The organism is Catenovulum agarivorans DS-2 (genome assembly GCF_000568405.1).
In the GTDB taxonomy this organism is placed as follows: Bacteria; Pseudomonadota; Gammaproteobacteria; order Enterobacterales; family Alteromonadaceae; genus Catenovulum; species Catenovulum agarivorans_A.
The window spans coordinates 1-115,343 of the sequence record NZ_ARZY01000001.1 but is presented as its reverse complement, the minus strand read 5'-3'; the positions used below and the strand labels follow the sequence as shown (position 1 = coordinate 115,343).

At 40.7% G+C, this 115,343-nt stretch carries 104 protein-coding genes and 3 tRNA genes (1 of these 107 running past the window's edge); 53 read left to right on the top strand and 54 right to left on the bottom strand.

Annotated features, from left to right (window positions below; genetic code table 11):
* Together DS2_RS19535 and DS2_RS00525 are read right to left on the bottom strand one after the other, a co-directional pair.
* Positions 1 to 52 carry the 5' end (the start) of an FAD-dependent oxidoreductase gene (locus DS2_RS19535; RefSeq protein ID WP_051479483.1) on the bottom strand. It extends 1,883 nt beyond the left edge of the window, so 52 of the gene's 1,935 nt are visible here — the first part of the coding sequence; it begins with the start codon at positions 50 to 52; its stop codon lies beyond the left edge, outside the window.
* A gap of 363 nt (positions 53 to 415) precedes the next feature.
* Complete coding sequence (locus tag DS2_RS00525; protein WP_035012622.1) at positions 416 to 1,555, bottom strand: OmpA family protein; 1,140 nt, start codon at positions 1,553 to 1,555, stop codon at positions 416 to 418.
* Positions 1,556 to 2,069: 514 nt separating this feature from the next.
* On the opposite strand from DS2_RS00525, the gene DS2_RS00520 reads away from it, so the two are divergent.
* Positions 2,070 to 2,528: a hypothetical protein gene (locus tag DS2_RS00520; RefSeq protein WP_035012621.1), complete on the top strand. Its 459-nt coding sequence runs from the start codon at positions 2,070 to 2,072 to the stop codon at positions 2,526 to 2,528.
* 389 nt (positions 2,529 to 2,917) lie between these two features.
* Positions 2,918 to 3,934 (top strand): LacI family DNA-binding transcriptional regulator, encoded by a 1,017-nt coding sequence (locus DS2_RS00515; RefSeq protein WP_035012619.1) that lies wholly within the window; start codon positions 2,918 to 2,920, stop codon positions 3,932 to 3,934.
* A gap of 14 nt (positions 3,935 to 3,948) precedes the next feature.
* Here the strand turns inward: DS2_RS00515 and DS2_RS00510 are convergent, their stop codons facing one another.
* Positions 3,949 to 4,605 carry an HAD family hydrolase gene (locus DS2_RS00510; RefSeq protein WP_035012618.1) on the bottom strand — a complete coding sequence of 219 codons (657 nt, stop codon included), beginning with the start codon at positions 4,603 to 4,605 and terminating at the stop codon, positions 3,949 to 3,951.
* Complete coding sequence (locus DS2_RS00505; RefSeq protein ID WP_035012617.1) at positions 4,598 to 5,497, bottom strand: D-hexose-6-phosphate mutarotase; 900 nt, start codon at positions 5,495 to 5,497, stop codon at positions 4,598 to 4,600. Before DS2_RS00505 ends, DS2_RS00510 begins: the two co-directional genes overlap by 8 nt.
* A gap of 183 nt (positions 5,498 to 5,680) precedes the next feature.
* Here DS2_RS00505 and purM point away from each other — a divergent pair, with 183 nt between their 5' ends.
* The 4 genes from purM to DS2_RS00485 all read left to right on the top strand — a co-directional run bounded on the left by purM (position 5,681) and on the right by DS2_RS00485 (position 8,737).
* Positions 5,681 to 6,721, top strand: coding sequence for a phosphoribosylformylglycinamidine cyclo-ligase (gene purM, locus DS2_RS00500; RefSeq protein ID WP_035012616.1), 1,041 nt, complete (start codon positions 5,681 to 5,683; stop codon positions 6,719 to 6,721).
* A 2-nt stretch (positions 6,722 to 6,723) separates the two neighbouring features.
* Positions 6,724 to 7,374 carry a phosphoribosylglycinamide formyltransferase gene (gene purN / locus DS2_RS00495; protein ID WP_035012615.1) on the top strand — a complete coding sequence of 217 codons (651 nt, stop codon included), beginning with the start codon at positions 6,724 to 6,726 and terminating at the stop codon, positions 7,372 to 7,374.
* The gene (locus DS2_RS00490) at positions 7,358 to 8,092 is read left to right on the top strand and encodes a DUF3108 domain-containing protein (protein WP_035012614.1); all 735 of its coding nucleotides are present in this window, start codon (positions 7,358 to 7,360) and stop codon (positions 8,090 to 8,092) included. Before purN ends, DS2_RS00490 begins: the two co-directional genes overlap by 17 nt.
* A gap of 228 nt (positions 8,093 to 8,320) precedes the next feature.
* Positions 8,321 to 8,737, top strand: coding sequence for a SulA-like leucine-rich domain-containing protein (locus DS2_RS00485; protein ID WP_035012612.1), 417 nt, complete (start codon positions 8,321 to 8,323; stop codon positions 8,735 to 8,737).
* Positions 8,738 to 8,791: 54 nt separating this feature from the next.
* Here the strand turns inward: DS2_RS00485 and rmuC are convergent, their stop codons facing one another.
* Positions 8,792 to 10,054, bottom strand: a complete 1,263-nt coding sequence (rmuC, locus tag DS2_RS00480) for a DNA recombination protein RmuC (protein ID WP_051479482.1) — start codon at positions 10,052 to 10,054, stop codon at positions 8,792 to 8,794.
* Positions 10,055 to 10,168: 114 nt separating this feature from the next.
* Between rmuC and DS2_RS00475 the strand changes: the two genes are divergently transcribed.
* A complete protein-coding gene (locus DS2_RS00475) occupies positions 10,169 to 11,278 on the top strand; it encodes an ABC transporter substrate-binding protein (RefSeq protein WP_160168523.1) in 1,110 nt (369 codons plus the stop codon).
* A gap of 29 nt (positions 11,279 to 11,307) precedes the next feature.
* Here the strand turns inward: DS2_RS00475 and DS2_RS00470 are convergent, their stop codons facing one another.
* Entirely contained in the window at positions 11,308 to 12,834 is a 1,527-nt protein-coding gene (locus tag DS2_RS00470; protein ID WP_035012610.1) for a fumarate hydratase, read from the bottom strand.
* A gap of 97 nt (positions 12,835 to 12,931) precedes the next feature.
* Between DS2_RS00470 and pabB the strand changes: the two genes are divergently transcribed.
* On the top strand, positions 12,932 to 14,335 hold the full coding sequence (gene pabB, locus DS2_RS00465) for an aminodeoxychorismate synthase component I (RefSeq protein ID WP_051479481.1): 1,404 nt from the start codon (positions 12,932 to 12,934) through the stop codon (positions 14,333 to 14,335).
* Between the two features lie 14 nt (positions 14,336 to 14,349).
* Positions 14,350 to 14,925, top strand: coding sequence for an NUDIX hydrolase (locus tag DS2_RS00460; RefSeq protein WP_035012608.1), 576 nt, complete (start codon positions 14,350 to 14,352; stop codon positions 14,923 to 14,925).
* Here the strand turns inward: DS2_RS00460 and cysB are convergent.
* On the bottom strand, positions 14,918 to 15,892 hold the full coding sequence (gene cysB, locus DS2_RS00455) for an HTH-type transcriptional regulator CysB (RefSeq protein WP_035012606.1): 975 nt from the start codon (positions 15,890 to 15,892) through the stop codon (positions 14,918 to 14,920). The two genes, DS2_RS00460 and cysB, sit on opposite strands and share 8 nt — an antisense overlap.
* 229 nt (positions 15,893 to 16,121) lie before the next feature.
* On the opposite strand from cysB, the gene DS2_RS00450 reads away from it, so the two are divergent.
* A complete protein-coding gene (locus DS2_RS00450; protein ID WP_035012605.1) occupies positions 16,122 to 16,811 on the top strand; it encodes a sensor histidine kinase in 690 nt (229 codons plus the stop codon).
* A 106-nt stretch (positions 16,812 to 16,917) separates the two neighbouring features.
* Positions 16,918 to 17,685: a hypothetical protein gene (locus DS2_RS00445; RefSeq protein WP_035012604.1), complete on the top strand. Its 768-nt coding sequence runs from the start codon at positions 16,918 to 16,920 to the stop codon at positions 17,683 to 17,685.
* A 105-nt stretch (positions 17,686 to 17,790) separates the two neighbouring features.
* Here DS2_RS00445 and DS2_RS00440 read toward each other — a convergent pair whose 3' ends face one another.
* From DS2_RS00440 to DS2_RS00420, 5 genes are all read right to left on the bottom strand, one after another.
* Positions 17,791 to 20,046: an arginine/lysine/ornithine decarboxylase gene (locus tag DS2_RS00440; RefSeq protein ID WP_035012603.1), complete on the bottom strand. Its 2,256-nt coding sequence runs from the start codon at positions 20,044 to 20,046 to the stop codon at positions 17,791 to 17,793.
* 229 nt (positions 20,047 to 20,275) lie between these two features.
* Positions 20,276 to 20,776 carry a YcgN family cysteine cluster protein gene (locus tag DS2_RS00435; RefSeq protein WP_035012602.1) on the bottom strand — a complete coding sequence of 167 codons (501 nt, stop codon included), beginning with the start codon at positions 20,774 to 20,776 and terminating at the stop codon, positions 20,276 to 20,278.
* Complete coding sequence (locus tag DS2_RS00430) at positions 20,745 to 21,410, bottom strand: fumarylacetoacetate hydrolase family protein (RefSeq protein WP_035012601.1); 666 nt, start codon at positions 21,408 to 21,410, stop codon at positions 20,745 to 20,747. Before DS2_RS00430 ends, DS2_RS00435 begins: the two co-directional genes overlap by 32 nt.
* Positions 21,411 to 21,421: 11 nt before the next feature.
* Positions 21,422 to 22,483: a lytic murein transglycosylase gene (locus DS2_RS00425; protein ID WP_035012600.1), complete on the bottom strand. Its 1,062-nt coding sequence runs from the start codon at positions 22,481 to 22,483 to the stop codon at positions 21,422 to 21,424.
* Complete coding sequence (locus tag DS2_RS00420) at positions 22,464 to 22,763, bottom strand: YcgL domain-containing protein (protein ID WP_081754137.1); 300 nt, start codon at positions 22,761 to 22,763, stop codon at positions 22,464 to 22,466. Before DS2_RS00420 ends, DS2_RS00425 begins: the two co-directional genes overlap by 20 nt.
* 187 nt (positions 22,764 to 22,950) lie before the next feature.
* Here DS2_RS00420 and minC point away from each other — a divergent pair, with 187 nt between their 5' ends.
* The 4 genes from minC (at position 22,951) to folE (ending at position 25,496) form a co-directional block, all read left to right on the top strand.
* Positions 22,951 to 23,685 (top strand): septum site-determining protein MinC, encoded by a 735-nt coding sequence (minC, locus tag DS2_RS00415; protein WP_035012598.1) that lies wholly within the window; start codon positions 22,951 to 22,953, stop codon positions 23,683 to 23,685.
* A 15-nt stretch (positions 23,686 to 23,700) separates the two neighbouring features.
* Complete coding sequence (gene minD, locus DS2_RS00410) at positions 23,701 to 24,510, top strand: septum site-determining protein MinD (RefSeq protein ID WP_035012597.1); 810 nt, start codon at positions 23,701 to 23,703, stop codon at positions 24,508 to 24,510.
* Positions 24,511 to 24,516: 6 nt separating this feature from the next.
* Complete coding sequence (gene minE / locus DS2_RS00405) at positions 24,517 to 24,780, top strand: cell division topological specificity factor MinE (RefSeq protein WP_035012596.1); 264 nt, start codon at positions 24,517 to 24,519, stop codon at positions 24,778 to 24,780.
* A gap of 77 nt (positions 24,781 to 24,857) precedes the next feature.
* Positions 24,858 to 25,496, top strand: coding sequence for a GTP cyclohydrolase I FolE (gene folE / locus DS2_RS00400; protein WP_035012595.1), 639 nt, complete (start codon positions 24,858 to 24,860; stop codon positions 25,494 to 25,496).
* Positions 25,497 to 25,577: 81 nt separating this feature from the next.
* Here folE and guaA read toward each other — a convergent pair whose 3' ends face one another.
* Together guaA and guaB are read right to left on the bottom strand one after the other, a co-directional pair.
* Entirely contained in the window at positions 25,578 to 27,155 is a 1,578-nt protein-coding gene (guaA, locus tag DS2_RS00395) for a glutamine-hydrolyzing GMP synthase (protein WP_035012594.1), read from the bottom strand.
* A 79-nt stretch (positions 27,156 to 27,234) separates the two neighbouring features.
* Complete coding sequence (gene guaB / locus DS2_RS00390; protein ID WP_035012593.1) at positions 27,235 to 28,704, bottom strand: IMP dehydrogenase; 1,470 nt, start codon at positions 28,702 to 28,704, stop codon at positions 27,235 to 27,237.
* Between the two features lie 173 nt (positions 28,705 to 28,877).
* Between guaB and xseA the strand changes: the two genes are divergently transcribed.
* The 3 genes from xseA to DS2_RS00375 all read left to right on the top strand — a co-directional run bounded on the left by xseA (position 28,878) and on the right by DS2_RS00375 (position 31,996).
* Positions 28,878 to 30,206, top strand: coding sequence for an exodeoxyribonuclease VII large subunit (xseA, locus tag DS2_RS00385; protein WP_035012592.1), 1,329 nt, complete (start codon positions 28,878 to 28,880; stop codon positions 30,204 to 30,206).
* Between the two features lie 98 nt (positions 30,207 to 30,304).
* Positions 30,305 to 31,240, top strand: a complete 936-nt coding sequence (gene lpxL, locus DS2_RS00380) for an LpxL/LpxP family Kdo(2)-lipid IV(A) lauroyl/palmitoleoyl acyltransferase (RefSeq protein ID WP_035012591.1) — start codon at positions 30,305 to 30,307, stop codon at positions 31,238 to 31,240.
* Between the two features lie 102 nt (positions 31,241 to 31,342).
* A complete protein-coding gene (locus tag DS2_RS00375) occupies positions 31,343 to 31,996 on the top strand; it encodes a TcpQ domain-containing protein (RefSeq protein WP_035012589.1) in 654 nt (217 codons plus the stop codon).
* On the opposite strand, the gene DS2_RS00370 is transcribed toward DS2_RS00375, so the two are convergent.
* From DS2_RS00370 to DS2_RS20990, 3 genes are all read right to left on the bottom strand, one after another.
* Positions 31,993 to 33,648, bottom strand: coding sequence for a DUF342 domain-containing protein (locus tag DS2_RS00370; RefSeq protein ID WP_035012588.1), 1,656 nt, complete (start codon positions 33,646 to 33,648; stop codon positions 31,993 to 31,995). The two genes, DS2_RS00375 and DS2_RS00370, sit on opposite strands and share 4 nt — an antisense overlap.
* Before the next feature lie 56 nt (positions 33,649 to 33,704).
* Positions 33,705 to 34,394 carry a DUF2982 domain-containing protein gene (locus DS2_RS00365; protein WP_035012587.1) on the bottom strand — a complete coding sequence of 230 codons (690 nt, stop codon included), beginning with the start codon at positions 34,392 to 34,394 and terminating at the stop codon, positions 33,705 to 33,707.
* A gap of 191 nt (positions 34,395 to 34,585) precedes the next feature.
* Positions 34,586 to 35,257, bottom strand: coding sequence for a methyl-accepting chemotaxis protein (locus DS2_RS20990; protein WP_419177428.1), 672 nt, complete (start codon positions 35,255 to 35,257; stop codon positions 34,586 to 34,588).
* A gap of 533 nt (positions 35,258 to 35,790) precedes the next feature.
* On the opposite strand from DS2_RS20990, the gene DS2_RS00355 reads away from it, so the two are divergent.
* The 8 genes from DS2_RS00355 (at position 35,791) to DS2_RS00325 (ending at position 45,979) form a co-directional block, all read left to right on the top strand.
* Positions 35,791 to 36,018, top strand: coding sequence for a FeoA family protein (locus DS2_RS00355; protein WP_035012585.1), 228 nt, complete (start codon positions 35,791 to 35,793; stop codon positions 36,016 to 36,018).
* A 4-nt stretch (positions 36,019 to 36,022) separates the two neighbouring features.
* Positions 36,023 to 38,371, top strand: a complete 2,349-nt coding sequence (gene feoB / locus DS2_RS00350) for a Fe(2+) transporter permease subunit FeoB (protein WP_035012584.1) — start codon at positions 36,023 to 36,025, stop codon at positions 38,369 to 38,371.
* Between the two features lie 262 nt (positions 38,372 to 38,633).
* A complete protein-coding gene (locus DS2_RS00345; RefSeq protein WP_035012583.1) occupies positions 38,634 to 40,340 on the top strand; it encodes a DUF4856 domain-containing protein in 1,707 nt (568 codons plus the stop codon).
* Between the two features lie 112 nt (positions 40,341 to 40,452).
* Positions 40,453 to 40,530, top strand: a complete 78-nt coding sequence (locus tag DS2_RS21015; protein ID WP_419177427.1) for a hypothetical protein — start codon at positions 40,453 to 40,455, stop codon at positions 40,528 to 40,530.
* On the top strand, positions 40,523 to 41,692 hold the full coding sequence (locus tag DS2_RS00340) for an imelysin family protein (protein WP_419177426.1): 1,170 nt from the start codon (positions 40,523 to 40,525) through the stop codon (positions 41,690 to 41,692). The genes DS2_RS21015 and DS2_RS00340 overlap by 8 nt, the downstream gene beginning before the upstream one ends.
* A gap of 33 nt (positions 41,693 to 41,725) precedes the next feature.
* Entirely contained in the window at positions 41,726 to 43,930 is a 2,205-nt protein-coding gene (locus tag DS2_RS00335; protein ID WP_035012581.1) for a TonB-dependent receptor family protein, read from the top strand.
* 13 nt (positions 43,931 to 43,943) lie between these two features.
* Entirely contained in the window at positions 43,944 to 44,948 is a 1,005-nt protein-coding gene (locus DS2_RS00330; RefSeq protein ID WP_051479479.1) for a sterol desaturase family protein, read from the top strand.
* 2 nt (positions 44,949 to 44,950) lie between these two features.
* Positions 44,951 to 45,979, top strand: coding sequence for an SPOR domain-containing protein (locus DS2_RS00325; protein WP_081754136.1), 1,029 nt, complete (start codon positions 44,951 to 44,953; stop codon positions 45,977 to 45,979).
* Positions 45,980 to 45,994: 15 nt separating this feature from the next.
* Here DS2_RS00325 and DS2_RS00320 read toward each other — a convergent pair whose 3' ends face one another.
* Positions 45,995 to 46,825, bottom strand: a complete 831-nt coding sequence (locus DS2_RS00320; protein WP_035012579.1) for a TatD family hydrolase — start codon at positions 46,823 to 46,825, stop codon at positions 45,995 to 45,997.
* A gap of 145 nt (positions 46,826 to 46,970) precedes the next feature.
* Here DS2_RS00320 and DS2_RS00315 point away from each other — a divergent pair, with 145 nt between their 5' ends.
* Complete coding sequence (locus tag DS2_RS00315; RefSeq protein WP_035012578.1) at positions 46,971 to 47,441, top strand: Hsp20 family protein; 471 nt, start codon at positions 46,971 to 46,973, stop codon at positions 47,439 to 47,441.
* Between the two features lie 73 nt (positions 47,442 to 47,514).
* Here the strand turns inward: DS2_RS00315 and DS2_RS00310 are convergent, their stop codons facing one another.
* Positions 47,515 to 48,615 (bottom strand): lactonase family protein, encoded by a 1,101-nt coding sequence (locus DS2_RS00310; protein WP_035012577.1) that lies wholly within the window; start codon positions 48,613 to 48,615, stop codon positions 47,515 to 47,517.
* 163 nt (positions 48,616 to 48,778) lie between these two features.
* Here DS2_RS00310 and DS2_RS00305 point away from each other — a divergent pair, with 163 nt between their 5' ends.
* The 7 genes from DS2_RS00305 (at position 48,779) to DS2_RS00275 (ending at position 55,701) form a co-directional block, all read left to right on the top strand.
* Positions 48,779 to 49,153 carry a cytochrome b562 gene (locus DS2_RS00305; RefSeq protein ID WP_035012576.1) on the top strand — a complete coding sequence of 125 codons (375 nt, stop codon included), beginning with the start codon at positions 48,779 to 48,781 and terminating at the stop codon, positions 49,151 to 49,153.
* Positions 49,154 to 49,468: 315 nt separating this feature from the next.
* The gene (locus DS2_RS00300; RefSeq protein WP_035012574.1) at positions 49,469 to 50,959 is read left to right on the top strand and encodes a xylulokinase; all 1,491 of its coding nucleotides are present in this window, start codon (positions 49,469 to 49,471) and stop codon (positions 50,957 to 50,959) included.
* A 29-nt stretch (positions 50,960 to 50,988) separates the two neighbouring features.
* Positions 50,989 to 52,323 carry a xylose isomerase gene (gene xylA, locus DS2_RS00295; RefSeq protein WP_035012573.1) on the top strand — a complete coding sequence of 445 codons (1,335 nt, stop codon included), beginning with the start codon at positions 50,989 to 50,991 and terminating at the stop codon, positions 52,321 to 52,323.
* Between the two features lie 183 nt (positions 52,324 to 52,506).
* A complete protein-coding gene (locus DS2_RS00290; protein WP_035012572.1) occupies positions 52,507 to 53,064 on the top strand; it encodes an RNA polymerase sigma factor in 558 nt (185 codons plus the stop codon).
* 21 nt (positions 53,065 to 53,085) lie between these two features.
* Entirely contained in the window at positions 53,086 to 53,793 is a 708-nt protein-coding gene (locus tag DS2_RS00285) for an anti-sigma factor family protein (protein ID WP_035012571.1), read from the top strand.
* A gap of 5 nt (positions 53,794 to 53,798) precedes the next feature.
* Positions 53,799 to 54,281, top strand: coding sequence for a hypothetical protein (locus DS2_RS00280; protein ID WP_035012570.1), 483 nt, complete (start codon positions 53,799 to 53,801; stop codon positions 54,279 to 54,281).
* Positions 54,282 to 54,366: 85 nt separating this feature from the next.
* Positions 54,367 to 55,701, top strand: coding sequence for an outer membrane beta-barrel protein (locus DS2_RS00275; protein ID WP_035012569.1), 1,335 nt, complete (start codon positions 54,367 to 54,369; stop codon positions 55,699 to 55,701).
* Here the strand turns inward: DS2_RS00275 and DS2_RS00270 are convergent.
* A complete protein-coding gene (locus tag DS2_RS00270) occupies positions 55,685 to 56,137 on the bottom strand; it encodes a YaiI/YqxD family protein (RefSeq protein ID WP_035012568.1) in 453 nt (150 codons plus the stop codon). The two genes, DS2_RS00275 and DS2_RS00270, sit on opposite strands and share 17 nt — an antisense overlap.
* Positions 56,138 to 56,209: 72 nt before the next feature.
* Positions 56,210 to 57,697 carry a sulfatase-like hydrolase/transferase gene (locus DS2_RS00265; protein ID WP_035012567.1) on the bottom strand — a complete coding sequence of 496 codons (1,488 nt, stop codon included), beginning with the start codon at positions 57,695 to 57,697 and terminating at the stop codon, positions 56,210 to 56,212.
* Positions 57,698 to 57,794: 97 nt separating this feature from the next.
* On the opposite strand from DS2_RS00265, the gene DS2_RS00260 reads away from it, so the two are divergent.
* Positions 57,795 to 59,297: a sulfatase family protein gene (locus DS2_RS00260; protein WP_035012566.1), complete on the top strand. Its 1,503-nt coding sequence runs from the start codon at positions 57,795 to 57,797 to the stop codon at positions 59,295 to 59,297.
* Positions 59,298 to 59,415: 118 nt separating this feature from the next.
* On the opposite strand, the gene DS2_RS00255 is transcribed toward DS2_RS00260, so the two are convergent.
* The 5 genes from DS2_RS00255 to dnaQ all read right to left on the bottom strand — a co-directional run bounded on the left by DS2_RS00255 (position 59,416) and on the right by dnaQ (position 62,019).
* Positions 59,416 to 59,492 (bottom strand) — tRNA-Asp (locus tag DS2_RS00255).
* A 50-nt stretch (positions 59,493 to 59,542) separates the two neighbouring features.
* Positions 59,543 to 59,619 (bottom strand) — tRNA-Asp (locus DS2_RS00250).
* Between the two features lie 34 nt (positions 59,620 to 59,653).
* Positions 59,654 to 59,730, bottom strand: a tRNA-Asp gene (locus DS2_RS00245).
* A gap of 119 nt (positions 59,731 to 59,849) precedes the next feature.
* Entirely contained in the window at positions 59,850 to 61,295 is a 1,446-nt protein-coding gene (locus DS2_RS00240) for a TIGR03503 family protein (protein WP_051479477.1), read from the bottom strand.
* Positions 61,296 to 61,305: 10 nt separating this feature from the next.
* A complete protein-coding gene (gene dnaQ, locus DS2_RS00235) occupies positions 61,306 to 62,019 on the bottom strand; it encodes a DNA polymerase III subunit epsilon (RefSeq protein WP_035012565.1) in 714 nt (237 codons plus the stop codon).
* Positions 62,020 to 62,152: 133 nt separating this feature from the next.
* Here dnaQ and rnhA point away from each other — a divergent pair, with 133 nt between their 5' ends.
* On the top strand, positions 62,153 to 62,614 hold the full coding sequence (gene rnhA / locus DS2_RS00230; protein ID WP_152537513.1) for a ribonuclease HI: 462 nt from the start codon (positions 62,153 to 62,155) through the stop codon (positions 62,612 to 62,614).
* Between the two features lie 4 nt (positions 62,615 to 62,618).
* Here the strand turns inward: rnhA and DS2_RS00225 are convergent, their stop codons facing one another.
* Positions 62,619 to 63,371, bottom strand: a complete 753-nt coding sequence (locus DS2_RS00225) for a class I SAM-dependent methyltransferase (protein ID WP_035012563.1) — start codon at positions 63,369 to 63,371, stop codon at positions 62,619 to 62,621.
* A 40-nt stretch (positions 63,372 to 63,411) separates the two neighbouring features.
* Here DS2_RS00225 and gloB point away from each other — a divergent pair, with 40 nt between their 5' ends.
* The gene (gene gloB / locus DS2_RS00220) at positions 63,412 to 64,173 is read left to right on the top strand and encodes a hydroxyacylglutathione hydrolase (protein ID WP_035012562.1); all 762 of its coding nucleotides are present in this window, start codon (positions 63,412 to 63,414) and stop codon (positions 64,171 to 64,173) included.
* A 61-nt stretch (positions 64,174 to 64,234) separates the two neighbouring features.
* Positions 64,235 to 65,845 carry a lytic transglycosylase gene (locus DS2_RS00215; protein ID WP_035012561.1) on the top strand — a complete coding sequence of 537 codons (1,611 nt, stop codon included), beginning with the start codon at positions 64,235 to 64,237 and terminating at the stop codon, positions 65,843 to 65,845.
* Here the strand turns inward: DS2_RS00215 and DS2_RS00210 are convergent.
* Together DS2_RS00210 and DS2_RS00205 are read right to left on the bottom strand one after the other, a co-directional pair.
* Positions 65,842 to 67,044 (bottom strand): ABC transporter permease subunit, encoded by a 1,203-nt coding sequence (locus DS2_RS00210; RefSeq protein ID WP_051479476.1) that lies wholly within the window; start codon positions 67,042 to 67,044, stop codon positions 65,842 to 65,844. The genes DS2_RS00215 and DS2_RS00210 overlap by 4 nt on opposite strands.
* Complete coding sequence (locus tag DS2_RS00205; protein WP_035012560.1) at positions 67,041 to 67,820, bottom strand: ABC transporter ATP-binding protein; 780 nt, start codon at positions 67,818 to 67,820, stop codon at positions 67,041 to 67,043. The genes DS2_RS00210 and DS2_RS00205 overlap by 4 nt, the downstream gene beginning before the upstream one ends.
* Positions 67,821 to 67,947: 127 nt before the next feature.
* Between DS2_RS00205 and DS2_RS00200 the strand changes: the two genes are divergently transcribed.
* On the top strand, positions 67,948 to 68,637 hold the full coding sequence (locus DS2_RS00200) for a YIP1 family protein (RefSeq protein ID WP_235188513.1): 690 nt from the start codon (positions 67,948 to 67,950) through the stop codon (positions 68,635 to 68,637).
* Here the strand turns inward: DS2_RS00200 and DS2_RS00195 are convergent.
* The 4 genes from DS2_RS00195 to DS2_RS00180 form a co-directional block, all read right to left on the bottom strand.
* Entirely contained in the window at positions 68,634 to 69,071 is a 438-nt protein-coding gene (locus DS2_RS00195; protein WP_035012558.1) for an ATP-dependent zinc protease, read from the bottom strand. The genes DS2_RS00200 and DS2_RS00195 overlap by 4 nt on opposite strands.
* Positions 69,068 to 69,565 carry a mechanosensitive ion channel domain-containing protein gene (locus tag DS2_RS00190; RefSeq protein ID WP_035012557.1) on the bottom strand — a complete coding sequence of 166 codons (498 nt, stop codon included), beginning with the start codon at positions 69,563 to 69,565 and terminating at the stop codon, positions 69,068 to 69,070. Before DS2_RS00190 ends, DS2_RS00195 begins: the two co-directional genes overlap by 4 nt.
* A 17-nt stretch (positions 69,566 to 69,582) precedes the next feature.
* Entirely contained in the window at positions 69,583 to 70,488 is a 906-nt protein-coding gene (gene rimK, locus DS2_RS00185; protein WP_035012556.1) for a 30S ribosomal protein S6--L-glutamate ligase, read from the bottom strand.
* Between the two features lie 122 nt (positions 70,489 to 70,610).
* A complete protein-coding gene (locus DS2_RS00180; RefSeq protein WP_035012555.1) occupies positions 70,611 to 71,861 on the bottom strand; it encodes a valine--pyruvate transaminase in 1,251 nt (416 codons plus the stop codon).
* Positions 71,862 to 72,171: 310 nt separating this feature from the next.
* Here DS2_RS00180 and purE point away from each other — a divergent pair, with 310 nt between their 5' ends.
* The 6 genes from purE to DS2_RS00150 all read left to right on the top strand — a co-directional run bounded on the left by purE (position 72,172) and on the right by DS2_RS00150 (position 79,203).
* Positions 72,172 to 72,666 (top strand): 5-(carboxyamino)imidazole ribonucleotide mutase, encoded by a 495-nt coding sequence (gene purE, locus DS2_RS00175; RefSeq protein ID WP_035012554.1) that lies wholly within the window; start codon positions 72,172 to 72,174, stop codon positions 72,664 to 72,666.
* 20 nt (positions 72,667 to 72,686) lie between these two features.
* Positions 72,687 to 73,769, top strand: coding sequence for a 5-(carboxyamino)imidazole ribonucleotide synthase (gene purK, locus DS2_RS00170; RefSeq protein ID WP_035012553.1), 1,083 nt, complete (start codon positions 72,687 to 72,689; stop codon positions 73,767 to 73,769).
* A gap of 301 nt (positions 73,770 to 74,070) precedes the next feature.
* Positions 74,071 to 75,237 carry a N(2)-acetyl-L-2,4-diaminobutanoate deacetylase DoeB2 gene (gene doeB2 / locus DS2_RS00165; RefSeq protein ID WP_035012552.1) on the top strand — a complete coding sequence of 389 codons (1,167 nt, stop codon included), beginning with the start codon at positions 74,071 to 74,073 and terminating at the stop codon, positions 75,235 to 75,237.
* 82 nt (positions 75,238 to 75,319) lie between these two features.
* Positions 75,320 to 76,564, top strand: a complete 1,245-nt coding sequence (locus DS2_RS00160) for an aspartate aminotransferase family protein (RefSeq protein ID WP_035012551.1) — start codon at positions 75,320 to 75,322, stop codon at positions 76,562 to 76,564.
* A gap of 10 nt (positions 76,565 to 76,574) precedes the next feature.
* The gene (doeA, locus tag DS2_RS00155; RefSeq protein WP_035012550.1) at positions 76,575 to 77,828 is read left to right on the top strand and encodes an ectoine hydrolase; all 1,254 of its coding nucleotides are present in this window, start codon (positions 76,575 to 76,577) and stop codon (positions 77,826 to 77,828) included.
* Positions 77,829 to 77,838: 10 nt separating this feature from the next.
* Positions 77,839 to 79,203 (top strand): NAD-dependent succinate-semialdehyde dehydrogenase, encoded by a 1,365-nt coding sequence (locus tag DS2_RS00150; protein ID WP_035012548.1) that lies wholly within the window; start codon positions 77,839 to 77,841, stop codon positions 79,201 to 79,203.
* 45 nt (positions 79,204 to 79,248) lie between these two features.
* Here DS2_RS00150 and DS2_RS00145 read toward each other — a convergent pair whose 3' ends face one another.
* A complete protein-coding gene (locus tag DS2_RS00145) occupies positions 79,249 to 79,995 on the bottom strand; it encodes a DUF599 domain-containing protein (RefSeq protein WP_035012547.1) in 747 nt (248 codons plus the stop codon).
* Between the two features lie 138 nt (positions 79,996 to 80,133).
* On the opposite strand from DS2_RS00145, the gene DS2_RS00140 reads away from it, so the two are divergent.
* The gene (locus DS2_RS00140) at positions 80,134 to 80,514 is read left to right on the top strand and encodes a hypothetical protein (protein WP_035012546.1); all 381 of its coding nucleotides are present in this window, start codon (positions 80,134 to 80,136) and stop codon (positions 80,512 to 80,514) included.
* Positions 80,515 to 80,618: 104 nt separating this feature from the next.
* Here DS2_RS00140 and DS2_RS00135 read toward each other — a convergent pair whose 3' ends face one another.
* The 9 genes from DS2_RS00135 to DS2_RS00095 all read right to left on the bottom strand — a co-directional run bounded on the left by DS2_RS00135 (position 80,619) and on the right by DS2_RS00095 (position 90,606).
* Positions 80,619 to 81,380, bottom strand: coding sequence for a sulfite exporter TauE/SafE family protein (locus DS2_RS00135; RefSeq protein WP_035012545.1), 762 nt, complete (start codon positions 81,378 to 81,380; stop codon positions 80,619 to 80,621).
* Positions 81,381 to 81,491: 111 nt separating this feature from the next.
* Entirely contained in the window at positions 81,492 to 83,006 is a 1,515-nt protein-coding gene (gene purF, locus DS2_RS00130) for an amidophosphoribosyltransferase (RefSeq protein ID WP_035012544.1), read from the bottom strand.
* 12 nt (positions 83,007 to 83,018) lie between these two features.
* Positions 83,019 to 83,516 carry a CvpA family protein gene (locus DS2_RS00125; protein ID WP_035012836.1) on the bottom strand — a complete coding sequence of 166 codons (498 nt, stop codon included), beginning with the start codon at positions 83,514 to 83,516 and terminating at the stop codon, positions 83,019 to 83,021.
* 63 nt (positions 83,517 to 83,579) lie between these two features.
* On the bottom strand, positions 83,580 to 84,236 hold the full coding sequence (locus DS2_RS00120; RefSeq protein WP_035012543.1) for an SPOR domain-containing protein: 657 nt from the start codon (positions 84,234 to 84,236) through the stop codon (positions 83,580 to 83,582).
* Position 84,237: 1 nt separating this feature from the next.
* Positions 84,238 to 85,509 carry a bifunctional tetrahydrofolate synthase/dihydrofolate synthase gene (folC, locus tag DS2_RS00115; protein WP_035012542.1) on the bottom strand — a complete coding sequence of 424 codons (1,272 nt, stop codon included), beginning with the start codon at positions 85,507 to 85,509 and terminating at the stop codon, positions 84,238 to 84,240.
* Between the two features lie 6 nt (positions 85,510 to 85,515).
* Positions 85,516 to 86,376: an acetyl-CoA carboxylase, carboxyltransferase subunit beta gene (gene accD, locus DS2_RS00110; RefSeq protein WP_035012541.1), complete on the bottom strand. Its 861-nt coding sequence runs from the start codon at positions 86,374 to 86,376 to the stop codon at positions 85,516 to 85,518.
* A 135-nt stretch (positions 86,377 to 86,511) separates the two neighbouring features.
* Complete coding sequence (truA, locus tag DS2_RS00105; protein ID WP_200870105.1) at positions 86,512 to 87,297, bottom strand: tRNA pseudouridine(38-40) synthase TruA; 786 nt, start codon at positions 87,295 to 87,297, stop codon at positions 86,512 to 86,514.
* A gap of 111 nt (positions 87,298 to 87,408) precedes the next feature.
* A complete protein-coding gene (pckA, locus tag DS2_RS00100) occupies positions 87,409 to 89,013 on the bottom strand; it encodes a phosphoenolpyruvate carboxykinase (ATP) (protein WP_035012539.1) in 1,605 nt (534 codons plus the stop codon).
* Positions 89,014 to 89,124: 111 nt separating this feature from the next.
* Entirely contained in the window at positions 89,125 to 90,606 is a 1,482-nt protein-coding gene (locus DS2_RS00095; protein ID WP_035012538.1) for a glycoside hydrolase, read from the bottom strand.
* A gap of 210 nt (positions 90,607 to 90,816) precedes the next feature.
* Here DS2_RS00095 and DS2_RS00090 point away from each other — a divergent pair, with 210 nt between their 5' ends.
* Entirely contained in the window at positions 90,817 to 92,874 is a 2,058-nt protein-coding gene (locus DS2_RS00090) for a protein-disulfide reductase DsbD family protein (protein ID WP_035012537.1), read from the top strand.
* Entirely contained in the window at positions 92,864 to 93,472 is a 609-nt protein-coding gene (locus DS2_RS00085; protein WP_035012536.1) for a thioredoxin family protein, read from the top strand. Before DS2_RS00090 ends, DS2_RS00085 begins: the two co-directional genes overlap by 11 nt.
* A 7-nt stretch (positions 93,473 to 93,479) precedes the next feature.
* Here the strand turns inward: DS2_RS00085 and amt are convergent, their stop codons facing one another.
* From amt to metA, 8 genes are all read right to left on the bottom strand, one after another.
* Entirely contained in the window at positions 93,480 to 96,890 is a 3,411-nt protein-coding gene (amt, locus tag DS2_RS00080; protein WP_035012535.1) for an ammonium transporter, read from the bottom strand.
* A gap of 208 nt (positions 96,891 to 97,098) precedes the next feature.
* Complete coding sequence (locus DS2_RS00075; protein WP_035012534.1) at positions 97,099 to 97,350, bottom strand: DUF2442 domain-containing protein; 252 nt, start codon at positions 97,348 to 97,350, stop codon at positions 97,099 to 97,101.
* A 109-nt stretch (positions 97,351 to 97,459) separates the two neighbouring features.
* Positions 97,460 to 97,753 (bottom strand): hypothetical protein, encoded by a 294-nt coding sequence (locus tag DS2_RS00070; RefSeq protein ID WP_035012532.1) that lies wholly within the window; start codon positions 97,751 to 97,753, stop codon positions 97,460 to 97,462.
* Complete coding sequence (locus DS2_RS00065) at positions 97,750 to 98,022, bottom strand: hypothetical protein (RefSeq protein ID WP_035012531.1); 273 nt, start codon at positions 98,020 to 98,022, stop codon at positions 97,750 to 97,752. The genes DS2_RS00070 and DS2_RS00065 overlap by 4 nt, the downstream gene beginning before the upstream one ends.
* Before the next feature lie 211 nt (positions 98,023 to 98,233).
* Entirely contained in the window at positions 98,234 to 98,404 is a 171-nt protein-coding gene (locus DS2_RS00060) for a hypothetical protein (RefSeq protein ID WP_035012530.1), read from the bottom strand.
* 40 nt (positions 98,405 to 98,444) lie between these two features.
* A complete protein-coding gene (locus DS2_RS00055; protein ID WP_035012529.1) occupies positions 98,445 to 98,720 on the bottom strand; it encodes a hypothetical protein in 276 nt (91 codons plus the stop codon).
* Positions 98,721 to 98,791: 71 nt separating this feature from the next.
* Complete coding sequence (metH, locus tag DS2_RS00050) at positions 98,792 to 102,490, bottom strand: methionine synthase (RefSeq protein ID WP_035012528.1); 3,699 nt, start codon at positions 102,488 to 102,490, stop codon at positions 98,792 to 98,794.
* Positions 102,491 to 102,596: 106 nt separating this feature from the next.
* On the bottom strand, positions 102,597 to 103,520 hold the full coding sequence (gene metA, locus DS2_RS00045) for a homoserine O-acetyltransferase MetA (RefSeq protein WP_035012526.1): 924 nt from the start codon (positions 103,518 to 103,520) through the stop codon (positions 102,597 to 102,599).
* A gap of 382 nt (positions 103,521 to 103,902) precedes the next feature.
* On the opposite strand from metA, the gene DS2_RS00040 reads away from it, so the two are divergent.
* From DS2_RS00040 to DS2_RS00025, 4 genes are all read left to right on the top strand, one after another.
* Entirely contained in the window at positions 103,903 to 104,658 is a 756-nt protein-coding gene (locus DS2_RS00040; protein WP_035012525.1) for an SDR family NAD(P)-dependent oxidoreductase, read from the top strand.
* Positions 104,659 to 104,789: 131 nt separating this feature from the next.
* The gene (locus DS2_RS00035) at positions 104,790 to 105,665 is read left to right on the top strand and encodes a DMT family transporter (RefSeq protein WP_200870103.1); all 876 of its coding nucleotides are present in this window, start codon (positions 104,790 to 104,792) and stop codon (positions 105,663 to 105,665) included.
* 99 nt (positions 105,666 to 105,764) lie between these two features.
* Positions 105,765 to 106,994: a hypothetical protein gene (locus tag DS2_RS00030; RefSeq protein ID WP_035012524.1), complete on the top strand. Its 1,230-nt coding sequence runs from the start codon at positions 105,765 to 105,767 to the stop codon at positions 106,992 to 106,994.
* Complete coding sequence (locus DS2_RS00025) at positions 106,991 to 107,839, top strand: transglutaminase-like domain-containing protein (RefSeq protein ID WP_051479475.1); 849 nt, start codon at positions 106,991 to 106,993, stop codon at positions 107,837 to 107,839. The genes DS2_RS00030 and DS2_RS00025 overlap by 4 nt, the downstream gene beginning before the upstream one ends.
* A 45-nt stretch (positions 107,840 to 107,884) precedes the next feature.
* On the opposite strand, the gene DS2_RS00020 is transcribed toward DS2_RS00025, so the two are convergent.
* The 3 genes from DS2_RS00020 to DS2_RS00010 all read right to left on the bottom strand — a co-directional run bounded on the left by DS2_RS00020 (position 107,885) and on the right by DS2_RS00010 (position 113,662).
* Positions 107,885 to 109,561: a hypothetical protein gene (locus tag DS2_RS00020; protein ID WP_035012523.1), complete on the bottom strand. Its 1,677-nt coding sequence runs from the start codon at positions 109,559 to 109,561 to the stop codon at positions 107,885 to 107,887.
* A 138-nt stretch (positions 109,562 to 109,699) separates the two neighbouring features.
* Positions 109,700 to 111,538 (bottom strand): PhoX family protein, encoded by a 1,839-nt coding sequence (locus DS2_RS00015; RefSeq protein ID WP_035012521.1) that lies wholly within the window; start codon positions 111,536 to 111,538, stop codon positions 109,700 to 109,702.
* A gap of 24 nt (positions 111,539 to 111,562) precedes the next feature.
* A complete protein-coding gene (locus DS2_RS00010) occupies positions 111,563 to 113,662 on the bottom strand; it encodes an endonuclease/exonuclease/phosphatase family protein (RefSeq protein WP_035012520.1) in 2,100 nt (699 codons plus the stop codon).
* Between the two features lie 192 nt (positions 113,663 to 113,854).
* Between DS2_RS00010 and alr the strand changes: the two genes are divergently transcribed.
* Positions 113,855 to 114,967 (top strand): alanine racemase, encoded by a 1,113-nt coding sequence (alr, locus tag DS2_RS00005; protein ID WP_035012519.1) that lies wholly within the window; start codon positions 113,855 to 113,857, stop codon positions 114,965 to 114,967.
* Positions 114,968 to 115,343 lie beyond the last annotated feature (376 nt).

Below are 115,343 nucleotides of genomic sequence, written 5' to 3'. Positions count from 1 at the left end.
CAAATCTTAAGCCAACAGGTCCTGTGCCAATTACAATTATAGGTTCACTCATATCGTCTAGCCCCAAACTCAAAGTCGATAAAATTTGTGCATAAAAAAACCCGCTATTGACTGACGCTTACACATCAGTCAATAGCGGGCTGCAATGCCGAACAAATTATTTAATCAAACACACTAAAGCAAAAAGCCAACCAACTTTTTAATAGCCTTAAATTACAGTTAGTTACAAAAAACTAGGCAAAGAATGAGCATAAAAAAATCAGAAGATGCATTATTTTGGTATTACTTTTACCACAAATAGTGCAATTTAGTGATCCACTTAAGCGCAATATGCTTGGGGGACAAATAGGGAGTTTATAAACGCAAAAAGCCGGCACAAGGGCCGGCTTTTAATAATTTGAACTAATTAAGCAAATTATTTTGTTGCAGTAGCTGAAATTTCTGCTGTTACACGACGGTTTTTCTCACGGCCTTGTGCAGTAGAGTTATCCGCGATTGGGTTAGTTTCACCTTCACCACGAGATAACACACGCTCAGACTCTAAACCAAAGTTATTCACTAAATAAGCGGCAACACGTGCAGCACGCTTTTCAGACAACATTTGGTTGTAAGCAGCAGAACCAGAAGAATCAGTGTGACCAACTAAAGTTACAGTTGAATCTGGGTACTGACGCATAAAGTCAGCTACTTTTTTGATTTCATCATGATATTCAGCAGGCACAACACTACTGTTGTTCGGGAATGAAACATATAACTGAATAGAAACAGTTTCAACTAATTGCTCACGACAACCATTGTCAGTCACTTTTGCACCTTCAGGCGTCATTGGACATTCGTCTAAATAATCGTATACACCATCAGCATCACGGTCAAATGGACAACCTTGGCTGTTTACGCGTACGCCAGTTGGTGTATTTGCGCATAAATCAGCTGAATCAGCTACACCATCAGCATCGGTATCAACAACAACTGGTTTTACTGGTGCTTTAGGAGCAGTCGTTTTAGCTGCTGATTTTGTCGACTTGCTGCTCGCCTGACCGAATTGATATTTAAGACCGATGCTTGGCATAGATTCAATCAAAGTTGAGTCAAATGAAACTAACAAATCCCAAAAGAAAGTAGCTGATAATTGAGGCTGAATGAAATACTCATACCCAGCACCTGCGCGAATCGCAACTTTGCTTTCGTCGCCTAAGCTGCCAGCGTCTAATTTGTATTGGCCTAAACCAGCTTTAGCCAACAAGCTATTTTCGCCAACTGGTGCATAACGATATACACCATTTACAGATAATAAGCTTACATCTGTATCCACGGCAGACGCTGTGTCAGTTTCAGTGCTTGCCATGTTGTAATTAACTTCAACAGCCCACTCTTTGTCGATTTGGTAACCCAAACCTAACCATGGACCAATAGCACCATTGTCAACGTTGTGCACATCTGTATCAAAGAAAAACATGTTGGCACCGCCAGTTACATAAACTGGTTCATTTGCCATTGCATGTGCAGAACAAAGCATTGCTGCTGTTAAAGTTGCTAGTTTAAATGATTTTTTCATAGTGAATATCCTTAACCATTTTATTAAAACGGGTGTTGTTTATGAAAGATAGTGACCCAATTACACCATCCTAAAACGACATAAATATGTATACAGTCAAATTATTTTGCGCTTCGTTGCCATGATATCCTAACCTGACTTTCGAAGTGCGATGTGTCAAATTTAACTAAGATGTGAACCAAATCTCATACAAAGTTGGATATATCATAGCTTGTATTAATAAGTGATTGAATAGTAAATAGTGATGTTTAAAGATTTTTTTTAGTTTTTTAACCCCTTTTTGCTCTTTAGTGCGTTTTCTTTACTGATACTGAGTGAATTAAAGAGGACAGCTTATGAATACAATGACATTTTCATCGATTCAACCCAATCACACCTACTCTCACCGTTTAAGCAAATTTTTTAGCATTTTTTCGTTAGGGGCGTTCATTAGCGTTGCACTTTTTGTATTAATGGAACTACTCGTTCGCGTTCCAACTGCCAAAGTAGAACACGACTCCTATTAACAGTCGAAATGACTCAGTGGAGCAATCAATTTAACCATTCTCAAGACAACCAGTTTAATAACCTAGTTCAGCTCACTCCTATAGAAACAGCACAACTCGATCAGACGGTTGTAGCTAAAGAAGTGATCAAGTTATCGGAATTTATTCAATCTATTAACCAACAACAACGCACACTAACCGCAAGTTTTAACCAACATTTATTAAACTACCAAGCACAGTATTTAAATAAACCAGATTCTGTCGTTTATGCTGTTGCAGGACAAATACGTTATTCAGGCGAACAACTGGTTTTACATTTTTGCCAACCTGCTCCGCCTATGCAAAAGTTTTATGCAAGCAAACTCAATCAGCAACAGCAATCAGACTTTTTAAACGCACTGAAAAAAACACAAATGGTAACTGTGTATTTATCTGTTGATGGCAAAATTACCGCGATATCACCCAACTCGCAACAACAGTGCAGTTAAGCGCTTGTGTAAAATAACCAAGTATACAAAGGAGAAAAAGCGCCCTATTACAGAACCGTCAAAACTGGCAATAGGGCGTTAGCAACATAAGGCTATAACATGGGAGCTTATACTCTGTTTGCTTGAACACTTTAACCTGTCGGCTTCCCATAAAGCATAAAAACAAACTCAAGCTATTACAGCAAACTCATAGTGTTAGACCACCTGAACTCGTGTAATGTCGATTAGTTTAGGCATCTTTAAAAAATGCTCAAGCTGAATACGTATGTAATCCTTTTTACAATAATTTATCTTAGCTAACTTCTAACTCAGAGTTCGCGTTAGCTATTCAATTTAGAAAACGTTTTCTGTAAAATAACTGTAATTGACGACATTTAGGAAAAATTTTCATGGCCAGAATGGGTATCAAACAAATTGCCGCACTTGCAGGTGTGTCAATCGCAACAGTTTCTAGAACATTACGTAATCCAGAAATCGTTTCAGAACAAACCCGCAATAAAGTACAAAAAGCAATTGATGAATCTGGTTACAAACCAAACAAGTTAGGCGCAAGCTTAAGAACCCACAGAAGTGGTAATGTGGTGGCAATTATCCCAGATGTAACCGACCCCTTTAATTCAGGCATAATATGCGCCATCGAACAACAAGCGCAAAAACTCGGATACTCGGTATTACTCGGAGATACACAAAACGACAAAGAGCGAGCCAAGCAATATGCAGAAATGGCCGAGTATGGTCAAGCTGACGGTATTATTTTGTTTTCTCATGAATTGCCATTTAATCTTGACCCGAATAAAAATGTGCTAGAACAACTGCCGCCGTTAATTAATGCCAGTGAAGCAACTGAACATCAAGAACTGCCCAAGGTATTAGTCGACAATTATTCTGGTGCATGCCAAGCCACACAGCATCTGATTGACTTAGGCCATAAACGTATTGCAATCATTACTGGTCCGCTACAAACAAACAGTACACAAGAACGGCTACGAGGTTATAAAGATACTTTATTTAGCGCAGGTATTGCTTACGATGAACAGCTTGTATGCGAAGGTGACTATCACTTAGAATCTGGCATGAATGAAACCGAAAAGTTATTGCTGTTAAAAGACCGCCCAACCGCTATTTTCTGTTTCTGCGACGACATGGCAATCGGTGCCAGTAAAGTTTTAAAAGAAAATGGCTATAATATTCCAGCAGATGTTTCATTGGTTGGCTTTAATGATATTCGATATGCAACCTATATGACACCAGCTTTAACAACAGTTCGCCAACCTGTTGCCGAGCTCGGACGTATCGCGATGCTGCAACTGCATCAATTGTTAAACAAGGCACCAGCAGACAACGAAACCGTGCTGCCGGTCGAGCTAATAGTGCGGCAAAGTACGGGGCCAAACAAAACAAATTAATAATTCGATTTAGTCTAAACTGATTTCAACCAAGCCAAAATATCTGAATGTGAGGCAAATATTTTATTCGCTTTTGTCAGTTTAGCGATTGGCGTAAAACTATGTTGGATCGCCACACAGGTAACGTTTGCCCCCGTGGCGGATTCAATACCACCAGCTGAATCTTCTAATGCAACCGCACAACGCGCCGACACCTGTAAATGCTCAAGCGCAGCTAGGTATGGCATTGGATCGGGTTTATTTTTACTTGTATCTCCTCCCGCGACAATGCAATCTACTTTGCTCAACAAACTATGATGCTGCAGACTGCGCATAACACTGGGGCGCTCTGCACCAGAGACCACAGCGAGTTTAATCTGTTGGACTTTTGCCCAATCAATAATATCGCTTATACCTGGCATCAATGGAAACGCCTTTTGCTGCAGATAGCTATCAGTCTGCTGCTCTTTTATTTGAGCTAGTTCTGCGGCGGCAACAGGTAATTGATAACGCTCAACCAAATGCTCAGCAGTCAAATTGCCTGGGATACCAATTCGAGGAATAAAATCCTCGAAGGTATATTCAACTTGATATTCAGCTAAAATTTCCTGCCAAATCTCAAACTGAGCGGGTTCAGAATTAACTAAAGTGCCGTCGTGGTCGAGCAACAAAGCTTCAATTTTATCAAGCATAATCGATCACTAACTCTGCTTGTTTAATTTCGCCTGGCGCTAAATACCAGCTATCAGAAAACGCATTTCCTCTTTCAACACAAACAAAACTTGGATAATTTTCTTCACCTAAATCCCCCATAGACGCCGCTTTTTCTGCAGCAGGGTTCCAAACAATTGCACTTCTACAACTATCACTCTTAAGCGCTATTGGCGTTTGTGTTTGTATAATTTGCTCACTGGCAACATTAAGATAGATACGATCCACTTCGCCATTAAATACCACGTCACCTTGTTGGATATGAGCCTGGTATTGGCAGGTGTTATCTAGATAAGTGGTCAAATCTAACCCTTGTACTTTTGCTTCTGCCAATGCAGATACAGGGTGATAACTGTGTAACGCAAAGCTGATTGGCATTACTTGGTCGGAATGATTTTGTGTTGCAAGCTTCAACTCTATCTTTTGCCCCAAAATCACTTGAAATTCAGTAGCAAATGCAAACGGGAAAAGGCCCAGCGTGTCAGCATCCGATTGAGTAGAAAAAGTTAAGGCTATGCGCCCATCAGTAAATTGCTGCGCCCGCTCCAAATGCCAACTTCTATTGCGAACAAAGCCATGGCTAGGTTGTGATTTATCCAGTTGGTTTTCACCAAACCAAGGGAAACAAATCGGCACACCCCCTCTAATTGCCTTACCTTGCTTGTAAGCGACTTTGGGGCTAACCCATAACAATGGCGCTCTGCCTTTGGCAGAAAATTCAATCAAGTGTGCGCCTTGCAAACAAATTGTCGCTTTACACAAAGCTGAATCTATTACCAACAATGGGAGTGCGTCGTGTTTATCACCATAGTAACTTTTGGTATCGGATAAATGAACCGCGTTAATATTCTGAATTTTGCTTTCAATTGTCATGTATGTTTGCCTGCCTGTAATAAAATCGCGCGTAAGTATAACGTTTACACTCAGCCCAACCAAGTCGCGCAATCAATTAGATGAAAAATAGCAAAAATAAATTTGAGCAAAGCTTTATATTAGTCATCCATACTTGGTACAATATTGCCATTAAGTTCTATTGTTTAGTCTCTAGGAGCCACTGTGGCCGATCAAAAAACCTCTTTAAGTTATAAAGATGCTGGCGTTGATATCGATGCTGGTAATGAATTAGTCAACCGAATTAAAGGTGTAACCAAGGCAACTCGTCGCCCAGAAGTTATGGGTAATATTGGTGGATTTGGTGCACTATGCAGAATGCCTGAAAAATATAAAAAGCCACTTTTAGTTTCAGGTACAGATGGTGTTGGTACCAAATTAAGACTAGCAATCGACTTAAATTATCACGACACCGTAGGGATTGACTTAGTTGCTATGTGCGTCAATGACTTGATTGTACAAGGTGCTGAGCCACTATTTTTCTTAGACTACTACGCTACAGGTAAATTAGACATAGATGTGGCCGCATCTGTCGTTTCTGGTATAGGCGAAGGCTGTAAACTGTCTAACTGCTCACTAATTGGTGGTGAAACAGCAGAAATGCCTGGCATGTATGAATCAGAAGATTACGACATTGCTGGCTTCTGTGTTGGTGTTGTAGAAGAAAGTGAAGTTATTGACGGTACACGCGTGCAACCGGGCAATAAATTAATCGCCCTAGCCTCCTCAGGCCCACATTCAAACGGTTATTCATTAATCCGTAAAATTTTGGAAGTTTCACAAGCTGATTTAGAAGCCCCACTTGCGGGTAAACCGTTAAAAGACCACTTAATGGAGCCGACCAGAATTTATGTTCAGTCGGTATTAAAATTATTAGAAACCGTTAAAGTTAGCGCCATTTCACATATCACAGGCGGTGGTTTCTGGGAAAATATTCCACGAGTATTACCAGAAAACAGCAAAGCGGTTATCGACAGCAGCAGCTGGCAGTGGCCTGAAGTATTTAAATGGCTACAGCAAGCTGGTAATGTTGAAACTCACGAAATGTTACGCACCTTTAACTGTGGCGTTGGTTTGATCATTTCTGTTCATGAAGATGACGCTGAAGCGGCATTGGTAAGCTTACGTCAATCGGGCGAAAAAGCTTGGATTATCGGCCATGTTAGTGAAGCGGCTGATGGTGAAGAACAGGTAGAGATGGAATAACAGTGTCAAAAAATATTGTTGTATTGATATCTGGAAGCGGTTCTAATCTGCAAGCAATTATTGACGCTTGCCAAAGCGGCCAAATTGATGGCCGCATTAGCGCTGTTGTCTCTAACAAAGCCGATGCCTATGGACTTGTTAGAGCAGAAAACGCTTCTATTCCCACCCACACGTTAAACCACAAATCTTTTGCTAGTCGTGAAGACTATGATACAGAATTAGCTAAGCTCATTGACAGCTATCAACCTGATCTGGTTGTGCTCGCTGGCTTTATGCGTATTTTAACTGCAGGCTTCGTGCAAAAATTTGTTGGTAAAATGTTGAACATTCACCCATCTTTGCTGCCTAAGTACCAAGGATTGAATACCCACCAACGAGCATTAGATGCTGGCGACAAAGAACACGGCGTAAGTGTTCACTTTGTTACCGAAGAGCTCGATGGTGGTCCTGTTGTGTGTCAAGCTAGTATAGATGTGGCTCAAACTGATACAGCTGACAGCTTGGCGCAACGTATACATGTGAAAGAACACATTATTTACCCCTTAGTGGTAGATTGGTTTTGTAAAGGCAAGTTAACCATGAAAAATGGCCAAGCTTGGCTAGATAACAAAGTTTTACCGGCAACCGGGATAAGATATGTTGAAGAGAATTAGTGGTTTATCATTTTTGTGTATCATGGCAAGTTCATTAGCTTTTAATGCACCTGCTAAAGCTGTTGAAACCCAAGTCTTAACACCTTTTACGGCTAAATATAAGGTGTCAAAAGGACGCTTAAATTTGGGTAGCGCTAAGCGCCAGCTGTCACAAATTGGTGAAAACCGCTTTACCTTCTCATATTTTTCAGATTTATCTTTGTTAATTTTAAGCGACCATAGACGTGAAACGTCAGAGCTAATTATTGAACAAAACCAAAAAGTTAAACCTTTACGCTACTTATTTAAACGTGAAGGAACTGGCAGTGACAAAAGCACAACACTGGAATTTACTAATGGCCAAGTGTTAGATGTTGAAGCAGACAGACCGATTGACGTTGCTAAAGATATTCAATGGTATGACGAAGTCAGTTATCAACTACAACTAAAATTAGATTTAGCTGCTGGCAAGCAAGAGATGCAATATTATCTAGTTAACCATAAAAAAAGAGATAAATTGTACCACTTTAAAGTCGTAGCTGAAGAACTGCTTGAAGTTCCAGCAGGTAAAATTGAAACTGTTAAACTGCAGCGAATCAGAGATGATAGCAGCGACAGAGTGACTGAATTTTGGTTAGCTCCAAAACTCGGTTACCTATTAGTACGCATCCGCCAAGAGCGTGGTGGCAGTGAAGTTGCAGACGCTCAGTTAGAGCAATACGTATTTAACCCACTGTAAATATCCAGTAGTACTGACTCAATTAATTAGGCGAGTTTAACTCGCCTTTTTTGTATCTGCTAACTAACCAGCCTTCCCGTTAAGCCAACAAAATCCGCACATAGAAACAATCACAATAAGTATATAAAAATTAATTATACCTGTTTACTTAACCAGCAGTTGACCTGTATAAAACATCAGTATACTGTATATCCATACACTTTACTGGATAAACAATCAGGTGCTGCTATGAAAACATTTATTGCGATTAAACCCAACCAACCGATTCAATTGTGCGCGACCAGCGATAACCAAGCTGAAACTGTTACAAAACGTTTTTGGCAAAAAGTCGCTAGAATTCAAGAAACTAAACGTTGGTTGTGCGTTGTTGCACCTCAAAATATGCCTTCAAGGCAGGCACTAGAAGAAATGGGCGTGCAACTAAATAAAATGTTGGTTATCCATCAAAACAAAAGTAAAGCAATTGAAACCATTATAAAGGCAGTTAAAGCGGGTAAATGCAGCACTGTTGTAGGCTGGGTAGAAGAATGCAGTAGTTTGCAATATCAAGCTTTAACAGCACTCGGCGCACAAAATAACTGTAATACCCTATTAGTTAAAGCTGACAGTCAGGCGAAATCGAAATCAACTAAACGAGCAGCTTAAACATCCAGTTTCGTGCATTTGCACCTCTCACCCGGCCAGGTTACTGGCCTTTTTTTATGAAAGTTTTGCGGACTTATCTTCCCCCTCATCAATATTCACTTGCTCAATCGATTTAAACCGAGTTGAAATTTTGTCTGCTGATATATGAATTTTTCTAACATCATCTGCTGCTTGATCGATATGCCGAGCAAGCATATCAAAACGCCCTTGAAAACGATTAAAATCTTCAGCTAAATGAATTAAGTGCTTTTGAATCGTATGAATTTGGCTACGCGTCGCTTCATCTTTTAATACAGCTTTTGCAGTTGTCAACACAGCCATCAATGTGCTTGGTGACGTTAACCAAACTTTTTGCTGCCACGCAAAATCAACAATATCCGAATGGTACGCATGAATTTCAGCAAAAATAGCCTCTGCAGGTAAAAATAAAATCGCACTTTCTGCGGTTTCAGGTGGCAGAATATATTTGCTGGCAATGTCTTGAATGTGCTTTTTAATATCTTGTTTAAACTGGCGCTCAAAAGCTCGTTTTTCAATCTCTGAAATTTCAGGCTGCAACAAATTTTTAAACGACTCCAGTGGGAATTTTGCATCAATGACGATATTGCCTGTTGGTTTTGGCAATAACAATTGGCAATCGGCAATTTTTCCGTTTGACAGTTTAGACTGTTTTATAAACTGGTTAGGCGCTAGCACATTTTCAATTAATGAATATAACTGCACCTCACCAAACGCACCACGACTGCGCTTGTCGGTTAAAACACTTTGCAAACTAACAACATTGCCTGAAAGTTCAGTAATTTTTTTCTGCGCCTCATCAATAAGTGCCAATCGTTGTAAAATATCAGAGAAGGTTTTAACTGTATTTTCAAAGCCCTCAGCAAGTTTATCATTCATTTTTTGAGACATTTTGTCTAAGCGACTTTCGGTTATATTGGATAATTCGTTAAGCCGCTTTGCAACAGTTTCGCTATGGCTATTGATTGCCTTGGTCAATTCTTGTCTATGCTCATGATGCTGTCGAGCCAGTTTATCCAACAACTCAATTCTATGTTGTGAGTCAGCCTTATCGGCGGTATGAATCAGATTAAGTAATTGCTGGTATTGCTGTGATTGCCTAGATTCAAGGTTAGCGAATGATTCGTGCACTTGATTCATTAATGACATCCGCAAGTCATTAAATTCATGCATTTGCGCCTGCAATAATTTATTTTTATCTTTACTGACAAAACGCGCAATACACAAAATAATCAATAATAAAGTAGAAATAGCACTTAAAACAAAAATAGCAGGAAACAACCAAGCAGGATCAAACATAAGCCAACAATAAACTGTAAATATTTACAGTGAATTTAACACATTGATGAATTGGTTGCCAACGGCAATTATTCGCTATACTAAGATGAGTCTAGCCAATAAATGCACGTGCCTGTGAAAACTTATATTAAACATCTAACTTTAGCATCTAGCCTGTTGTGCGTGCACAGTGTATGGGCAAACATCGCGTCACAATGCCAAACTGACTTTAACATCATCCACTTTGTGCCCGATAGCACAGACGTCGGCTTTTGGAAACAATTTACCCTTGCATCAACGGCTGCAGCACAAGATTTACAACTAAACTACCAGGTTATTTCATTACCAAAAAACACCCGAAACAGATATGTTTTTGTCAACGCCATCCAGCAAAAGTTGGCACAATCTCCCAAACCAGACCTTGTTATAGGTTATTTTTATTTGCATGGCGAGGTGAGTATATTGCGTTTTTTTGAACAAAAACAAATTCCATTTATCAGTGTGAATACCAGCCTGCCAACTGCAACCATATTACAAACTGGTCAACCTAGAGAAAAATTTACCTACTGGTTAGCCCATATCAGTCCCGACGACACCAATGCAGGTTATCAACTTGCCCAGTACCTTATCCGTGATGATACAAGCAATAACACCATTGCTGTGATTGCTGGCCAAGCACAATCTATGGTCAGTGAGAATCGCATCAAAGGTTTAACTAATTATAGTCAGCAACATGCAATATCATTATTACCAACAATTCATGTAGATTGGAGCGCTGTTAATGGCTACTCTGTTACCCAGAAAATACTCTCACGCGTTAAAGAAACCAATATTATTTGGACAGCTGCTGCGTCGATTGGAGTAGGCAGTGCCGAAGCGATTCAAGAGTTACCAACCGAGCAGCAAAATAACATCACCATCGGCTCGTTTGATTGGACACCTCAAGCGATTGAAGCAATAAAGACAAAACAGATATCCGTTAGTTACGGTGGGCACTTTTTAGAAGGTGCATGGGCGTTAGTATTAGCGCTAGATTATTTAAATGGCTTAGACTTCGTCGATGAAACTGGCTCGACAATTACGACTCGGTTACACCCGTTGACACAGGATAATTTAACGCAAGTGAGCGAGCTTGTAACGGGCAATGGATGGAATAAAAACGATTTTAAAAAGTTAAGTAAGTGTTTTAATCCTAGCTTGGTGCATTATAACTTTAACGTGCAATCCTTACTAAAGCAGCGGTAGTGCTTATGCCCTACCGCTCAATCGGCCAATTAATTTAGTTTTTCATCTAACTCAGCAATTTTAGCGCTCCAAATTGCAGGGCCTGTTTCGTGAACATTGTTGCCATCAGAATCAACTGCTACCGTGACTGGCATATCTTCTACTTCAAATTCGTAGATGGCTTCCATACCTAAATCATCAAAAGCCACGACTTTTGACTTTTTAATAGCTTTAGCAACTAAATATGCAGCACCACCCACCGCCATTAAATAAACGGCTTTATGCTTTTTGATCGATTCAACGGCAGCAGGACCTCGCTCAGCTTTACCAATCATGCCCATCAAACCGGCTTCTGCTAACATCATATCAGTAAATTTATCCATACGAGTTGCAGTTGTTGGGCCTGCAGGGCCGACAACTTCATTACCGACCGCATCAACTGGACCAACGTAGTAAATAAAACGACCGTTAAAATCAACACCGTTCGGCAAAGCTTCACCACGTGCCAAATACTCTTGAATACGCTTATGTGCTGCATCACGACCGGTTAAAATTTTACCCGATAACAATACAGTATCACCCGCTTTCCAGCTTTGCGTTTCTTCTTTAGTGATTTGGTCTACATTTACTCGGCGAACATTATCACCAATTTCCCAAGTAACCTCAGGCCAATCTTCCAATTTAGGCGGGGTTAGATCAGCTGGGCCTGAACCATCTAAATAAAAATGTGCATGACGTGTTGCTGCGCAGTTAGGGATCATCACCACAGGTTTCGACGCAGCATGAGTAGGTGCGGTTTTAACTTTAATATCAACAACAGTTGTTAAACCACCTAAACCTTGTGCTCCTATGCCTAGGTCGTTGACTTTTTTATACAGCTCTAAACGTAACTCTTCTTCCGCATTTTGTGCGCCACGCTCTAATAGCTCTTGAATATCAACCGATTCCATTAAACTTTCTTTGGCAAGAACCGCCGCTTTTTCTGCAGTACCACCAATACCTATGCCTAACATACCTGGTGGACACCAACCCGCGCCCATAGTTGGTAATGTTTTTAATACCCAGTCCACAATTGAATCGCTTGGGTTTAACATCACCATCTTCGATTTATTTTCAGAGCCACCGCCTTTCGCAGCGATCATCACTTCAATTTTGTCACCCGCAACCATATCAATATGAACAACAGCAGGTGCATTATCTTTGGTGTTTTTTCTTGCTCCAGCAGGATCTGCAACAATTGATGCACGCAATGGATTATCTGGGTTCAAATAAGCTCGTCGTGTACCTTCATCAACCATCTGTTGCACAGTCAAATCATGTTTGTCCCACTGCACTTGCATACCAATTTTAACAAAACAGGTCACTATACCTGTGTCTTGGCAAATAGGTCTGTGGCCTTCAGCTGACATGCGCGAGTTGATTAGAATTTGCGCCATAGCATCTTTAGCTGCGGGGTTAATTTCTTTCTTGTAAGCAGCTTCAACGGCTTGAATATAATCTAACGGATGATAATAGGAGATAAACTGTAAAGCATCAGCAATGCTTTCAATAAAGTCTTGTTGCTTTATGACTGTCATGGTATTTCCTCGGTGGCTTGATATCTATTTTCCAATAAGCGTGCAATATGATAACCTTGTTGTCCATTTCTCGCCATTGGCACATGCAATTGTTTAAATGAACACCAGCCCATATTGTACACAACTTGAGCTGTCGCCAAATATCGACGCAGCTAGTATTTTTTCGGTCGTAGCCCATGAAAATGGTGCGATGTTTTTGGACTCTGCAAACGCTCAGCATCAAAACAGTCGCTACGATATATTACTCTGTCAACCATTGGCAACTTTACGCTACCAAATGGGTAAAACCCAAATAAAATTACTAAATGGTGGCTATCTTTCTGAGAGTTCAGAAGACCCTTTTAGAGCGGCTAGACGCTTGCACAAAGAATTAATGCCAATCGATAAACTAGCGTCCAATGATCTTAGCCATTTGCCATTTGCTGGTGGTACCGTAGGTTGGTTCTCTTACGACTTAGGTCGCAGTATCGAAAAGCTACCAGAAATAGCGTTGGCAGACATACAATTGCCAGATATGTACATTGGCATATTTGATTTTGCGCTCATCAAAGACAACCAAAACAAACAGTGGTACGCACTCGACTATCAACCTGAATTAAAGCGCATTGAGAATTGGCTAAACCGCTACCAACAAGCCACAACCAAGGACAATCGTTTTTGCTTGTTGACTGAATGGCAGTCAAATATGAGTAAAACCGCCTACCAAGACAAATTTAATCAAGTAAAACATTACTTACGATCAGGTGATTGTTATCAAATAAACCTAGCGCAAAGATTTAGCGCTGAATATTCGGGTTGTACTTGGCAAGCATACTTAAATTTAAGAGCAAAAAATAAAGCACCATTTTCCGCGTTTATTCAACAAGGACACCACAGTGTTTTATCGATATCGCCCGAGCGATTTTTGCAGGTACAAGGCCAGCGAGTAGAAACCAAACCAATTAAAGGCACATTAGCACGTGGTCAATCTGTTCAGCAAGATCAACAACAAATAGATAAGCTTAAGGGTTCAGCCAAAGACCGAGCTGAAAACCTGATGATTGTAGACTTGTTACGCAATGACATCAGTAAAGTTTGCGCAGCTGGTACAGTTAAAGTTCCTAAATTATTTGATGTCGAGAGCTTTCCTGCTGTTCATCATTTGGTGAGTACAGTTACAGGTGAGTTAAACCAAGGTAAAAATGCCTTTGATTTGCTAAAAGCTTGTTTTCCTGGCGGCAGTATTACAGGTGCCCCTAAAGTAAGAGCAATGGAAATTATTGAAGAGTTAGAACCACACAGGCGCACAATTTATTGTGGCGCAATCGGTTTTATTGACTGGCGTGGCAATATGGATACTAATATCGCCATTAGAACTTTAGTTGCAGACTCGCAGCAAATCCACTGCTGGGCTGGCGGGGGTCTTGTTTACGACTCAAAATGTGCGCATGAATACAAAGAAACTTTTGACAAAGTTTCAAAAATTCTACCAGTTCTTAGCGAACAATTGCAGCAGGCGTAAGTTGGTTACAATCAATGCAAGACGACGCTTATTTCAACCAAATTTTATCTCGGCTGCTGCTCAGGCCTAGACCTAGCCTAAGAACCAGAGGATATCTACGCCAAGCTAAAGCCAAAGATGCTGCAGTTCTTTTATTGTTGGTTAAAGCACAAAAACCGTATTTTTTGTTAACCCAACGCAGCAGCCAATTGAAACACCATGCCAATCAAGTTTGCCTACCTGGAGGCCGTCAGGATGAAGGAGAGTCTTTATTCGCTACCGCTGTACGCGAAACAGAAGAAGAGCTAGCAATCCCGCGCCAACAGATAAAACCGGTAACAACTATGGAATGTATTGAAACACCGTCAGGTTATCGAATTAGTCCTTTTATCGGCTACATTCCACAATACGTTGCGGTTAAAGCCAACGCAGCAGAGGTTGCGCATGTCTTAACCATAAGCGTTGACGAGTTTTTATCGAAGGAAATTAACCAACAAGTATATCTAATGGCAGGCCGCAAACATAAAGTGCTGTCGTTTAGCCATCAACAACGATTAATATGGGGTGCTACAGCTGCGATTTTAGATCAATTTAAACGCTGGCTTATTTAACCGGCAACTTAAAGTCTTTAAACATAGCGTCAATATCTTCCGCATTTTTGAGCGCTATCGCTTTGTCGACAATATCACGCGTTAAATGAGGTGCAAATCTCTCGATAAAGTCATACATGTAGTGTCGTAAAAAGGTGCCTTTCCTAAAACCAATTTTGGTTGTACTTGGTTTAAACAAATGAGAAGCGTCAATTGAGACTAAGTCTAAATCGTTTTTGGTGTCTACTGCCATGGTCGCAATCACACCAACGCCAACGCCCATACGTACATACGTTTTGATAACGTCTGCATCTGTCGCGGTAAAAACAATCTTTGGCTCTAAACCCGCTTTGCTAAACGCACTATCTAATTCAGACCGACCTGTAAAGCCAAATACATAAGTCACAATGGAATGCTGTGCGACGTCTTCAAGAGTAATGTGTTTTTTTCTCGCTAAGGGATGGTCACGCGTCACTACGACACTTCTATTCCAGTGGTAACAAGGCAACATTATTAAGTCGTTATACAAATGCAATGCTTCAGTCGCAATGGCAAAATCTGCTTCACCTTTAGCCGCGGCATCACTGATCTGCGAGGGTGTACCCTGCAACATGTGCAACGAAACTTTTGGGTATTTTTGCATAAAACCTTTAATTACAGGTGGCAATGCATATCTGGCTTGGGTATGTGTTGTCGCGATATTAAGTTTGCCTTGATCGGGCAAAGTATGTTCGCGAGAAACCGATTTAATGCTCTCAACTTTAGACAATATCTCGCGTGAAATTTGTACTATCTCACGACCTGCAGAAGTAACATGGGTTAAATGCTTGCCGCTACGGCCGAAGATTTGCACACCGAGCTCGTCTTCCAACATCCTTACCTGCTTACTAATTCCGGGCTGTGAGGTATATAAACTCTCCGCTGTCGCAGATACATTTAAGTTGTGATTCACAACCTCGACAATATAACGCAATTGTTGAAGTTTCATGGTTCCACCGCTAATTGAGACGCTTTATTCTGATTTAGAATAGTTTGTTAGGGTTTTATTACTTTTTCTTAAGTTTATACTGGGTAAAAATAAAATTCGATGATTAATTACCACTTTTAGCGTAAATTCCATATAAAGCCAAAAATGATTGACAGCCTTTGCTAGTTTTTGAGCAATCGACTATTTTAATCATTGACACAGCACAAGCCACAAAATTAAGAGGCATAAAATGGACAGAGATCCACAAATAGACTTCTCGACCGTGTTGGCATCCGCGGTACACGATATGAAAAACTCTTTATGTATGCTGATTCAATCAATAGAGCATTTGGGTCAAAACTGCGCTCAGCATGATCCCGAGCAAGCAACTGAATTAGCGAGCCTGCACTACGAAGCCTCTCGACTAAACACTAACCTTTTACAACTTTTATCTTTGTACCGAGCTGAAAAACACCAGCTCCCGCTGACCATAGAAGAAAATTTTGTGGCTGATTTGGTCGAAGAAATGTTAGCCAAAAATGAGCTATACATTGAAAAGAAAGGCTTAACCATAGAACTAGAGGTTGATGACGACTTGTGTTGGTTTTTCGATCTCGATTTAATTGGTAATTTACTCAACGATATTTTTATCAACGCAATGCGTTATAGCAAAAACTTAATCAAAATTTCTGCGGCTATTTACAATGATCAACTAGAGATTTGTATTGAAGATAACGGCAATGGTTACCCACCTGAAATGTTGCAACTTATCGATATGCCAATGCAAGAGCTAAATTTATCTACTGGTCGCACTGGTCTGGGCTTATTTTTTGCAAGAATGATTGCCAGCGCACATACCAACAATAAAAATACAGGTCGAATTGAGCTAAAAAATGGCGGCAAATACAATGGGAGCGTGTTCAAACTGATACTTCCATAAACAATTTTGTCTTCTACTATTTGCAAGTCGACTAATAACGATTATTCTTGTACTATCAGAAGGTTAAAAATTTAACAATAATAACCCTATTCAATCAGGATTTGAGATGATTTTTTCTATTGTAATAGCGCTTGTCGTCGCTCTTGTAGTGTTAGCCATAGTTATAAATGCAGTTCAGCAGCACAAAGAAAAGGTGGAAGCTGAAAAACGTAACGAAATAGCAAAATATAAAGCTGTCATTGAAGATACTGAATCTCTGTTAATGAACATAGGCAATATACCTGTTAGTAATCAACTTGTTTTGGTATTGCACCAGCGTGTTTTAGATGCAGTAAAAAACATGTATGAGCTCATGCCTGAATCCAACGAGCTAAAACAACGTGTTAGGGATGCTCAAGGCCGTGTGCAAAGTATGGATCCGAACGAAAAGGTTCAGTCGGAAGACAGCTTTGCATTACCAGATGACGAAAGAGCAACCATTGCCCTTTTGCAAAGTATCAAAAAATTGCGTTCAGCCCTGCGAGCAGAACATAGTAAAGGCAAAGTTGATACTCATTTATTTATGAATGAAGACAAGCGCCTTGACAGGCTGCAGTTAAGAATAAATGTTGAAAGTTTAATGAATCGTGGCCAATCTGCCCGTCAAGGACAAATGCTTGGTTCAGCTCGCCAATATTTTGAAAAAGCCTTGTCAACCATTACATCGCAGCCAGTCAGAGACGATTATATTAACCAACGTAAAGCTGAACTAGAAAAAACCTTAGCCGAAATCAACGAAGAGCTCAAAAACTCTAACGCTCGCGACAGAATAAAAAAACAAGCAGAAGAAAAAGACGACTTGGACATGCTTTTTCAACCGAAAAAGAAATGGTAATGATCGGGTTAATCTTGCCAAGCTTGTATTCTAAAATGGCAGCCTAGTAGAGCCTAGTAGGCTGCCATTTTTTATAGTTAACCCAAACTCTGAATAACCAGTTAGTTATTCAACTACAACGTCGACATAATACTTTAAAGCACCATCAACTTGTTGCTTTATCAAACCATGTACATCGGTTTCGAAACCTGCAAACTCATTATTAAAATCTCGCGCAAACTGCAAATATTTTATTATGGTTGCATTAAAGCGCTCACCTGGGACCATTAGTGGGATCCCTGGAGGATAAGGTGTTACCAGCATTGCGGTAATTCTGCCCGCTAGCTCATCAATACTCACCCGCTCTACTTCTCTATGGGCCATTTTTGCCCAGGCATCTGCTGGCAACATTGCAGTTTCAATATCCGACAAATACATATCCGTGGTTATTCGAGCAACATCGTAACGACGATACATATCGTGTATTTGCCGACATAAGTCAGCCAGGCCAACTCGCGCATATTGTGGGCATTTGCCGACAAATTGTGGCATCACTCGGTGCAAAGGTATATTTGCATCATAATCATCTTTAAACTGCTGCAACTCTGTAACCAGCGAATTCCATCGGCCTTTAGTAATACCTATGGTAAACATGATAAAAAATGAATACAGCCCAGTTTTTTCAACCACTATGCCATGCTCGGATAAATACTTAGTCACAATCACAGCGGGAATGCCTAATTTCGAGAACTCACCATGAATATCTAGTCCAGGCGTGACCAGCGTAGCTTTTATCGGATCTAACATATTAAAATCTTCAGATATGTCAGCAAACCCGTGCCAGCTGTCCTGCTGACGAATAATCCAGTTATCTTGACTACCAATCCCTTCTTCAGGCAGGCTATCGGGCCCCCAAACTTTAAACCACCAATCATGTTCACCATATTCATGGTCTACTTTGCGCATAGCACGCCTAAATTCAATTGCTTCGTTGATTGATTCTTCAACTAAAGTACGGCCGCCAGGCTGTTCCATCATAGCCGCGGCAACATCACAAGATGCAATAATCGAATACTGTGGGCTGGTTGACGAATGCATTAAATACGATTCGTTGAACCTATGCGTATCCAACTGACGTAAACTCGCATTTTGTACCAAGATTTGCGACGCTTGCGACAACCCTGCTAATAATTTATGGGTCGACTGTGTTGCAAATATTACCGTATTGTCCGCTCGCTCACCGGTTTGGCTAATCGCATGCATATCTTGGTAATATTCATGAAATGTCGCATGCGGTAACCAAGCTTCGTCAAAATGTAACGTGTCGATATAGTTATCTAGTTCATGTTTGATTTGCTCAACATTGTATAACACGCCGTCATACGTGCTTTGAGTAATAGTTAAAATGCGTGGTGTTTTACTTTTAGCATTGGCCGCAAATTTATTTTTTGCGATCTTAGCTTTGATCGCTTCAGCGCTAAATTCACACTTGGGAATTGGCCCAATTATGCCGTAATGATTGCGCGTTGGCATTAAAAACACGGGTATCGCGCCTGTCATGATGATCGAATGTAAAATTGATTTATGGCAGTTACGATCAACAACAACAATATCACCGGGTGCAACAGTTGAGTGCCACACTATCTTGTTTGAAGTCGATGTACCATTCGTGACAAAAAATAGGTGATCACAGTTAAAAATGCGCGCCGCATTTTCTTCGCTGGCCGCAATAGGGCCAGTATGATCCAATAATTGCCCCAACTCATCGACCGAATTACATACGTCGGCACGCAACATATTTTCACCAAAAAATTGATGAAACATTTGTCCTACCGGGCTCTTTAAAAAAGCCACCCCACCAGAGTGCCCCGGGCAATGCCATGAATAGGATCCATCCTCAGCATATCGCACCAACTCTTTAAAAAAAGGCGGAGCTAACGCTTGCAAATACTTTTTCGCTTCACGAATAATATATTTCGCAACAAATTCTGGTGTGTCTTCAAACATATGAATAAAGCCATGCAATTCACGCAATATATCGCTTGGAATATGTCGCGATGTACGGGTTTCACCATACAAAAATACTGGAATATCTGGGTTACGGCGTCTAACCTCTGCAATAAAAAGGCGCATGCTTGCCAATGCCTGTGGATTAGCCATTTCATCTTCATCTAGAAGTTCGTCGTCATCAATTGAATAGATAAATGCACTGGCTCTGCTTGATAGTTGTGCAATTGAGCCTTGCGCAGCGTAACTTGTTAATCCGACAATATCCATGCCAGCATTTTCAATAGCTTCAGCAAGTTCTCGAATACCTGAACCAGAAATGTTTTCGGCTCGAAAATCTTCGTCAAAAATAATGATAGGGAATTTAAATTTCATACGTATATCTCACGGTTATGTGTCCGCGAATACACATTAATATCAAGGTATGTGCAGAGTACGGACATAAGAATAAACAGGCTATTCACCAATTAAATTGGGACAACTTTGCCTACCTGACCGCTCTGCTTGGGTACGTCTTAGAAAGGAAACTTACGCCAGCTCGTCTGGCGCGAATTAAAACACATTTAGCCTAAATGAAAAGCGTTTTTTGAATTTTTTTACTGCCCTAGTCAATATCCTTCAAAGGCCATTTAACGATGTAATCCTCGAAAAAATCGATATCCACTTGATTATCTTTTAACACTTTGCCTCGAACAGTTATACCCGCCTGATGCATCTTAGATTTTTTGCCTTTATTTAACAAAGGATGCCAAGATGCCAGCCCTCGCCCTTCTTGCAAACGACGATAACTGCAACTAGGTGGCATATAAAAAATATCAGATAAGTTTTCTGGGGTAAGTTCAACACAATCAGGCACTAACCTGCGCCGTTCAGAATAGACAGTACAAGAACAAGTTTTATCGTTTAAATACTGGCAAACCACATTGGTATATTCCAACTGCTCACCATCGTCTATATAATCTGTGGTTGTTAAAGACTCAACCGAGTCATCGGCGATAAACTTATGCAGGCAGCACTTACCACAGCCATCGCAAATCTGTTCCCATTCAGCTCGAGTCATTTCTTCGAGCTTTTTAACTTCCCAAAATGCGGGTTTCGAATTCATATCGGTCAAACTTCAAATTTAGTTGGTCATTTACATTAAGATTAGCGACACCAGCAGGCGTACCCGTTAACACAATATCACCTGGTAACAGGGTAAATTGCTGACTAATTTCTGCCAATGCCATTGCAATACTGTGTTCCATCAACTTGGTATTTGATTGTTGGCGAGCACGACCATTTACCGCCAGTGAAAAATCAATATCTTGCAGATTCGCAATGGCTGACACAGGCACAAAGCCAGATATAGGACATGATCCGTCAAACGCTTTCGCGCGCTCCCAAGGTCTACCTTGGCTTTTCAAACGCTTTTGCACTGTTCGCAAGGTTAAATCTTGCGCTATGGCTAGTCCCCAAATTGCAGATAAACAGTGGTGTTCATCTGCTTGGGTTAGAGATGATTTTATCAGTACCGCGACTTCAGTTTCGTTATGGCAATCACCTTGCTCTGTTGGTATCGAAAACGACGGCGTCAATGGCACGAGTGCGGTTGTAGGTTTCATAAAAATCACCGCCTCTTCCGTTACCAAAGACGACATCTCTTCAATATGATCTGCATAGTTGCCGCCCAAACAAACCACTTTACCTACAGGCAAATCAATGGGTTTACCATCTATATCTAAGTGCTGATATGTCATGTTAACTAGCCTTATTTAATCGCCGGATAACCGATTCTATCTGCCAAATAACCTACCGTCGTAACAAAATAATACGAACGATTCCAGTGCATCAGCACTTTGTAGTTATCATAGGCTAAATAAACTCGACCTTTTTCACCATCAGGGATCAACATAGCGGCTTTAATATTAACCTTGGGCAAATCACTGCCATCCATTCTGCGCACGCCCCTTGCCTGCCAAGTTGCTAAGTCGACCTCAGTTTCTTTCCATTTTTTTAACCAATGCGAGCGCCCATTAGTACTTTTGGGTATGGCTAAACTAAAATCGAAATCTGCTGGCACTTTTACTTGGCGACCCCAAGTTAAATTGTCATTCCAGCCTTCACTTTTTAAATAATTGGCCGCGCTGGCAAACACATCCGCAGGATTAGACCAGATATCTTTAATACCATCTTTGTCGTAATCAACAGCATAAGCTTTAAATGAGCTAGGAATAAACTGAGCTTGCCCCATAGCCCCTGCCCATGAACCTTTAAGTTTTTCAAAAGGCGCTTGCCCCGTATGAACGATATCTAAAGCATCCCATAGTTGCCGTTTAAAAAATGCACCTCTGCGGCCATCGTAGCTTAACGTAACCAATGAAGACACCACTGGATAGTTGCCTTGAATCTTACCAAAATTACTTTCAAGCCCCCACAAGGCGACAATAAACCTAGGCTGTACGCCATACTCTTGGCCAATCTGCTCGAGCAAAGCTTGATGTTCTTTGTATTTAGCCCGAGCGCGCTCAACCTTCCATTCTGGCACACGCTTAGGTAAATAGGTTTCTAATGTTTCAACAAACTCAGGTTGGTTGCGATCTGCTTTAATGACTTTTGGCTTAAACTTAACATCTGAAAACGCTTTATTGACTAACTCTGCTGAATAGCCTTTTTTTAGTGCCTCAGCCCTTAAATCAGTCACAAATTGATTAAACTTTTTTTCGTCAGCGACTGGATCATACTCTGCAGCAATTGAAACAGGTGAAACTGCAAGTAAAACCGCTGATGCTATTAGTTTAGTTAAACCAAATTTAGTCAGAATTTTTTTCATTGTTTAGATCCTTTTTCACATAAGCTTTCAGTTCATCCAACAGGTTCTCTTTCGGTGGCGGTAATTGCAAATAAAACCCCTTGTCGGATAACTCTTGTTTGACCTTATCAATATCTGCAAGCGCCAAACGTTTCTTCTTCGACAAATCCAATATAATCACAAAATGCGCCTGACCGAAAGATTGCATTAGGGGTTCAGGAACTTGCGCAAAATCATCCTTTTTTGCTAAATATAAGTAGGTATCTTCTTTTTTTGAACTTCGATATATGTAACAGAGCACAATGATTCACCCTAGCTGAATAGAAAAGACCAGATTGTACAAGCTTTAAACCCAAGTTACTTGGGGATAAACGTGATAAAAGCTTGCGTTCATAAGGGGTGCACTATACCATGTTGAGCAAGTTTATATAGCACAATCTCATGTGCCCGCTAACTTTCACAGAGCAAATAAAATAACAATACCAACAATGTCAGATACCAATATTGAACTTAAAGGCAGTGGTTTCACCCTGTCAGTTTTGCATCTGCAAAATAATGATTTAACAGCCGCCGCGCAGGCATTGGAAAGTAAAATTTCCCAAGCACCACAATTTTTTATGATGGCGCCAATAGTGGTAAACATAGAAAAATTAAATGGTGAAGCGGTCGACTTTCAACAACTAAAACAAACATTCGAACATTTAAATTTGGTTGTTGTTGGTATTTCTGGTGCAACCGATGAGCAAAAAGCAGCTGCGAAAACCGCTGGTTTAGCCACCCTAAACGCAGCAAAAGCTCAACCAGTTACCACCGACAACAATGGACAGGTTCAAACTCAAGTTCGCTACGAACGAGTTGAAGTACCTGTAGAAGTTGAAGTACCTACCTATAAACCAGCAATGGTGGTTAAACAGAATTTGCGTTCCGGCCAGCAAATCTATGCCAAAGACACTGACTTAGTTGTAATCGGCGCAGTCAGCAATGGTGCAGAAGTTGTCGCAGATGGCAATGTCCATGTATATGGTGCACTGCGTGGTAGAGCGGTTGCGGGCGCTAAAGGTAACAACGAAGCGCGTATATTTGCGCATAAAGTTGAAGCAGAATTAATTAGCATAAACGGCAATTATTGGACGAGCGAACAACTACAAAAAGTGTGTTGGAAACAGTCCGCATGTATTTATTTAGACGGTGATAAAATTACCGTTTCAAGTTTAGAGATTTAGTGAGGGAGTAATTAAATGGCTCGTATTATTGTTGTGACCTCTGGTAAAGGCGGTGTAGGCAAAACCACGTCAAGCGCTGCATTAGGCACGGGTTTAGCCCTAAAAGGTTTTAAAACAGTTATTATCGATTTTGATATCGGTTTGCGTAATTTGGATTTAATCATGGGCGTGGAACGCCGTGTAGTTTACGATTTTGTAAATGTAATAAATGGCGACTCAAACTTAAATCAAACCTTGATTAAAGATAAACGAGTAGATGGTTTGTATATCTTACCGGCTTCGCAAACACGTGATAAAGACGCACTTACCCGTGAAGGTGTTGAACGCGTTTTAAATGAATTATCCGAAACCTTCGACTATATTATTTGTGACAGCCCTGCTGGTATAGAGCAAGGTGCTTTAATGGCGTTATACTTTGCTGACGAAGCCATTGTTGTAACAAACCCTGAGGTTTCGTCTGTTCGAGATTCTGACCGTATTTTAGGTATTTTAGCCTCTAAATCACGCCGAGCAGAGCAAGGTAAAGACCCAGTAAAAGAACACTTGTTGTTAACTCGCTACAATCCTGGTCGAGCTGAACGTGGCGATATGTTAAGTGTTGAAGACGTGAGCGAAATCCTTGCGGTTAAACTAATTGGTGTCATCCCTGAATCACAAGCAGTATTGCGTGCTTCTAACGTTGGTGAACCGGTTATTTTGGATGAACAAAGCGATGCGGGCCAAGCTTATGTGGACACGATAGAGCGATTGTTAGGTAATGAAGTAGAATATCGTTTTATTGAGGAAGAGAAAAAAGGCATCTTTAAACGCTTATTCGGAGGTTAATGGACTATGTCATTACTAAGTTATTTTCGCCCAAAGAAAACAACCGCGGCAAACCAAGCTAAGGAGCGTTTACAGATTATTGTAGCGCAACGACGCAGAGCCGATGATACTTCTGAAACGCTGAGCGCAATGGAAAAAGATATACTTGAAGTAATACGAAAGTATTACATGAATATCGACTCTAGTGCGATTTCAGTTCAACTTGAACAAAATGAAGATGATTTGTCGGTACTAGAGCTAAACGTTACCTTGCCGGATGACGACAAATAAATTAGCGTGCTGCAAAACTAACATGTCGTTTTACCCGTATACCCTGTAAAACGACATAGCAGCAAACGGAGTAACCAATGGCTAGTGAAGCAGCTTTAAAAGTCAAACAAGCTTTAATTGCTAGAAACCTTGAAACCCCCCAGGTCGACACATCACTTTTACCTGAAGAAAAAAAAGTTAAAATTGCAGAGCACATGAGCAATGTGATGCAATTACTTGGCCTAGACTTAACCGACGATTCATTATCAGAAACGCCCAAGCGCATTGCCAAAATGTATGTCGATGAGATTTTTGGTGGGTTAAATTACGACAACTTTCCTAAAATAACAGATATAGAAAATAAAATGGGTGTAGACGAAATGATCACGGTAGATCAAATTAGCGTCAGCAGCACCTGCGAACATCATTTTATTACCATAGACGGTTATGCAAGAGTTGCATACATTCCACAAGATAAAGTGATTGGTTTATCAAAAATAAACCGCATTGTGCGCTTTTTTGCTCAGCGTCCACAAGTGCAAGAAAGGTTAACCCAACAAATTTTAATTGCGTTACAAACTTTGTTGGAAACAGACGACGTTGCGGTATCGATTAAAGCAACCCACTTTTGTGTGAAAGCGCGCGGGGTTATGGATGCAAATTCACTGACACAAACCACAGCGTTAGGTGGATTATTTAAAACCAACCCAAGTACTCGGCAAGAGTTTTTAAGGTAATATTTGCTTCGTTAACTCAGTTAATAACAAAAAGCCGCTGAAATCAGCGGCTTTCGAATTTTTTAAAGTTAAGTGGAAAACTTATTCCCACTCAATTGTCGCTGGCGGCTTACCAGAGATATCGTAAACAACCCGTGAGATACCATCAATTTCGTTAATAATGCGGTTAGAAACCTTACCTAAGAAATCATACGGCAAGTGTGCCCAGTGAGCTGTCATAAAGTCTATGGTTTCTACTGCACGTAAACTGACAACCCAGTCGTATTTACGGCCGTCGCCCATAACACCAACAGAGCGTACAGGTAAGAATACAGTAAATGCTTGCGACACTTTGTCGTACAAGCCATCTGCACGTAACTCTTCGATAAAGATAGCATCGGCACGACGCAATAGATCAGCGTATTCTTTCTTCACTTCACCTAAAATGCGTACACCTAAACCTGGGCCTGGGAATGGATGACGATATAACATGTCGTACGGCAAACCTAATTCTAAGCCGATTTTACGCACTTCATCTTTAAATAATTCGCGTAATGGCTCAACCAAACCAAGTTTCATGTAATCTGGTAAACCACCTACATTATGGTGTGATTTAATCACATGTGCTTTACCAGTTTTAGATGCTGCTGATTCAATTACATCAGGGTAAATCGTACCTTGAGCTAACCATTTAGCATTGGCTAGTTTTTTCGATTCTTCTTCAAAAACATCAACAAAAACGTTACCAATAATTTTACGTTTTTTCTCAGGGTCATCTTCACCGGCTAAGCGCTCTAAGAAACGATCTTCAGCGTCAACTTTAATGATGTTTAAACCAAAGTGATCACCAAACATTTCCATAACTTGCTGACCTTCGTTTAATCGCAATAAACCGTTATCAACAAATACACAAGTTAACTTATCGCCAATCGCTCGGTGTAACAGCATAGCAACGACTGATGAATCGACACCACCAGAAAGGCCTAAAATAACTTCGTCATCCCCTACTTGTGCTTTCATTTTAGCGATAGCGTCTTCAATGATAGAAGCAGAAGTCCAAAGCTTTTCACAACCAGCAATATTACAAACGAAGTTTTCTAACAAACGCATACCTTGTTTAGTATGAGTTACTTCAGGATGGAACTGAACACCGTAAAAACGTTTTTCTTCGTTCGACATAATTGCAAACGGGCAATTTTCAGTTTGTGCCACTACTTTAAAATCAGCAGGAATTGCACTTACTTTATCGCCGTGTGACATCCATACATCTAGCAACGCATTACCGTCAGCTGCGATAGAGTCTTCTATATTTTTAACCAATGCAGATTCTGAAACGACTTCTACTTGCGCGTAACCAAATTCACGCTCCATAGAAACTTCAACCGAACCACCAAGTTGGTGTGACATGGTTTGCATGCCGTAGCAGATCCCCAACACAGGAACTCCCGCCTCAAAAACATATTCAGGTGCACGAGGCGAATTTTCTTCGGTAACAGATTCAGGGCCACCAGCAAGAATAATCGCGTTTGGATTAAATTCTTTAATTTGTTCTGCGGTAACGTCCCATGCCCAAAGTTCACAATAAACGCCTATTTCACGAATTCGGCGAGCAATTAATTGAGTGTACTGCGAACCAAAATCTAAGATAAGAATTCGGCTGTCATGAATATTTTTACTCATTGGTAATATCCAGTCTTATAAATGAAGAAGGCCAGCCTTTTGTCAAAGGCTAGCCCTAGAATTAATTAGCGATTAACTTTTAACCTAAGCGGTAATTCGGAGCTTCTTTGGTAATTTGCACATCATGAACATGTGATTCACCCATACCAGCAGAAGTAATTTTTACAAACATAGCCTTGGTATTTAAAGCTTCAATTGTGCCACAGCCAGTAAGACCCATAGCTGAGCGCAAGCCGCCCATTTGTTGATGGATAATATTAGACAATGGTCCTTTGTAAGCAATTCGGCCTTCAATACCTTCTGGTACCAATTTGTCTGCTTCGTTAGACTTTTGGAAATAACGGTCACTTGAACCTTCTTTTTGGCTCATCGCACCTAACGAACCCATACCGCGATATGATTTGTAATAACGGCCTTGGAATAATTCAACTTCACCAGGCGCTTCTTCAGTACCCGCAAACATTGAACCAACCATTACACAGCTCGCACCAGCAACTAATGCTTTTGCGACGTCACCCGAGAAACGAATACCACCATCGGCGATAACTGGAATACCGCGTTCAGCCAATGCGCCTGCGGCATCAGCAACTGCAGTGATTTGTGGTACACCACAACCAGTTACAATACGTGTAGTACAAATTGAGCCAGGGCCAATACCAACTTTAACCGCATCAACACCTGCATCGGCTAATGCGATAGCACCCTCTGCTGTTGCTACATTACCAGCTATTAATTGAACATTTGGGAATTGTTCACGTACCCATTTAACACGGTCAATAACACCTTGTGAATGGCCATGAGAAGTATCAACTAATATCACGTCAGCGCCAGCCTCAACTAAGGCTTTTACACGCTCATCTGTACCTGCACCAACACCAACAGCGGCACCAACACGTAAACGACCTAATTCGTCTTTACATGCATTTGGTTTATTTTCTGCTTTGTAATAATCTTTTACAGTAATCATGCCAGCAAGTTTAAATGCATCATCAACGACCAATACTTTCTCAATACGGTGGCGATGCATTAAGTCTAAAATCACCTCTGATTTTTCACCTTCTTTGATAGTCACTAACTTATCTTTAGGTGTCATGATTGAGGTGACGGGCAATTGTAAATTGGTTTCAAAGCGAATATCTCGCGCAGTACAAATACCAACAAGGTTTTTGTCGGCATCAACAACTGGAAAACCAGAAAATTTAACTTGCTCAGATAATGCAATTACTTCTTGAATGGTCATTTCTGGCGAAACTGTGATCGGATCAGATACGATACCAGATTCAAACTTTTTAACCTGACGTACTTGAGCAGCTTGCTCTTCAATTGTCATGTTTTTATGAATAAAACCTAACCCGCCTTCTTGCGCTAACGCAATAGCCAAACGCGCATCTGTTACTGTATCCATAGCGGCAGATAACATCGGAATATTTAGGCGAATTTTTTTAGTTAGTTGGGTCGTTAAATCCGCAGTATGCGGCAACACGGTCGAATGACCGGGTACAAGGAGAACGTCATCAAACGTTAAAGCTTCTTTAGCGATTCTTAGCATTGCAACTTCTCACCAAAAGGTTATGGGGTATATATAGTTGCGGCAGAATTTTAACGACTTTGAAGGGTTAGGTAAACCGATATTTTATTTATTTTCGATTAAATTTGCCTATGCAGCACAAATCATCTTACCATTACCGACTAATCTGTTATTAAAAGCTTGATTGAAGCCATATGACATCATCCGCAAATGTACTTTCTGTCAGCCAATTAAATGGGCAAATAAAATATCTAATAGAACAAAATTTTAGCTACATTTGGTTAGAAGGCGAAATCTCTAATCTAGTTAAAGCCAGCTCCGGACATTGGTATTTTTCGCTAAAAGACAACAGAGCTCAAGTTCGGTGTGCAATGTTTCGCAGCGCAAACAATCGCCTCTCCTTTGCCGTTGAAAATGGCTCGCAAGTATTGGTTAGAGCTAACGCTAGCCTGTATCAACCTCGTGGTGAATTCCAGCTGATTGTCGAGTCAATGCAACCGGCAGGTTTAGGTAAATTGCAACTAGAGTTTGAAGCGCTCAAGAAAAAATTAACAGAAGAAGGTTTATTTGCAGCTGATTACAAACAAGCTCTGCCCAAAAACATTGAAAGACTGGCGATTGTCACCTCAGCAAAAGGTGCGGCTATTCACGACATTCTCAGTATATTACAACGACGCGCACCACACATTGAGGTCGACATATACCCTTGCTTAGTTCAAGGCGAGCAAGCAGCAATGGATATCTGCCAAAAATTGTTTTGGGCCTGCCAAGATGATAAATATGACGCTATTATTGTTGGGCGTGGCGGTGGCTCAATCGAAGATTTATGGGCATTCAATAATGAAACGCTTGCTTACACTATTCATCAAGCGAATACTTGCATCATTAGTGCAGTCGGCCATGAAACCGACTTTACCATCTGTGATTTTGTTTCGGATATCAGAGCCGCAACACCATCAGCCGCAGCTGAGTTAGTAAGCCAGACTAGCTTGGATATTCAAACGCAATTGCCTCACTTACAACATAAACTAGAACAAGCGTTCGACAAGCAATATATGGCTTTAGTGACTAGACTAAATTCAGCCAAACAGCAATTAACGCACTTAAGTCCACAAAACCAGATTCAAATTAAGCAACAATGGTTAGACGAAGCAGAGCTTAGATTAGTGCAACAGGTAAACTTGAACCTACAAAATAACACCAATAGGCTTGCACGATTGCAGCAGAAATTAGCCGAGCACAACCCTAAGTTTTTATTAAATCAGCAACAGCAGCAACTAACATTCCTAGCGCAAAATTTAGACACATCGTTGGAAAAGTCGCTTTATTCAAAATCTGACCAACTACAAAATCTTACGCTACGACTGCACTCACTCAGCCCATTGAATACCTTAAGTCGAGGTTTTTCAATAACTCAACATCAGGGTAAAGCGATAACGTCTGTCACCCAAGTTGCCGTTGGTGACACTTTAGAACACACAGTGGCAGACGGGGTGATTACCAGCCAAGTGGTGAGTAAATAAGCTGAATACGACGCTGTGTGACATTTGCCTTTATCGCTTGCAGTCGGTTAGTTATCTACATAAAATGCCCTCGCAGTGTGCTTATTAGGATATTTGTTTTGCAAGAACCACAATTTAGTTGGCGATTTTTCTTACCAAAGTATTGGTTGACTTGGCTAGGTATCACCATTTTATATATCGTTAGTTGGCTGCCTTATCGGCTGCAGCTTGGTTTAGGTGTTGTTATCGGGCGGCTGCTTTATTACATAGCCAAACGCCGACGACATATCGCTAAAACAAACATTGATATTTGTTTTCCTGAGCTGTCTGAATCGGCCAAAAACAATATGCTTAAACGCAACTTCGATTCAGTTGGTATTGCATTTTTTGAATCTAGTATGGGTTGGTTTTGGCCTAAATGGCGGCTCAAGCCACTGTGTCATTACGAAGGAATTGAGCATATCGAAGAAGCGAAAAAACAAGGAAAAGGTGTTTTACTCATCGCTTATCACATGATGTGTTTAGAAATTTGTGGCCGAGTACTAGGGCAAAAACACCCAAATGTTGCTTTTTATCGTCCGCACAATAATCCATTGATGGAGTACTTCCAGTACCATGGCCGAGCACGAGACAATAAATATCTAATCGGAGCTAAAAATGTCAAAGGTTTACTCAAAGCACTAGCCGATAACGAAGCATGCATTTATTTGCCAGACCAAGATTATGGCCGTCGCCGCAGCGCTTTTGTTCCTTTTTTTGCAGAACAGCAAGCTTGCACCACCACAGGCACAACCCTTTTTGCTGGGCAGTCAAAATGTGCAGTGGTAATTGTCCATCCTCAAAGATTGCCAAATGCACAAGGTTACAAAATCACCATTAGTCCAGTTTTAGACAATTACCCCAGCGGTGACGACGAAGCAGATGCAGCACGCATTAACGCAATGATTGAACAAGGTATTCGCCAAGCACCTGAACAATATATGTGGTTGCATCGACGTTTCAAAACCAGACCAGACAAACAAGACCCGTCTGTTTATGCTCGCTCTCCTAAATAATCGTTATCCGTCAATTGGTTTACCATATAAATGATTGAAATTTACCCAACATTTTTATAACCTGTCGGCACTTGGAGAACTTATTTCAACGGAATTCTTGTTATGTGGTTTTGGATTAGGCATGCAAGCGCAGCCATTGTCCTCATAATTTTAGGCGCATACATCATAATGTATGACAGCCCAATAGTTACAAGAGAGACGATTAGCTCTGCATCTCAAAATGAGGCTGTAACTGGCAGCAAAGAGGCAGGTAAAAAAGCTATGGAAGGTTTTGGTAATTTTTATTCCGAGCTAAAAGAAAAATATGACAAGGCCATGGCTGGTGGTGACGAACAATATGTCATTGATTTAAAAAAGCCCGACAGCACATTAACTCAAGAACTGCAGAAAATTGGCGTTTCCACTCGCTCAGTCAGTGGCGCTTGGGTTGGCAAAATGAAAAACCGTCGATTTGTCCAAGGTGATACCTTGCGCCAACGCATGCGCGAAATGGCGGCAGAAGAGAACATGCACTTAATTTGGTGGCTTGAAAGAGATTTTGTTGTAAAACTACCATTTAGGGTGGAAGAAACCACAGTTGGTACGCTGTACAAGATGAGCACAGCAATAGACAGCGACTTTGAGCGTGATGTGCACGCATTCTTTTGCCCACTTCAGCGAACTTTAGTGGTCACAGATGTTGTGGAACACTATGTCAGAGAAAACTGTGCCCCCGCGCGCTCGGCAGATTCAACAAAATGGCGCTTGTTTCGCTAAACTCGAACAAATTTGCGCTCAACAACTTTGATTCGGCTGTTTGTATGTTCACCTGTGGTTAGTTTATTCAACTCGCCACAGTGAATGTGAATATGACTAAACATGGTCCGACTCGCATACACGTAAACTTGTTTAAACTGTTGCTGAATTTTTTTCTCTAATAATAAATATGCTTTTTTGAGTTTCTTAACTTTTAACTCTCGTTCTTTGTATTTGGCTGCAATCTGAGCATTTTTATCTTCACCTATTCCCTGCTCTTTTAACTTTAACCAATTTGCTCGTAACAGCTCTAGTTCGTGCGCTTTAACTTTTAAACGACTAAATACTGCTTGTTTCTTTGTGACATCAGATTGAAAATTAGAATATAAATGGACATGCAATGCAGTCGATGCTGGCGCGCCAATCGACGCACAAGATAAAAAGTCTTGCACATCAAAATAACCACTAATAATTTTGCCTAAAGGTGTCTGCTCGGTTCCACCAACAACAGCTCGAGCTTTAACATATACATTTGATAGCTGGCTTGAAAAAAACACTTCCTTGCTGCTAATCACTTTCGCATATTGAATATACTTACTGCACACAACGCCTGTTGCTTTAATAACACATGCAAACTCAGTGTTGTCATCAACATGCTCAGTATCTACTTTACGACCAATAATACCGTTTAAAACAGTTACATCACCGTCAACTTCAATCAGTGCATTTTCAACAAACCCATTGATTGTCACATTGCCTTTAGCTTTTAAACGCATGCCTTCAGCAACATCACCATTAACAATCACACCGCCGTCAAAATCTATGTGTCCTGTTGAAACATCAACGCCTTTGAGTTCCAGTACATCATCAACTCTAGCCCCTTTAGCAGTAACATAAGGCAAGCCAGCAGCTTGGGCCACCAGCAAATTTTCATCATGACTGGCCAGTTGAGTGCCATCACCAATATCAAAATCTATCAATTGACCCGGCACCGCTGACAGTGCATCTCCTTTGACTGTAAACCCAGGTTTTCCATGGGTTGGTAAATGTCGTCGAACAAGCGCATCACCAGGTTTAACTGAAATCAACTCCCCTAGATCACGCATATCAACCTTGCCGGTTTCATTCACCTCTTGCGGTTGTAAGATTCTATCTCGCGCGTTTTTTGTCAGCGGTTCAAACCAACTGTCATCCCCCTTTACAGGTTGCTGACCTTTAGCTATGTCTGCACTCAGTAGTTGTCCTGGCTTGCTTTGTTCAGCTGCCAGCGATATTTTTTCAACTTCAGCTTTATTCACCCCCATAGTCACACCGTTTTTAGTGATAATACGCATAACTTGATTACTGGTAAGCGCCTTGCCACCATAGGGGCCAGTAATTTCAATTTTGGCTGACATCGCATCAGCTGAAACAACTACGTTTACTTTCGCATCGCGTTTTTCAGCAATTGGGGCTTCAAATTGGATAGGTTCAGAGGGAGGAGGAATAAGCTTTTGATTATACAAAGCCGCATATTCGGCGACCAAATCGTCGAGCATATAACAATCGCAATGTTCACTCTTGGTAAAATGCTCTTTAATTACACTCTCTTTGATGGCAGTGCAATTTGAGTCAATTTCTGTTGTCGCGACTACTTGATTATTGTCGTTAATTTTAAATTGAAACTGCGACATTTAATTCTGCAACCCAAACTTCTATTCTTTTCATTAGCATCAATTAAACATAAATATCAACTATTCTCAAATTTTTCCGCTTCAGATTTATACTGCCTTAACAATTTTGCAAACTCGTCCGAGCTACGATCAAATGCTGTTTCAGGGATTAATAAGTCATATCCACTTAACTTTTTTAACCAATCCATGCGATGAGCAAACATTCCTCTCAATCCTTTATATACTTGACCAGAGCTAGACTTGTAAGGGTCAGTATTTAAAGTAATTTCACTTGGACACGTACCAGTTGGACAATCGACCAACAAGTACTTATGTAAAATGGCCCTTTGCTCCATTAATAAATGGGAGATAAGTCGCAGGCTGACTGCACTCAATATTTTTTCAGAATCAATAAGGTTAACACCGATGTAAGCAAGTTCTTTTTGTTCTAGACCATGCTGGACAGTAGGAATACCGATACGCCGAATGTTAGACCACTCCACTAACATAAACCCGCGCTTGTGATGATAAAGAATGCCCTGATTGTTCAACATAAAACTTAAGTCTGGCTCTTGTAATTTAAACAGAGCCACAACAAAAGCAACGACCGAGCACATCATTAAAAACAATAACGGTAGCTCTGCTAGGTGGGAAAATTGAATAAAAAGCAGTAAAGAAAGAACAAAACCTATGCCGCTATACAAAGCTAGGCTATAGCCGTGCTGTTTTGCTGATGACTTTATGTAAACAGTATCAAACTCAGCCATAAAATTATTACCCTGTTAGTTGGGGCAGATAAACATCTAACACGTACCACAGCATGCACGCCCCCCAAACAAACATTAAGCGCCATTTCCTACATTTTGGGCAATCTGGCCAAATTAACTTATACAACTTATTTAACATGTAGGTTAAGTCGCTTATCAATAGGGCTTTGCAAACAAAGCCCTATCCCACCTTAATATCGGCGAATACTTTCTAAATTTTGCAGCAACTCAGTGCTTAAAGTCGAACTAGCATTAGCCCCCTCAATTGCGCCATGAGTTTGGCTAACTAATTGCTGCATTGTTTCTTGAATTGCTTCAGAATTTTCCAACTGAACTTTTATTTGCTCAATCATGTTTGCCATAGATTCAGCACTACTTTTTGCCACTTGCACCAAAGAATTTAACTGGTCACTGGTGGTATCAGCAATGGTGACACTGTTGTCGATTAACTCTTCAACTTCTTTTTGTTTAGTAATAATCGAACCAGAAATATCCATTATTTTGCGCATTTCAGTTTGAATTTGGTCGGCTGAGTGATTTGCTGTATTCGCCAGTGAACGAACTTCATCAGCAACAACCGCAAAACCTCGACCATGCTCACCAGCCCTTGCAGCTTCAATTGCAGCATTCAAGGCAAGTAAATTGGTTTGCTCAGCAATGCCTTTAATCGATTCAACCAAGTGGTCAATATTTTTACTATTTTCTTCAAGGTTTGATAATAACTGAGTGAATTCAGAAATGTACTGCGCTGAACTTCGTATGTTATTGACTAAATTTGCCAGCTCAGCAATGCATTCTTCACTAGTATTAGATGTTTCAGCTGCTGCCTCGTGTGAGTTTTTAGCAATATTTTCTATTTCCATCGACTGTTCGATAAAGTGTTTAACCATATCAAAACTGCGCTCAATCATTTCTAAACCTTCTTGGTTAGAATAATTGACGTTAGTCGCGTTTGCTCTAATCTGCTCTGCTACGTCATAGGCGTCACTTTCCAACAAGCTATCCAGCAAGGCCGCTTTTTTTTCTAATTCGACTAGTTCAGACTGGTCAACCAAAGTTTTGCCAGCAGGTATTGCAGGTTTCATCCAACTCAGCATATCCGACCCTTTATTACATTAAACAAATGATTTTTATTAAATTTTTTATCAAATTCTTATTTATATTGCAATTTTAAACCATCTAAAGCCACTCAAGCCGATTGCTAAATATTGTTTATAAAACAAGCAAATGCATGGTGTAGTTACAATATTAAACTTAACTTTAGATTAAGTCCGCGAACTTGAACAGTTTTTTATCGGAAAAATCTCAATTAACTTTAATCTAAGTTATCAGATGATAATCACAATCATTTGCAATATACTGCGAGTATGTAAATTCAAATAGGTTGATGGTAACGATGACATTAAACAACATTCCGGTAGGACAAAATGCGACTGTAGTGTCGATATCACCTAGCGAAGCTGGATTCAGAAAAAAGCTACTGTCTTTGGGAATGACACCGGGTGCCAATATAAAAGTAAAGCGCCTAGCACCATTAGGAGACCCAATGGAAATCGAAGTTAGAGGTTTTAGCTTGAGTTTACGTAAAGCTGAGGCGGAAACGATAGAAGTAGAGATCAAATAAATATATGCAAACAGCACAAGCAAATTCAGTATCCGTAATCGGTAACCCAAACTGTGGTAAAACTACGCTATTTAATTTATTGACTGGCTCAAAGCAAAAAGTAGGTAACTGGGCTGGCGTTACTGTTGAAAAGAAAACAGGCATTACCGAACTGAACAATAATCAGTCAGTTGAAGTGACAGATTTACCCGGTACCTATTCGTTAGATAACGACGATCATGAATTATCACTCGATGAAAAAATTGCCAGAGATTATCTCGAAAATAACCAAGGCGACTTAGTTCTCAACATTGTTGACGCCACTAGACTTGAACGCAGCTTGTACCTAACCACACAGTTAGTCGAAATGGGTGCCAACGTGATAGTTGTACTCAATATGCAAGATGTCGCGATAAAACAAGGTATTCACATAGATAGCCAGCTACTGTCAAAATTACTGGGTTTGCCGGTGGTAACAATTTCTGCAACAAAACGCCAAGGTATCGACGAACTTAAGGGTCAAATAAGTAAAAGCCTATCAAACAAACAATCCTTGGTTGTTGCACCATCTGAACTTAGCCACCCCCCAACAATTAAAACATTGTGCGATAGCGCGCCTGCTCTTAAGCAATTTACAGCAGAACAATTAACCCAGCTGGTCAATGCAAATAGTCAGCAAAGGCTTGACGTACTAAATCAATGGGTATCAGACCAAACAGATGCACAAGCGCTACTCAATCAATTTGATGATGCATATCAAACTATTAAAGCGAATCAAAGGTACCAAGTCATTCAATCTTGGGTTGAGCAAGTCTGTCAGCAACAACAAAATGGTCAACGCACACTGACCGATTATATTGACGATGTCGTGCTTAACCGTTGGTTAGGAATTCCGATATTTTTGCTAGTGATGTATTGCATGTTCATCTTTGCCATAAATATCGGCGGCGCATTTATCGACTTTTTTGATATTAGCTTTGCAGCTGTATTTGTTGAAGGCGCCGCGCTATTTTATCAATCACTCGGATTGCCCGCTTGGTTAGTCACCCTATTAAGTGATGGTATAGGTGGTGGCGTTCAATTAGTTGCAACCTTTATCCCAGTGATTGCTGGGTTGTACTTTTTCTTATCCTTTATTGAAGACTCTGGCTACATGGCACGAGCGGCTTTTGTAATGGACAGGTTTATGCGTGCGGTAGGCCTGCCCGGTAAATCTTTTGTACCGTTAATTGTCGGCTTTGGATGTAATGTGCCTTCAGTGATGGCAAGTAGAACACTAGACACCCACAAAGATAGATTATTGACTATTGCAATGTCACCTTTTATGTCTTGTGGCGCACGTTTGTCAGTGTATGCATTATTTGCTGCAGCCTTTTTCGCCAACAGCGGCCACAACATTGTATTTTTGTTATACCTACTGGGCATTGTTATGGCAATATTAACTGGCATGCTACTCAAACGCACTTTGTTTAAGCCGACGCTGACCCCATTCATTATGGAGCTACCTGCTTACCATATGCCATCGATGAAAAATGTCTTAATAAAAACTTGGGACAAATTGCATGGTTTTATCACGCGTGCGGGTAAAACCATAGTCGTTGTGGTCACACTCCTAAGTTTTTTAAATTCTTGGGGTACAGACGGTACTTTTGGCAACCAAGATTCAGAAAAATCAGTGTTAAGTCAAATTAGTCGTACCATCACACCAGTATTTGAACCTATCGGCGTACAACAACAAAACTGGCCAGCCACAGTGGGTATTTTTACTGGGATTTTTGCCAAAGAAGCAGTCGTCGGCACCTTAGATGCACTATATGGTCAAATAGATATTTCAACAAATGCAAGTGTAGCAGCATCAGATGAAGCGGATAATAAATTTAGTTTGTCTGCACGTTTTATTGAAGCTTGGCAAACAATACCAGCGAACTTGGTTGACATGTACAATAATATCTTCGATCCACTCGGCTTGGGAGTGGTAACCGAACAAGACCTCACCAGTGCAGCTGATGCACAAGGTGTACAAATAAGTACATTTCAGGCGATGGCATTGTTATTTGGCAGTACTGCAGCCGCATTTTCATATCTAGTTTTTGTTCTGCTGTACACCCCTTGCGTAGCGGTTATGGGGGCAATGTACCGAGAAGCAGGCTTAAAATGGATGAGTTTTATCGCACTTTGGTCAACTGGTTTAGCCTACATCACTGCGTCAACTATCTATCAAGTTGCGACATTTGCTCACCACCCTTACTTTAGCACTATGTGGTTAGTCGGCTGCGCCTTGTTCGTTTCAGTCGTTATCTTCCTAATGAAACAGCATGGTAAAAAGATCGCAAAAAAAGAAGCATTGCTTATTCCAGTGGTAAATATTCACTAGCCCCCTCCATACTATAGGACAGGCAAGCGATGTACCTGTCCTAATCTACCGCAGCAACTTATCCTCTGTGCTCTATTTAACCTGAATTCTGGATAAAAACTTGCTTTCTAGAGGCTATTTATGACCGCTGTATTAAAGTTAAATAAAATTTATTTCATTAATTAAATGATATTGATTCGCATCTACTTTTCTGTATAATCCAACATAAATAAAAATTACTATCATTTTCATAGCCAATAAGATTTAAAGGAACATTCTTTATATGTTTAACTTCAAACACTCGGTCGTATTCTCAGCTTTGGCATTATCGCTTACGGCATGTGGCGGTTCAGACGATAATGAAACCAATACAGCACCATACAGCATAACTTTATCTAGCAATACAGTTGCTGAAAACCAAGCGGGTGCAACTATCGGCACTCTTTCAGCTACCGACGATCAAGGCGACTCAGTCACTTTCGCACTAGCCAGCGGCGCTGATGCACGTTTTGAGATTGATGGTGTTACATTAAAATTGGCGGCAGACCAAAGCCTAGACTTTGAGCCAAAAGGCGTTGCAACGCCTGAAATCACCTTGCCAGTAATTGTTTCTGACGGTGAGTCAGAAAAAGAAGAAACGCTTGTAATTAAAGTAACCGACGAGCTAGATTATTACGGCTTCTACGATGGTAACGGCCAAAGCACTGTAAGTTATAGTGGCCAAGTTGCGCGTCATGCGATAATTGCAGAATTAAACAACTACATTTCTTCTACACTAGCAACAGAAATCAACAATGGTGATATTGCCACAAAAGCTGAGATTTTAGCCAAGTTACATGCTTATTTTTATGATCCAGCTAAAGCACCTGCTGGTGTAGATGTTGCAGCAATTCTTGCAAAAGATATCACTTTGGTTGATAACAGCGAACAAGCAAATATCAACGCTATTTCTACTGGTAAGAACTTGCAAGCTAAAATTGCAGGCAACGATTCAGTAACCGACCACAAAGATTGGAAAGCTGGTGACAAATTTGAAGGATTCTCTGCAGCATTTATGGGCGGCTCTTTTGAAAATACCCCTGAAGGTTTGTTATTGCGTTTGTTAGACAAGCTTGCGGAAAATGCCGAAGCATTTGCAGCTGGTACAGTAAGTAGTGTTTATGTAACCGCAGATGGCCAAGATTTAAAACAATTAATCCAAAAGTTTTTATTAGGTGCAGTGGCATTCCAACAAGGTGCTGACGATTATTTAGGTGACGATGTTGATGGTAAAGGCTTGAAAGCCGACAACACAGCAATTGTTGAAAATAAAACCTATACAAACCTAGAACACCAATGGGATGAAGGTTTTGGTTACTTTGGTGCGGCACGTGACTACTTAGCATACACTGACGAAGAAATTGCAGCTAAAGGTGGACGCGATGGCTGGAGCAGCGGCTATTATGACACTAATGGCGATGGTAAAATCGACCTAAACAGCGAGTTTAACTTTGGGAACTCAACCAATGCAGCTAAACGAGATTTAGGTAGCTTAGCAACAACTGACTTAACCAAAGATGCAATGGAAGGTTTCTTGAAAGGTCGAGCATTGATTAACGCCAATGCCGGCTCTGCGCTCACTGAAGCACAAATGGATGAGTTAAAAGATCACCGCGATCAAGCCGTTTTAGCTTGGGAAAAGTCAATCGCTGCAACTGTTATTCATTATATTAATGATACGGTTACTGATTTAAATGGTATTTCAGACGAAACTCCAACAGCAGATTTGGCTAAACATTGGTCGGAATTAAAAGGCTTCTTATTAGGCTTACAATTTAATCCTGCAAGTCCTCTATCTGATGCTGATTTTACTATCGTAAATGACTTAGTTGGTGACAAACCAGATGTTAGCCTCGCTGGTAAAGCTAACTATATCACTGGTTTAGAAACAGCTCGTACTAAGCTACAAACTGCATATGCGTTTGACGCAACAGTAGCTGCTCAATGGTAAGAAACTAAGCTAGTTAGCAACAAACATACATGCTGTGTTGCGTTAACAATAATAAAAAGGTTAGGTGTTTTACACCTAACCTTTTTGTCGTATATAAATCATAACTATTTTAATGAGAGAAAAGCTGCATGAAATTGCGAAATACTTTAAGCGCCATCGCCATTGCTGCTATCAGTTTATCAATGGTTAGCTGTGGAGAACAAACTACCAGCGAAGCAGGCCCTGAGTATGGCCTAAGTGCTAAATTCACTGAATCCGAGTTGATTAATCACTTAGTCGACAATGTTGTTTTGCCAAAGCATCAGGCTTTTACTATAGCATTTAAACAGCAAACCACCGCCATCAACAATTACTGCACAGCAGTGACTCAAAACAGTCAAATTGACCAAGCTAAACAAGTTGCGCAACAAGCTTTCTCTAATACATTTTTGGCTTGGCAAAATATTGAAGCGGTCCAGTTAGAACCACTTGCAAAAGAGTTTTTTGCCTTACGAGATAAAATTTATGCTTGGCCTAGCACGGCAGCATGTGGCGTCGATCAAGAAGTGGCCTTTTATCACACAGGTACAGTAAATGGCCAGCCTTACCAGTTAAGTCAAAGACTAAAGGAACGAAAGGGATTATTCGCTCAGGAATATTTATTATTTAAATCAGGGACTGAACATAGTTGCCGCGTAGAATCAGGCTCACTAGTTGGTTGGAACGACCTACCCGAACAGACTAAGCTGGAACGCCAGTGTAACTATTTGCAAGCGGTGCAAATGGAGCTGAATGACAATGTCACCGCTTGGCAAAATAGTTGGCAACAAGGCGAATCAGCCTATCTAAATGAGATAAAACAAGGTGACGCTAAAACCGCGATAAACACTCTGGGTCAAGCACTTTTTTACTTAGATTACCAACTTAAAGATTTTAAATTAGGCTGCCCGCTTTCAGTGGGTCCAAGCACATGCCCATCAACGGATAGAGCCGAACAAGTAGAAGCCAAATACGCAAAATTAAGTAACCAAGCAATCGAACAAAACCTAGCGACCTTCCAGCAATTATTTACTGGCGCAACAGACTCGTTAGCCGGCGATGATGAAGATGCACTTGGTTTTGATGACTTCTTAAAAGCAGTTGGTGATGAAGAAACCGCTAACGTGATAATTAAGGCTGTCACAGATGCACAAGCAACCTTAGCAACAATTGACAGCGATTTTGCAACTGCAATTAATAGCCAAAATCAAGACTACGCCCATTATGCAACTTTGCACTCACAAATCAAAGTGGCAACAGATCAGCTTAAAACCCACTTTATCACTAGCCTAGCAGTCGACTTACCTGACACTTCAGCTGGCGACAACGATTAACTATGGTTTATTAAGGTTTTGGATAAGATAACAATGAGCAAAATTTCAAAAGTTACTTTGGCCGTAACAACCAGTTTAGTTGGGTTGAACGTGCCAGTATATGCGGCAGAATCCGCTGAGCAAACACAACAAAACAGCAACGACAGTCGCTTTCACGAGCGCATTCAAATTTTGGGCGCGCACGATAAACTGCGCACCCAAGGTGGTGCGACTAGCCTAGTGTCTGAAGCTGAGTTAGAAAAATTTGAATTTGACGATATCAATAAAATTTTAGCAACTGTACCTGGGGTCAATATTCGTGAAGAAGATGGTTATGGTTTACGCCCCAATATAGGTTTTCGTGGCGCAACACCTGAGCGCAGTAAAAAGATATCGTTAATGGAAGATGGTGTGCTCATCTCCCCTGCGCCCTACTCTGCACCTTCAGCTTACTATTTTCCAATGGTCAGCCGTATGACAGCTGTTGAGGTGTTTAAAGGCCCTGCAGCAATAAAATATGGCCCAAATACAGTTGCTGGTGCACTTAATTTAGTCACGCGCGAAGTGCCTGATGTGCAGTCAACTGCGTTAGATATTGCCTATGGCTCTGACCAATACGGCAAAATACACGCGTATCACGGCAATACCAATAATCATTTTGGTTATTTAATTGAAGGTTTGTACACCCGCGCAGATGGTTTTAAAAACATAGACTTTTCCGAGCAAACAACAGGCTTTGAAAAATCAGATGTTATGATTAAATTTAATTACGACTTTAGCCAAGGCAAAATGAAGAATTTTGTTGAGCTAAAACTCGCGTATGCCACTGAAAAATCGAATGAAACATACTTAGGCCTGACACAACAAGATTTAGCGGTAAACCCATTTCGACGTTACGCAGCATCGCAAAACGACCAAATGAATTGGGATCACGATACCATTCAGTTGACCCACTATTACGAACAAGATGCTTTTGATATCACCACTCGTATCTATCAACATAACTTTAGTCGTGATTGGGCAAAAGTTTCTGGTTTTGGCACCAACACGCCGTCTTTGTTAGATGTACTTATTAACCCAATATCTGAAGAGAATCAAAGCTATTACCAAATATTAGCGGGCTCTGGTGACGGACAATTTGTCTTAGGCACCAATGACAGAAGTTATCGCTCGCAAGGTATTCAATCAGACCTAGGCTTTAGTTTTAGCTTTATTGGTCTTGAGCATAAGCTAGATGCAGGTATTCGTTTACACCAAGACTACATCAACCGCGACCATTTCGAAGAAACTTATTCGATGGCAGTTGGTGGTCAAGTAAGCAACCTAAACGATAAAACCTTTACCACAGTAAACCAAGAAAAATCTGATGCTGTTTCTGTCTATATTCAAGACACAATTAGCATAGATGCGCTCACGTTAACAGCAGGTGTACGGGGTGAATTTATCGATTCCAAATACACCAATGGCAAAAATGAGCTCGATTATCTAAAAAAAGACAGTCGCATTTGGTTACCGAGTATCAGCGCTTTTTATAAGTTGGATGAAGACTATGGTGTATTTGCGGGTGTTCATCAAGGATATGTACCGAGCAGCCCACAGCAAAATGATGAAAATGTTGAAGCTGAAAAAAGCATCAATTACGAAGTTGGGTTTAGATTCAACAACAACCAAATCAATGGTGAAATTGTTGGCTTCTTCAACGACTATAGTAATCTAAAAGAAAGCTGTTCGTTTTCACAGTCATCTAACTGCCAGTTAGACGCTGACTTTAACGGTGGTGATGTTAATGTATTAGGCATTGAAGCGCATATAGCATCTAGGGTCAATTTAACCCCTAGTTTAGATATGCCGTGGAGTCTAACCTATAGTTACATTCAATCTGAGTTCCAACAAAGTTTTGTCTCTGATTACCCACAGTGGGGTGAAGTAAGCAAAGGTGATAGCATGCCTTATCAGCCAGATCACAGCTTAACCTTAACAACTGGTTTATCTGCTAACGACTGGGCGGTTAACCTTCAGGCCAAATATACCGGTGAAATGCAAGAAGCCGCAGGAAGCGGGGTCAATTTGTCTGATCATTTAATTGATGCTCAAACCATATTTGATTTGTCGGCAAGCTATTTTATTTCGTCTGATCAATCAGTCTACCTAAAAGTGGATAACTTGACAGACGAAGTCAATGTGATTAGTAGCCGCCCCAATGGCGCGCGCCCAGGTAAACCACGCATGTTTGTAGTGGGTTACAAAATAAGCCTATAAATATAGGTTTAACATGTTAGATTGGTTGCAAACAAATTTACTTGAATTGGCGTCAAATATTACTGACGCCAATAAACGTGTATTTGTTGTATATTTAGCCAGCTCCTGCGCCATTGCCATCTGTGTTTATGCCCTTAACCACAACACAAGGCAAAAAAAAGGCCTCTACCAATATTTGTTTAACAAAACAATTTGGTTGCATCCAAGTGCGCTGGCTGACTACCAACTCATGTTTATCAATAAGTTTATAAAGGTACTGTTAATATCACCGTTTTTATTTGCCGCAGCACCACTGGCGATAGAAATTTATTTATTTATCAACCAAACTTTTGCGTTGTCGTCTCGCCCCGTTGTGGGCAGTCAATCTGCATTATGGGTATTTACTCTGGTGCTATTTTTGTTAGATGACTTTTCGCGTTTCTTGTTGCATTGGCTCATGCACAAAATTCCACTGTTGTGGCGTTTTCATCAAGTGCACCATAGCGCTGAAGTTTTAACCCCACTGACGATTTACCGTAGTCATCCAATTGAAAATTTATTATATGCAATCCGAATGACGTTAACACAAGCTCTTGCACTCGGCATTTGTATGTGTCTTTACGGGCCTTTTTTAACCATGCTAGATATTCTTGGCGCCAATGTATTTGTATTTGTTTTTAATATTTTTGGGGCAAACCTCAGGCATTCCCACGTATGGTGGTCTTGGGGCAAACTTGAGCATATATTAATCAGCCCTGCACAACATCAACTCCATCATGCTAAACAAAAACAATATTACGACTGTAACTTTGGCACCGCACTGGCTATTTGGGATAAACTTTTTGCAAGCTTGATCGTTACCAGTAAAAAACGGCCATTCAAACTGACTTTTGGCATACAGAGCAAACAAGCTAAACCACATAATTTACTCAACCTCTACTTAGCACCATTTATGTTTAACCTGGCCAAATTTACAGCAACTTTGACTAATAATAAAAAAAGCATACACTTAGAAAATTCTAAACAAAATAACACCTAACTATGCAACGGAATCGCCTAACCGCCGTTTTAATGGCAAGTTTGACTACAATCCCAACCTTAGCTGTGTGCGCAGATGAAATAAACTTAACCGCTGCGTATATCCAAGCTCGAACCGATAAACCATCAGCTGGCGCCCTAGTTGGCGTAAGCTACGAGAGCAAAAGTTGGGGCGGCGTTTATCTAGACTATTTGAATATTGATAATATCGAATTCATTGATGACAACGATGTTGAACAAAAAAATTCATTGCCCGCATATTTAGTAGGATATCAATATCGAGTTCCGTTAAATCAGAAACTCTCTGTTGCGTTTAGATTGGGTGCGGCAATTGCAAATCAACAGATATCAGATAGTCAGCAAACATGGTTGGAGCCAGGAGATACAGCGCTTACCTATGCAGTTCAAATGAACTGGGCAGTCAGTGATGTATTAAGCCTCAATATGGGGCTAAACCGTATTGACGGACTAAACTATTTTGGTGACATATCTAACTTACAGTTAGGGTTAACCTATCGGCTCAGCTTTGCCGACAAATCCAATAAAGTGGTACGCGGTGAAATTTCCAAACCAAAACCATTGGTGAGCAACAAAACCGCCCCTGCAACCAATAGGCAAGCGCAGCAGGCAGATAAAATAACCATAAACTCTGTGCAGGCATCAGACCCGGTGCAACCTGTTGTTGCACCGACTACTTCATCAACCTTAGTTGAACAAAGAATGGCCGAACGAGCCGCACAAGGTGTAGCTGAACAAGAACCTAAAGTCCTTAGTAAAAAAATTGAAACTAATGTCCAACAACGGCCGTCACAAAATAATTTCAAATTGCAGCTAGGCGCATTTGCTAACCCAAGCAATGCCAAACAATTAGCAAGCAAATTGGAATCAGCTGGTTATCAAGCTGAGGTTGTCAAAAAAGATAATCTGAATATTGTATATGCCGTTGGTTTTAACGACAGAAACCAAGCCACCTCTGCCAGAAAAGCCATCAGTAGCCGATTTGCAATTGACGGCATTATTCGGGCAAATTAGTCTGATTAACACACCTCAAAGCGAAAAACACTGGTGCGTGTTTTGCCAAAGCTGCTGCGCAAGCCGATCCGCTTGCCTGTATTCGCTTTGATGTTTGAGCAAATTATGCAGCACATAAAATATTTGTGGGATAAACCCCGGTTCATTAACCTGCCCCTGTTTGCCACAAATAGGCATATCAGGACTATCCGTTTCTAACAATAAACGCGCAGCGCCGACCGCCTGAATCGCTTGTTTGGTTTTATTTGCTCTACTGTAGGTAATAGTGCCGCCTATGCCTAAATAAAACCCTAAGTCGATTAAATTTTTAGCTTGTTGCACACTACCTGAAAACGCATGCACAACTCCCCCGTAGTGAAAATGATGCTGCTTAAGATATTTACAAATATCATCAATGCTTTTTCTGTGATGGATAATCAGTGGTTTTTTAAATTGATTGGCAATCTCTATTTGCTGACAAAATAAATGGCGCTGACGCTGTTTGACCTGCTGATTTGAACAAACTTGACTAGCATAATCTAAACCAACCTCTCCAACTGCTACACAAGCTTTGTCAGCTTGTTGCAGTTGATACACTAAATTGTCGACCACTGTTGAAAGTTGATGTTGCGCTAAAAAGTACGGGTGAAATCCATACGCTTTATACAACTTGAGCGGTTGTGTTTTTGCGCTTTTATTTGCTAGTTGATGATCAATTAGGTCGTCAATTCTCTTCCAGCTTTCTTGGGTTGTTGCTGGAATCAGCATTGAATGCACGCGGTTTTTATAAGCCAACTCAAATACGTCTGCTAGCGGCTTTGTAACGCCCAATAAATCCAAATGACAGTGTGAATCAAAAAATTTCATAAAAAAGCCTTGAAAGGCAAAATAACCACCCTATATCTATATTAGACGCCGGTAACGGGTCTAACCAAACTTCACTTCGCTCAATAGTGAGGAAGTGAGCTAAAAATCAAACTTTACCATATTGCTTAATAGCGAGGATATGATTATGAAAACTTTAGACTTTACTCCATTATACCGTTCATTTATTGGTTTTGACCATCTAGCTAACTTAATGGACTCTGCTGCACGCTCTGATAAATCAGCAGGTTATCCACCATACAATATTGAACTAACTGCAGAAGATAAATACCGTATTACGCTAGCAGTAGCGGGCTTTGCAGATGATGAACTTGAGATTAATTTAGAAAATAACACGCTAACTGTGACTGGGCGTAAAGAAAACAACGCAGAGCAACAACAAAAAGATGATGAAAAGCGCTTTATCTACAAAGGAATTTCTGAGCGCAATTTTGAAAGAAAATTCCAATTGAGCGACCACATCAAAGTAAGTGGTGCAGATATGGATAATGGTTTGTTGCATATCGATTTATATCGTGAAGTGCCTGAAGCACTTAAACCAAAAACCATTCCAATTGGTAATAAAAAATCAACGGATGGGCTGTTAGAAAACAAATAGTTTTCTGTCATTTTACACTCAACAACCTTTGATAAAGCGCGGTTTATACCGCGCTTTTTAGTAATCAATACAATTAATATCCCGCCGGTACGCCTTGAACAAACTTAACATTGTCAGCTTTAATATCAAAAGCCAAATCAGTTAACTTGCCAGTGTCTTTATCACGGCTATAAACAGCTAAATTGTCACTTTTACGATTGGCAACAAGCAAATAATCTTGTTTATAGCTAAAGTTAAAATCACGTGGCCAATTACCATTAGTGCTAATGTGCTGCACCAGCTGAACTTCGCCAGAATTTAACACCTTAAATACTGCGATTGAATTTTCACCACGGTTAGTTAAGTAAATAAACTTACCGTCCGCAGATAAACGAATGGCAGCAGCTTGCGACTTTTTATCAGTCGACAACGTATTCACGCGCTGAATTTGCGTTAGCGAACCATCAACAACTGATTGCTCATAAGCGACCAAAGTATTGGATAACTCATTTAACACATAAGCATAATTTTTAGTTGGGTGAAAAGCCAAATGACGAGGGCCATCTCCCGCTTGTAAACTAGCGGCAACTTTTGCATTCCACTGACCATTTTGCTGGCTAAACTGTAATATTTGATCTGTGCCTAAGTCCACACCATATAAAAATTGCCCTTCTGGTGACCAGCCCATCCAATGTGGATGAGGTGCTTCTTGGCGCTTATGCGGCCCAGCACCACTATGAATAACTTGCCCAGATAAACTTAATTGGTTGTCTGTATAGTCAATCACAGAATAGTTAGGTGAAACATACGTCGCAACCGCCAATTGATTACGAATACCATTCCAACTGACATAACAAGGATAATCTCCCAAGCCTTCAATTTGCCCAGCCTTTGTCCAGTGGCCATTAGTATAATTAAAAGCAAATACACCCGAATTTGCTTCTTCGTTTACTGCAAATAGGGATTGATAGTCAGAACTCATAGCAATATAGGATGGGTCCTGCGTTGCTATAAGCCGTTCTAATTGGTATGCCTTATTAGTGTAAGATTCAATAGTTAGTTGATATACACCAGACTCTGTTTCAGAATCTGCACCTAAAATAAAGTAGTCAGCCGCCTGCGCGGGTGCGTGTAAACATATTGCAGCAGAAGCTGCTATTGCCGTTTTTTTCCATGTGTTTAAAAAAATTTTCATAATTCGTTTTTAATCTAGTTATTTTGTGTACAAAGCGCCAGCAATTAACGCATAAAACGTTTACATTTTGCAACTAATAATTCGCTACGTATTGCACCAAACGGCGATAGCGTCTAAAGTTGCGCTAAGGTCTGTTGACCGAATAATTTTAAGGAAGTCAAAAATGAATAAAAAATTACTAATAACCGCGGTATTGACGTCTGCATTCTTAATGGCTTGTAGCAAACCTAACCCAATTCATGAAGCTATGGAGTCAATGGGAGACACCTACAAAAGTTTAAAACAAGCTGAAACTGTTGCCGATAAACAACAGTTAATTGCTCAATTAGAAGAACATGTATTGTTTGCAAAACAGCAAAAAGTGAAAGCTGAAGATCAGGCAAACTACGATGAAGGTATGGAAAAACTGCTTGGCGAAATTCAAGCGATTAAATTGGCCCTGTCACAAGGCAATATCGAAAACATTAAACCTCAATTAAAAGCCTTGCACGATATCGAAGAAGAGTATCATGAACTGTTAGGTGTTGAAGAGCATTAATCCAGTTCGCTACAGTGCTGGTTGGCATAAGTTTCAACCAGCCGTTCAATTAAAACATACTGTTAAAACTTCGATTTTTTTTCACAAACTCTAGGTTGTGCTGACTCCTCGCATGCATTTTTGCGCCTTTTGAGGTTAATCCTGAGCGCCCTACCCCGCCAAACTAACAAAAATAGCTAACCAAACCGTTAAAACAAAATTTCATACTAAAACAACGAATTTTGCTACTTGTTGGTTTTTTTCGCTAACCATAAACTTAATTCCAAGTTAAACGACCGCGCACTGTCGCGCAGAATTTAAATAGGTTAAGTGGTTATGTACTTTTTAGGTTTAGACATCGGTAGTTCGTCAACCAAGGCATCTATTTTAGATGCAGCAACAGGTAAAAGCATTGCTTCCACACACTACCCAAAAACTGAACTAACAATTTCAGCACCACAAGCAGGGTTTGCTGAACAAGCACCAGAGACTTGGTGGGACTGCATTAAACAAGCCTGCCAAGAGCTGTTTTCGTTAGAACAAGTCGACCCAACAAAAATTGAAGCAATCGGTATTTCTTATCAGATGCATGGCCTAGTTTGTGTTGATAAAAATCAGCAAATTGTGCGACCTGCTATTATTTGGTGTGACAGCCGCGCAGTTGAAATTGGTGAACAAGCATTCAACCAATTAGGCCAAGAGAAGTGCTTAAAACAATTTTTAAATTCACCGGGTAACTTTACCGCGTCTAAATTAAAGTGGGTAAAGGACAACCAACCCGAAGTTTATCAAGAAATTGACAAAATAATGTTGCCGGGTGACTACATCGCGATGAAACTAACCGGCGATATTACCACAACATCTTCCGGCCTAAGTGAAGGTATTTTGTGGGATTTCGAAAACAATAGTGTTGCTACCGACATTATTAACCACTATGGATTTGAACAAAATTTAATTCCAACCATAGTGCCTTCTTTTGGCGACCAAGGCAGTGTAAGCCAACAAGCTGCAGCTGAATTAGGATTACGAGCAGGCATAAAAGTAACTTACCGTGGTGGCGACCAACCAAACAATGCGTTGTCATTAAACGTAATGCAAGCAGGTGAAGTCGCGGCAACCGCTGGCACATCAGGCGTTATTTACGCGGTGACAGATAAAAACGTCTATGACTCAGCTTCACGCGTTAACACTTTCCAACACGTATCAAGCACACCAGACAACAACGCAAACGGCGTATTGTTGTGCGTAAATGGCACAGGCCGCTTATTTAGCTGGTTGCGCTCAATTGTTTCAGTACAAGGGCAAGAAGTCAGTTACCCACTTTTAAACGACCTAGCCAAAGACGTAGCTATAGGCTCAGATGGTTTAAGCATGTTGCCATTTGGGAATGGTGCTGAGCGTGTATTACAGAATAAAAATGTTGGTGGCCATATTCAAAATTTAGATTTTAACCGTCATCAACTCGGCCACATGGTACGCGCCACACAAGAAGGCATAGTGTTTGCGCTTAAATATGGTTTTGATGTTTTAAAAGACATGGGTGTAAGCAGCAATGTTATCCGCGCGGGTAAAGGCAATATGTTTTTGAGTCCAATTTTTGTTGAAGCTTTTGTAAATAGCTGCCAAACAACAGTTGAACTATATGAAACCGACGGTGCAGAAGGTGCAGCGCGCGGTGCAGGATTCGGTCTAGGTTACTACAGCAACCGCGACGAAATGTTTAAAGGTTTAGAGTTGTGCGCTCAATACGAACCTGAAGCCAGTAAAGTAGATGCATATGCCAATGCCTATCAAAACTGGAAGAAATTTTTACAGAAATCTATTTAAGTTAGATCCCAATTAGTGAGGTAATAGCCATGAGTATTATTTTAGGTGATAAAGAATTTTTCCCTACAGTGGGCAAAATTGAATTTGAAGGCCGAGATTCAGACAACCCATTTGCATTTAAATGGTACGACGAAAACCGCGTAGTTGCAGGCAAAACCATGAAAGAATGGTTACGTTTTTCTGGCTGTTACTGGCACACTTTCTGTGGTCAAGGTCATGACCCATTTGGCCCGGGTCCACAACGTTTTGCATGGAACGATGCAAATTCTGCTAAGCAACGTGCAGCAGATAAAATGGATGCAGCGTTTGAATTCTTTACTAAGATGGGTTTGCCTTACTACTGCTTCCACGATACTGATTTAATCGACGAAGAGAATTCATCAGTCGGTGAATTTGAAGAAAAAATTCAATTTATAACAGATATCGCGTTAGAGAAGCAAAAAGCATCAGGCGTTAAATTGCTTTGGGGTACATCAAACCTATTCTCTAACCCACGTTATATGAATGGTGCAGGCACTAACCCTCACTTCCCAACGTTAGCGCGTGCTGGTGCTCAGCTCAAGATTGCGATGGACGCAACAATGAAGCTAAACGGCGAAAACTACGTATTCTGGGGTGGCCGTGAAGGTTACATCACTTTATTGAATACTAAGATGGAACGCGAACAAGAAAACTTCGCTCGTTGGTTACATATGGCTAAAGACTACATGCGCAGCCAAGGTTGGAATGGTACTTTCTTCATTGAGCCTAAGCCAATGGAACCGACTAAGCATCAATACGACTTTGATACAGCAACTGTAGCCGGTTTCTTACAAAAATACGGTCTAAGCACAGACGACTTTAAAGTAAACATTGAAGTTAACCATGCAACACTTGCAAGCCACACTTTCCAACACGAATTGCAAGTTGCAGCCGATAACAACATGTTAGGCTCTATCGATGCAAACCGTGGTGACTACCAAAACAGCTGGGATACAGACCAATTCCCGAACAACATCAACGAAACAGTTGAAGCAATGTTGGTTTATTTAGAAGCTGGTGGTTTACAAGGTGGCGGCGTTAACTTTGATGCTAAAACTCGTCGTGAATCAACAGATATGGAAGATATCTTCTTAGGTCACATTGGTGGTATGGACACATTTGCACGTTCACTCATTATCGCTGACGAAATATTAACTAAGTCTAAATACACTGAATTACGTAACAAACGTTACGAGACTTTCGAGTCAGGTCAAGGTAAAGACTTTGTTGATGGCAAACTTACTTTAGAACAGCTAGCGGAAATTGGTGCAGCTGTAGGTGAACCTGAACAAATTTCAGGCAAACAAGAATTGTTCGAAAACATCATCAATCAATATATTTAATTGAAAAGAGTTCCTTGTTGTTAGAGTAATCTAGCCCATGTGTTAGCCCCACTAGTAGGATGCCAGTGGGGCTTTTTTTATCTACTTGCTCTCTTCCCAAAAAATAATTCAAATAATTTGCAACCTTTTTAGCTGCGCTTCGTTATACCTATATAATGAATAAAAAAATGTAGCGTCGCGAATATGAACAAGGTTGTGTCACTGCTGTTTGGCAACAACAAACAACAAAGTTTCGAACAAATTGTTGAGCCATATTTAAACCTGATGTTTAAAGTCGCTTATCAATACACAGGTAATACAGAAGACGCAGAAGATCTAGTACAAGAGGTATTGGCTGAACTGTTCAAAAACCTAACAAAGTTACAGCAAGCAGAAAAAACCAAAGCTTGGATAATGCGCTGCCTCTACAACAAGTTTGTCGACCAGTATCGCCAACAAAAGTCACGCCCACTGATTGATAGCCTAGACGACGAACAACAGATCCCCCTGACCCAAGCAACCCCAGAGCACGAGTTGTTGTTAACCCACCAACAAGTTTTGGCAGGTTTATCACAGTTGAATTCCAACCAGCGAGCTCTCGTTACCATGCATGACATCAATGGTTATACGCTGGTGGAACTTGCCGAAATCATGCAAAAACCTGTCGGTACACTTAAGTCTGATTTGCACCGCGCAAGAGCTAAATTAAAAATTTTATTTAATTTGCAACCATCTGATATCCAATCACGTCATTGTATGTAACTAATGTGTGAGAACTTAATTATGAACTGCGAATTTATCCATCAAAACATCAACGACGTTTGCCAAGGCAATTTAACCAGCCTAGAGCAGCAAAAAGTTGACGCACATTTAACCAATTGCCCAGAATGCCAACACATGCTTGAGCAACACCAAGCTTATTTAACTAAGTTGGCTGGCTTACAAACACCAGAACTCTCAGCTGATAAAAAACAGCAAATGTTAAATAAGCTCAACACAAACAAAGCAGCCAGCAGCAATAATAGTTTTATTAAAGGGTTTGCCGCGGCATCTGTGTTGTTTTTGTCAGTATTTTTATTTAATCAACAGCAAGTAAACTCTGTCGTCGAAACACCTATTGCACAAAACATCAATATAGAAGCTTTCACAACCCAAGTGTCATTGGTTATTTATGTACCAGAAGACATGCCAGATGCTGATTTACAGCTACAAATACCTGATGAAGTTGAATTGGTCGGCTACGAAGGATTAGCCCAACTAAATTGGCCAGTTGCTCTTAAAAAAGGTGCAAACGTGCTGCAGTTACCAATTGAAGTGCCAGAGGGCGTTGACCTTAACCAAACCATTCAATTTATCGCCAATATTAATAATAACAATACACAAAAGGACTTTGAGCTAGAAGTAAAACTGGTTTCACCTCAACTAGGTGCAGCGGATTCTGTGTTTAATCTAACCAATCCTACTGCGAATGACTTTAACAATTTAGGGTAATTTTTATGAAAATCTCAATGATTAAATTTAGTTTATCAGCGCTACTAGTTGCAACTTGCTTCGGTGCCAATGCACAATCGCTTGACGATGTAACAATGGAAATAACCAAAGAGCAGGTACGTACTGGGCACAGACTGCAAATTCCAGGGCGCAACTTAGTGGTAGAACACATGTTGGACTCTGGCGCATTGACTGAAGCAGAAATTGAAACACACAAAGCAGAGCGACAAGCCGATCGCGAGACGTTAAAAGCATTAAAAGACGCAGGTGATAAAGATGGTTTGGCTGCTAAATTAGCTGAAATTAAGCAAAAACGACAAGCCAACCGCGAAGCGATACGTGAATACATTAACAATAACGACGATTTAAAAGAGCAATTGCAAGCCAAGAAACAAGAGGTCAGAGAAAAGCTTAAAGAACGAATCCGTGAAAAGCGTAAAGAACGCAAAGAAAAACGTGAAGAGCGCAGAGAACAACTACAACAATAAAGCAGTTTGAGGTGTAAGCCTGGCTTTGGTTGAATTGATAAGACCCTAGCCAGGCTTTTTTCCTCAGCCTAATACTGGAAACAATATGAAATATGTTATCGCAATATTGCTCACTATTGTGTGCCTAACAACCAGCCATGCCAACCAGATAAGTGCTCATCCAAAGCAGTTAAATCAAGCACATCAAGCGTTTGAACAACAAAACTACTCAGTTGCGCTAACCTTTTACCAGCAAGCTTACCAACAAGAACCACTGGTCAGCACCTTGTATAATATAGCAGTGTGCCAATTCAAGTTGTCACTTTGGCAGCAAGCGCAGCAGAGTTTTCAAAAAATTGTCGAACAAAACGGCGACAGCGATTTATTAAAATACAATATCGCAGTGACACATAAAAAATTAGGCCAAGTCGAACAAGCGATAATTTTGTTTGAAGAAATAGTATTGCTCGGTAACGACCCACACATTCAACATATTGCAGGCCAACAGTTAGATCAACTTGAATTCGCTGAGTTTGAATTAACAGATTCGCCAGTCCCTAGTAATTTATCTAATTGGTTTGTATCTGCACAAGTCGGCTACGGCCACGATAATAACGCAGTCGCTATTAGCTCAGACACTAGAAATAATAAAAACGATACATTAATCGAAAGTTTAATATCAGCCGCATACATTGGCGAAACAGACATTCGCCGCTATTGGTCAGTCAATGCGGTCTATTTAAACAACAAATATGCGAAGCATTCAGCTTATGATTTTTCAGTGCTCGGCTTGGGGGCTAGTAAACACTTCATACTTGACGGAATTAATCGTGCAAATAGCAATGATTACTTTTACATAAACGCTAATGCAGAGATGTTATCTTTATCCGGTTCGGACTACTTAAATAATCTGCGGCTCGCCGTTGGCTATCACCTGCCGCTCCCCTCTCAACAAAGTTTGACGTTAGAAAGCCAGTATAAAAAAGCCAATGCAGCCGACAATCAATATCAACACCTCGCAGGTTTTGCGTGGCAGAATAAAATAATTTGGCAATTTGGAGATTATAACAACCGGCTCAAATTAACACTCAACTACACAATTGATGATAAAAATGATTTAGTAGACGAAGAAAGCTTTACTTCTTATTCAGCCAATCGCAGCAGTGTTAAATTCGACAAAAACATCCAGTTAAACGATTGGTTATTGAGTTTTAGTGCCCTGTACAAGGTTTCAGCTTATCATGACCCACACCAATTTTCCGATGGTTCGACGTTGAACAGACAAGACAAACGAATAAATCTATCGCAACGAACAGAATATACAATCAACCCAAACTGGCGAATATTTTTTGACTTAAACTGGACCGACAATAATTCAAATTCATCTACCTACAGCTACCAGCAAACCTTAATCATGCTCGGCGTTAGTTTTGATTTGTAGCTAACCATCTATCTAAACAATTGGCGAATTGTTGGCGGTCTGCTTGGCTTAATGCTGCAGGACCACCTGTTTGAATACCGCTTGAGCGCAGTGTATCCATAAAATCGCGAATATTTAACCTAGACTTAATATTTTCTTTAGTAAACATCTCCCCTCGTGGGCTTAATGCCAAAGCTTCTTTACTGATCACTTCGTCAGCAAGAGGAATGTCTGAAGTAATGACCAAATCGCCAGCTTGAGCACGTCTAACAATCTCGTTGTCGGCGATATCAAAGCCTTTTTCTACTTGTATGGTTTTAATAAACTTAGACGGTGGGATTTTAATAAATTGATTCGCAACTAGGGTTGTCATTGTCTGTGTGCGATTAGCCGCTCTAAATAAAACCTCTTTAATCACCACAGGACAAGCGTCCGCATCTACCCATATACTTGCCATAAATTGCCAGTTACCTTTTAGGTTGTTAAAGCTGTATTAGGCAACGACCATGTGAATTTTGCAAGCATTGCGCTAAAAACTAACAGTTAAATTTAACTCGTCACCTAATTGCCCTTGCATTCGTACAAGTTGATTCATAAGTTTTTTTACGATTTTTTGGTAAGCGGGTTGTTTGAATAAATCGTATTGCTCGAGCGGATCATCTGGCAAATAATAAAGTCTTGCCACCTGCGCCTTTGGATAAATGATTAACTTGTAGCCATCAGCTTTTATCATACGTTGGCTATCTACATAAGCACCATAGATTGATGGATAAAAACTTGGAAGCTTAGTATCTTGGATTAATGGCATCACTGAATTAAAAAAGACATGCTGAGGTTTTGTTATCTGAGCAAGCTCAAGAGTAGTCGCCATTGCATCTTGAATATATATGTTTTGCTGGTTTATTTGCCCTTGTGGAATATTTGGCCCAACCACAATAAACGGTGCTTTAATACTCTCTTCATACATGTTTTGTTTACCAAACAAACCACGCTCACCCACAGACAAACCATGATCAGAGGTGAAAATAATATAAGTATTGTCAAGTTGTTCATTCGCTTCTAGTGCATCTAGTATTTTGCCAATTTGCGCATCCATATGAGAAATTAGCGCATAATACTCTTTTTTGTGGGTACGGATAGCATGCGCTGTACGAGGAAATGGTGCTAATGCTGAATCTCGTAAGCTCGGGCCATTACCAATTTCATATGCATATGGGTAACCTTTAGCCCAGTTTGCTGGCAGGGATAGCTCATCAAATGGATACAAGTCTTGAAATGGCTGTGGGGCTTGTCTTGGATCATGCGGCGCATTAAAAGCCAAATACATAAACACCGGCTTATTACTGCTGTTGCTATGTTGGATAAACTCGATTGCGTCTTGAGCGACAATTTCACTCCAATGTTGACCGCCAGCGTAATAACCTTGGTGGCGCGTATCGGTCGGAGACCACCGATCCGTAACGCCTTGTAGTGGTCTATTGTAACCAACGGGCATAAACTCAGCATAGTGCATCAACTCACCTTGCTGCAATTTGGCAAAATTATTGACCATCTGATGGAAATTCCAGTTATCAGCTGGCATGCCTTGGCGTATATGCTTGCTGTGATCAAATACCACTTTTGCGTCCAAATGCACGTGCCATTTTCCAGTCATATATGTTTGATATCCATTATCGCGCATAATCTTGGCCCAACTTGTCGACAGCCGCTGCTGAAAGGCGTTTTTCCCTTCAAGTTTATAAGCCTGCCACAAACTGCGGCCAGAATTGAGCATAGCTCGAGATGCCAAACACACTGCACCATTCCATCCACCCATATTATGCGCATTCGCGAAAGTAACACCGCGTCTAGCTAATTTATCTAAGTTAGGCGTGACAATCTCGTTGTTACCAAGATTGGCCAACGTATTAAATGACTGGTCATCACTCAAAATAAAAATGATGTTAGGTTGGTTAGCCAATAAGGCTTTTGAATAACATAACAACAGGGTAAATAACAAAAAGTAAATGCGGCTCATGTTCGCTTCCAAATTAGACCGTCAATTTATATACATCAAGCACGAAAATTCATATACTAACAATCATTTTCATACTTAACAAACAAATGAGATAAATATGCCTATAAAATTTAAATTATTCATTTTGCTATTCATACTCAGCCCACTGAGTATATTTGCGCAAACACCGCCCAATGTCGTGATAATCATGGCGGATGATTTGGGTTTAGCTGATATTAGTCATTTCCGCCGAAGTTGGTACAACTTAGATGTTCTGGTTGAGTCACCTAATATCGATGATTTGGCGAGTCAAGGTATGTCATTTACTGATGCCCATTCGCCAACGGCGCTATGTGCACCAACACGTTATGCTGTAATGACAGGTAAAAATAACTACAGAGCCTACGCGCCTTGGGGCGTGTGGAATGCTTATATGCCTACAGCAGTAACAGAGCAGGATGCAACATTTGGTCGCATTGCCAAACAAGCAGGATACACTACAGGATTCATAGGTAAATGGCACCTAGGTGGTGAATTCCACTTAAAAAATAGTGACAAGACCTATCGTGGTCTTGAGCGTGATCGTCGCTCCACCGCCGCAGACTTTCGTCAATGGAAAAAAACGCCACCAAGCAGTTTTGGATTTGACTACAACTTTACCTTACCAACTGGCGTTCAAGGGCCTTTGTATGTCGCTTTTGAAAATGACAAATGGTATCCACTTAGCCAATCCTCTAAGTTAGATTTTATTGACCAAACAAATGTCGCAGATCCAGTGTACATTTCCGACAAAGGCCCGGGCATGGGCGATACAGGTTGGAATGGTGAAAAAATGAATATGTTGCTAGCAGACAAAGCAGTCAATTTTATCCAACAAAATGCCGGTAAATCACCATTTTTGTTGACCTACTGGAGCCCTGCTGTCCACATACCACACATGCCTGAAGCAGAAATCGACGGAGTCAAGATAGCCAACACAACACCGAGTAAACACTTAGATATGATTAAAGTGTTGGATATCGAAGTTAAACGTATCGTCAATGCATTGAAAGCAACCAATCAATACGATAATACGCTAATTATCTTCACCTCTGACAATGGCGGTTTACCAAGCCCGAAAGCACAAAAAGCGGGACATTTTTCAAATGGTCCTTGGCGCGGACATAAAAACTTGTCTTTCGAAGGAGGCCATAGAGTACCTTTTATTGCCGTATGGCCAGGTAAAATTAAAGCAGGTAGCAGCAGTGATGCTTTGATCAATGGTACAGATATTATTGCTACCGTTGCCGAGGTAACTGGCACGCAACTGCAAGCGACACAAGCACAAGACTCTTGGAATCTATTGCCTGTGCTGACAGGTGAAAGCCGTAACGCAAGAACTGAGTTACTACTGCAATCTGGTACACAAAATCATCTCATTTATCGCAATAAAAATTGGAAGTTAATTATAGATACAGACAATAAACTCACGCATTTTGACAATATTGCATTGTTCGATTTATCAGCAGATCCGTATGAAAAGAACAATCTAATTAATCACCCTGCCCACCAAGCCCGTGTTGCCCAAATGGCGCAGAGGTATTGGTATTTACGCAAATCAGGTGTGAGCACCGCAAGATAAATTGTTGAATTCCACAAGGAGGTGGATAGTTTAGCGTTGCAGATAATAGCAAAATTTAAATAGCAATATATGAGCGTAAATTGGAAATAGATTTAAAGTGGGAGTAAAACATATGAAGTGGCGGAGTGGACGGGACTCGAACCCGCGACCCCCGGCGTGACAGGCCGGTATTCTAACCAACTGAACTACCACTCCGCAGTGGTATGAATTTATGAAACTTCGCAAATTAACAAGCATTATGAAGATGGCGGAGTGGACGGGACTCGAACCCGCGACCCCCGGCGTGACAGGCCGGTATTCTAACCAACTGAACTACCACTCCGCAGTATTATCAATAAATCAGTCAAAGAAAGCGTTGGCGGAGTGGACGGGACTCGAACCCGCGACCCCCGGCGTGACAGGCCGGTATTCTAACCAACTGAACTACCACTCCGCATTATCTTATCTTTCAAAGATTTAATCCGCTAACCCAGGTTGCCCTGCGTCAGAAGCGGGCGCAATAATAAGGACTCGATGCCCATGAGTCAACAGCTTTTTTATAAAAAAACTAAATTAAGTTTCATCTGGTAAGGTTAAGTCTATTATATCATCAGCTTCTGTTGATATTTTGTCCACCGCTTGCTGATCAGGCAATTCCATCTCTTTGGCAGCTTTTTTATCACGTTGCCAAAACTTCCAATTAAAACTAAATTTTCTTTTTGTTTTAGCGGCAGCGCTAGGCTGTTTTTTACGAAATACAAACCAATAAAGTAGAAAAGCAATCAGCAACACAGCCAGGTTCCCTAATACAACCAGCAAAATTAACATAGTTGCCGAGACCCCTTCAGGTGCTTGAACTTCCTCTTGTTGCTCTGGTACAGTTTCAGCTGCTTGTTCCATCGGTATTAACGCAGACTCGTCAATCTCAACAGGTAACGGCGCCACGTTAAAGGTAAACTCAGGTACATCTATCATCATGTCGCGGCCGTTGACATTTTTACCATAAGCAAACACCTTAATTTTATAAACACCGTCCGCGTAATTAAATAGCGGAAAGCTTTGTTTGCCTTCAGTTGTTTCTGTCATAGCAAACTTCTCAGCTTCGCCATTGGGGTAAAAAATTTCGCCGCTAAATGCAAAGGTAGAAAAATCAATCAACTCACTTGCAGCTGCAATATTAAAGATATGTTTTTGAGTGGGTTCAATTGCTTTATCCGCCGACAACTCAAACGGGACAGGCTCCACAATAATAGGATCGAGCAATAGTTCCCGATTAAATAAAGCTAAGTCAATAAATAAACTAGGTTGCCACTCTCCAGGGGTAATATTGAGTTTAAACTCACCAGTAAACGTGCCGTCTTTTCTTCGCTCATCAAACCCCTGGCCATCGTCTTTAAACGTTGCGATTTTTTCCGCATCTGCGCCAAAATTGTCAAAGTTAGAATTGTTGGTACTGGTAAAAGTAACATCTAATTTAACAACATCACTAAAATCAGCATAGTCAATCGGCTCTCCACCATTTAATAAATGCGCAGTCAGCTTAATTGTTTCTCCAGCAAACAGAATTTCAGGCAAAGGCTCCGCTTTGAGCTTAACATCAGACAACACCATAATTTTACTGCCAGATTCTATTTTGCCGACTGCTTGCCAAGGCCCAACCATAGGATCTTTTAAGCGGATCATGTCAAAATTGGCATCATCAAACCATTGCCCCTGCTCAGGGGTAATCATAGGCGCATAAATTTTTGAACCATCCGGACGTATCAGAATAACAGGCGGCGAACCCTTTGCGCGAAACAGCACCATGACTATTTCTTTTGTGTGGGCATCTATTCTAAATCTATTATCGATTAGCTTGATACCACTTAAGTGCTGCGGCAAATTTAAATTTTTCACCGCATCAAGCGCGACATTACCCGGTGTTGGAATATCAATAGAAACCATAGCCTGTTCATTGCTATTGGCGCCACACGTAAACAACAGTGTTACTAATGCGATAATCCAGTTATGTCGCTTCAATGTTATACCCCTATCCTCGCCAGATCACAGATCCAGCACTTTTTTCAACTATATCAAGCCTTTCTTCATGTGCTGTTATTTCATCGGCTGATGCTGCAACAACCTTTAATCTTTTTCTATCGGCAGGTAATCGGATAATTTGGTTTGAAGGTCCAGAGTCATTTGCGTCTGATGATAAATTTAACGCTGTTTGGCCGCCTGTCATCAACAAATATACATCGGCTAAAATCTCAGCATCAAGCAAAGCGCCATGCAAAGTTCGGTGTGAATTATCAATACCGTATCTATCACACAATACATCTAAGTTATTCCGCTTACCTGGAAATATTTCTTTAGCCATTACCAAAGTATCGGTAATTTTACAGATATCCGCTGTCTTGACGTTTTTGCCACATTTTTCAAATTCATAGTCCATAAAGCCAACGTCAAACGGCGCGTTATGGATCACTAAGTCTGCGCCGTCGATAAATTGCAAAAATTCATCTACAACCTGCTCAAAGGACGGTTTATCTGCCAAAAACTCATCTGTTATGCCATGAACTTCTATCGCTTCAGGATCAACTAATCTGTCTGGTTTAATATAAACGTGAAAATGGTTACCAGTCAGCCGACGGTTAACCACTTCAACGCAACCAATTTCGATTATGCGGTGCCCTATATAAACAGGGCCTCCAGCCATATTCATACCCGTAGTTTCCGTATCTAAAACGATTTGACGTGCCATTTTGTTACCTAAAATACCTATCTCTTGAAATCTACTTTTAATATTAACTGATAGAGAACTATACCCCAAATGCAATTTCAATTAGTTTGGGTATAATCCACTGCAATATATCAGCCTATCTAAACTCTATATTATGAAAAAAATTCAACTATTTACTGATGGCTCATGCTTGGGTAATCCTGGACCAGGTGGTTTTGGTGCTGTACTAAAGTATGGCAAACATGAAAAACATCTAAGCCAAGGATTTAAACTTACAACCAATAACCGCATGGAACTATTAGCAGCCATTGCTGGTTTAGAGGCATTAAAAGAGACTTGCGACGTTTGTCTAACGACCGACAGCCAATATGTTAAAAATGGTATCAACCAGTGGATTAAAAACTGGAAGAAAAAAGGTTGGAAAACGTCAGACAAAAAGCCGGTTAAAAATGTAGATTTGTGGAAACGGTTAGACACAGCTTGCGAAAAACATCACATTGAATGGCATTGGGTAAAAGGGCACTCCGGCCATACGGAAAACGAATTATGTGATGAATTAGCGAGAAGTGCCGCTCAAAGTGATAATTTGTTAGACGATACTGGCTATCAAGCTTGATAACTCAAGTTGTTTTTTTAGCTTCAATGCCTGAGCGAATTCGTACATTGCCAACAGGCGCCAAATTAGGTTTAACTTTCCATTTAGGCTTAATTGGTGTAAGTGGCAACTCACGTTTTCGCGCAACCAACAAATAAACCGCGCCAAACCTTTGTAAATATTGGTGAGTGATCGCTGGCAACCAACGGTTGTGAAAATGCCGCGGTTGGTGACCTAAAGCGCCATAAATAAACCTTTGATCATTGACCACTTCACACCCAAGTAAGTTGAGCCAATCGCCGATTCGATGTGTACTAAAGAACCGAGCTTGTTTAAGTGCACTATGTTTTTTACCAGGCAAAATTTTAAATAACCCAGCCAAACTAACAGGATTAAAACCAGTAATAAATAAATAGCCGTTGGCGACTAAAACACGATGCGCTTCGCGCAAAATCTGATGAGGGTCGTGGGTGTAATCTAACGTTTGCGACAATAATACAGCATCTACAGAATTTTCTTTAAATGGCAGGTGATGGATGTCCGCTAACACCCCTTGCCTTTCACCTTGTGTTGCGACGTTAACTTGATGTTTAATCGGGCACGCTGCACTGTCAATTTCGCCACTTAAACTCCCCACTTTTAGTAGATGATAACCAAATACAGTTGGCCACCACTGATTTAAGTGCCGCTCTACTTGTTTTTTGACAAAACCGCCCTGAGGAATATCATTCCAACTAGTGGGTAAATCCAGTAACAAATCTTGTAACGCTGGTTTCATCAAAATAACTATATCCTAAATAAATTTTGAGTTAAGCAATATGTTAATAGTAGAACCAATTAAAGCCCTGAGCGACAACTATATTTGGCACATTCACAACCATGAATTCAGTATTGTTGTTGACCCAGGAGACGCTGAAGTTGTCCAGCAAGCTATTGATGGTAAAAGTTTAGTCGCTATTTTAATAACCCACCATCACTGGGACCATACTAATGGTGTTGCCGAGTTAAAACAACAGTATCCCGACATTCCGGTTTATGGACCAAACAACAGCCCATTTGAGTTAATTGATGAAAAGCTATCTGAAGGCGACACGGTCAGTTTTCAACAACTTGGTATTAAATTTAATATTATTGAAATTCCTGGCCATACACTCGACCATATAGCTTATATCAATTCAGATTCAGTATTTTGCGGCGATACATTGTTTAGCATTGGCTGTGGCCGTATGTTTGAAGGTACACCTGAGATGTTCAACCTAAGTTTAAACAAACTCAAACTGCTACCTGACGAAACCAAAGTGTATTGCACACACGAATATACACAAAGCAACATTGCGTTTGCACGTTCGCTCGAGCCAAACAATCAAGCACTAGTCGAATACCAAACACAAGTGAACCAGTGGCGCCAACAGGGTCTGCCCAGTCTACCTACAACTATTGGTCGAGAAAAAGCTTTAAACCCTTTCTTAAAAGCTGACGACCCCAATATGCAACAAAGACTGAGCGATCTTGTCCGACAGCAGGTTTCGCAACCAGTTAGCGCATTTGCTGCACTGCGAAAACTAAAAGATACCTTTTAATCATTGCGTTAACGAACATGAATCAGTAACATTCTGACAGCAATATTACACAGGTTAATTTATGTACAAACGCACCACTTTATGGGCAGCCCTATTGACATTAACTGGCTGCCAGTCAATTCCTGATTTAAAACAGTCATTTACTGTAACCAACCAAACTGAATCTACTAATGATACCAGTCAGTTTATTGCAGCAATTGATGACTCCACTGAAGTTTATGCTGACATTAGCCAAGTTGTTGCGCTTAATCAGGGCGTTGAGGCAAATGAAGTTGTTTATGGTGATGTTTGGAAAAGAATTCAAAGCCAACTTAGTTTACCAGTAGCAGAAAATCGCCGCTTGCAGATTCAACGAGCTTGGTACGTTAACCATCCTGAATACCTTAACCGAGTAGCGAAACGCGCTGAGCCATTTTTATATTATATTGTCGAAGAAATTGAAAAACGTGAGTTACCTATGGAACTGGCGTTGTTACCAATTGTTGAAAGCGCATTTGACCCATATGCCTACTCTCCGTCTGCCGCTTCTGGTTTATGGCAGTTTATGCCCACAACCGCTAAACGATTTGGCTTAGCACAAAATTGGTGGTACGACGGGCGCAGAGACATTGTAGCCTCAACTAAAGCAGCGCTAGATTATTTGGAAAAGCTGCACCAGCAATTTGATGGTAATTGGTTACATGCACTTGCCGCCTACAACTCAGGTGAAGGGCGTGTTGCGCGCGCAATACAAAAAAATTACCGTTCTGGTGAAAATATTGACTACTGGTCGTTAGAACTTCCTCGTGAAACAGACGCCTACGTCCCCAAACTTTTGGCATTAGCCGATATAGTTAAACGCCCGTATAAATATGGGATTGATATCTATAGCATTGCAAATGTTCAAGTTGTAGACGTAGTTGAGGTTGAATCGCAAATTGACCTAGCTATTGCCGCTGAATTAGCCGAAATGAATGTAAATGACTTTACCGCATACAATCCAGGTTATAGCCGCTGGGCGACTTCGCCAGATGGCCCACACAAATTTTTATTACCAATCGACAAAGCTGAAGCATTTAAAGCTAATATGGCGAATAAACCGTCAGCCGAATTAATTAGCTGGCGCCGCTATCAAATTCAATCAGGTGACACCTTAAGTACAATTGCACAGCGCCACCAAACTACAATTGAAACGATACGCACAGCCAACAAAATTAAAGGACATCATATTCGCAAAGGCGATTATCTAATGATCCCAACCTCTGCAGCTCGCTCGACCGTGTATCCGGCAGATGACACCACCAGTTCAATCACAGATGCGACCATGCAAGACAATCAAAGTAGCATCCAATATACGGTTAAACGCGGCGATACATTTTGGGATATTGGTAAAGCACACAAAGTAAATATTAGAGATTTAGCTAAGTGGAATAATATGTCACCGAGCGATCCTATTTACCCAGGTCAAACCCTAACCATTCAACAACCAGATGCTTACATGGGAAAATACGGTGACGTGCCAACAACTCGCAAAGTGAAATACAAAGTCAGAAGCGGTGATTCGCTAGCGCGTATTGCGCAAAAATTTAGAGTCACCATTTCTGATATTGAAAATTGGAATAAAATAAGCCGCCGCAATTACCTACAGCCAGAGCAGCAGCTTGTTTTACACGTTGACGTAACAGGCATTTAAGTTCTAAATAACACAGCTTCACGCTTAAACCAATAAGTGGCAAAAGCCAGCAATGCTATCGCAGCAATCAGCTGGCTTGACCACACGGTTAGCAACAACATACTATCACCTTGCCCTTTCAATATTTCTTTAATAGCCAAAGCAACGTTACTGATAGGTACAAACGCCCATTGCCAGTTCAGTTCAATACCCGGCATCATAGCTGCAATCAAGGGTACAAAAATTAAAAAACTCAGCGGCGCCATAAAATTCTGCGCTTCCTTAAAGTTTTTCGCGTAAATTGAAATACATAAAACCAAAGCTGATACACTCATAACTAACGGCAACATCATCAACAAAGCCAACAATAAGTCGAATATCCCCAAGGTACCGACCACTTTGGCAATAATTTCAATGGCAAAACCTTGTGCGAATATAAAACTCCAAAAGGCTAAACTAAAAATAGCACTGAAAGCCGAAATAAAAGACGCAGAAAATACAGTTAAAAATTTCCCCATAACCAAATCTAAACGCGTTGAAGGGGTTATCAACAAAGACTCTAGCGTGCCTCGTTCTTTTTCACCTGCGGCAATATCAACAGCCGGGTATATTGCGCCTAATAGGCATAACGGTAGTAAAATATAAGCCACCAATCCGCCCAACTTAGACCCCAAACTTTCTTTCGCTTTAGCAATATCTTTATTGACTAATTTTATCGGTGTCAGCACGCCTGAAACGCTGTCAGCGTCAATTCCCAGGGCAAGTAACTTCTCTTCAGTCAGCTCGGTATTAATATCTCGTATAATACGCTCAACTCTGTGTACCGCTGAATTCACCCCACTGGCATTGTTAAAATACAATTTCCATTGGCTTTGCTGATTTCCCGCCATTTCTTGTAAATATTGTGGTGACACATCCAACCAGAAATCTATTTTTTGTTGGCGGATTAATCCTTGAATATCTTGTGGCAACGAACCCTGGTAACGCTTAAAGTCAGTTTGTTCAGCTAGTTTATTCAACACTGGATTGAGCGCATTTGCACCAGTGACTATGTAGGTAAGTGTCCTTGTTTGCTCTTTTTGAATCGAGTGAGAAGCAAAAACAGCTAAAGCGCCAAACAAGGCTGGAAAAATCAACAAGGGCAGTAGAATCATAAATACTAAGGTTTTTTTGTCGCGTATCAGCTCTAACATTTCCTTTTTATATATCACTGAAATCATGCTGACTGCTCCATATAACTTAATACAGATTGATATAAATTTCCGTTGCCTTGCGCAACCAGTTGCTGTAACTCACCGGAAAACTGCACTTGTCCTTGGTCAATAACAAAAACCTGCTCACATAAACGCTCGACTTCAGACAAATCATGAGTTGAAAATATCACCCCAACGCCTTGTTGTTTTAATTTTTCAATAAAACTTAAAATCACTTCACGCGCTTTAATATCTAGGCCCGTTGTCGGCTCATCTAAAATCACCCATTTAGGTTGATGCAATACAGCTCTGGCGATCGCCACTTTTTGTTTCATCCCAGTTGAGTAGTCGTCGAACCTACGGTGAATAAAAGACGTCATAGCCAGTTGTTTAACTAAAAAATCTATACGCGGCTCTATATCTGCAGTTTGTAAACCATATAGTTGAGCAAAATATTTCAGGTTTTCAAAGCCAGTTAACCGAGCATATAAACCTGTACTACCAGACAAAAAGCCTATCGATTTACGATATTGAGCCAAATTTTCTTCAACCGATTGTTCATGTATGTAAATTTCGCCACTGTCAGCCTTAAGTGCTGTGGATAATATCCGCAATAAAGTCGTTTTTCCGGCGCCATTGGCACCTAAAAGTGCAACAACTTGACCACTTTGACAATGCATATTAATGTCTTTGAGAGCGTAAAAGAACCGCCCTGAAACTCTTGAATCAGACGCACACAATGCATTGCTTTGTTTGGCGTCTTTCAGGGCAAACCGTTTATTGATATTGCATAGTCGTAACATAACACTTCCTAGGGTCTATTATTCTTCCAAGTACAAATTTAAATGAACGCGAAAGGTCAACAGACCCTAAGAATTCATTTTGAGCTATGTTAAACTCATGTTTTACATAAAAACAAATAAATTCAACATGAAACTGCAGCTAAGCTTATTGCAAGATATGGTCACTCGGCCAAAATACGCATTTACCCAAATTGCTTCACAAAACCTTTCCAGTTGGCCCGCGTTTATCCTGATAATACTTACCATGCAGCTGTTTTACGCCTTGTATTTTAATCAGGTGGATATGCCCTGGTTGGTCGACTACACGGTAAATACCTCGTTGGGCCAGGCCACACCAGCAGAAAAACAGCAGCTCAGCCAACGGCTAACCGAAGAAACGATTCGCCTTTCGGCTTCAATTGGTAGCGTTTTAATGCTGGTATTTTATGGTTTAATTACCAGTGTCTATCTAAACGTTATCACCAAATTAGATGAGCAAAACACTGATGGTTTTAAAGATTGGTTTGGGTTTTATTGGTGGGTACAAATTCCAGCCGTTTTTCAACTGCTACTTTCAAGCATAGTGGTATTGGTTACTGATAGCAGTCAAACACCGCTCATGGACTTACAAATTACCTCAATTAATCAAATTTTAGGTTTAACCCCTGAAGATAAATTTTATTCTTTCGCAGCCAGTTTCGACTTATTTAGCTTGTGGTCTATTGTGTTACTGTTTTATGGCCTATCTGTTAGAACACAACTAAAAACCAGCACAATAACAAATATTTGTATTATCCCATTTATTTTTATGTTGGCTTTTAGTTTAGTCTTTGGTTAATTATTCTCTCCGCAGATAAAGGTTTGAGATGGGTCTACTAACACGTGTGATCCCATCCCTTCTCTGCCAAATAACATCAAATAAGTCATATCGGAGCGGTCAGTTAAAGTAATTTGGATTGGCCATTCTCGTTGGCCAATCTGAAACAAGGTTTCAATCACATACCTTTGCTGGCGACTACCATTGGAACTTTTAATCCAGCGAACATCTTTTAATTTAGCTTCCGTCCTAATAACTTCGTCAACATTGTATAAATTTGGATGAATATCAAATTTAACCCAAGGTTTGCCATTTTTCTTTACCGTGCGAATATTGTCGACATGCAATGAAGATGTTTGTGCACCGGTATCGACTCTAATTTTTAAATCGCTAATCCCCAACTCGGGTAAATTGGCTATCTCTAAAGCACCAATTAACAATTTATCTTGGCTCATCCCCTTTCCTCAGGCTGAATAATAACCGCTTTTTGAAATACCAAACTATTTGGGTAAGTCGATATTTGATTGCCAGAACCGAGCAAAATAACGTGAAATAAGGTTATTTCTTTAATCTTACCTTCAATACTGTTTTCGCCATCAACTATTTTCACTTTATCACCAACTTTATACGGGAAGAAAAAGTATACTATGATACTAGCCGTTACATTACTTAAAATCGACCACTGAGCAAAAAATGCTACCCCAATAACCGCAAATGCCGAAGAGAAGAAGATGGTTAAATGACTATAATCTATGCCTAATGACAAGCTCACCAAAATGAATGTGACCACAATTAACCCTAAGTTAATTACGGTACGGACATAATAGACACGCTTTTCATCGATTTTCTTTTCTGTTGCAATACGGTCAACTAGTCGGCCAGCAGCGTGTTTAACCAACCAATATCCAGTAATAACAACAATTGTGAATAAAAATCCAAAACTACTCATTTAATTATCCCAGTGGTTTAACCTTTGCCTTTGGTTCGTGTTGCATGCTTCTTAGCATTTTTTTCAATAAACTGAACTATCATATCAGCAACGTCTTTTCCTGTGGCAGTTTCGATACCTTCCAAACCAGGTGACGAATTAACCTCCATCACCACAGGTCCTCTGTTTGCTCTTAGAATATCGACGCCACACATATTTAACCCCATCACTTTCGCTGCATTTACTGCGGTTTCTCTTTCTTCGCGACTTAGGCGTACGACTTCCGCACTACCACCTCTGTGTAAATTTGATCTAAATTCGCCATCAGCGGCTTGGCGTTTCATCGCAGCAACCACTTTGCCACCAACCACTAAACAACGAATGTCAGCACCACCAGCTTCTTTGATAAATTCTTGTACCAATATATTCGCTTTTAATCCCATAAAAGCTTCAATAATACTTTCAGCAGCTTTAGTTGTATCCGCCAAAACAACCCCTATCCCTTGGGTACCTTCCAATAATTTAATAACCACTGGCGCACCGCCTACACCGGCTATCAAGTCGGGAATATTGTCAGGATGATGAGCAAAGCCAGTTTTGGGTAAACCAACACCTTTGCGCGACAATAATTGCAAACTTCTGAGTTTGTCGCGCGAGCGACTAATCGCGACGGACTCGTTTATTGAAAAAGTCCCCATCATTTCAAACTGACGCACAACCGATGCCCCATAAAAAGTAATTGAAGCACCAATTCTAGGGATAACCGCATCAAATTCAGGCAATGTCTGACCGTTGTACTTAACTGTCGGTTTGGAGCTTGTAATGTCCATATAACAGTGCAACGTATCAATCACTTCGACTTCATGACCACGAGCCTCACCCGCTTCTTTTAATCTGCGTGTTGAATATAAATTGGAATTTCTAGATAAAATGGCTATGCGCATCATTATGTCCTTTTTGTTTAATATAGACAGTGTTTTAGCCAACCTATCACCCATCACTTAGGTAAGCTATAAAAGCGTGCGTATCATTACATTAATTTTATAAGAAACAAGTATTTTGAAAATTATTTTAAAGCTAGTTCTTCTAACGTACTCGCGAGTATTTTAATTGCTTCAGTTATCACCTCGTCGCTCTGACAATAGGATAGTCGAATACATTGATGTTTGTGCGCCCAGTCCTCTTTGATCGCAAAAAAGAACGGTTCGCCATCCATCACTAATACACCTTTTTCTTTTAATAATTGATATAACTCGCTCGAGTTGATTGGCAAGTTTTCGAACCACAACCATAAAAAGAAAGCACCTTCTGGTTGATGAATTCGATAATACCCTTTGGGCAAATATTGCCGAATGCACTTAAGCATATGATTTCGTTTATGCTGATAAAAAGGCAAAATATGTTCATTGCACAATTGATTAAGCTGCTTGTTGACCAACAAGCGCGACATCAATTCTGGCCCTAAGTTGCCATTGGCCAAGCTCATTATCGTATTGACCTTAACAAACTGCTCGATTAGTTCAGGATGCCCAACTACAATGCCTGTACGACAGGCTGGCAAACCGAGTTTAGACAAGCTAAAAACATACAGCCGGTTATCGTCCCATTTACAGGTGACATCTTGATAGACAATATTTGGAAAGGGTGCGCCATACGCACAATCAATGATCAAAGGAATGTTGTGATTTTTTGCCAAACAAGTTAACTGTTCTAACGCTTGGTCACTAACCACATTGCCCGTTGGGTTTGTTGGGCGCGAAACACACAATGCCGCAGTATCTTCTGTGATATGCAAGTTTTCAAAGTCGATATGGTACTTAAATAAATCGTCTCCTTGCTTTTCAATGATGGGCTTACATGCTTTAAAGTAGTTTTCTGCTAGCGCTTGATCGCTATACCCTAAATACTCAGGTACAAGTGGAAATAGCAAGTGCTTATTTATATCACCCGCTTTACCCGCCAACATGTTAATCAAAATAAAAAATGCCGATTGACTGCCATTGGACAACGCAATATTGTCAGCACTGACAGGCCAACCCATTTCAGTTTGAAAGTATTCAACCAAGGCATCGATAAGCTTTTCGGAGCCACGAGGTGACTGATAAATACCGAGTAATTTATGCAGCTCGTCAGCGGACTGACTGATCTGGGCTAAATGTTCTGCCATCACTTGCTCAAATGCATCTATTTGTGCTGGGTTGCCGCCCCCCAAAAACAGAATATCTGGATTTACATTTAAAGCTTCGCCTAAATCAGCCATCAAACTGACAATGGCTGAATCTTGAGTTAATTGTGTTCCTAAATCAGAAAGTTTCATTTTACCTCGAAACGAATTATTGACCTGCATTGGCTTAATTAAGTTAAAATTACTCGTCCAGCCAATCTAGGTGACTCTTACACAGGTTTTATTAGCTTGTTGGGGCTAACACGTGTTATTATAGTCGCTTGCCAATCTACTTGCCGCAAACCCTAGCGGTTACAAAGTACAAACGGCTCCCAAGTTAATATGAATTTTAAATCACTGCAATTACTGCGGTGACTTTGTTTATTGTATTTAGCAATTAATTGCTAATTAAATGAAATAAAACGGTTTTAATATAACCACTTTAGGTTATTAGGAGTTTTTAGTGAAAGCAAAAGTAGCCATTATCATGGGTTCGAAAAGTGACTGGCCAACCATGAAAAACGCAGCCGATGTCTTAGACTCACTTCAAGTACCTTATGTTGTTGAAGTTGTTTCTGCTCACAGAACACCCGACAAATTAATGAATTTTTCAGCAAGTGCTGTCGAAAACGGCTTTGAAGTGATTATCGCTGGCGCTGGCGGTGCAGCTCACTTACCAGGCATGGTTGCTTCTAAAACTCGTTTACCAGTTTTAGGTGTTCCAGTGCAAAGCAGAGCATTGAGCGGTGTTGATAGTTTATACTCAATTGTACAAATGCCTAAAGGTGTTGCAGTGGGTACCTTAGCGATTGGCGATGCTGGTGCATACAATGCGGGTTTATTTGCGGCGCAAATTTTGGCAACAACCAATCAAGATTTAGCATTGCGCATTGAAGCATTTAGAAACGAGCAAACGGAAACAGTATTAGCTAATCCTGATCCTCGTGAACAAATTTAGAATTGATAAGAGTTAGCAAAATGACAGCTTATTTTGATCAAACTGTGTGGGTACTTGGTGCTGGACAACTAGGAAACATGTTGCAACACGCAGCGTACCCATTAGGTGTAAAGGTAACCCCTGTTGATATTGATGCAGATATTCCGCCAGTTTTAGGTGAAAATGATGTAGTAACAGCTGAACGTGAGCAATGGCCAGAAACGCCAGTGACCAATGTGTTAGCTGCACATAAGAATTTCGCCAACCAAAACTTTTTTGCCACGATTGCAGACCGTTTTAAACAAAAATCTTTATTAGATTCGTTAAATTTAGCATCTGCCCCTTGGCAACTGGTTGAAGAAAACACCACAGAAAACCAGCTTCACGCTAAGTTAGGTGACAGGGTTTTACTTAAACGCCGCACAGGTGGTTATGATGGCCGAGGTCAACATTGGTTAAAACAAGCTGAAAGTTCGACAATTCCAGACGATTGGCACAACAATGCAATTGCTGAACAAGCGATTAATTTTGACGAAGAAATTTCTTTGGTTGGTATGCGAGATAAAAATGGCCAATGCTACTTTTATCCATTGGCGTTAAACCTCCATCAAGATGGTATATTAACAGCTACAGTTGCACCATTGCCTCGCTTAGATAAATACCAAGCCATAGCCGAAAAAATGCTAACCACTTTAATGGAAGCCGTAGAGTATGTTGGTGTAATGGCGATGGAATGTTTTAGAGTCGGCGATCAAATTTTAATTAATGAAATCGCGCCTAGAGTACACAATAGTGGCCACTGGACCCAAGCTGGTTGCAATATCAGTCAATTTGAAAGCCATGTACGTTGTGTTACTGGCCTACCTATGATCCAACCTAGTGTGCGCAATACCAACTTTATGATCAATTTAATTGGTTGTGAGTTAGATGCACAGTGGTTAGCAGTAGAAGGCTCTGAGTTATTCTGGTATCAAAAATCCGTTCGAGCAGGCCGCAAAGTAGGCCACATCAATTTTAGCAAAACAGGTAAAAAGAACATTGAAACTGCATTAGACCAAATGCAACCTTTGTTACCCGAACGCTACGTTCAAACCATTGCTTGGTTGAAAAACGAACTACTATAACCGACTTCTCTTCTGGGCTCGTTAGATTGCGAGCCCACTCAATTGCTGGCCAATTTGCTCCTCAAACATTACAACTTTGCTCCGCTGGTTGGTGCTGAGTCCTTATTTATCAAGGCTAAATTTAACCAGCTGATTAGACCTACCAAGCTAAGCTGTTAAGCCTAACCTGAATACATATATACAATTTTATTATAGAAGGTTGTTTGCTACATAGAGTTATAACTCCTACACTGAACTTAGAATTGAGCTCAACTATCCTAAACGAGGTGTAACGCTGCACTAAACTTAAGCAAGGAGTCTTATGACAAACTGCACGACTAAGCTATTTGAAAATGCCGTAGAATCTCGTAAATTTTTGCACGCTCATCCTGAGTTATCTTGGCAAGAATTTAATACCGCAGACTACATCCGTCAGCAACTTGATGAACTCGATATTCCTTGGGAAGCATGTGCCGAAACTGGTACTATTGGCCGTCTTGGTCAAAACGCGTTCAACCAAACACCACATATTGCACTGCGTGCAGATATAGACGCCTTACCTATTCATGAAGATAACCAATGTGATTGGAAATCAACTAAGAGTGGCACGATGCACGCATGCGGCCATGATGGACACACAGCAACTTTGTTAGCGGCTGCAAAGTGGCTTAAGCAAAATGAAGCTCAACTCCCCCAACCTGTTTCCTTGATTTTTCAACCAGCCGAAGAAGGCGGCCATGGCGCAAAAAAAATGATTGAAGCAGGGGCGCTAAAAGGCATTGATGTTATTTATGGGTGGCATAACTGGCCAACCATGTCATTCGGCCAAATGGCCTGCCCTGATTCAGTAGTCATGTGTGGTAACGGCACTTTCAATATAACTGTAAAAGGTTTAGGTGGGCATGCAAGCCAACCTGAGAATTGCCGAGATCCTATCTTGGCGGCAAGTGCAATTACATTAGCGATCCAACAAATCGTCAGCCGTCTGAATACCCCACAAAATCCGTTAGTATTAGCAGTAACAGGCATTCAATCAGATACAAATGCCGCGACAGTCACCCCAAATTCAGTGAGCCTACAAGGTAGCTTTAGAATAGCCAACGAGCGCAGCCGTGCGCACTTAGTTGAGCAAATAAAGTCAATCAGCCAACTAACAGCCCAAGCGTATCAAACAAGCGCTGAGGTTGTAGTCTCACCGCGCTATCAAGCAACTGTAAACCATGCTAAACCTGCACAAACAGTGCGAGAGGCGTGGGCAAGTGAGTTTGGCAAGGATAAACTAAATCCCGAGATGAATCTGCCTGCGATGGCCTCTGAAGACTTTAGTTATTATTTGCAGCATATTCCGGGTGCTTTTGCATTGATTGGCGGCAATGAAAACAATGGTCCTGCCGCACCGTTACATAATCCTAATTACGATTTTAACGACAAGCTAATCCCATTAGTTTGCCGTCTTTTTGCACGCCTAACTGGTGTAGCAATTCCCTGAATCTAGTCAGCGTCGGCTAGCAAAAGTTGCTGTAAGTGAGTCGTTCACTTATGGCCCCTTCACAACCTTAAGGAGTACTTGTATGAGTATTTTTACCGAAAGAGAATCTGATATTAGAGCTTATTGCCGCGTCTATGACACTGTGTTTAAAACTGCACAGAATGCAATTCAAACTGATGAACAAGGTAAAACCTACATCGATTTTTTTGCAGGCGCTGGTGTATTAAATTTCGGCCACAATAATAGCAAAATGAAACAAGCTATTATTGACTACCTTAATCAAGATGGCGTCACACATAGCTTAGATATGCATACCACGGCTAAACGTGAATTTATCCAAGCATTTTGCCAAACCATTCTCGAACCGAGAAAAATGCCTCACAAACTCCAATTTATGGGTCCAACTGGAACCAATGCAGTAGAAACCGCATTAAAACTTGCAAGACGGGTCACCCAAAGACAAGACGTCGTCGCGTTTAGCCATGGTTTTCATGGTATGACTTTAGGCGCACTCGCCTGCACCGCAAATGAGTATTTTCGCGGTGCTGCCGGGGTGCCATTAAATCATGTCAATCATTATAGTTTTTCACCACCACAAAATGGCGTTAGCTGTGTAGATTTAGCCGAACTTAGAGCGCAATACCAAGATGGTTCAAGTGGTATAAAACCACCAGCGGCATTTATTGTAGAAGTGATACAAGCAGAAGGCGGTGTCAACGTTGCACAAAAAATTTGGTTACAGGAGTTGCAAAAATTAGCTAAAGACTTTGGTGCATTATTTATTATCGACGACATTCAAGTCGGTTGTGGTAGAACTGGCAGCTACTTTAGCTTTGATGACTTAGAGCTCGATCCTGACATCATTTGTCTGGCTAAAGGTATTGGTGGGTTTGGTACCCCACTGGCAATGAACTTAGTCAAGCCTGAATATGACAAACATTGGAGCCCAGGCGAGCATACGGGCACATTTCGTGGTCAATGTCTGAGTTTTGTCGCTGGTAAAGTCGCACTCAACTATTTTAAAGACAACAGCTTGATGGAACAGGTACAAGCTAACGAAAAAATTATCCAAGAAAAACTCGCGCCAATATGTGAAGAACGCTTGAACAGACAATTACGCGGCAAAGGCATGATTTGGGGTGTAGATTTAGCCGATGGCGCAATTGCCAAAGAGGTTGTCGCAGCGGCCTTTGAGCAAGGACTATTGGTTTCTGCTTGTGGCAGTGGTGGGCGCGTAATTAAAGTGATACCTCCACTGACCATTGAACCTGAAAACTTACATAAGGGTTTAGATATCTTAGTCGCTTGTTGTCAAGCTCACTCATAAGGACAAAATTATGCTAAATCGAGATGATATGACCTTCCCTTTCAGTGAGTATGAACGCCGTATTAATGAGCTGCGCGCTAGAATTACTGAACGCCACTTAGATGCGGTGGTCATTACTGACCCCGAAAACATCATGTACTTAACCGATTATCAAACGACCGGCTATTCGTTTTTTCAAGCTGTAGTGGTACCGCTGGATCAAGAACCTTTTATGATTACACGTGCCATGGAAGAATCGAATGTAATTGCTCGCTCTTGGGTTGAGGTGACCCGGCCTTACCCTGATACCGGAGATGCAATTCAAATGTTAGTTGATGCACTGCGCGAATTTAATCTAGCAAACAAGCGCATAGGCTATGAAAGGAACAGCTACTTTTTCCCTGCCTATCAACAAGATTTTATTCATACAACTCTGACAGATGGCAAATTACTGGATTGTTTTGGCATTGTTGAACAAGGGCGAGTATGCAAATCTGAAGTCGAGCTAGAAGTAATGCGCAACGCAGCTAGAGCCACTCAAGCTGGTATGAAAGCGGGGATTGAAGCATGCCAAGCGGGGGTGACTGAAAATGAAATCGGCGCAGCTATTAGCGCTGCTATGTTCAAAGCGGGCGGCGAACCACCTGCCGTCATGCCCTACGTCACTTCTGGCCCACGCAGTATGATTGGCCACGCCACCTGGGAAGGTCGCAAAGTGCAAAATGGTGAACATGTATTTCTTGAAGTTGGTGGTTGCTATCGCCGTTATCACACCGCCATGATGCGCACAGTTGTGCTAGGAGAATTAACCGACAGCATGTACAAAGCACAAGAATGCATGAAGTCAGCATTAACCGCAATGCACGATTACATTCAACCAGGAATGACGGTATCAGACGTCGACAATTTAATCCGCAATATCATTACTGCAAATGACGTCGGCGCGCGGCTAATTACTCGCTCTGGATATTCAATTGGTATTGCTTTCCCACCTAGCTGGGATGAAGGTTATATTATTAGCCTTAAACAAGGAGAATCGACAGTATTAAAAGAAGGTATGACTTTTCATGTGATCCCGTGGATGTGGGGAGTAGATGGTAATAAAACCTGTGGCATATCCGACACCATTGCGATTACAGAAAATGGCTGCGAGTCGTTTTTCGACTTTCCGCTGGACTTTACGGTAAAAAAATCAGCCCCTGCCAAAGTCAAAGACTCAACGTCGGATTCGGTTCAAAACGTTAAACCGATTAAATCTGCAGCCTCCACAAGCAAATCCGTGTAAGGAGAAATTTATGTTAGTCAGTACAAATCCCCATAATGAAGAGTGCGTAAACAGTTACGCAACCTTCAACAAAGCGGAAATTGACAATGCTTTAAATGCTGCAAATCGCCAGTTTACGAGTTGGAAAAACACCAGCTATGAACAACGCGCACAAACATTAAAAGCTGTCGCCGCCGCATTACGCAATGACAAAGAAAATTTAGCGCATTTAATGGCAGTAGAAATGGGCAAACCGCTTAAAGAAGGTTTAGGCGAAGTAGAGAAAGCAGCTTGGTGTGCAGAGCATTATGCTGATAATGCCAAAACTTATTTGCAATCAGAAGATATTGAGTCGGATGCTATCGAAAGTTATGTATGTTACCAGCCGCTCGGCTGCATCTTGGGCATACTGCCATGGAATGCGCCAATTTGGCTAGCATTTCGCTTCTTAGCGCCTTCTTTGATGGCTGGCAACACATGCATTATGAAACATGATCCGAGTGTTCAAGGTTGTGCCAATGCAATTATGCATGCGTTTAAAAGTGCGATGGCACCAGATAACATTGTCACCAATCTCCCCATTGATAATGCAGAGATAACCAATATTATCAAAGACCGCCGTATCGCAGGTGTTTCCTTTACTGGCTCAAGTGCAACTGGAGCGAAAGTTGCTGCAGATGCAGGCTCTGTGCTGATTCCTTATGTCCTAGAATTGGGCGGCTCTGATCCGTGCGTTGTTTTAGCAGATGCAGAGTTGGAAAAAGCCGCTGATATTGCTTGTTTATCACGCATTATTAACGCTGGACAGTCTTGTATCGCTGCAAAACGCATTATTGTTGAAGAATCAATTTATGACCAATTCATAACTTTATTAAAAGATAGGTTAGAACGACTTAAAGTTGGTGATCCACTAGACAATGCAACACAAGTTGGGCCATTGGCTCGTAAAGACATCCAACAAAACCTCCATAGACAGGTCAAAGAAAGCATTGAACAAGGAGCAAACTGCCTACTAGGTGGAACAATCCCTGATAATCAAAAAGGCTACTACTACCCTGTCACCCTGCTTACAGACGTCACCCCTTCAATGACAGTTTTTAACGAAGAAACATTTGGTCCAGTAATGTGTGTGACTAAAGCCAAAGATATCAACACCGCACTCAACCTTGCCAACCAAACAGTGTATGGTTTAGGGGCGGCTATTTGGACTAAAAACCTTGAGCATCAACAGAGGTTTATGCAAGAACTGCAAGCAGGACAAGTTGCGGTAAATGGCATAGTTAAGACCGATCCACGATTACCAAGTGGCGGTATAAAAAGCTCTGGTATCGGCAGAGAGCTTGGCCCTCATGGCATTAGAGAGTTTGTAAACTGCAAGCAAATTTGGGTTGGATAAATAAAGAGGTGTTGATTCACCTCTTTATTCAATCAAACAAAAGGGCTAATCTTTTTTGAAGTTTAGTACCTCATTATCCAAATAGTATTGGCTCATAGATAGACCATCAACTAAGGTTTTTAACGAGCGAGATTTAAACTCTCGTTGATACAAAATACGTACTACGATCAACGCAAATGCTAGAAACAATAACGGGTGGATAAACCAGCCAACAACAGCCAACGCAAAGTAGTATGCCCGCATACCATTATTAAAATTGTGGCCTGCTTGGTCGATAAGTTTACCCGCGTTGACCGAAAAAACTTTTTTCATTTCTGGAGTAGCCCGTTCATCATCAGAGTTTGGCGCAGCACCTATCATTACAGACGCAAATCCATACTGGCGAAGCGCCCAAGTAAACTTAAAAAATGCATAAATTAAAATACAAATGATGGTCACGACCTTAATTTGCACCATAGTAATGGTATGCGGCCATACCCAAGGGATTAAACTGGTTAATTCATGAATGGATTTAGCATTGGTTAATGCAGTCAATGAACCAGCAATAATAAGTAGAGTTGTTGATGCAAAAAAGCTCATATTCTTTTCAATATTGCCCATCAACGCCGCATCTAGAATTCGATTATCACGCTCCAATAAATGACGCATCCAATCAATACGTAAAATAATTAACACACTAGACAATGACTCACGGCACTTAGCTGCTCTTCGGGCGAAAATAACATACCCTATCCACACAGCCAAAAATGGGATCAACACCACTAAATCAATAATTTCGGCCCAATTGAGCATACTGCAAACTCCAACAACAAAACAAAAATTATGTGACTATTGTCGCGCAAAATAGCTTAAGCCGCAAAAGATTACTCTTTTCATAATTACATCTGATAGAATCTACTTAATAGATCATGTACCTGTTAGGAGAACAACATGAAGACCCGCTTTTTTAAAGCAAGCTTAGTGGGATTAAGTTTGGCTGTTCTTGCCAACGTAGCACAAGCCAACGAAAAAACATTACCACCGTCACAGCAATTAACTGACTCATCAGTTTTTATGCAACACAAAGAAAAATACACCAAGTGTGTATTAGAAAAGGCAGAATCATTTAGTCAAGTAACAGATATAGACACCGCATTTAAATATGCGCCTATTGCCTGCCGTCGTGATTTATTGCAAATTAAAAAGATGTTGATTGGCGGCCCATATAAAATTGATGTGATCGACCAGTTGGTAGACTCAGTTCAAGAAGGGGTCGAAATTGATATGGTTAACCATATCTTTAACAACAAAATTAAAGCTGCACGTCACTAAAACCCGCATAGTCACTGGCTAATTTTCTGAAAACGGTTTATAGCGTTTTCAGAAAATTATTGTTCAATCTTTTCATACATCGTAACCAGCTCGCAGTAATAAGCTTACCAAATAGCCTTAAACCACAACGACAATCCAGACAATATAGTCAAAGTTTCAAAGCAACGTTTAACCAAACTATTGCCCTTAGCGATAACCAAGTACGCACCTAAATAACCACCTAACAACGAGCCTAAAATCAATGCTGGTAACCAATCCCACTGAATTTGAGAAATCATCCCTAACGTTATCGCCCCAGTACCATTCCATAAAATGCCAACCATTACCAAGGTGTAAGAAACAGCACGTCCATAGCCCATCCCAAACCAATGAATCAACCACATGGTTACAAACAAACCAGTGCCCGAGGTCAGTGAACCATTTAAAAAGCCAATCACAAACAAACCAATCGAACCTATAACATATCCGCGCATATTTAAGTTCTTAAGCTCGTCTGATTGGCCCAGCTGAGGTTTAAAAATAGAATAGACACCCAAAGCAATGGTTAGTGCGCCTAATGCCCACAGTGAAATAACAGGCGGTATATTAACAATAACGTTTGCGCCTAAAATAACACCAGGTAACGCTCCAACAATCATAATAAGCACTAGAGCCGGTAAAAATTGCCCATGTTTTAAATGTTTAATCGAAGCCCCCACCCCCAAAGCAACCGAGGCGACTTTATGCGTAGCCAAAGCGACCGAAAAAGGTAAACCCAAAAAGATAATAGCTGGCAATTGCAGTAAACCAGCGCCACCGCCAGCAAGTGACGATAATGTGTTAGCAATTAAACTAATGACAAACAATATCAACTGGTCAAATAGCATCTTGGGTCCTTGTCACTATAAAAACATTGATGGGAAATATAAAACGAAAAAGGCCAGCAAAGCTGACCTTTCACATAACCACTATGCACAAATTAACATGCGCATGCGCTGTTAGCTAAAGTTATGAATATCTAAACTCGAGCTTTGATTTTGACTACTTGCATCTTTTGCCGAATCTCGACGTAGTTCATCTAAGTGATCTAAATAGTCTTGGCTAACATCATTGGTAACATAGTTGCCGTCAAATACTGAGGTTTCAAAACGCTCAACACTTGGATTGCCTTCACCTACTGCAGCAATCAAATCTGGTAAATCTTGGAAAATTAACCCATCAGCTTTAATTAAATCACAAATTTCTTGAACATCACGGCCATAAGCAATTAACTCATTTGCACTTGGCATATCAATACCATATACGTTCGGGAAGCGAATTTCCGGAGCGGCCGATGCGAAATAAACTTTTTTAGCACCTGCTTCACGTGCCATTTCGATTATTTGCTCAGAGGTTGTGCCTCGAACAACCGAGTCGTCCACCAATAATACATTCTTACCCTTAAACTCTTGCGAAATAGCGTTCAGCTTACGACGAACCGAACGACGACGCTGTTGCTGCCCCGGCATAATAAATGTCCGTCCAATATAACGGTTTTTCACAAAACCTTGGCGGTAAGGCAGATTTAACGTATTGGCAATTTCCAACGCAATATCACAGCTGGTCTCAGGGATTGGGATGACAACATCTATATCTAATTCCGACCAATCACGTTTAATCTTTTCGCCCAACTTTTGACCCATTCTTACGCGGCTAGCATACACTGAGATATCATCTAACGTAGAGTCTGGACGAGCAAAATAAACATATTCAAATAAACATGGTACCAACTCAGAGTTAGTCGCACATTGTTGGCTGAATAATTCACCGTCTTGAGTAATATACACAGCCTCGCCTGGCGCAACATCTCGGACAAATTCAAAGCCGACCGCATCAACCGCCACACTTTCTGAAGCAACCATATACTCAGTGCCTTGTTCAGTTTCGCGTTTACCCAGTACTAATGGGCGAATGCCATATACGTCACGAAATGCAACGATACCAAAACCGATAATAGAAGCGACTACTGCGTATGCACCACGCGCTTTAGTATGCAATGCGGTTACTGCAGCAAAAATATCTTCTGGTTTTAAATTCCAGTCACCACCACTTTCGCACAACTCGTGGGCAAATTGATTCATTAGTAATTCAGAATCAGACGAAGTATTTACATGGCGACGCGCTTCGCTAACCAAATTCTTTTTCAGGTCCTCCGCATTGGTTAAATTGCCGTTGTGAACAAATGCAATACCATAAGGAGAGTTAGTATAAAACGGCTGAGCTTCAGCGGAAGTTGATGAACCAGCAGTTGGGTAACGCACATGGCCTATCCCCCAGTTACCTGCTAAACGCTCCATGTGCTTTTGTTCAAAAACGTCACGAACTAAGCCATTCGCTTTTCTCAATTTAAACACGCCATTATTAATGGTCATGATCCCTGCAGCATCTTGGCCACGATGCTGTAATACGGTTAACGCATCGTATAAAGATTGATTAACTGGGGAATGAGCTACAATGCCAACGACACCACACATGGACTTTACCTCTTATACAGGTTGAACATTTTTTAGAAAGCTCGAAGTGGTTTGAATATATTCAAAAAACCACTCTATCACTATCTTAAATTCTGGAATTAAAACTGATTGCACCCACCACTCAGACTTCGCTACTGGGGTAAATGCATCCATAAAGAATAGTATAGCTGAAACAATCAGCACACCTCTTAGTGCACCAAACACCAAGCCAAGTAACCTATCAGTACCTGACATACCGGTTTTTTGCACTAATTGAGAAATTAGGTAATTAACTATAGAACCAACAATAATGGTTGTTAAAAATAGAATTGCGATTGCCGCAGCATTGCGGAACATCTCATCTTCAATGTTGGTTAAAAAGGTCGCAAAATCTAAATAGAACTGACTAGCGACAAAAAAAGCACCCGCCCATACGACCAGTGATAATGCCTCTCGCACAAATCCGCGCACTAAACTTATAAGCGTGGAAATCGAGATAACAGCAAGTATTGCGTAGTCAAACCAAACCATATCGATATTCATGAGGAAAATTGCCGGCGAATTCTAGCAGATCCCACCACCCAATTACCAACATTATTCTGTAGTTTGGTACTGAGAAATTTTGCCATTTAGATTTGTTAACCTTTTTAATCCTGGAAGCATGCGTTCCAGTGTATCTTTATCAAGCTCTGGACCGACATATACTTTAGTCAGCTCACCAGATTGAGTTTTAATCGGTCGAGTAAAACTAACGTACCCTTCTTGCTGTAGTTTTTCTCGCAAGTTTTGCACATTATTTTTGTGTCGAAAGCTGCCCAATTGAATCACCCAAGCATGACTAGGCACTTCATTTTTGGCAGTTTTAGTCGTTTTATCTGATTGTGTTTTTGGTTTGGCTTTTGCCTGAGTAACCTGTTGTTCAGGTGAAACTTGAGCTGTAACCGTCTCTGTTTGTTCCGATGGTGCTTGGGTTTGTTCAGCTTGCTGCGCAGTTTTTTCACCCAAATAAATTTCATCTACTGCTTGCTCATCCACTTCTTTTTGTTCAAATTCAGCTAACGAATCAACAACGTCTGTTTCGGGAAAAGGCATTTTATCCGGAATAGGCTGAGCGACAGGTTTGGCGGGTATCGTTTGAAACTGGTCGCCATAGTCAGTTTTTTTACCGTCAAGTAAATCAGGTAAAAATATCACAATTAACGCGACAAAAACTATGCTACCCACAAGTCTATTCTGAAACGTAGTTGCCATATTAAGTCTCTAATAAATCTGTGATAACCCAAAAAGAACCAAAGGCAATAATAACATCTTCGGCTTGCGCCTTTGCTAACGCATCTTGATAAGCAGCACGAATGTTGCAGTTGTTCGAAACAACTTTACTGCTTGGCAAACAGCTGGCAAGCTCTTGTGCATTAGCCCCACGAGCTTGGTTTATATCAGCTAAATAAAAACCATTGAAGATAGGCTCAACAATAGAGAGGCAGGTTTGATAATCTTTATCTTTTAGCATGCCAACAACAGCATAAAGCTGTCCTTTGGTGGTCTGCTTTAAGCGCTGAACATTATCAACCAGTTGCAAAATAGCTTCTTCGTTGTGTGCCACATCAATAATAACCTGTGGTTTAGTATTAATTTGCTGCCAACGTCCGCTAATTTGAAAGTCGGTTAATACCCGTTTCAAAATATCCAACTCTATCGATACACCAAGCTGTTCTAGCATTGCTAAACATGTACTAGCATTTTGTAGCGGCATATTTGGTATAGGTAATTCGCTAAATTGTGTATTACTTACCGACGAATACCAGCGCCAAGTTGTTCCATTTACACTGTTAGCCTGCTCTAACTGAAATGAAAAGTCTTGTTGATGCCAAAGTATATCCAAATCAAGTTTGTCAGCTTGCTGTCTAACACTGTCAGGCGGAGCTAAGTCACCGCAAACTGCTTTACCATTCGCTCTAAATATTCCAGCTTTTTCAAAGCCAATTTGTTCGCGTGTATCGCCCAACCAATCTTTATGATCGAGCGCAACAGTGGTAATGACTGATAATTCAGGTGAAACAATATTGGTTGCATCCAAACGTCCACCCAAACCGACTTCCAGCAAAATAAAGTCAGGTGCAGCCTGAGCCAACAAACATAACGCCGCAAGTGTGCCAAATTCAAAATAAGTCAGTTCAATATCAGCTCTAACTTGTTCGATTTGCTTAAATGCTTGGCAGTGTTGGCTTTCAGTAAACCATTGGCCATCAATGGTGACACGCTCTTTATAGTCATGGATGTGAGGCGAATTGTAACATCCCACAGAAAACCCTTGAGCCGTCAACAGCTTTTGCGTTAACGCTGTGGTTGTACCTTTACCATTGGTTCCGCCAACTAAAATAACGCGAGAATGGTGCAAAGGTAAATTGAGGCGGTTGAACACGCGCTCTACGCGTTCCAACCCCATATCAATTTCTTTTGGATGGATTTGGCCCAAATAGTCGAGCCAATCATCTAAACTGGTTAAACAGGCAGTTGCGGCCATTTAGGCTTAAACCTGTTCGATAGCTGGTAATTTCATCATTTTAGCAATTTGGCGCGCAATTGAATCGCGCATATCACGACGATCAACGATCATGTCAATTGCACCTTTCTCCAACAAGAATTCACTGCGTTGGAAACCTTCAGGCAATTTTTCACGAACCGTTTGTTCGATAACTCGAGGGCCAGCAAAACCTATCAATGCTTTTGGTTCTGCTATATGGATATCACCTAACATAGCAAAACTTGCTGATACACCACCCATAGTTGGGTCTGTTAAAACTGAAATATACGGAAGGCCTTTTTCGCTCATTCTCGCTAATGCAGCACTGGTTTTAGCCATTTGCATTAAAGACATTAAAGCTTCTTGCATACGTGCACCACCAGATGCTGAAAAACAAACTAATGGTAAACCTTGTTTAATACATTCTTCAGCTGCTTTAACAAATCGAGCACCAACAACGGAGCCCATTGAACCGCCCATAAATGCGAATTCGAATGCAACCGCAATAACTGGCACACCTTTTACTGTGCCACGCATTGCCACCAACGCATCTTTTTCGTTAGTAGACTTTTGTGCTGCTGAAATGCGGTCTTTATATTTTTTGGAATCTTTAAATTTTAGAACATCTTGCGGCTCTAACTCACCGCCAATCTCAACTCGGTTTTCTGCATCCAAAAATGATTCCAAACGACGGCGTGCGCCAATGCGCATATGATGATTACATTTCGGGCATACATTTTGTTGCTGCTCTAAATCAGTACGATATAACACAGCGCTACAGGCATTACATTTAACCCATAATCCTTCAGGTACATTGCCTTTTTTTGTCGAATTCGTTTTCGGTAATATTTTTTCTATCCAACTCATTGATATTCTCTGGATTTCTAATTCTAAAAATTTTATACCCAGTCTGAAAATAATTCAGACCATCCAATTGCCGCACATTAAAGCACAAACCAAGGTATTTTTTAACTAAAACATGATGCCTTTACCCTGATATTGCTAATCCGGTAAAAATAATGGCCCAAGAGCAGCCTGTGGAATTGCAAAATGCTCAGGGTAAAAGACTTTTACCAAATACAATCCATTCGGTTTAGCCGTTGCTGCTGCTAATGTACGGTCTTTAATCTGCAATAAATCTTCGATCCAGCTAACAGGCTGAACACCTTTGCCAATTTCAATTAAAGATCCTGCGATATTGCGCACCATATGATGCAAAAATGCATTCGCTTGAATATCAATAACAATATATTGCCCATATCGAGTTACTGACACTGAATGTACATTTCGATAAGGTGTGTTTGATTGGCAATGCGATGCTCTAAACGAGGTAAAGTCTCGTTCGCCAACCAATGCTTGCGCTGCTATATGCATTTTTTCAGCATCTAGCGGTTCATATACCAAGGTGGTACCTTCTGGTAAAATGGCACTGCGCAGCCGTTGGTTTAAAATGATATAACGGTATCGACGGGCAGTAGCCGAATATCGAGCATCAAACTCAGGAACCACTTCGGTTGCCCATTTCACTGAAACATCATTGGCCATTTTAACATTTGCACCTAGGGTCCAAGCACTCAACTTGCGAACCACATCGGTTTCAAAATGAACGACTTGACCTGTTGCATGGACACCCGCGTCAGTTCGACCTGCACAGGTTACAATAATCTCGCTATCGGCTACTGAACTAAGCGCTTCTTCTAAAGTTTGCTGAACAGTAATTACATGATTTTGCCGTTGCCAGCCAGAATAAGCAGCACCGTTATATTCAATACCTAAAGCAATTTTCATAGTTGGGAATTTAGCGCAATAATAAAATTGCGCCATTATACACGGCTCAAGCAATAAGAGTACATCTATCCCAAAGCAACTTAACTATCCAACCCCATTTAAACTGCTACGTTATCGTTTAGGTCCTGCGGCTACTATGCTTTGACCATGTTCGGTGTCGCAATACTGTTGAAAGTTTTCTACAAACATATTGGCTAAAGACTGCGCCTGTTGTTGCCAATTAGCCAGTTCGTAGTGGCTGGTTCTTGGGTCTAAGATGTTATCAGCAACTCGAGTTAAACTACTCGGCACCTGCAAATCAAATATCGGCAATGTTTGACATGGTGCTTGGTCAACTTCACCTGACAAAATGGCATCAATAATCGCGCGAGTATCTTTAATAGATATACGTTTACCCGCACCATTCCACCCTGTATTAACCAGATAAGCTGTCGCGCCAGCCTGTTGCATACGGTAGGTTAATGCTTTGGCATATTGAGTTGGATGGAGCAATAAAAACGCAGCACCAAAACAAGCAGAGAATGTCGGTACGGGTTCTTTGATGCCCCGCTCAGTACCTGCAAGTTTTGCAGTAAAGCCAGACAAGAAATAGTATTCGGTTTGTTCTGGTGTTAGTTTGGCGACTGGCGGTAAAACGCCAAAAGCATCTGCGGTTAAAAATATGACTTTTTGCGCATGCCCTGCTCTTGATATCGGCTTTACGATATTTTCTATATGATAGATTGGGTAAGAAACTCTGCCATTTTGGGTTTTACTGCTATCGTCAAAGTCAATGCTACCATCCGCTTTCACCATAACATTTTCCAACAAAGCATCGCGCTTGATGGCATTGTAAATATCAGGTTCGGCTTGCGGGTCGAGATTTTGTGTTTTTGCGTAGCAACCACCTTCATAATTAAATACACCATGGTCATCCCACCCATGCTCATCATCGCCAATTAGCTTACGGTGTGGGTCGGTTGAAAGTGTTGTTTTACCTGTACCCGATAAACCAAAAAATATCGCTACGTCACCATTTTTACCAACATTGGCGCTACTGTGCATACTGGCAATATTCTGTTGCGGCAATAAATAGTTCATAACCGAAAACATGCCTTTTTTCATTTCACCACCGTACCAAGTACCGCCAATAAGTTGCACATGTTCAGTCAAATTGAATGCGACAAAGCTTTCTGAGTTTAACCCTTGTTGTTGCCAATTTGGGTTAACTGTTTTAGCAGCATTTAACACCACAAAATCGGGCTGAAAATCCACTAGTTCTTCTGCACTTGGCCGAATAAACATATTGGTGACAAAATGCGCTTGCCAAGCGACTTCCATAACAAATCGCACTTTTAAGCGTGTATTTTCGTTTGCACCACAAAAAGCATCAACGACATATAGCTTTTTACCTGTTAACTCTTGCCCAACTAACTTTTTAAGTTCTACCCAAGTTTGCTGTGACATTGCTTTATTGTCATTTTGCCCTTGCGTATTCCACCACAGGGTATCTCGCGTTATATCATCTTCAACGATATATTTATCTTTTGGAGAACGACCAGTAAAAATCCCTGTGTCTACCGCAACAGCACCAAGCTCAGTTAGCATACCTCGCTCATAGCCCGCTAAGTTGTCCGCCAGCTCCTCTGCATATAAACAATCGTAACTCGGGTTATAAATAATTTCTTTAACTTGGGTAATGTCATAACGCGTTAAGTCAATCTTTGCGGTATCCATAATAAGCGCCCCTTTTCAATGACAATGAAATGCTTTTTCAAAAGCTTATATTAAGCATAGTCACAGCTTTTACCTTTTAAAAGCAATAAAACACAGCCCGATTGATTTAAATTAACAAATCCAAAAACTAATACTAAAAGCTGGTAAACGGCCATTAAAATGCTGTTGTGGAAAGTCGTCCAGAGTGACCTTACCTTTATTAAATTTAGGTTTAACCCCATTTATCATGATTTTTTTCGCATCAATCGATTTTGCGGTTAAGACAAACCCGGTCCCTATCGAGCGAAAGTTATCTGGCTCTACATTAACTTCAAAATTACCCATATTAATCAGCATTAAGGTTTTTTCAGCGCTGTTTGCTTTCGCGTGACAATAAGCTCTCACTCTAGGGTGGTTTGACGATACCCGATAAACTTGAGTGCCCATCAGTTGCCCCCAAACCCAGCTCAACCAATAGTCAGGCCGAGGTTTTAATGTTAAGCGGTTAATCAACCCATAATCCCCACCAATTAAACTTTGGCGTATCATCACTTTATGTCCAGAAACAGCCCCATTCCCTAACTGCTCGGCCCACCAGAAACACGATATAAACCTATCAGATAGCTCAGGTTGTCCCCCACACTGCGCGGAGCCTGTTTCCCCTGTCCAAAATTGCGCATTCGGCTGATGGAGTTGTCGCCAAAAATTAAGTTTTTCTGTGTACTTGGCAAAATAATCATAAGAAGTTGGCGACAGCATATTGCGTAAAGTCGCAGTGCGTGTCCGAACAGGTGAGCGTTTGCTTTGAAACGGATAATAATGCCAGCTGACAATGTCTAACTCGAACGTCAGATAACCCAAAAACTTTTTCGTTAAATTAAACATGGGTGCAAGCGACTCACCAAGTTTAGGCCAATAGGCACTGCCCGGCCCCATCACTTTAGTATACGGCAAGTAGCTTTTTACCGTTCGAGCAAAAGTTGCATAATCTTGCGCTAAATTTTTACCTCCTGGTTGGGCACTTAATCCATGAAAAGCCCAATATGCATTGAGTTCATTGCCGAGCTCACACACATCAATTTGATAGTTGTGCTGCTTGGAATACTCTAATAATTTTTGTACTTCAGAACCTTGCCAACTACCGTGCAAACTACGTTCAAACAAACCATATTTAAAAGTAAAAACCAATTTAAGCTGATTACGTTGAACAAATTTATGCAGGTTGTCCCACATTGTTCGAGTTAACACAATAGCATCAGGTTCATGCTCTGGTTGTTCAAAGTAATGAATTTTATCTGCTTCAGAGCCACCTATGCGCAAATAAGCGGGCCCTAACGCTTGCACTAATCTACCTAGTTTTTTGCTGTGCAATTCTATTGGTGGCACTCTTAGCGTGCCTAACCCGCGTTTAACGCCGTTACTGCCTTCCCACCAAAAACCACCAACCAACACCGAAATATCAATTGAAAATGACAAATACTCTGCTTCAACCTGATGAACAGGCTCAAATCGTTCAAGCTTTACTTTTACTTGCTTAGCAGCAACGCGACGGGCTCTAAAATGAAGGATTCTGTAGATGCGTGAGTAAAAAGTAGAAGTTATCCGACTGAACATATCCTGCCAAAATATTAGAAACACTTAACCTAAGTATTTGACTAAATCATGGCAGCTTGATGACATTGTTTTAAATTAACGCAAATTGATTTGCTCACTGTAAAGGCAATGTAAAGTGATTTGAAAGGGCAAAGTAGCCAGTCAATAATAAACTATACTCAACAAGCTAAAGATGTGAGTTTGGATAAGGTATGTTTTTAGGGAATCACTATGCATCCAATAATCAAGTATCTCATTAGTATAATGTTGTGGCTGACCAGCATTTATGCGGAATTACTCTATGCAGAGCAGAGCTCAGCAACTGGTCCACATATTCAAGTTCAACTTGTGAGTGAATATACACAGTTAAACCCAACACAAACCAATTGGATAGGCATTTTGTTGAAGCCAGAACCACACTGGCACACCTATTGGCGAAATCCTGGTGATTCAGGTGAAGCGCCAAGCATGCAATGGCAATTGCCTTCAGGCTTATCAGTTGGTGAGATTATTTGGCCGATACCACAACAAATTAACGTAGCCCACTTAGTTAATTATGGTTACGAAGGTCAAAATTTACTGATGTTGCCGCTAACTTTTACATCATCAGCACAATATCAGCTTGGTCAACAAATAGAAATTAAAGTAGATTTATCTTGGTTGGTTTGCCAAGAAGATTGTGTACCAGGCTGGGCGACATTAACCAAAACGTTTGAAATTTCTAATCAACAACAGCCGAGCGCATTTAAACCTTTATTCGCTCAAACACGCCAACGACACCCTCAAGCGCAAAAACTATCTGGACGCTACGAAATTACCGACAAACACATTGTAGTTTCAGCTAACCCACCCACCAGCGAAAAATGGCAACTTCTACCACTAAAAAGCAGTATTATTCAACACAACAAACCGCAACAAATAGTCGCGAGTACACCAACTCAAACTAGCTTTACAGTTTTGCGATCTGATTATTTTATTGATGACAAACAACCGATTGAATTCTTATTGTCTGATGGAGAGTCAGCCTACTACTTGACCGCTCAGTATAATACTGGCTTAACGACTGCCGCTGTGGGTACAGAATCGCCCCATCTTGCATTAATCTTACTGATGGCGTTAGCAGGCGGTATTATTTTAAATTTAATGCCGTGCGTATTACCCGTGCTCTCCATCAAAGCTTTAAGCTTACAACAGCAAAATTTACCAACACTGACTAAATTTGCCTATTTATTGGGTGTGTTAATTAGCTTTAATTTATTTGCGTTAGCCATTGTTATATTTCGCCAAGGTGGAGAAAGTTTAGGATGGGGTTTTCAAATGCAAAGCCCTTGGTTTGTCGCTTTAATGGCTTTCTTGTTTTTGGCAATTGCGCTGATGCTGTTAGACCAAATTAAAATATCCAACGGATTAACTAATTTGGGACAATCTTGGGTTTCAAGTCACGGCTTTGCTAGCCAGTTCGCCACTGGCGTTTTAGCCGTGTTAGTTGCCTCTCCCTGTACAGCTCCATTTATGGCCGCATCTATTGGCGTTGCTATGGTCAGTCCACCGTTGCAAACAATGCTAATATTTACTAGCCTAGCGCTGGGATTTGCCCTACCACTAACGGTCATTTTCTGTTTACCAAAAGTGGCAAAGTTACTGCCAAAACCAGGTGCGTGGATGGAAAGCTTTCGACAATTTTTAGCTTTCCCAATGTTGGCCACAGTTATTTGGTTAGTTTGGATCTACCTCAATCAAACCAATAGCAGCGCACAACTGATTTTATTATCCGCACTGCTATTATTCGCGCTGTTCTGTTGGTTGGCACAACACAGTAAAGGCGGATTAAAAGTGCTATGTGGTTTAGCAATTATCGCCTGTATTGTGGCACCATTTTATTTTAGTAAAACCCAAGTGGCCATTGAACAAAAAACGCAGCATACCCAGAGCTACTTAAAATACGACGCTAACAAGCTAGCAGAACTAAAAGCTAACAACCAGGTTGTACTGGTAAATATGACTGCAGACTGGTGCATCACGTGTAAGGTTAATGAGCAAGTCGCATTTAATTCAAGCCAAGTGCAAACCGCATTGGCTGATGACAGTGTACACTACATGGTCGGTGATTGGACCAATAAAAATAGCCAAATTTTGAGTTTTTTACAGCAATACCAAAGAGCAGGTGTACCACTATATGTGGTCTACGCAGGCAACCATTCTGAACAAGTTTTGCCTCAGTTATTAACTCCCGCTATGCTAATTGAGGCAATTAACCTCGCCAAAAAGGAGCTAAACCATGAAAGTTAAACAATATTTAAGCTTAGCGGCACTGGCATTTATTAGCTGTTTTGCCCGGGCCGAAATACACATTGATGCTATTGCACCAAACTTTAGCTTAACCAATGAACAAGGCCAAACTGTCTCTTTGTCAGACTACCAAGGCAAATATGTTGTATTAGAATGGACTAATCACCAATGCCCATATGTCGAAAAGCATTACAACAGCGGTAATATGCAAAGCTTGCAGAAAAAATATACTGATGACGGGGTTGTATGGTTATCGATTATTTCTTCTGCGCCAGGCAAACAAGGCCATGTTAGCAGCAACCAAGCGATTGAACTTACGCAGTCGCGCAATGCTGCACCAACTCATGTGCTATTTGACCCATCAGGCAACGTAGGTAAGTTATATGGCGCCAAAACCACACCGCATATGTACATTATAGACAAGCAAGGCAAGCTCAGATATGCCGGCGGCATCGATAGCATAAAATCAGCTAATCCTGCCGACATTAAAAAGGCAGTGAATTATGTGGAGCAAGGTTTATCTGCATTAATGTCTGGACAAACAATTAGCAATAAACTGACACCACCCTATGGATGTTCTGTTAAGTACAAGTCGTAATTGCGAGTTAACTCACCAACTTAACCAGTGCAATTTCTTCTATTAGCTTAGAAATATTATTTGGTTTGTGCAGGTAATACCCCTGCACATAATCAACCTGCAAACGCTGTAGCGTTTGATAAATTTCATTCGTTGAAACGTATTCGACAACTGTTTTTAGATCCATTGTGTGGGCAATTTTATTGATTGCATCAACCATAGCTTGGTCAAATGTATTGCTTTCAATGTCTTTGACAAAAGCACCATCAATCTTTATGTAATCAATCGGTAAGCTTTTTAAATAGCCAAATGACGACAACCCACTGCCAAAATCGTCTAGCGCGAAACGCACACCACATTTTTTTAATTGATTGATAATTGCTGACGCCTTATTTAGGTTGGCGATAGCGACCGTTTCGGTGATCTCAAACACTACCTGATTGCCATCAACTTTATATCTATCGAGCATTTCAAGAATATATTCCTGTAAATCTCCTTTGTTAATAGAATCACCCGACAGGTTAATTGAGCAGCTCACATCCGCTGGTAACCTAAACCTATTTTCATCCAACCATTTAAAAGTCTGTTGGATAACCCATCTGTCTATCGCATAAATTAAATTGTATCGTTCGGCTGTTGGTATAAATGCTCCAGGTGGAATGACCTCCCCTTGCCAATTCATCCGAATTAAGATTTCAAATTTAAGCGTTTTGTCATTAGCCGTTGTCGAACAAATTTGTTGAAAATACAGTTCAAATAAATCCTGTTCTAACGCATGTTTAATTCGCCCAACCCATTCGACCTGCTGCTGGCGCGCTTTTAATTCAGTATCGTCTGGTTGATACACATACACATGATTGCGCCCCATATCTTTAGAGGCATAACACGCAGCATCAGCCAAATGTAAAACATCCGAAACACTGTTTGAGTATTGATCAACAGGTATCACACCAATACTGGTTGTGACACTAAACTCTTTTCCATCCCAACTAAATCTAAATGATTCAACTTGATCACGAATGGTTTCCGCAATTTTTTGCCCACGCTCTATGTCACAATTAAACAGGATTGCAGCAAATTCATCACCACCTAACCGAGCTAGAATGTCGTTAGAGCGGATTAATTTTTTCATCACACTCGAGACTTGTCGCAGTAACTCATCGCCAGCCTGATGACCACATAAATCATTCACTATTTTAAATTTATCTAAATCGATATAAATTAAAACGTGTTGCTCATCCGATTGTATGCTCTGCTCAACCAAAGCGGTTAATGTACGATCAAATTCACTACGATTGATTAGCCCAGTTAATCCATCATGTTTAGCTTGATGACTCAATTGTCGTTGAACAATTTGCGCTTGAGTTACATCTTGGAATACCACCACTGTTCCTGTGACATTTTTTTCATGATCATATACAGGCGACACGGTATGACGAATCGCCCGTACGGTTCCATCTCGACAAAATAATAAGCGAGATTTGTGCGTCACATAAGTTTGTTTATTTTCGATGGATTTTTTAACAATCTGATCTGCTGGCCTATGTTCTGGTGAATCAACAACAGCCATAACATGACTAATCTTTTTGTGTTTAGCACGTGCTAACGTCCAACCAGTCAGCGTCTCAGCAACTGGATTCATATAAACTATGGTGGCATTTTTCGAAGTTGTGATCACCCCATCACCAATCGACTCTAAGGTCGCGTGCATCTGCTCTTTTTCAGTATACAAAGCTGCTTCAATCGCTTTATATTCAGTCATATCATTAATTAAGCAGGTTAACTCTACGGTAGAGTGGCTACTTTGAGTAATAATAATATCCAAATACCGTATTTTATCGTCGTTAATACAATGGCCTTGTAAACGTAAATTGCACGATTTACTAAACAAATTTTCCCTTGCTGCTAATAAATCAACTTCCGCGCCTTGTTCTATTTGAAATACTTTATTAATTTTAAATATCTGCTGAATGCTTTTACCCAAAGCATAGGCTTCAGAAATTGAAAATATCCGCTCTGCTGCCGGGTTGATGCCAGTAATTTTTTGCTCTGAGTCTAGTGTAACCACTCCAGCATGAATATCTTTAACTATGCTTTCGGTTTTAGCGGTTGTATCTTCAATGACATCCATTAATTTATTATAACGCTCAGCAATTAGGCCAACTTCAGTATAAGGTTCTACCGGAATGCGTAAGGACAAATCATGCTCTTGCTTATCTAAATTAACTAAAAAGTCATGCAGGTCAGTGCGGGCATTGTGCTCAGTTATATTTAAGCCATTGTGTTCATCATCTGCACTCACCCGCAGTGGGAAAAAGTAGTTAACGATACGCAGCAAAATATAGCTACAACAAAACGCCCATAAACCACAAACAACCACACCATTTAATTGTGCATAAAACTGTTCAGTTCGGGTCAAACCTGTTGCTAAAACATCTAAATCGGCAAAAAAAGCAACCGCTAACGTGCCCCAAATGCCTGCAAATAAATGCACTGGAATGGCAGATATCGCATCGTCCAATTTCAGTTTACCTAAAAGAGTACAAGCCAATAACATTACAATGGCACCACCAATGCCAATAACAAACGCATCTAATTGCCCAACAGCATGACAAGATGCAGTAATTGCAACTAAACCAGCTAGAATGCCGTTGAGCATCACCACACTATCCTCAAGGTAAGGTGTTGGCCAAATTCGATTTAAAGCAAATGCAGCCATACCACCAGCAGCGGCAGACAATAAGGTATTAACAATAATTAACGGGATATTGGAAGAAAAAGCTAAAGTACTACCAGCATTAAAACCTACCCATCCGACAATAAATAGCACAACACCTAGCATTGCGGATGGTAAATTACTATATGGAATAGAATTAATTTTATTACCGTCGAATCGGCCAATTCTGGGGCCGATAATAATCACAGCCGCAAGTGCAACCCAGCCCCCAATACTATGTACCACCGTTGAGCCAGCAAAATCAACAAAGCCAGTTTCGAGTATACGCCCAGCTTGATTGTCTGATGAGAACCAAGCCCAGTGGCCAAATACAGGATAGATAATAACAACAACAATTGCAGTGATTATTTTATAGGCTAAGTATTTAGTTCGTTCAGCAATGGCACCAGACACTATGGTGGCAGCTGTGGCACAAAACATCGCTTGAAAGATAAAGAACGTGGCTTCAGTGGGTTTGCTATTTTCAACTGAGAAAAGAAAGTTTTGACTGCCTATCCAGCCTAGGTAACTTTGACCAAACATAATGCCATAACTGACTGCCCACCAAAGTAAAAAAGTCAGCGCGAAATCGGTGGCATTTTTCAGTGCAACGTTTATCGCGTTCTTTTTACGCGTTAAGCCAGATTCTAAAAATAAGAAGCCCCCCTGCATGACTAAAACCAATACAGCACAAAACAACACCCATAGAATGTCTATCGTCACGCTCGACTCCTCATTTCACGAACCTGAATTAAGGTTACCTAAAACACCAGAAAAGAATTTAAGCAAGTTTTTTGCCACTTAATAGCAACTGAATCTAGCTCATTGAAAGGGCTTTGTTTTTGGGGGTTATGCTTGGTTTTAGTTGGCAGCAACAGTTGCTTTTGTGAAAACTTGGATAAATTCGAAGAAATTTGTGCACTAAATTGGGTTAAGTTGCAACTTGAACAACTCGTGTAGCCTTGTTATACACAAATTCTGGATCTAGGTCTGCGCCTGAAGGCCACTCTATTGTGTCGAACGCCACTCTAACTTGCTCAAATTCATTTTGATCTTGCAATTTTTTAAATACACCAAAATTTAGATAAGGTTTCATATCTAATGTTCCCTGCTCACCATTTTCAAAATCAATGACTAATAGGTGGTCAGGCTTAGCAATAACTTTTTTAATTGATAGCGACATAGACATTAACCTCATTTAATTGTGAATAAGGCTATTTTAGATTGCAAAATCCGTTAAATAGCCTTACTCAAAAAAGTTCCACTATAATTGATATTATTAAGGACTTTTATTATTTGGGGCAATTAGTCGATGCGACCTGATATGTTACAGAATGCCCTATCAAATATTCATCACCCATATAACCTGTGACTTTTTTCTTACACCAATCCATAGCTAAATGTTTTTCTTCTATATTGGCTCCATCCCAACATTGAGCAACATCTTTAGCCCGATCAGATGCAAACAATGCATCAGAATCAGTAATACTGCACGAACTATACGTAGACTTATCTGAACCATCAGAATTTTCGCTACTACATGCGACTATTGAAAATACAAACGCTAAGCAGTATAAATATTTCATCGTAATACCACCTCCTCACCACACAATACGTATTGCAACTTCTCATCGTGGATAACTTCAACCAACTGCTCAACATAACAACTGAACAAAAGGCCTGAATTAGGCTTAATCTCTTTATCAATGCCATCAACTCGAACTACGGCTAGGTTGGGTGAAACATTATCAATAAATAGATATGAGGGATTGTCAGCACTTGCCAACGAACTATTGGTTTGGATAGCTAGTGATAAGTATGCTAGAGGTAATACAGTTTTAAATCCTATTTTCATTTTATAAACTCTTTAATTAATACATTCCATTTCCTGTCTTAAAAGCCTTTAAATTTTTACTAAGTACCTCCTACATTTTTATTTAATATGTGAAATTTATGCAATCAGCCCAAACTGATATTGCACGCATGCACTAAGTTTTAGAGTCACAGCCATACGTAGAATCTTCATATTTGATTCACTCGAGCAAAAGGGAAACAGATAATATCCATTACATATGAGCCAGCTTATCGAAAGTCTTTTTGTGAGTACGCAAAACTAGCTTTGTTTCTGATTTGACAATTTGTTGCCCTTCGGCACCCGACAAGTCAAGTTGCTTGGTTGCTGCGATATGTGGCCTAGTTACCGCCTTTACACCATACTTTTCAATTTTTTTGTTCATCTAGACCTCTTTATAAAACAAATTCACAACGTGTTAAAGCCTAATTACTGTCACTAACTAAAGACAATTCCGCTGTCGCTTTGATTTTATCATTGTGCTTTCCAACAGCAATAAAACTGATGCTCATAGACAATACCCAACATACGATTGGAACGATAATAGTCGATGCTGTAACTACAGCTATAGCCAGTAAAATCAAGCCTGCAATCCAACTACAATAAAATAAACCTAATGGCCCCAAAAACAATGTTAGCAAGAAGCCTAATGTATAACTTTTTGAATGAACCTTAATATACTGCTCTACCTTCGAGTTCATATCCTATCCTTATTTTAGAGTTCAAAGGCTGTGATTTACACAGCCTATTTGAATTTCATTTAAGGTGCTACTTATGCATCTGGATCATAATCCAAGTTTGGCATTAACCATTTTTCAGCTTCTGTCACTGTCATACCTGTGCGCTCGGCATAACTTTCAACTTGGTCTTTTTGGATTTTACCAACTGCAAAATATTTGCAGTCTGGGTGGGCAAAATACCAACCACTTACTGATGCGCCTGGCCACATGGCGCAACTTTCGGTTAATGACATACCAATGCGGTTTTCAACGTCTAATAAATCCCATAAACGTTTTTTCTCTGTATGTTCTGGGCAAGCAGCATAACCGGGTGCTGGGCGAATACCTTGATATTTTTCGCGAATTAGTTCTTCGTTAGATAAGTTTTCATCCGCTGCATATCCCCAATAGTCTTTACGGATACGCTCGTGTAAATACTCGGCAAATGCTTCAGCTAAACGGTCAGCAACGGCTTTAACCATAATGCTATTGTAATCGTCGTGATCTGCTAAGAAGGTTTCAGCCCACTCATCTGCCCCAAAGCCAGCAGTCAGCGCAAATGCACCGATATAATCATTAATACCTGTATCTTTGCCTGCCACATAATCACTTAAACAACGGTTATAGTTGCCTTGTTTTTTCTTCGATTGCTGACGTAAATGATGCAAACGAGTTAACTCTTCACTGCGACTGTCATCTGTATACACCACTAAATCATCGTCTTCACGCGCAGCTGCAAATAAACCAAATACACCTTTAGCAGTAATTTTTTGCTCTTTCTCTATAATGTCTAAAATCGCATTAGCATCATTAAATAACTTAGTTGCTTCTTCACCCACCACTTCGTGTTTTAAGATAAGTGGATATTTGCCAGTTAACTGCCAAGTTAAAAAGAATGGCGTCCAATCGATGTATTTTCTAAGCTCAGCAACTGACACAACTTGCAACTCAGTTACACCTAATTGTTTAGGTTTAACTGGCGTGTAGTTGTCGAAACTAAGTGGGAATGGGTTTTGACGCGCTTCATCAAAACTGACTAATTCGCTGCGTGGGCCACGGTTTGCGTGTTGTTCACGTACACGCACGTATTCTTCTTGTAAACGCGCGACAAAGTTTGGACGTAACTCATCACTTAATAAACTTGATGCAACAGACACACTGCGTGATGCATTAGGAACATACACAACAGGGTTTTCATATTGTTGTTCAATTTTCACTGCAGTATGTGCTTTTGAAGTTGTTGCTCCACCAATTAATAATGGAATTTCAAAACCACGACGCTGCATTTCTTTGGCAACATGCACCATTTCATCTAACGATGGCGTAATCAAACCAGACAAACCGATAATGTCACATTTTTCATCAATTGCAGTTTGTAAAATTTTATCCGCAGGCACCATAACGCCTAAGTCAACGATTTCGTAGTTGTTACACTGCAACACAACACCGACAATGTTTTTACCTATATCGTGAACGTCACCTTTAACCGTCGCTAACAAAATTTTACCGTTTGTTTGACCTTCGGCTTTTTCTTCCTCTATATAAGGCTCTAAATAAGCAACCGCACGTTTCATTACACGCGCTGATTTAACCACCTGAGGTAAGAACATTTTGCCTTCGCCAAATAAGTCACCTACTACGTTCATGCCATCCATTAAAGGACCTTCAATTACATGTAACGGTCGTTCGGCTTCTTGGCGGGCAGCTTCGGTATCCTCTTCAATAAAGTCAGTAATGCCTTTAACCAAAGAGTATTCTAAGCGCTTACCTACTGGCCAAGAGCGCCACTCTTGCGCGGCAGGATCAGCGGCTTTTTCACCACTGCCGCGGTATTTTTCTGCAAGCTCTAATAGAGCTTCAGTGGCATTGTCGTTGCGGTTTAAAACCACATCTTCTACTGCATCTTTTAACTCTTTCGGAATTTCATCATAAATGGCTAATTGACCAGCATTTACAATACCCATGGTCAAACCATTTTTAATTGCGTAGTACAAGAACACAGCATGAATAGCTTCACGCACAGGATCATTACCACGGAACGAGAATGAAACGTTCGACACACCACCTGATATCATTGCGTGTGGTAAATTCTCTTTAATGTCTTTACAGGCTTCAATAAAATCAACAGCATAGTTGTTATGCTCGTCAATACCGGTGGCAACGGCAAAAATATTCGGGTCGAAAATAATATCTTCTGGTGGGAAACCTACTTTATCAACTAATACATCATACGAGCGTTTACAAATTTCATATTTACGCTCACGAGTATCCGCCTGACCCACTTCGTCAAACGCCATCACAATAACAGCTGCGCCATAATCACGAATAAGCTGCGCTTGTTTGATAAAGTTCTCTTCACCTTCTTTTAAGCTGATAGAGTTAACTATGCCTTTACCTTGAATACATTTTAAACCCGCTTCTAAAATTTCCCATTTAGATGAGTCAATCATAATTGGTACACGAGCGATATCCGGCTCTGAAGCAATTAGGTTCAAAAAGCGCACCATAGCGGCTTGCGAATCTAACATGCCTTCGTCCATGTTAATGTCGATTATTTGCGCACCGTTTTCAACTTGCTGGCGGGCAACTTCTAACGCTTCATCAAATTTATCTTCTTTGATTAAACGTTTAAATCTAGCCGAACCTGTTACATTGGTACGCTCACCCACATTCACGAATAGAGATTGACTATCTATGGTCAAAGGTTCTAAGCCAGATAAACGACAGGCAATTTCACGCGGTTTAATTTCTCGCGGAGCTATGCTAGCAACGGCTTCAGCCATAGCTGCAATATGGTCTGGTCTAGTACCACAACAACCACCAACAATATTAAAGAAGCCTGATTCAGCCCACTCTTTAATATGCACAGCCATATCTTCTGGCTCTAAGTCGTACTCACCAAACGCATTTGGTAAACCGGCATTTGGATGCACAGACACAGCAAAATCAGATACTCGAGCTAATTCTTCTACGTATTGGCGTAACTCTGCTGGCCCTAACGCACAGTTCAAACCAATCGACATTGGGTTTAGGTGACGCAGTGAGTTGTAAAAGCCTTCGGTTGTTTGACCAGATAAAGTACGACCTGATGCATCGGTGATCGTGCCTGAAATCATAATAGGTAAACGATACCCTTTGTTTTCAAACGCTCGCAATACTGCAAAACCAGCCGCTTTTGCATTAAGCGTATCGAAGATGGTTTCAATTAAAATGAAGTCTGCGCCGCCTTCCATTAACGCTTCAGTTGATTCAACATATGCTTCGACTAATTGGTCGAACGAAATATTACGAAAACCTGGATCATTCACGTCTGGCGAGATAGAAGCAGTTTTACTTGTTGGGCCTAGTACACCGGCAACAAATCTTGGTTTATCCGGGTTTTGAGCTGTATATTCATCTGCAATTTCACGTGCAAGTCTGGCTGATTCAACATTAATTTCGCGTGCTAATGACTGCATATCATAGTCAGCCATAGAGTGCGTTGTTGCATTAAAAGTATTGGTTTCAATAATGTCAGCACCAGCGGCCAAATACTCACCATGGATTTCTTTGATCATCTCAGGTTGAGTCAACGACAATAAATCATTATTGCCCTTTAAATCACTTGGCCAATCGGCAAAACGCTCACCCCGATACTCTTCTTCCGTGAGTTTACGGTTTTGGATCATAGTACCCATACCGCCGTCTAGCACTAAAATTCGCTGTTTGAGTAAAGTTTGAATTGTTTGTTCGACTTCACTTTGTTTTATCATTGAAAAACCTTCTAAATACTTTTTAGGCAAGGCGTTACCAAGCCATAAATACGACAAAAGCGCTGCAACTTAATTGTCAGCGCTGTTGTTTAATTAAATTGTGCTATTACACAGATAATTGCGACAAATCGAATGGAGTCGCTTGGTACACATAATGGTTTAACCAATTACAGTACAGCAAGTTACCATGGCTACGCCACATATTTGCTGGCAAGTTATCTGGATTATCATCCGGAAAATAATTTTCTGGAACAGCAGGATCTAAACCATTGTTTACATCACGCCAATATTCATCCGCTAAAGTGGTCGCATTATACTCTGCATGGCCAGTAATAAACACACTTCGTCTGTCTTTACTGGCAATTAAAAATGCACCGCCCTCTTCACAAGTCGCAAGTACATTCAAATCAGGATGTGCTTCTAACTCGGCTAAAGGCACTTCAGCGTAACGTGAATGTGGCATTAAAAAGAAATCATCAAAACCTTGGGTTAACGGCTCAAGCGGGTCAATTGTTTTGTGTTTATATACGCCCGACAATTTCTGCTCGCGCAAACCTCTGTCTAACCCATGTTGATGATAAAGCGCCGCATGTGCTGCCCAACATAAATAAATGGTTGATTGCACGTGTTTTTTCGCCCAGTCCATGATTTCTGTCATCTTGTCCCAGTACTTGACGTCTGTGTATTCAATCAAACCCAGTGGCGCACCAGTTACAATTAAACCATCATAATTTTTGCTATTTTTCACATCATCAAACAAATGATAGAAGTTTGACATATGTGATTCTGGGGTGTTCTTAGACACATGCATATCAATACGCAGCAAATCAATATTCACTTGCAGTGGTGTATTCGCCAACAAGCGCATTAACTGAACTTCAGTTTCTATTTTATTTGGCATTAAATTCAGGATCGCAATCTCCAACGGGCGAATATCTTGACTCATAGCCCGGCTATCCGACATAACAAAGATGTTTTCTTCAGTTAACACCTTAAGCGCGGGTAACAGATCTGGAATTTTGATCGGCATGTCACTTGCTCCTGAACAACATTAATTAGTGACAAATTGTTGCTGGAAATCGCTAAATTGTCAAATTATTTACGTCTAGACGTCTAAACGTCCAATTTAAAAAAATTACTTCAAAAATAGTTCAAATAGGAAACAACCACCCCATATTACAAAACTGTCATACAAAAAATCACCTTTCCGTCTGCGTTTATCAGGCCAAAAAACTGAATAAAAACAATAACGGTAAGATAATTTTAGATTCATTTAACTAAAATGGTAGACAAAACCGTTTTACAGCATTACACTTTGTAAGAACAAATTGACTTACAACAATAGTTGAGTCTCATTGCACAAGCGTTCGGCACTTGATAGGTCGACCACTCAAACATAGAGAGTAATTAATATGTCTAAAAAAATAGCTTTAGTAACCGGTGCAACCGGTGGTATTGGTTTTGAAGTAGCTAAGCGTCTTGGTAAAGATGGTTACACTGTTGTATTAAACGGTATTGAAGATGATCAAGGTGCAGCGCGTGTTGCTGAATTAAAAGAATTAGGTATCGAAGCTGAATATTATGGTTTCGACGTGACTAGCGACGAAGCAGTCACAACTAACGTTAAAGCGATTGGCGACAAATACGGTAAATTAGACGTTGTTGTAAACAACGCTGGTGGTTTAGGTGGTCGTTCTTCAATTGAAGAAATGACAACTGAATTCTTCCGTTTTGTTATGGCATTAAACTTTGACAGCACTTTCTTCGTTTCTCGTGCTGCAATTCCATACTTGAAAAAGTCTGAAAATGCGTCAATCATCAACTACACCTCTAACGCTGCTTGGAATGCAGGCGGCCCAGGTGCTGGTATTTATGGTACTTCTAAAGCGGCAGTTAACTGCTTTACTCGTGCATTAGCGAAAGAGTTATCTCCTCAAGGTATTCGCGTAAACGCTGTATCTCCAGGTACTATCGACACACCTTTCCACGCACAAATTAAAGCAACTAAACCAGAAGTTTTCGCTTCTTGGAAAGACAGCATCTTATTAGGTCGTTTAGGCCAACCTGAAGAAGTTGCATCTGTAATTTCTTTCTTAGTAAGTGAAGATGCTTCGTTCATCACTGCTGAAACTGTACAAATTGGCGGTGGCCAAGCTTTAGGTATCTAAGCCGTATCCAATACGTTTGCCTGTATTGAGATCTAAAATCCCGGCACAGCTCAAGTTGTGTCGGGATTTTTATTTGCAGTAAGCCGGTCTAATTGAAATAATTCATTCAATCAAAAATTCTAGGCTGCAATTTGAAATCTTTTTGTTTAACAACTTTGGCTTTATCTGCCTTTGCTGGCAACTCAGTTTTATGTCGTCTTGCATTAGCTAATCAAACTATAGACGCCACCAGCTTTGCATTAATTCGCCTTTTGTCGGGTATCCTTGTTTTGTGGCTGTTGGTGACAATTAGCAAACAAAATAATCAATCCTTAACAAACCGAAAATTTAGCTGGTCCAGCTGGCTGCCTGCTATCAGTTTGTTTGTTTATGCGCTGAGTTTTTCTTTTGCTTATATTAACTTAGACACTGGCACTGGCGCGCTGATTTTGTTTGGTGCAGTGCAGATCAGCATGCTGGCATTTGCGTTATATTCAGGTGAATCACTGAGTAAATTGGCAATGTTAGGTTTTTTATTCGCGGTTTTAGGATTTATCTACCTCGTCGCCCCCAGCCTCTCTAGCCCATCGTTTAGTGGTTTTATATTAATGACTATATCCGGCCTGGCTTGGGCTGCCTATACCTTATTGGGCAAAGGCGCGAGCAATCCGCTTAAGGACACTTACATAAACTTTTTATATACATTACCGTTTATTTGTATAGCCGGATTCATCAGCTATCAAGTCAATCCTCAATTTGTAGATATCAGCATCAACGGCTTGCTACTGGCGATAGCTTCAGGGGCAATCACTTCCGCGGTTGGATATGCAATATGGTATGCAGCACTTAAGTATCTGACATCTTCCTCAGCCGCTGTTTTACAATTATTGGTGCCTGTATTAGCCGCCTTTGGAGGGATCGTATTTGCAGGCGAACTGCTGACAATACACTTTATCATAGCCTCTTTGATGATATTAGGTGGGATACTGCTAGTCTCATTAAAACCAGCTAAGTCTAAAATCGCATAAGTGTATCCAGTTGATGATTTTTTGTTACAATCCAAACCTCTGCTCAAGCACTGCAGCTTTTAGACATCATTCTGTAGAAAATATAAGGAAAAAATAATAATGAAATTAGTGAATACCCTAGCATTAAGCTTGCTAGTCAGCCTACCCGCCAGTGCCATCGATTTAGTCAATGTTAAAGAGTTACCAGCATGGGTACAAAAAGCAATAACAGAAGAAAAGCAAGTCACCAGTAGAAGCCAGCTTGAATTAAAGAAATTTAATGTTAACAGCCAAGTGATTGGCCAACTCAAGCTTGCCGACCAAGAAGAAAATAATTGGTTTTATTACACAATTGATATAGGTACAGATACCCCAATTGAATGTTATGTGTTTAGTGAATACGATGGCCCCGCAAACTCACTACATTCAATAATGGACAGCAGCTTTGCGGGTATAGAACAATTAAACAATAAGAAGCTTTCAGGTAAATTCAACTATGCAGTCGATGTCGGCATGGTCGACAACACGCCATATATTTCATTTGACAGCTTATACCTGTCAGGTGAAGGTGAGCAGAAAGTCCTTGGCATTCTAAAAGGTTTATCTGCAGAAACTGACGATTCTTTGCAAATTTGCTTGCACAACCAAATTGGCTATCGTCAAACCTTCTATAAGGTCTTTGAATCATTTGTACAAAGCTTTACTCAAAACAAAGCAGAGCCGCACTTTTTTGAGACTGTGTTCAAGATGTCGCTAAACGGCATTCCAATGGGCTTTGGCTCCGAAAGATATAGCCTAGATCAAGATGGAGATGTCTATATAGAAGCGAAAAGTTCGTTAATTGTTCCTGTTGATGCAAACAATGTTTCACGTTCAGATTCTAGCTCTCAAGCATGGAGTCAAACAGATGGTTCGTTAATAAACCAAGTTGAATATTCTGTTGAAAACAGCCAGCTAGCTTCAAATTTATCAATTCAATACCAAGAAGAAAAATGGCAAGTCGCTGGGGAGCTTCAGGGCAAAGCGGTTAATGTTGCGCTAGCATACAATGGCCAACTCCTATCAGATTATGGCACTTACCTTGAGTCTCACAACTTAATGAATTCAGAAGGCAAAACCAGCAGTTACAAAATGTGGGTAAATGAAGCCGACCCTACCACAGCTTTAGAGGTTTCACTTAATAAAATAAGTGATGATAAAAAAGCCAACTTAAAGGTAGATATGGGTCCGATATCTATGGATTTATTGGTGAATAAAGATGGGACCATAAAACGCGGAGTCATGGCGCAGGGTGCTTTCAAGTTAGATTTAACGCCTATCTATCACAAAGGTGAACCGACTCTAAAATGATCACCAAACTAACAACAGCCGTATTTGCAATATGCATTAGTGTGTATTGCAATACAGCATACGCGCAAAGCATACCATCTATTTCATCGGTCAAAACAACTTTAGCTGACGGACAAACATTGCCACTTGCCAATAAAATAGCCTTCGAGTGGCATGCCAACAATAGTCAAAAGGTGATTGAGCAATTTGAAGAACACGCCCATATTCAACTTAGCCAAATAGCTGATGGTAGATTAGAAATGTTTGTTAGTCAGTGGACTAACTCAGCTGGCGAATTTCTCCCTCGACACAAAGCAGATAGTTTTGTCATCGATATTTCAGAAAAAAGTACCCAAGCATTTGTAGCTGGTTTTAACTCTAAACACACTCAACCAATAGAATTGCATCAGCTCACGAGTTATGTAGCCAACTATATCGACAAACCAACATATATTCATGGGTTTAACTTTGCGTCAAAAGTTGCAAATCAACGCAGTGGTGACTGTACTGAATATGCCGTACTAACCACAGCACTCGCTCGGTCACTCGACTTGCCAGCCAGAGTAATGATCGGCATTGTAATAGTAGAAGAAACAGATAAAGTTCAAGCGTTTGGCCATGCTTGGGCTGAAATTTGGCAACAGGGTCATTGGCAAATAGCGGATGCTGCTTTGCTAAACTCAGCTGCGCAGCAACATTTCTATTTACCTACTGGCGAAATAACCAATGAAGGGCCAGGCTACGCAATGTCACTTTTCCGGTCGGTTACCCTGATGCCAAGCGAAATTTCGAATTTGCGCACTGTCAAAGTCACAACAACTGGCGCTGAAAAGCCGCGGCAAATAAGGTTTAGTCGCAGCTTTTAACGGCAGTGAAATTACAAAGTAACCTGCTGCTTAACTGAGCTCAGGTTACTTAACAATGACTTCAAGGCCGGTCGGCGTACCACTTTCAACAAACTGATGGACATTATTGGTTGGCGCCAATAGAGGTGTTCTCCCCCAAATATAACTCTGCTCTTGTACTATCGCATGATAAGCCTTATTCAACGCAACGGCTCTTTGTGGGCTAGGAAGCATCAAAACAGACAAATCATGCTGTAGTGCATCAAACATCTCAGATTTTGTTTGGCTTTTGTTGTCAAAGAACTTGTTATAAACCTCTTGGTTTGTTCTAAATTCATCACCCCAAGGGTTATTTTTTAGATAGGTCGCAAACTCTGGTCTACCATCGGCCATCTGCGGCTCAGCCGTACCTGCAATTGATTTTTCGTTCCAGTGATACCAGCCATTTTTAAATTCTTGGTTGTTCAACTTACGTGCGAATGAGAAGTTTAAATCGGTTGTGGCACTGATACCTGAATGGCAACCCATGCAAAATACTGTTTCTTCATAAGTTTGTGGACGCAAATCACCTTGTTTATCCTCAATAAAGGCTTGATACTTCCACCCTAACCCTGTGTATAAGCCTGTTTCGCTATCCCCTTTAAAGGTACGCAAACGATCAGGAAAGTCGTGTTTTTCTTTTATCTCACTTAATGCAGCATTTTGTAGTTGCGCATACGTGTTCCAACTAACCTTCTTGCTATAACGCACTTCTTTAATACGTGCCGACATTTGCACTTGTTGTTGCTCATTTAAATCTAGATAACGCACCGTATGCAAAAACTCGCTACCAACAGGAAACAGGCCAGCAGCCGCTTTAACTTTATCCTGCTGCTGTAACAAACCTGCTTTACCAACATAATACATGTACACATCTTGTTTTGGTGCCCACTTATAAGTGACTTGCTGAGCAATAGACAACTCGCCATTTTTATCTAAATCCACTTGATATTTTTGTTCGTCGGTCACTGGAATACTAATATCTTTTTCTTGAATGAGCGCTTCAACAATGGCTAAATTCAGCTGGTAAACGTGAATATCAAAGTTGCCTTGCGCATTTTGTTGAAACGCACTTGGCAGGCGAATCATCACGTCATCGGTCGCGCCATTGGTTGGCATAAATGCGCCAGGGAAAGGCGCATAAGCAAACACACGCCAGCCTGTGTATTCTCCATTGCTGGTTCTATCAAAACCATTTTGGTCAAAATTAAACATGACATCTGGGATAAAACCATCCCACTTACCATTGTTGTTTGCATCCCACTTTTTCGGAGGTGATTTAAGTTTCTTGGCTAAGACAATTTCGCCATCTTCAGAGAAATAATTAGATTCACGGACATAAGATAAAATAGCCTCATCCGTCAATGATTGGGTGTGTGCTGAAAAGTCTCGAAAAACGTTTTTCCAACGATTAGTTTGCAAATATTCTGCAGTAAAACCGTATTCTAACTGTAAGTCAGTGCCGTTAATATAATTCGGTCGTTTACCGTTTGCATGACACGCATAACAAGAGTTATAGCTGTTGCCCTGCTCATCTTGTGTCTTGGTATAACATTGGGCTGGTACGTAAGCCGCCTCGTTGTACATCACGTTGGTTCGAGTAAAGGTTTGTTTGCTAAGCGCTTGCTCTAGTTCTGATTGTTGGCCTGAGCAGCCAGCCAAACAGGCAAGGATCAGTAATACAAAAGTCTGTTGCTTGCTCATTATAAAATCCAATTATTCAATTATGCTTTTTTAGGCAATTTAACTGAGTAAATTTACGTATTTATGAAAAGGCATTTTTGAGTGGGGTAAAACAGTCAGGCCGTAAAAGCCAGCCTGACTGTAAAGAGGGCCTTAAAACTATTTATCCATTTCAACGTTAAAACGGAATGGGCCTACATAACCGATTTCAGATTCCATATCACTTTCACGCCCTTCTGGATGCTGAGCAACAGCGGTTAAGTAACCAAAACCATTGATGTCTTTGTACCAGAATGGTGAAGTTGTTTCTGCATCTAACGGAGCTGTGTAGATACGGGTTAATTTGCCTGAATCTAAATCATAAGACCAAATCATGTTATTAACATGTTTGCTGGTATCTTCACCAATAATCAAGGTATTTGAATCTTCTAAATAACTTACGTTATCTGGTGAAGCAATTGAGTTAACATCACAGCTATTGCCTGCGTATACGTCGCCATCAGCATAAGCAAACGGTACACCCGCGACTAAACCACGCATGTTTTTAGCAATATAATCAGAGCCAATGTTACTGTCAGGCATAACATCTAACTCATAAACAACACCACAAGCGTTAGCGTCTACACGAATGTGGTTGTAACCACCCGTTTCACGAGAGCTGCCATCTTCCATACCACGGCTCACTTCTGACATCGCTAGATATAATTTGCCATCTTTTGCGTTGTAAGTAATACCTTCTTCTTTACGAAACTCTGTCGTTGCCCCTTTGTATGCAGCAAAACGGCGTGTTTCTAAGCGTGATGCAATTTTTTCATCTGCAGCATCGACCACTGAATCTTGATTAATATCTTTTAACTTAACACACTCATGATATGCCGAAGTGCTGATTGAAGTATAACCAGTTGCACATTGGTCGTTTTCATCAGGGTCTACAAAATCAAATATGTCACTTAGGTGTGGTTTTTTCGCAACTTCTGCACGAATTTCCGCGTTGCTTGCATGGCCTAAGTTAACCCACTCTAAATCTGCTGTGCCATAGTTTTCTTTGGACTTTTGTACCCATTTAGCCGCGTATAAAGTGCCAGCTGACAAATCTTTTTCCTGGTCTGCAATAAACATGTAGAAGCCGCCGTTTGTACCATCATCCGATAAATAAACCGTGCGGTTATCTGGCATTACGTAAGCTAACTCGTGCGCAAAACGACCCATAGAGTAGTGTTTAGTATACTCAGCTTCGCTTTTATCATTAATTTCAACTTCAGGTGTCCAGCCATAGTAGTAAGGGTTCGACATAGTTAAATCACCTTTCCAGTAAGGCGCAACTGCGTCGTAGTAGAAATTACCCGTTTTACCATCATCTCCCACAGTTAAATCACCACTTGGCTCATACTCTTCAGAGCCTAAGTGCGACTGCCAAGGCGTAGTTTGACCAGCACAATGTACCCAACCGCCAAACTCATTTTTTTGGCTAACGTGCTGCAATGTGCCTTCAACTGGAGATAAATGACCATATTCATCTTGTGCTAACTCTTGAACATAAATAGAGCCAGCTTGACATTCAAATTGAGAGACCATGTACAGCTTGTCATTTTTTTGCAAAATACTGTTGAAGTCTAAACCTGAACCAACACCTGCATTAGTACCGTTACAAATGTAGTCACTGCCATCTTCAAAAGTGATTGGGTCATCCATATAGTCTTTAGACAAACCAAATTTTTCACCTGTTACTTGATCTTCATAAGCTGTTGCCATAATTTTGCGATAGCCAATTGATTGAATTTGGCCATTTACCACAACTTCACCAGAAGCTCGCACTTGTTGCTGTGCATCAAGTGATAAAGGTACTGAAATCTCAGCAAAAGATAACTCAGTTACTTCAGGTTGAGATGGCGCTGGCTCATCATCGTCGTCTGAACCAATTTCAATTGAACAGCCAGATAATACAGAAGCTGTTGCAGCAGCTAACAAGCTCATTTTAAAAAGGTTTTGTGTTTTCATTAGTAGTTCTCCGTGCAAAATAAATTATTGTTGTAAACGTCGGAATGCAGCGACCACAATCAGCAACAACCAAAACAGGTTATTTGCCGCGCCACCATCGATTTCGAAGTCGTCATCGTCGTCATTTTCTTCTTCATCTTCATATCCAGCGTCATTAACAACAGCAACATCTACCCACACTAATCTGTGGTCTGACGAGGCTGCTCTATCTTCAATAAGTGGATATAAATCTTGGTCTTCAGTTGGCCAAAAAACCGAGCCTTGCTGAACTTGTAAACCTGCTCGCGAAGGCAATACGTAGTCAGCACGCATTTTCCAAGAAGCAGTGTGGTAAGGTGCGAGTGGATTGGTGCTATCGTTCGCTGTACCACCATTTGAAGCAGGTGCAAATTCAGCATAGACAGCATCGTTTAGTAATAATTGGTCAATTGTTCCAGGATATGCATCACCTTCAACTGAAGCATTTAAATCACCAGCAATAACAAACCGCGCATCGCCAGTTAAACCACCAGTTTGTCCCATGTCGTCGTAGATATAATCTGCGCCTTGAACATAATCTGCCCAGAAACGAATTTCGTCATGATTGCGACGACCATTTCTGTCTTCATCCCCGTCAAATACTGGAGGCGTTGGATGGCTTGCTAAGATATGCACCAATTCGCCATTCACTTCTACTGGTACGTCCCAGTGCGATTTTGATGATAAACGAAATACATTGGTTTCATCTTGGCTGTACCAATCTTCACCAGTTGCCGGATCGACTGGCATTAGGTTATTTGGCATGTCTTTCCATAAGAATTTTTGGAAAGTTCTTACTTTGTCTTGCACAATTGGATAGCGCGAAAGTAGCACCATACCGTATTGACCTTCAAAACGACCATAACCAAATGCATCGTCTGCTGTTGCCAAGTTGCCGTCGTTGTTTAAGTCAAAACCAGAATCTATGCCTGTGTTTGAAGGAGCAACAAAGTAATATGGGTAGTCAATTGATTGTGCATTGTCTGATTGAGCAACATTTAAATATTGGCTGATAAACATATCAACACCACTATTTTCATCTGCGATATAATCAAACTCGTTAATCAAAACGACATCAGGCCTAACCAGTTGAATAATTTGTGCAATGTTTTTAATTTGTTGGTTATCACCAGCGGCCAATTCATCCGCTAATATTTGCGCACCATTTAACTCAATGTCAGTAGCTGCATAGTTTTCAGCTTCCATACTGGCGTTAAACGCAGCCACTCGCAAATGCTCGTCAGCCTGTTTAGCTTTAACAATGTAAGGGTTTGGCGCTTCAACAAACACCTCTTTAGTTAAAGTAATTTGCTGCGAGTCTGCATCTGTAATTACAACAGAAACGTTAAAATCACCGCCTTGATTATATTGATGAGTTGCGGTTTCACCCGTTGCTGTGGCTCCGTCACCAAAATCCCACTCATAGGTATAAGGTTCAGTGCCGCTATAGGCTGTCGCTTTAAACTCTGCATCCGCCGCTAATTTTAATTCTGTTTTAGCGGCAGTCATTGCTGCGACCATAGGTAAAGCAAGGTTATCTCCTGTTACATCCACCAAGACATCGTCGATGTACCAAGCACCATTGTCGCTATCAGCATCTGCACTTGTTTGATAATGAAATGCCAATGTTACGGTTTGACCAATATAAGCGGCTAAGTCGATATCACCAGAAGCAACAAAATCCGAACCACCTGAGCCCTGACCGTCCTGAGGTAAAGTCGCACTAAGTTCAGTCCAATTCGCATCTTCTGGTTTCATATCCGCTTGATAATCAGTCGACACTTTGACTGAAATATTAGTGCCATCAAAACGAACACGTGAAACAAACGACAAAGTAGCTGTGTTGATTCCAGTCGTTGAAAGATCAATTTGTGGAGAAAGCAACCAATCATTGCTGTCTTCATTGCCACCATAGCCGTTCATTGCAGCAGAACTGGTACCATTAAATGTATCGTTAAACCAGTTTTTATCACTTGCAGAACTATAAGTTGTAAATTGGCCATCTAAGCCGATGGTAAAATCTTCAAAAAAGATTGGTTGTGCCAGCAGAGAAGTCGAAAACATTCCCATTGCAGCCAAACCTAGGGTTAAATTGCGCAGTTTCATACCTGTCCTTATTTATTTGCCGTATTTTGGAGTAATGACAGGTCAGACAAGTTAAGGATAGTTAATGACCAATTGTTGAATGCAAAGTGACAATTTATAGACAGTAATATTTCAGTGGGGTCTGTTTATCTTTAGTTTTTAACAATAAAACTGCATAATAGCCGCCAATTAAGAAGTAAAAGTATTCCTGAAATGACCACTGCAGTTGCACATATTAAGCTGGCGGCGCTAGCTCATAATTTAAAGATCGCTCAACAAGCGGCAGCAAATTCCAAAGTTATCGCGGTATGCAAGGCAAATGGTTATGGGCATGGGTTGGTAGAAACGGCTACCGCGTTTAAAAATGCGGACTGTTTAGGTGTTGCACGTATTGAAGAAGCTTTACAACTTCGACAAGCTCATATCAGCCAACCTATCGTTTTACTTGAAGGCATTTTTTCAGCACAAGAATTAATTGACGCTGAGCAAAAGCAGTTGATTATTTGCATCCACCAACAATGGCAGTTAGATATAATCAAACAACACGCCAGTGGTAAAAAGCTGACGCTATGGTTGAAAGTAGACACGGGCATGACACGCTTAGGTTTTGCCGTTAACGAAATCCCAGCTATCATTGAACAAATAGCGCAAATGCCTCAAATCAACAAACAACTTTGTCTATTGAGTCATTTTGCCTGTGCCGATGAATTCAATCACCCATCCATCATCCAACAAATTCAAAACTTTGAATTTTGTAAAAAACAGGCCATTAAAACGGCGAATAACTTTGGCCTTGAACTCACCTTTTCTATGGCAAACTCAGCTGGCAGCTTAACCTTGCCTGACTGCCACTATGACTATATCAGACCCGGTATAATGCTTTACGGTGTATCCCCAATACCTAATAAAGTGGGCAAACATCATAATTTATTGCCAGTAATGCAACTAACCAGCAAGTTGATCTCAATTAAAGCTATCCCAGCTAGAACATCTGTCGGTTATGGCGCCACTTGGCAAAGCCATAAGCATACACACATCGGCGTTGTCGCAATTGGTTATGGTGATGGCTATCCACGGCATGCGAAAAATGGCACACCCGTTTGGATAAACGGCCGAGTTGTTCCCATTGTTGGTCGAGTATCTATGGATATGATCACAGTCGATTTAGGCGAAAACCCACAAGAAAAAATTGGCGATACGGTTGAGTTATGGGGTGATAATTTACCAATTGAACATGTAGCCGAGTATTCATCAACTATCGCTTACGAGCTACTGTGTCAAATTACCGCAAGAGTTGAGAAAAAATACTACAGTTCTGGTAACTAGTATTTGTTCAAAACTAAAGTTGGTCGAAATTTCCAGCCGGTTTTGCAGTGGTAAATTAGCGCTATAAATGGGTGCAACACGCCCATTTGAAGCATGATTTATAGAAATTCATTTGCTGAACAAAGCACTGTCAAAAAGTGCAATATAGTCGAGCTGGTTATCATTGTTTTTCGCAAAAGCGCTTTAAAGTCATCCATGACACGCTCCCACACGGTATCCCTACCGAGTGAAGTTTTGCGAAAATCAATCACAACCATCTCTTCAGAATGTTGTCGTTGTATGATTTGTGCACATAAAAAAGTCGTGCAGCAATAACATTATGAATAAGGTGGATGGGCATGTTTTGAACAAAACTTCATAAAATAGGGATATTTTA

Excerpts from the sequence above, each read along its gene's own strand:
- DS2_RS00525 (WP_035012622.1), bottom strand. The coding sequence starts at position 1,555 with ATGAAAAAATCATTTAAACTAGCAACTTTAACAGCAGCAATGCTTTGT.
- DS2_RS00520 (WP_035012621.1), top strand. The coding sequence starts at position 2,070 with ATGACTCAGTGGAGCAATCAATTTAACCATTCTCAAGACAACCAGTTT.
- DS2_RS00515 (WP_035012619.1), top strand. The coding sequence starts at position 2,918 with ATGGCCAGAATGGGTATCAAACAAATTGCCGCACTTGCAGGTGTGTCA.
- DS2_RS00510 (WP_035012618.1), bottom strand. The coding sequence starts at position 4,605 with ATGCTTGATAAAATTGAAGCTTTGTTGCTCGACCACGACGGCACTTTA.
- DS2_RS00505 (WP_035012617.1), bottom strand. The coding sequence starts at position 5,497 with ATGACAATTGAAAGCAAAATTCAGAATATTAACGCGGTTCATTTATCC.
- DS2_RS00490 (WP_035012614.1), top strand. The coding sequence starts at position 7,358 with ATGTTGAAGAGAATTAGTGGTTTATCATTTTTGTGTATCATGGCAAGT.
- DS2_RS00485 (WP_035012612.1), top strand. The coding sequence starts at position 8,321 with ATGAAAACATTTATTGCGATTAAACCCAACCAACCGATTCAATTGTGC.
- rmuC (WP_051479482.1), bottom strand. The coding sequence starts at position 10,054 with ATGTTTGATCCTGCTTGGTTGTTTCCTGCTATTTTTGTTTTAAGTGCT.
- DS2_RS00470 (WP_035012610.1), bottom strand. The coding sequence starts at position 12,834 with ATGACAGTCATAAAGCAACAAGACTTTATTGAAAGCATTGCTGATGCT.
- pabB (WP_051479481.1), top strand. The coding sequence starts at position 12,932 with ATGAACACCAGCCCATATTGTACACAACTTGAGCTGTCGCCAAATATC.
- DS2_RS00460 (WP_035012608.1), top strand. The coding sequence starts at position 14,350 with ATGCAAGACGACGCTTATTTCAACCAAATTTTATCTCGGCTGCTGCTC.
- cysB (WP_035012606.1), bottom strand. The coding sequence starts at position 15,892 with ATGAAACTTCAACAATTGCGTTATATTGTCGAGGTTGTGAATCACAAC.
- DS2_RS00450 (WP_035012605.1), top strand. The coding sequence starts at position 16,122 with ATGGACAGAGATCCACAAATAGACTTCTCGACCGTGTTGGCATCCGCG.
- DS2_RS00445 (WP_035012604.1), top strand. The coding sequence starts at position 16,918 with ATGATTTTTTCTATTGTAATAGCGCTTGTCGTCGCTCTTGTAGTGTTA.
- DS2_RS00440 (WP_035012603.1), bottom strand. The coding sequence starts at position 20,046 with ATGAAATTTAAATTCCCTATCATTATTTTTGACGAAGATTTTCGAGCC.
- DS2_RS00435 (WP_035012602.1), bottom strand. The coding sequence starts at position 20,776 with ATGAATTCGAAACCCGCATTTTGGGAAGTTAAAAAGCTCGAAGAAATG.
- DS2_RS00430 (WP_035012601.1), bottom strand. The coding sequence starts at position 21,410 with ATGACATATCAGCACTTAGATATAGATGGTAAACCCATTGATTTGCCT.
- DS2_RS00425 (WP_035012600.1), bottom strand. The coding sequence starts at position 22,483 with ATGAAAAAAATTCTGACTAAATTTGGTTTAACTAAACTAATAGCATCA.
- minC (WP_035012598.1), top strand. The coding sequence starts at position 22,951 with ATGTCAGATACCAATATTGAACTTAAAGGCAGTGGTTTCACCCTGTCA.
- minD (WP_035012597.1), top strand. The coding sequence starts at position 23,701 with ATGGCTCGTATTATTGTTGTGACCTCTGGTAAAGGCGGTGTAGGCAAA.
- minE (WP_035012596.1), top strand. The coding sequence starts at position 24,517 with ATGTCATTACTAAGTTATTTTCGCCCAAAGAAAACAACCGCGGCAAAC.
- folE (WP_035012595.1), top strand. The coding sequence starts at position 24,858 with ATGGCTAGTGAAGCAGCTTTAAAAGTCAAACAAGCTTTAATTGCTAGA.
- guaA (WP_035012594.1), bottom strand. The coding sequence starts at position 27,155 with ATGAGTAAAAATATTCATGACAGCCGAATTCTTATCTTAGATTTTGGT.
- guaB (WP_035012593.1), bottom strand. The coding sequence starts at position 28,704 with ATGCTAAGAATCGCTAAAGAAGCTTTAACGTTTGATGACGTTCTCCTT.
- xseA (WP_035012592.1), top strand. The coding sequence starts at position 28,878 with ATGACATCATCCGCAAATGTACTTTCTGTCAGCCAATTAAATGGGCAA.
- DS2_RS00375 (WP_035012589.1), top strand. The coding sequence starts at position 31,343 with ATGTGGTTTTGGATTAGGCATGCAAGCGCAGCCATTGTCCTCATAATT.
- DS2_RS00370 (WP_035012588.1), bottom strand. The coding sequence starts at position 33,648 with ATGTCGCAGTTTCAATTTAAAATTAACGACAATAATCAAGTAGTCGCG.
- DS2_RS00365 (WP_035012587.1), bottom strand. The coding sequence starts at position 34,394 with ATGGCTGAGTTTGATACTGTTTACATAAAGTCATCAGCAAAACAGCAC.
- DS2_RS20990 (WP_419177428.1), bottom strand. The coding sequence starts at position 35,257 with ATGGAAATAGAAAATATTGCTAAAAACTCACACGAGGCAGCAGCTGAA.
- DS2_RS00355 (WP_035012585.1), top strand. The coding sequence starts at position 35,791 with ATGACATTAAACAACATTCCGGTAGGACAAAATGCGACTGTAGTGTCG.
- feoB (WP_035012584.1), top strand. The coding sequence starts at position 36,023 with ATGCAAACAGCACAAGCAAATTCAGTATCCGTAATCGGTAACCCAAAC.
- DS2_RS00345 (WP_035012583.1), top strand. The coding sequence starts at position 38,634 with ATGTTTAACTTCAAACACTCGGTCGTATTCTCAGCTTTGGCATTATCG.
- DS2_RS21015 (WP_419177427.1), top strand. The coding sequence starts at position 40,453 with ATGAGAGAAAAGCTGCATGAAATTGCGAAATACTTTAAGCGCCATCGC.
- DS2_RS00340 (WP_419177426.1), top strand. The coding sequence starts at position 40,523 with ATGGTTAGCTGTGGAGAACAAACTACCAGCGAAGCAGGCCCTGAGTAT.
- DS2_RS00335 (WP_035012581.1), top strand. The coding sequence starts at position 41,726 with ATGAGCAAAATTTCAAAAGTTACTTTGGCCGTAACAACCAGTTTAGTT.
- DS2_RS00330 (WP_051479479.1), top strand. The coding sequence starts at position 43,944 with ATGTTAGATTGGTTGCAAACAAATTTACTTGAATTGGCGTCAAATATT.
- DS2_RS00325 (WP_081754136.1), top strand. The coding sequence starts at position 44,951 with ATGCAACGGAATCGCCTAACCGCCGTTTTAATGGCAAGTTTGACTACA.
- DS2_RS00320 (WP_035012579.1), bottom strand. The coding sequence starts at position 46,825 with ATGAAATTTTTTGATTCACACTGTCATTTGGATTTATTGGGCGTTACA.
- DS2_RS00315 (WP_035012578.1), top strand. The coding sequence starts at position 46,971 with ATGAAAACTTTAGACTTTACTCCATTATACCGTTCATTTATTGGTTTT.
- DS2_RS00310 (WP_035012577.1), bottom strand. The coding sequence starts at position 48,615 with ATGAAAATTTTTTTAAACACATGGAAAAAAACGGCAATAGCAGCTTCT.
- DS2_RS00305 (WP_035012576.1), top strand. The coding sequence starts at position 48,779 with ATGAATAAAAAATTACTAATAACCGCGGTATTGACGTCTGCATTCTTA.
- DS2_RS00300 (WP_035012574.1), top strand. The coding sequence starts at position 49,469 with ATGTACTTTTTAGGTTTAGACATCGGTAGTTCGTCAACCAAGGCATCT.
- xylA (WP_035012573.1), top strand. The coding sequence starts at position 50,989 with ATGAGTATTATTTTAGGTGATAAAGAATTTTTCCCTACAGTGGGCAAA.
- DS2_RS00290 (WP_035012572.1), top strand. The coding sequence starts at position 52,507 with ATGAACAAGGTTGTGTCACTGCTGTTTGGCAACAACAAACAACAAAGT.
- DS2_RS00285 (WP_035012571.1), top strand. The coding sequence starts at position 53,086 with ATGAACTGCGAATTTATCCATCAAAACATCAACGACGTTTGCCAAGGC.
- DS2_RS00280 (WP_035012570.1), top strand. The coding sequence starts at position 53,799 with ATGAAAATCTCAATGATTAAATTTAGTTTATCAGCGCTACTAGTTGCA.
- DS2_RS00275 (WP_035012569.1), top strand. The coding sequence starts at position 54,367 with ATGAAATATGTTATCGCAATATTGCTCACTATTGTGTGCCTAACAACC.
- DS2_RS00270 (WP_035012568.1), bottom strand. The coding sequence starts at position 56,137 with ATGGCAAGTATATGGGTAGATGCGGACGCTTGTCCTGTGGTGATTAAA.
- DS2_RS00265 (WP_035012567.1), bottom strand. The coding sequence starts at position 57,697 with ATGAGCCGCATTTACTTTTTGTTATTTACCCTGTTGTTATGTTATTCA.
- DS2_RS00260 (WP_035012566.1), top strand. The coding sequence starts at position 57,795 with ATGCCTATAAAATTTAAATTATTCATTTTGCTATTCATACTCAGCCCA.
- dnaQ (WP_035012565.1), bottom strand. The coding sequence starts at position 62,019 with ATGGCACGTCAAATCGTTTTAGATACGGAAACTACGGGTATGAATATG.
- rnhA (WP_152537513.1), top strand. The coding sequence starts at position 62,153 with ATGAAAAAAATTCAACTATTTACTGATGGCTCATGCTTGGGTAATCCT.
- DS2_RS00225 (WP_035012563.1), bottom strand. The coding sequence starts at position 63,371 with ATGAAACCAGCGTTACAAGATTTGTTACTGGATTTACCCACTAGTTGG.
- gloB (WP_035012562.1), top strand. The coding sequence starts at position 63,412 with ATGTTAATAGTAGAACCAATTAAAGCCCTGAGCGACAACTATATTTGG.
- DS2_RS00215 (WP_035012561.1), top strand. The coding sequence starts at position 64,235 with ATGTACAAACGCACCACTTTATGGGCAGCCCTATTGACATTAACTGGC.
- DS2_RS00210 (WP_051479476.1), bottom strand. The coding sequence starts at position 67,044 with ATGATTTCAGTGATATATAAAAAGGAAATGTTAGAGCTGATACGCGAC.
- DS2_RS00205 (WP_035012560.1), bottom strand. The coding sequence starts at position 67,820 with ATGTTACGACTATGCAATATCAATAAACGGTTTGCCCTGAAAGACGCC.
- DS2_RS00200 (WP_235188513.1), top strand. The coding sequence starts at position 67,948 with ATGAAACTGCAGCTAAGCTTATTGCAAGATATGGTCACTCGGCCAAAA.
- DS2_RS00195 (WP_035012558.1), bottom strand. The coding sequence starts at position 69,071 with ATGAGCCAAGATAAATTGTTAATTGGTGCTTTAGAGATAGCCAATTTA.
- DS2_RS00190 (WP_035012557.1), bottom strand. The coding sequence starts at position 69,565 with ATGAGTAGTTTTGGATTTTTATTCACAATTGTTGTTATTACTGGATAT.
- rimK (WP_035012556.1), bottom strand. The coding sequence starts at position 70,488 with ATGCGCATAGCCATTTTATCTAGAAATTCCAATTTATATTCAACACGC.
- DS2_RS00180 (WP_035012555.1), bottom strand. The coding sequence starts at position 71,861 with ATGAAACTTTCTGATTTAGGAACACAATTAACTCAAGATTCAGCCATT.
- purK (WP_035012553.1), top strand. The coding sequence starts at position 72,687 with ATGACAGCTTATTTTGATCAAACTGTGTGGGTACTTGGTGCTGGACAA.
- doeB2 (WP_035012552.1), top strand. The coding sequence starts at position 74,071 with ATGACAAACTGCACGACTAAGCTATTTGAAAATGCCGTAGAATCTCGT.
- DS2_RS00160 (WP_035012551.1), top strand. The coding sequence starts at position 75,320 with ATGAGTATTTTTACCGAAAGAGAATCTGATATTAGAGCTTATTGCCGC.
- doeA (WP_035012550.1), top strand. The coding sequence starts at position 76,575 with ATGCTAAATCGAGATGATATGACCTTCCCTTTCAGTGAGTATGAACGC.
- DS2_RS00150 (WP_035012548.1), top strand. The coding sequence starts at position 77,839 with ATGTTAGTCAGTACAAATCCCCATAATGAAGAGTGCGTAAACAGTTAC.
- DS2_RS00145 (WP_035012547.1), bottom strand. The coding sequence starts at position 79,995 with ATGCTCAATTGGGCCGAAATTATTGATTTAGTGGTGTTGATCCCATTT.
- DS2_RS00140 (WP_035012546.1), top strand. The coding sequence starts at position 80,134 with ATGAAGACCCGCTTTTTTAAAGCAAGCTTAGTGGGATTAAGTTTGGCT.
- DS2_RS00135 (WP_035012545.1), bottom strand. The coding sequence starts at position 81,380 with ATGCTATTTGACCAGTTGATATTGTTTGTCATTAGTTTAATTGCTAAC.
- purF (WP_035012544.1), bottom strand. The coding sequence starts at position 83,006 with ATGTGTGGTGTCGTTGGCATTGTAGCTCATTCCCCAGTTAATCAATCT.
- DS2_RS00125 (WP_035012836.1), bottom strand. The coding sequence starts at position 83,516 with ATGGTTTGGTTTGACTACGCAATACTTGCTGTTATCTCGATTTCCACG.
- DS2_RS00120 (WP_035012543.1), bottom strand. The coding sequence starts at position 84,236 with ATGGCAACTACGTTTCAGAATAGACTTGTGGGTAGCATAGTTTTTGTC.
- folC (WP_035012542.1), bottom strand. The coding sequence starts at position 85,509 with ATGGCCGCAACTGCCTGTTTAACCAGTTTAGATGATTGGCTCGACTAT.
- accD (WP_035012541.1), bottom strand. The coding sequence starts at position 86,376 with ATGAGTTGGATAGAAAAAATATTACCGAAAACGAATTCGACAAAAAAA.
- truA (WP_200870105.1), bottom strand. The coding sequence starts at position 87,297 with ATGAAAATTGCTTTAGGTATTGAATATAACGGTGCTGCTTATTCTGGC.
- pckA (WP_035012539.1), bottom strand. The coding sequence starts at position 89,013 with ATGGATACCGCAAAGATTGACTTAACGCGTTATGACATTACCCAAGTT.
- DS2_RS00095 (WP_035012538.1), bottom strand. The coding sequence starts at position 90,606 with ATGTTCAGTCGGATAACTTCTACTTTTTACTCACGCATCTACAGAATC.
- DS2_RS00090 (WP_035012537.1), top strand. The coding sequence starts at position 90,817 with ATGCATCCAATAATCAAGTATCTCATTAGTATAATGTTGTGGCTGACC.
- DS2_RS00085 (WP_035012536.1), top strand. The coding sequence starts at position 92,864 with ATGAAAGTTAAACAATATTTAAGCTTAGCGGCACTGGCATTTATTAGC.
- DS2_RS00075 (WP_035012534.1), bottom strand. The coding sequence starts at position 97,350 with ATGTCGCTATCAATTAAAAAAGTTATTGCTAAGCCTGACCACCTATTA.
- DS2_RS00070 (WP_035012532.1), bottom strand. The coding sequence starts at position 97,753 with ATGAAATATTTATACTGCTTAGCGTTTGTATTTTCAATAGTCGCATGT.
- DS2_RS00065 (WP_035012531.1), bottom strand. The coding sequence starts at position 98,022 with ATGAAAATAGGATTTAAAACTGTATTACCTCTAGCATACTTATCACTA.
- DS2_RS00060 (WP_035012530.1), bottom strand. The coding sequence starts at position 98,404 with ATGAACAAAAAAATTGAAAAGTATGGTGTAAAGGCGGTAACTAGGCCA.
- DS2_RS00055 (WP_035012529.1), bottom strand. The coding sequence starts at position 98,720 with ATGAACTCGAAGGTAGAGCAGTATATTAAGGTTCATTCAAAAAGTTAT.
- metH (WP_035012528.1), bottom strand. The coding sequence starts at position 102,490 with ATGATAAAACAAAGTGAAGTCGAACAAACAATTCAAACTTTACTCAAA.
- metA (WP_035012526.1), bottom strand. The coding sequence starts at position 103,520 with ATGCCGATCAAAATTCCAGATCTGTTACCCGCGCTTAAGGTGTTAACT.
- DS2_RS00040 (WP_035012525.1), top strand. The coding sequence starts at position 103,903 with ATGTCTAAAAAAATAGCTTTAGTAACCGGTGCAACCGGTGGTATTGGT.
- DS2_RS00030 (WP_035012524.1), top strand. The coding sequence starts at position 105,765 with ATGAAATTAGTGAATACCCTAGCATTAAGCTTGCTAGTCAGCCTACCC.
- DS2_RS00025 (WP_051479475.1), top strand. The coding sequence starts at position 106,991 with ATGATCACCAAACTAACAACAGCCGTATTTGCAATATGCATTAGTGTG.
- DS2_RS00020 (WP_035012523.1), bottom strand. The coding sequence starts at position 109,561 with ATGAGCAAGCAACAGACTTTTGTATTACTGATCCTTGCCTGTTTGGCT.
- DS2_RS00015 (WP_035012521.1), bottom strand. The coding sequence starts at position 111,538 with ATGAAAACACAAAACCTTTTTAAAATGAGCTTGTTAGCTGCTGCAACA.
- DS2_RS00010 (WP_035012520.1), bottom strand. The coding sequence starts at position 113,662 with ATGAAACTGCGCAATTTAACCCTAGGTTTGGCTGCAATGGGAATGTTT.
- alr (WP_035012519.1), top strand. The coding sequence starts at position 113,855 with ATGACCACTGCAGTTGCACATATTAAGCTGGCGGCGCTAGCTCATAAT.